This window comes from Sorangiineae bacterium MSr11954 (assembly GCA_037157815.1).
Lineage (GTDB): Bacteria > Myxococcota_A > Polyangia > Polyangiales > Polyangiaceae > Pendulispora > Pendulispora albinea.
In genome coordinates, this window is the sequence record CP089984.1 from 12,039,264 (window position 1) to 12,151,589 (window position 112,326).

General features: G+C 67.3%; 110 protein-coding genes and 2 pseudogenes (2 of these 112 running past the window's edge). 63 read left to right on the forward strand and 49 right to left on the reverse strand.

Annotated elements, in window-relative coordinates; translation table 11 throughout:
* Positions 1–136, forward strand: partial view of a serine/threonine protein kinase gene (locus tag LZC94_47620; protein ID WXB15479.1) — the end only. The gene continues 1,478 nt to the left of window position 1, outside the view; 136 of the gene's 1,614 nt are visible here — the last part of the coding sequence; the start codon falls outside the window, past its left edge; it ends in the stop codon at positions 134–136.
* Here the strand turns inward: LZC94_47620 and LZC94_47625 are convergent.
* From LZC94_47625 to LZC94_47635, 3 genes are read right to left on the reverse strand one after another with little or no spacing between them, the layout of a single operon-like run.
* Positions 130–1,443, reverse strand: a complete 1,314-nt coding sequence (locus LZC94_47625) for a hypothetical protein (GenBank protein WXB15480.1) — start codon at positions 1,441–1,443, stop codon at positions 130–132. The two genes, LZC94_47620 and LZC94_47625, sit on opposite strands and share 7 nt — an antisense overlap.
* Entirely contained in the window at positions 1,440–2,474 is a 1,035-nt protein-coding gene (locus LZC94_47630; GenBank protein ID WXB15481.1) for a hypothetical protein, read from the reverse strand. Before LZC94_47630 ends, LZC94_47625 begins: the two co-directional genes overlap by 4 nt.
* Positions 2,475–2,521: 47 nt before the next feature.
* Entirely contained in the window at positions 2,522–3,718 is a 1,197-nt protein-coding gene (locus LZC94_47635) for an amino acid deaminase/aldolase (GenBank protein ID WXB15482.1), read from the reverse strand.
* Between the two features lie 160 nt (positions 3,719–3,878).
* On the opposite strand from LZC94_47635, the gene LZC94_47640 reads away from it, so the two are divergent.
* The gene (locus LZC94_47640) at positions 3,879–5,219 is read left to right on the forward strand and encodes an FAD-binding protein (protein ID WXB15483.1); all 1,341 of its coding nucleotides are present in this window, start codon (positions 3,879–3,881) and stop codon (positions 5,217–5,219) included.
* Positions 5,220–5,318: 99 nt separating this feature from the next.
* Here the strand turns inward: LZC94_47640 and LZC94_47645 are convergent, their stop codons facing one another.
* Positions 5,319–5,999, reverse strand: a complete 681-nt coding sequence (locus LZC94_47645; protein ID WXB15484.1) for a hypothetical protein — start codon at positions 5,997–5,999, stop codon at positions 5,319–5,321.
* A gap of 96 nt (positions 6,000–6,095) precedes the next feature.
* On the opposite strand from LZC94_47645, the gene LZC94_47650 reads away from it, so the two are divergent.
* Positions 6,096–6,698 (forward strand): CoA pyrophosphatase, encoded by a 603-nt coding sequence (locus LZC94_47650; protein WXB15485.1) that lies wholly within the window; start codon positions 6,096–6,098, stop codon positions 6,696–6,698.
* Between the two features lie 44 nt (positions 6,699–6,742).
* On the opposite strand, the gene LZC94_47655 is transcribed toward LZC94_47650, so the two are convergent.
* The 3 genes from LZC94_47655 to LZC94_47665 form a co-directional block, all read right to left on the reverse strand.
* Positions 6,743–6,997, reverse strand: coding sequence for a peptidoglycan-binding protein (locus LZC94_47655; protein WXB15486.1), 255 nt, complete (start codon positions 6,995–6,997; stop codon positions 6,743–6,745).
* Between the two features lie 3 nt (positions 6,998–7,000).
* Positions 7,001–7,447 (reverse strand): hypothetical protein, encoded by a 447-nt coding sequence (locus LZC94_47660; protein ID WXB15487.1) that lies wholly within the window; start codon positions 7,445–7,447, stop codon positions 7,001–7,003.
* Between the two features lie 153 nt (positions 7,448–7,600).
* The gene (locus LZC94_47665; protein ID WXB15488.1) at positions 7,601–8,083 is read right to left on the reverse strand and encodes a hypothetical protein; all 483 of its coding nucleotides are present in this window, start codon (positions 8,081–8,083) and stop codon (positions 7,601–7,603) included.
* A gap of 660 nt (positions 8,084–8,743) precedes the next feature.
* Here LZC94_47665 and LZC94_47670 point away from each other — a divergent pair.
* Complete coding sequence (locus tag LZC94_47670; protein ID WXB15489.1) at positions 8,744–9,340, forward strand: hypothetical protein; 597 nt, start codon at positions 8,744–8,746, stop codon at positions 9,338–9,340.
* A gap of 84 nt (positions 9,341–9,424) precedes the next feature.
* Positions 9,425–10,414 (forward strand): EcsC family protein, encoded by a 990-nt coding sequence (locus tag LZC94_47675; GenBank protein WXB15490.1) that lies wholly within the window; start codon positions 9,425–9,427, stop codon positions 10,412–10,414.
* Here the strand turns inward: LZC94_47675 and LZC94_47680 are convergent.
* Positions 10,317–10,976 (reverse strand): hypothetical protein, encoded by a 660-nt coding sequence (locus LZC94_47680; protein WXB15491.1) that lies wholly within the window; start codon positions 10,974–10,976, stop codon positions 10,317–10,319. The genes LZC94_47675 and LZC94_47680 overlap by 98 nt on opposite strands.
* Positions 10,973–11,596, reverse strand: coding sequence for a hypothetical protein (locus LZC94_47685; GenBank protein ID WXB15492.1), 624 nt, complete (start codon positions 11,594–11,596; stop codon positions 10,973–10,975). The genes LZC94_47680 and LZC94_47685 overlap by 4 nt, the downstream gene beginning before the upstream one ends.
* A 402-nt stretch (positions 11,597–11,998) precedes the next feature.
* On the opposite strand from LZC94_47685, the gene groES reads away from it, so the two are divergent.
* From groES to LZC94_47730, 9 genes are all read left to right on the forward strand, one after another.
* Positions 11,999–12,292: a co-chaperone GroES gene (gene groES, locus LZC94_47690; GenBank protein ID WXB15493.1), complete on the forward strand. Its 294-nt coding sequence runs from the start codon at positions 11,999–12,001 to the stop codon at positions 12,290–12,292.
* Positions 12,293–12,382: 90 nt separating this feature from the next.
* Complete coding sequence (groL, locus tag LZC94_47695) at positions 12,383–14,014, forward strand: chaperonin GroEL (GenBank protein ID WXB15494.1); 1,632 nt, start codon at positions 12,383–12,385, stop codon at positions 14,012–14,014.
* A gap of 122 nt (positions 14,015–14,136) precedes the next feature.
* Positions 14,137–14,427: a hypothetical protein gene (locus LZC94_47700; GenBank protein WXB15495.1), complete on the forward strand. Its 291-nt coding sequence runs from the start codon at positions 14,137–14,139 to the stop codon at positions 14,425–14,427.
* Between the two features lie 2 nt (positions 14,428–14,429).
* Positions 14,430–14,804, forward strand: a complete 375-nt coding sequence (locus tag LZC94_47705; GenBank protein WXB15496.1) for a hypothetical protein — start codon at positions 14,430–14,432, stop codon at positions 14,802–14,804.
* A gap of 35 nt (positions 14,805–14,839) precedes the next feature.
* Entirely contained in the window at positions 14,840–15,559 is a 720-nt protein-coding gene (locus LZC94_47710) for a DNA mismatch repair protein MutH (protein ID WXB15497.1), read from the forward strand.
* A gap of 262 nt (positions 15,560–15,821) precedes the next feature.
* Positions 15,822–17,423, forward strand: a complete 1,602-nt coding sequence (locus LZC94_47715; protein ID WXB15498.1) for a protein kinase — start codon at positions 15,822–15,824, stop codon at positions 17,421–17,423.
* 75 nt (positions 17,424–17,498) lie between these two features.
* Positions 17,499–18,503 (forward strand): hypothetical protein, encoded by a 1,005-nt coding sequence (locus LZC94_47720; protein WXB15499.1) that lies wholly within the window; start codon positions 17,499–17,501, stop codon positions 18,501–18,503.
* An 8-nt stretch (positions 18,504–18,511) separates the two neighbouring features.
* A complete protein-coding gene (locus tag LZC94_47725; GenBank protein ID WXB15500.1) occupies positions 18,512–19,450 on the forward strand; it encodes a LamG domain-containing protein in 939 nt (312 codons plus the stop codon).
* 14 nt (positions 19,451–19,464) lie between these two features.
* Positions 19,465–20,415: a hypothetical protein gene (locus tag LZC94_47730; protein ID WXB15501.1), complete on the forward strand. Its 951-nt coding sequence runs from the start codon at positions 19,465–19,467 to the stop codon at positions 20,413–20,415.
* Positions 20,416–20,472: 57 nt separating this feature from the next.
* Here the strand turns inward: LZC94_47730 and LZC94_47735 are convergent, their stop codons facing one another.
* Entirely contained in the window at positions 20,473–21,108 is a 636-nt protein-coding gene (locus LZC94_47735; GenBank protein ID WXB15502.1) for a MarC family protein, read from the reverse strand.
* An 89-nt stretch (positions 21,109–21,197) separates the two neighbouring features.
* Here LZC94_47735 and LZC94_47740 point away from each other — a divergent pair, with 89 nt between their 5' ends.
* Both LZC94_47740 and LZC94_47745 read left to right on the forward strand, forming a co-directional pair.
* Positions 21,198–23,465, forward strand: coding sequence for an ATP-dependent RecD-like DNA helicase (locus tag LZC94_47740; protein WXB15503.1), 2,268 nt, complete (start codon positions 21,198–21,200; stop codon positions 23,463–23,465).
* Between the two features lie 35 nt (positions 23,466–23,500).
* Positions 23,501–24,040 (forward strand): hypothetical protein, encoded by a 540-nt coding sequence (locus tag LZC94_47745; GenBank protein ID WXB15504.1) that lies wholly within the window; start codon positions 23,501–23,503, stop codon positions 24,038–24,040.
* A gap of 186 nt (positions 24,041–24,226) precedes the next feature.
* Here the strand turns inward: LZC94_47745 and LZC94_47750 are convergent, their stop codons facing one another.
* Positions 24,227–24,853: a MarR family transcriptional regulator gene (locus tag LZC94_47750; protein WXB15505.1), complete on the reverse strand. Its 627-nt coding sequence runs from the start codon at positions 24,851–24,853 to the stop codon at positions 24,227–24,229.
* A 953-nt stretch (positions 24,854–25,806) separates the two neighbouring features.
* Between LZC94_47750 and LZC94_47755 the strand changes: the two genes are divergently transcribed.
* From LZC94_47755 to LZC94_47775, 5 genes are all read left to right on the forward strand, one after another.
* Complete coding sequence (locus LZC94_47755) at positions 25,807–26,577, forward strand: hypothetical protein (protein ID WXB15506.1); 771 nt, start codon at positions 25,807–25,809, stop codon at positions 26,575–26,577.
* A gap of 48 nt (positions 26,578–26,625) precedes the next feature.
* The gene (locus LZC94_47760) at positions 26,626–27,036 is read left to right on the forward strand and encodes a DUF2089 domain-containing protein (GenBank protein ID WXB15507.1); all 411 of its coding nucleotides are present in this window, start codon (positions 26,626–26,628) and stop codon (positions 27,034–27,036) included.
* A 63-nt stretch (positions 27,037–27,099) separates the two neighbouring features.
* Positions 27,100–27,888 (forward strand): polysaccharide deacetylase family protein, encoded by a 789-nt coding sequence (locus tag LZC94_47765; protein WXB15508.1) that lies wholly within the window; start codon positions 27,100–27,102, stop codon positions 27,886–27,888.
* 82 nt (positions 27,889–27,970) lie between these two features.
* Positions 27,971–28,234 carry a FeoA domain-containing protein gene (locus LZC94_47770; GenBank protein ID WXB15509.1) on the forward strand — a complete coding sequence of 88 codons (264 nt, stop codon included), beginning with the start codon at positions 27,971–27,973 and terminating at the stop codon, positions 28,232–28,234.
* Complete coding sequence (locus LZC94_47775; GenBank protein WXB15510.1) at positions 28,231–30,318, forward strand: ferrous iron transporter B; 2,088 nt, start codon at positions 28,231–28,233, stop codon at positions 30,316–30,318. The genes LZC94_47770 and LZC94_47775 overlap by 4 nt, the downstream gene beginning before the upstream one ends.
* 4 nt (positions 30,319–30,322) lie before the next feature.
* Here the strand turns inward: LZC94_47775 and LZC94_47780 are convergent, their stop codons facing one another.
* The 4 genes from LZC94_47780 to rplU form a co-directional block, all read right to left on the reverse strand.
* Positions 30,323–31,546 (reverse strand): hypothetical protein, encoded by a 1,224-nt coding sequence (locus tag LZC94_47780; protein ID WXB20383.1) that lies wholly within the window; start codon positions 31,544–31,546, stop codon positions 30,323–30,325.
* A 91-nt stretch (positions 31,547–31,637) separates the two neighbouring features.
* Complete coding sequence (locus LZC94_47785; protein ID WXB15511.1) at positions 31,638–32,483, reverse strand: HAD hydrolase family protein; 846 nt, start codon at positions 32,481–32,483, stop codon at positions 31,638–31,640.
* On the reverse strand, positions 32,480–32,761 hold the full coding sequence (rpmA, locus tag LZC94_47790; protein WXB15512.1) for a 50S ribosomal protein L27: 282 nt from the start codon (positions 32,759–32,761) through the stop codon (positions 32,480–32,482). Before rpmA ends, LZC94_47785 begins: the two co-directional genes overlap by 4 nt.
* Positions 32,762–32,771: 10 nt before the next feature.
* The gene (gene rplU / locus LZC94_47795) at positions 32,772–33,083 is read right to left on the reverse strand and encodes a 50S ribosomal protein L21 (protein WXB15513.1); all 312 of its coding nucleotides are present in this window, start codon (positions 33,081–33,083) and stop codon (positions 32,772–32,774) included.
* Between the two features lie 418 nt (positions 33,084–33,501).
* Between rplU and LZC94_47800 the strand changes: the two genes are divergently transcribed.
* The 4 genes from LZC94_47800 to dapB all read left to right on the forward strand — a co-directional run bounded on the left by LZC94_47800 (position 33,502) and on the right by dapB (position 37,560).
* Positions 33,502–34,137, forward strand: coding sequence for a carboxypeptidase-like regulatory domain-containing protein (locus LZC94_47800; GenBank protein ID WXB15514.1), 636 nt, complete (start codon positions 33,502–33,504; stop codon positions 34,135–34,137).
* Positions 34,138–34,220: 83 nt separating this feature from the next.
* On the forward strand, positions 34,221–35,843 hold the full coding sequence (locus LZC94_47805) for a DUF1957 domain-containing protein (protein ID WXB15515.1): 1,623 nt from the start codon (positions 34,221–34,223) through the stop codon (positions 35,841–35,843).
* A 28-nt stretch (positions 35,844–35,871) separates the two neighbouring features.
* The gene (gene dapA, locus LZC94_47810) at positions 35,872–36,774 is read left to right on the forward strand and encodes a 4-hydroxy-tetrahydrodipicolinate synthase (protein WXB15516.1); all 903 of its coding nucleotides are present in this window, start codon (positions 35,872–35,874) and stop codon (positions 36,772–36,774) included.
* An 18-nt stretch (positions 36,775–36,792) separates the two neighbouring features.
* Positions 36,793–37,560 carry a 4-hydroxy-tetrahydrodipicolinate reductase gene (gene dapB, locus LZC94_47815; GenBank protein WXB15517.1) on the forward strand — a complete coding sequence of 256 codons (768 nt, stop codon included), beginning with the start codon at positions 36,793–36,795 and terminating at the stop codon, positions 37,558–37,560.
* A 33-nt stretch (positions 37,561–37,593) separates the two neighbouring features.
* On the opposite strand, the gene LZC94_47820 is transcribed toward dapB, so the two are convergent.
* Positions 37,594–38,676, reverse strand: a complete 1,083-nt coding sequence (locus LZC94_47820) for a hypothetical protein (GenBank protein WXB15518.1) — start codon at positions 38,674–38,676, stop codon at positions 37,594–37,596.
* Positions 38,677–38,719: 43 nt separating this feature from the next.
* On the reverse strand, positions 38,720–39,979 hold the full coding sequence (locus tag LZC94_47825; protein ID WXB15519.1) for a hypothetical protein: 1,260 nt from the start codon (positions 39,977–39,979) through the stop codon (positions 38,720–38,722).
* A gap of 84 nt (positions 39,980–40,063) precedes the next feature.
* Between LZC94_47825 and rsmD the strand changes: the two genes are divergently transcribed.
* Complete coding sequence (rsmD, locus tag LZC94_47830; protein ID WXB15520.1) at positions 40,064–40,669, forward strand: 16S rRNA (guanine(966)-N(2))-methyltransferase RsmD; 606 nt, start codon at positions 40,064–40,066, stop codon at positions 40,667–40,669.
* A 160-nt stretch (positions 40,670–40,829) separates the two neighbouring features.
* Complete coding sequence (locus LZC94_47835; protein WXB15521.1) at positions 40,830–41,330, forward strand: AgmX/PglI C-terminal domain-containing protein; 501 nt, start codon at positions 40,830–40,832, stop codon at positions 41,328–41,330.
* A gap of 19 nt (positions 41,331–41,349) precedes the next feature.
* Here LZC94_47835 and LZC94_47840 read toward each other — a convergent pair whose 3' ends face one another.
* Positions 41,350–41,604: a hypothetical protein gene (locus tag LZC94_47840; GenBank protein WXB15522.1), complete on the reverse strand. Its 255-nt coding sequence runs from the start codon at positions 41,602–41,604 to the stop codon at positions 41,350–41,352.
* Here LZC94_47840 and LZC94_47845 point away from each other — a divergent pair.
* From LZC94_47845 to LZC94_47875, 7 genes are all read left to right on the forward strand, one after another.
* A complete protein-coding gene (locus LZC94_47845) occupies positions 41,597–42,640 on the forward strand; it encodes a hypothetical protein (protein WXB15523.1) in 1,044 nt (347 codons plus the stop codon). The genes LZC94_47840 and LZC94_47845 overlap by 8 nt on opposite strands.
* Before the next feature lie 14 nt (positions 42,641–42,654).
* A complete protein-coding gene (gene truA / locus LZC94_47850; protein WXB15524.1) occupies positions 42,655–43,461 on the forward strand; it encodes a tRNA pseudouridine(38-40) synthase TruA in 807 nt (268 codons plus the stop codon).
* Positions 43,449–44,486 carry a GNAT family N-acetyltransferase gene (locus LZC94_47855; protein ID WXB15525.1) on the forward strand — a complete coding sequence of 346 codons (1,038 nt, stop codon included), beginning with the start codon at positions 43,449–43,451 and terminating at the stop codon, positions 44,484–44,486. Before truA ends, LZC94_47855 begins: the two co-directional genes overlap by 13 nt.
* Before the next feature lie 339 nt (positions 44,487–44,825).
* On the forward strand, positions 44,826–46,160 hold the full coding sequence (locus tag LZC94_47860) for a trypsin-like peptidase domain-containing protein (protein ID WXB15526.1): 1,335 nt from the start codon (positions 44,826–44,828) through the stop codon (positions 46,158–46,160).
* Between the two features lie 70 nt (positions 46,161–46,230).
* Complete coding sequence (locus LZC94_47865; protein ID WXB15527.1) at positions 46,231–47,367, forward strand: hypothetical protein; 1,137 nt, start codon at positions 46,231–46,233, stop codon at positions 47,365–47,367.
* Entirely contained in the window at positions 47,364–48,347 is a 984-nt protein-coding gene (locus LZC94_47870) for an NAD-dependent epimerase/dehydratase family protein (GenBank protein WXB15528.1), read from the forward strand. Before LZC94_47865 ends, LZC94_47870 begins: the two co-directional genes overlap by 4 nt.
* A gap of 71 nt (positions 48,348–48,418) precedes the next feature.
* Positions 48,419–48,643 (forward strand): DUF433 domain-containing protein, encoded by a 225-nt coding sequence (locus LZC94_47875; protein WXB15529.1) that lies wholly within the window; start codon positions 48,419–48,421, stop codon positions 48,641–48,643.
* Between the two features lie 70 nt (positions 48,644–48,713).
* Here the strand turns inward: LZC94_47875 and LZC94_47880 are convergent, their stop codons facing one another.
* From LZC94_47880 to pqqB, 5 genes are read right to left on the reverse strand one after another with little or no spacing between them, the layout of a single operon-like run.
* Positions 48,714–49,904 carry an MFS transporter gene (locus LZC94_47880; protein ID WXB15530.1) on the reverse strand — a complete coding sequence of 397 codons (1,191 nt, stop codon included), beginning with the start codon at positions 49,902–49,904 and terminating at the stop codon, positions 48,714–48,716.
* A complete protein-coding gene (pqqE, locus tag LZC94_47885) occupies positions 49,897–51,003 on the reverse strand; it encodes a pyrroloquinoline quinone biosynthesis protein PqqE (protein WXB15531.1) in 1,107 nt (368 codons plus the stop codon). Before pqqE ends, LZC94_47880 begins: the two co-directional genes overlap by 8 nt.
* The gene (gene pqqD / locus LZC94_47890) at positions 51,000–51,278 is read right to left on the reverse strand and encodes a pyrroloquinoline quinone biosynthesis peptide chaperone PqqD (GenBank protein ID WXB15532.1); all 279 of its coding nucleotides are present in this window, start codon (positions 51,276–51,278) and stop codon (positions 51,000–51,002) included. The genes pqqE and pqqD overlap by 4 nt, the downstream gene beginning before the upstream one ends.
* Positions 51,275–52,033 carry a pyrroloquinoline-quinone synthase PqqC gene (gene pqqC, locus LZC94_47895; GenBank protein WXB15533.1) on the reverse strand — a complete coding sequence of 253 codons (759 nt, stop codon included), beginning with the start codon at positions 52,031–52,033 and terminating at the stop codon, positions 51,275–51,277. Before pqqC ends, pqqD begins: the two co-directional genes overlap by 4 nt.
* The gene (gene pqqB, locus LZC94_47900) at positions 52,030–52,953 is read right to left on the reverse strand and encodes a pyrroloquinoline quinone biosynthesis protein PqqB (protein ID WXB15534.1); all 924 of its coding nucleotides are present in this window, start codon (positions 52,951–52,953) and stop codon (positions 52,030–52,032) included. Before pqqB ends, pqqC begins: the two co-directional genes overlap by 4 nt.
* Before the next feature lie 110 nt (positions 52,954–53,063).
* Here pqqB and LZC94_47905 point away from each other — a divergent pair, with 110 nt between their 5' ends.
* From LZC94_47905 to LZC94_47920, 4 genes are all read left to right on the forward strand, one after another.
* Entirely contained in the window at positions 53,064–53,207 is a 144-nt protein-coding gene (locus LZC94_47905; protein WXB15535.1) for a hypothetical protein, read from the forward strand.
* Between the two features lie 232 nt (positions 53,208–53,439).
* The gene (locus LZC94_47910; protein ID WXB15536.1) at positions 53,440–54,465 is read left to right on the forward strand and encodes an NAD(P)-dependent alcohol dehydrogenase; all 1,026 of its coding nucleotides are present in this window, start codon (positions 53,440–53,442) and stop codon (positions 54,463–54,465) included.
* 280 nt (positions 54,466–54,745) lie between these two features.
* The gene (locus LZC94_47915) at positions 54,746–54,970 is read left to right on the forward strand and encodes a hypothetical protein (GenBank protein WXB15537.1); all 225 of its coding nucleotides are present in this window, start codon (positions 54,746–54,748) and stop codon (positions 54,968–54,970) included.
* A 191-nt stretch (positions 54,971–55,161) separates the two neighbouring features.
* Positions 55,162–56,565: a diguanylate cyclase gene (locus LZC94_47920; protein ID WXB15538.1), complete on the forward strand. Its 1,404-nt coding sequence runs from the start codon at positions 55,162–55,164 to the stop codon at positions 56,563–56,565.
* A gap of 62 nt (positions 56,566–56,627) precedes the next feature.
* Here the strand turns inward: LZC94_47920 and LZC94_47925 are convergent, their stop codons facing one another.
* Positions 56,628–57,833: an aminotransferase class I/II-fold pyridoxal phosphate-dependent enzyme gene (locus LZC94_47925; protein ID WXB15539.1), complete on the reverse strand. Its 1,206-nt coding sequence runs from the start codon at positions 57,831–57,833 to the stop codon at positions 56,628–56,630.
* A gap of 275 nt (positions 57,834–58,108) precedes the next feature.
* Between LZC94_47925 and LZC94_47930 the strand changes: the two genes are divergently transcribed.
* Both LZC94_47930 and LZC94_47935 read left to right on the forward strand, forming a co-directional pair.
* The gene (locus LZC94_47930; protein ID WXB15540.1) at positions 58,109–59,272 is read left to right on the forward strand and encodes a hypothetical protein; all 1,164 of its coding nucleotides are present in this window, start codon (positions 58,109–58,111) and stop codon (positions 59,270–59,272) included.
* Positions 59,269–60,063: an MXAN_2562 family outer membrane beta-barrel protein gene (locus tag LZC94_47935; GenBank protein WXB15541.1), complete on the forward strand. Its 795-nt coding sequence runs from the start codon at positions 59,269–59,271 to the stop codon at positions 60,061–60,063. Before LZC94_47930 ends, LZC94_47935 begins: the two co-directional genes overlap by 4 nt.
* Before the next feature lie 100 nt (positions 60,064–60,163).
* Here the strand turns inward: LZC94_47935 and grxC are convergent, their stop codons facing one another.
* Positions 60,164–60,433 (reverse strand): glutaredoxin 3, encoded by a 270-nt coding sequence (gene grxC, locus LZC94_47940; protein WXB15542.1) that lies wholly within the window; start codon positions 60,431–60,433, stop codon positions 60,164–60,166.
* Between the two features lie 235 nt (positions 60,434–60,668).
* Between grxC and LZC94_47945 the strand changes: the two genes are divergently transcribed.
* Genes LZC94_47945 through LZC94_47960 form a run of 4 tightly spaced genes read left to right on the forward strand, consistent with a single transcriptional unit; the run spans position 60,669 to position 66,860 of the window.
* On the forward strand, positions 60,669–63,278 hold the full coding sequence (locus LZC94_47945; GenBank protein ID WXB15543.1) for an AAA family ATPase: 2,610 nt from the start codon (positions 60,669–60,671) through the stop codon (positions 63,276–63,278).
* Complete coding sequence (locus LZC94_47950; GenBank protein WXB15544.1) at positions 63,275–64,753, forward strand: Mur ligase domain-containing protein; 1,479 nt, start codon at positions 63,275–63,277, stop codon at positions 64,751–64,753. The genes LZC94_47945 and LZC94_47950 overlap by 4 nt, the downstream gene beginning before the upstream one ends.
* A complete protein-coding gene (locus tag LZC94_47955) occupies positions 64,750–65,661 on the forward strand; it encodes an inositol monophosphatase (protein WXB15545.1) in 912 nt (303 codons plus the stop codon). Before LZC94_47950 ends, LZC94_47955 begins: the two co-directional genes overlap by 4 nt.
* Positions 65,662–65,663: 2 nt before the next feature.
* The gene (locus LZC94_47960; protein WXB20331.1) at positions 65,664–66,860 is read left to right on the forward strand and encodes a VWA domain-containing protein; all 1,197 of its coding nucleotides are present in this window, start codon (positions 65,664–65,666) and stop codon (positions 66,858–66,860) included.
* Positions 66,861–66,866: 6 nt separating this feature from the next.
* Here LZC94_47960 and LZC94_47965 read toward each other — a convergent pair whose 3' ends face one another.
* The 9 genes from LZC94_47965 to LZC94_48005 all read right to left on the reverse strand — a co-directional run bounded on the left by LZC94_47965 (position 66,867) and on the right by LZC94_48005 (position 78,287).
* Positions 66,867–67,814: a Gfo/Idh/MocA family oxidoreductase gene (locus tag LZC94_47965; GenBank protein WXB15546.1), complete on the reverse strand. Its 948-nt coding sequence runs from the start codon at positions 67,812–67,814 to the stop codon at positions 66,867–66,869.
* Between the two features lie 59 nt (positions 67,815–67,873).
* On the reverse strand, positions 67,874–68,194 hold the full coding sequence (locus tag LZC94_47970; GenBank protein WXB20332.1) for an AgmX/PglI C-terminal domain-containing protein: 321 nt from the start codon (positions 68,192–68,194) through the stop codon (positions 67,874–67,876).
* A 1,545-nt stretch (positions 68,195–69,739) separates the two neighbouring features.
* Positions 69,740–70,006, reverse strand: a complete 267-nt coding sequence (locus LZC94_47975) for an immunity 74 family protein (GenBank protein WXB15547.1) — start codon at positions 70,004–70,006, stop codon at positions 69,740–69,742.
* A gap of 25 nt (positions 70,007–70,031) precedes the next feature.
* Positions 70,032–70,805 carry a hypothetical protein gene (locus tag LZC94_47980; GenBank protein WXB15548.1) on the reverse strand — a complete coding sequence of 258 codons (774 nt, stop codon included), beginning with the start codon at positions 70,803–70,805 and terminating at the stop codon, positions 70,032–70,034.
* Positions 70,806–70,930: 125 nt separating this feature from the next.
* On the reverse strand, positions 70,931–71,389 hold the full coding sequence (locus LZC94_47985) for a hypothetical protein (protein WXB15549.1): 459 nt from the start codon (positions 71,387–71,389) through the stop codon (positions 70,931–70,933).
* A complete protein-coding gene (locus tag LZC94_47990) occupies positions 71,386–72,528 on the reverse strand; it encodes a tetratricopeptide repeat protein (GenBank protein ID WXB15550.1) in 1,143 nt (380 codons plus the stop codon). Before LZC94_47990 ends, LZC94_47985 begins: the two co-directional genes overlap by 4 nt.
* Complete coding sequence (locus LZC94_47995; GenBank protein WXB15551.1) at positions 72,525–75,749, reverse strand: tetratricopeptide repeat protein; 3,225 nt, start codon at positions 75,747–75,749, stop codon at positions 72,525–72,527. The genes LZC94_47990 and LZC94_47995 overlap by 4 nt, the downstream gene beginning before the upstream one ends.
* Positions 75,746–77,578 carry a hypothetical protein gene (locus LZC94_48000; protein ID WXB15552.1) on the reverse strand — a complete coding sequence of 611 codons (1,833 nt, stop codon included), beginning with the start codon at positions 77,576–77,578 and terminating at the stop codon, positions 75,746–75,748. The genes LZC94_47995 and LZC94_48000 overlap by 4 nt, the downstream gene beginning before the upstream one ends.
* A gap of 19 nt (positions 77,579–77,597) precedes the next feature.
* Positions 77,598–78,287, reverse strand: a complete 690-nt coding sequence (locus LZC94_48005) for an outer membrane beta-barrel domain-containing protein (protein ID WXB15553.1) — start codon at positions 78,285–78,287, stop codon at positions 77,598–77,600.
* 49 nt (positions 78,288–78,336) lie between these two features.
* Here LZC94_48005 and LZC94_48010 point away from each other — a divergent pair.
* Positions 78,337–79,059 (forward strand): annotated as a pseudogene (locus tag LZC94_48010) (hydroxymethylpyrimidine/phosphomethylpyrimidine kinase).
* A 65-nt stretch (positions 79,060–79,124) separates the two neighbouring features.
* Here LZC94_48010 and LZC94_48015 read toward each other — a convergent pair.
* On the reverse strand, positions 79,125–79,730 hold the full coding sequence (locus tag LZC94_48015) for a threonylcarbamoyl-AMP synthase (GenBank protein ID WXB15554.1): 606 nt from the start codon (positions 79,728–79,730) through the stop codon (positions 79,125–79,127).
* Positions 79,731–79,758: 28 nt separating this feature from the next.
* Between LZC94_48015 and LZC94_48020 the strand changes: the two genes are divergently transcribed.
* Positions 79,759–80,697 carry a prepilin peptidase gene (locus tag LZC94_48020; protein ID WXB15555.1) on the forward strand — a complete coding sequence of 313 codons (939 nt, stop codon included), beginning with the start codon at positions 79,759–79,761 and terminating at the stop codon, positions 80,695–80,697.
* Positions 80,698–80,796: 99 nt separating this feature from the next.
* Here LZC94_48020 and LZC94_48025 read toward each other — a convergent pair whose 3' ends face one another.
* From LZC94_48025 to LZC94_48060, 8 genes are all read right to left on the reverse strand, one after another.
* Positions 80,797–82,086, reverse strand: a complete 1,290-nt coding sequence (locus LZC94_48025) for a citrate synthase (protein ID WXB15556.1) — start codon at positions 82,084–82,086, stop codon at positions 80,797–80,799.
* Between the two features lie 205 nt (positions 82,087–82,291).
* Positions 82,292–83,149, reverse strand: coding sequence for a hypothetical protein (locus LZC94_48030; protein WXB15557.1), 858 nt, complete (start codon positions 83,147–83,149; stop codon positions 82,292–82,294).
* A 53-nt stretch (positions 83,150–83,202) separates the two neighbouring features.
* A complete protein-coding gene (locus tag LZC94_48035; protein WXB15558.1) occupies positions 83,203–84,312 on the reverse strand; it encodes a DUF1554 domain-containing protein in 1,110 nt (369 codons plus the stop codon).
* An 87-nt stretch (positions 84,313–84,399) separates the two neighbouring features.
* Positions 84,400–85,398: a hypothetical protein gene (locus tag LZC94_48040; protein ID WXB15559.1), complete on the reverse strand. Its 999-nt coding sequence runs from the start codon at positions 85,396–85,398 to the stop codon at positions 84,400–84,402.
* Positions 85,395–86,006: a sigma-70 family RNA polymerase sigma factor gene (locus tag LZC94_48045; protein ID WXB20333.1), complete on the reverse strand. Its 612-nt coding sequence runs from the start codon at positions 86,004–86,006 to the stop codon at positions 85,395–85,397. Before LZC94_48045 ends, LZC94_48040 begins: the two co-directional genes overlap by 4 nt.
* Before the next feature lie 9 nt (positions 86,007–86,015).
* Positions 86,016–87,140 carry a hypothetical protein gene (locus LZC94_48050; GenBank protein WXB15560.1) on the reverse strand — a complete coding sequence of 375 codons (1,125 nt, stop codon included), beginning with the start codon at positions 87,138–87,140 and terminating at the stop codon, positions 86,016–86,018.
* Positions 87,140–87,898 (reverse strand): 3'-5' exonuclease, encoded by a 759-nt coding sequence (locus LZC94_48055; GenBank protein WXB15561.1) that lies wholly within the window; start codon positions 87,896–87,898, stop codon positions 87,140–87,142. Before LZC94_48055 ends, LZC94_48050 begins: the two co-directional genes overlap by 1 nt.
* On the reverse strand, positions 87,895–88,899 hold the full coding sequence (locus tag LZC94_48060) for a DsbA family protein (GenBank protein ID WXB15562.1): 1,005 nt from the start codon (positions 88,897–88,899) through the stop codon (positions 87,895–87,897). Before LZC94_48060 ends, LZC94_48055 begins: the two co-directional genes overlap by 4 nt.
* 67 nt (positions 88,900–88,966) lie before the next feature.
* Between LZC94_48060 and LZC94_48065 the strand changes: the two genes are divergently transcribed.
* Together LZC94_48065 and LZC94_48070 are read left to right on the forward strand one after the other, a co-directional pair.
* The gene (locus LZC94_48065) at positions 88,967–90,550 is read left to right on the forward strand and encodes a helix-turn-helix domain-containing protein (protein WXB15563.1); all 1,584 of its coding nucleotides are present in this window, start codon (positions 88,967–88,969) and stop codon (positions 90,548–90,550) included.
* Positions 90,547–92,004: a glycosyltransferase family 39 protein gene (locus LZC94_48070; protein ID WXB15564.1), complete on the forward strand. Its 1,458-nt coding sequence runs from the start codon at positions 90,547–90,549 to the stop codon at positions 92,002–92,004. Before LZC94_48065 ends, LZC94_48070 begins: the two co-directional genes overlap by 4 nt.
* A 1-nt stretch (position 92,005) precedes the next feature.
* Here LZC94_48070 and LZC94_48075 read toward each other — a convergent pair whose 3' ends face one another.
* Positions 92,006–92,896: a PhzF family phenazine biosynthesis protein gene (locus LZC94_48075; GenBank protein ID WXB15565.1), complete on the reverse strand. Its 891-nt coding sequence runs from the start codon at positions 92,894–92,896 to the stop codon at positions 92,006–92,008.
* Between the two features lie 465 nt (positions 92,897–93,361).
* Here LZC94_48075 and LZC94_48080 point away from each other — a divergent pair.
* Positions 93,362–93,706, forward strand: a pseudogene (locus tag LZC94_48080) (hypothetical protein).
* A gap of 148 nt (positions 93,707–93,854) precedes the next feature.
* On the opposite strand, the gene LZC94_48085 reads toward LZC94_48080, so the two are convergent.
* A complete protein-coding gene (locus LZC94_48085; GenBank protein WXB15566.1) occupies positions 93,855–94,466 on the reverse strand; it encodes a hypothetical protein in 612 nt (203 codons plus the stop codon).
* A gap of 75 nt (positions 94,467–94,541) precedes the next feature.
* On the opposite strand from LZC94_48085, the gene LZC94_48090 reads away from it, so the two are divergent.
* The 12 genes from LZC94_48090 (at position 94,542) to LZC94_48145 (ending at position 105,834) form a co-directional block, all read left to right on the forward strand.
* The gene (locus LZC94_48090) at positions 94,542–95,153 is read left to right on the forward strand and encodes an RNA polymerase sigma factor (protein WXB15567.1); all 612 of its coding nucleotides are present in this window, start codon (positions 94,542–94,544) and stop codon (positions 95,151–95,153) included.
* Positions 95,150–96,598: a FecR family protein gene (locus LZC94_48095; protein WXB15568.1), complete on the forward strand. Its 1,449-nt coding sequence runs from the start codon at positions 95,150–95,152 to the stop codon at positions 96,596–96,598. The genes LZC94_48090 and LZC94_48095 overlap by 4 nt, the downstream gene beginning before the upstream one ends.
* Before the next feature lie 26 nt (positions 96,599–96,624).
* Positions 96,625–97,662: a hypothetical protein gene (locus tag LZC94_48100; protein ID WXB15569.1), complete on the forward strand. Its 1,038-nt coding sequence runs from the start codon at positions 96,625–96,627 to the stop codon at positions 97,660–97,662.
* A gap of 15 nt (positions 97,663–97,677) precedes the next feature.
* Positions 97,678–98,301, forward strand: a complete 624-nt coding sequence (ruvA, locus tag LZC94_48105; protein ID WXB15570.1) for a Holliday junction branch migration protein RuvA — start codon at positions 97,678–97,680, stop codon at positions 98,299–98,301.
* A gap of 140 nt (positions 98,302–98,441) precedes the next feature.
* On the forward strand, positions 98,442–99,143 hold the full coding sequence (locus tag LZC94_48110; protein ID WXB15571.1) for a hypothetical protein: 702 nt from the start codon (positions 98,442–98,444) through the stop codon (positions 99,141–99,143).
* Entirely contained in the window at positions 99,140–100,060 is a 921-nt protein-coding gene (locus LZC94_48115) for a 3-hydroxyacyl-CoA dehydrogenase family protein (protein WXB15572.1), read from the forward strand. The genes LZC94_48110 and LZC94_48115 overlap by 4 nt, the downstream gene beginning before the upstream one ends.
* Entirely contained in the window at positions 100,038–100,919 is an 882-nt protein-coding gene (locus LZC94_48120; GenBank protein ID WXB15573.1) for a 3'-5' exonuclease, read from the forward strand. Before LZC94_48115 ends, LZC94_48120 begins: the two co-directional genes overlap by 23 nt.
* Before the next feature lie 14 nt (positions 100,920–100,933).
* Positions 100,934–102,361, forward strand: coding sequence for a hypothetical protein (locus LZC94_48125; GenBank protein WXB15574.1), 1,428 nt, complete (start codon positions 100,934–100,936; stop codon positions 102,359–102,361).
* Positions 102,362–102,368: 7 nt separating this feature from the next.
* Complete coding sequence (gene coaD / locus LZC94_48130) at positions 102,369–102,884, forward strand: pantetheine-phosphate adenylyltransferase (GenBank protein WXB15575.1); 516 nt, start codon at positions 102,369–102,371, stop codon at positions 102,882–102,884.
* Positions 102,881–103,729, forward strand: coding sequence for a purine-nucleoside phosphorylase (locus tag LZC94_48135; protein ID WXB15576.1), 849 nt, complete (start codon positions 102,881–102,883; stop codon positions 103,727–103,729). Before coaD ends, LZC94_48135 begins: the two co-directional genes overlap by 4 nt.
* Positions 103,726–104,154, forward strand: a complete 429-nt coding sequence (cdd, locus tag LZC94_48140) for a cytidine deaminase (protein ID WXB15577.1) — start codon at positions 103,726–103,728, stop codon at positions 104,152–104,154. Before LZC94_48135 ends, cdd begins: the two co-directional genes overlap by 4 nt.
* Before the next feature lie 222 nt (positions 104,155–104,376).
* Positions 104,377–105,834: a DUF1565 domain-containing protein gene (locus LZC94_48145; protein ID WXB15578.1), complete on the forward strand. Its 1,458-nt coding sequence runs from the start codon at positions 104,377–104,379 to the stop codon at positions 105,832–105,834.
* 437 nt (positions 105,835–106,271) lie between these two features.
* Here LZC94_48145 and LZC94_48150 read toward each other — a convergent pair whose 3' ends face one another.
* Positions 106,272–106,757, reverse strand: coding sequence for a sigma-70 family RNA polymerase sigma factor (locus LZC94_48150; protein WXB20334.1), 486 nt, complete (start codon positions 106,755–106,757; stop codon positions 106,272–106,274).
* A 630-nt stretch (positions 106,758–107,387) separates the two neighbouring features.
* Between LZC94_48150 and LZC94_48155 the strand changes: the two genes are divergently transcribed.
* Positions 107,388–108,137 carry a hypothetical protein gene (locus LZC94_48155; GenBank protein ID WXB15579.1) on the forward strand — a complete coding sequence of 250 codons (750 nt, stop codon included), beginning with the start codon at positions 107,388–107,390 and terminating at the stop codon, positions 108,135–108,137.
* Between the two features lie 237 nt (positions 108,138–108,374).
* Here the strand turns inward: LZC94_48155 and LZC94_48160 are convergent, their stop codons facing one another.
* Positions 108,375–109,289 carry an alpha/beta hydrolase gene (locus LZC94_48160; GenBank protein WXB15580.1) on the reverse strand — a complete coding sequence of 305 codons (915 nt, stop codon included), beginning with the start codon at positions 109,287–109,289 and terminating at the stop codon, positions 108,375–108,377.
* A 122-nt stretch (positions 109,290–109,411) separates the two neighbouring features.
* Complete coding sequence (locus LZC94_48165; GenBank protein WXB15581.1) at positions 109,412–110,467, reverse strand: sugar phosphate isomerase/epimerase; 1,056 nt, start codon at positions 110,465–110,467, stop codon at positions 109,412–109,414.
* 148 nt (positions 110,468–110,615) lie between these two features.
* On the opposite strand from LZC94_48165, the gene LZC94_48170 reads away from it, so the two are divergent.
* Entirely contained in the window at positions 110,616–111,215 is a 600-nt protein-coding gene (locus tag LZC94_48170; GenBank protein ID WXB15582.1) for a CGNR zinc finger domain-containing protein, read from the forward strand.
* A gap of 178 nt (positions 111,216–111,393) precedes the next feature.
* Here LZC94_48170 and LZC94_48175 read toward each other — a convergent pair whose 3' ends face one another.
* Positions 111,394–112,326 carry the 3' portion of a hypothetical protein gene (locus LZC94_48175; GenBank protein ID WXB15583.1) on the reverse strand. The gene runs 264 nt beyond the window's last position, so the window shows 933 of its 1,197 coding nt (coding positions 265–1,197); the start codon falls outside the window, past its right edge — the gene reads right to left on this strand; its stop codon occupies positions 111,394–111,396.

Genomic DNA, 112,326 nt, shown 5'->3' on the forward strand with positions numbered 1-112,326 from the left:
CGCAAACTCCGGCGCGGCCTCGAGCGCCGGCGCGGCCTCGAGCGCCGGTGCAGCCTCGAACGCCGGCCCGAGCCCGAGCGCCAGCGCGAACCGCCCCGAGCCATCCATCGGCAGTCTGCTCGACACGCGTCAGTGACCGTCCGAGCCGAAGGAGACGCGGAGCGGCGTGGGGCCCGACTCCGGAGCGTTGCCTTGCCCGCGCGAGCCGCCGCCCCAGCACCAGAGCGTATGATCCTCGAGCAGCGCGCAGGTGAAGTTGCTCGCGGTGGCGAGGGCGGCGGCGGGGCCGGGTAGCCCGAGCACCTCGAGCGGGGTGGTCACGTCGTCGGATTGGCCCGAGCCGAGCTTGCCTTCTTCCGGCTCGCCCCAGCACCGGACCCCTCCGGTGACCAGGATCGCGCACGCGTGCGTCGGGCCCACGGCGATGGCCTTGGCCGACTCCGGGAGGACCACCGGCGCGGGGGTGAACTCTTCTTCGCCCGCGTCGGCGGTGCCGCGCCCGAGCAAGTGCCCTTTGCCGAAGCACGAGACCCGCCCGCTCTTGGCGCGCGCGCACGTGGCGTCGTCGCCCGCGCGCACCTCGACGATGTCGGCGAGCGAAGGGATCACCAGCGGCGTCGCCTGGGGATTGCGCCCGCCGTCGGCCGTCGGCCGTCCGAGCTGCCCGTTCCAATTGTTCCCCCAACACGCCACGTGCGCGTCGTCGAGCAGCGCGCAAACGTGGGAGCCGCCCACGGCCAGCTGCTTGGCGGCGCGCCGCCCGGGCATCGCGATCTCCTGCGCCGACGCCACGAAGTAAGGGTCGCTCTGCTCGACCCCCAGCACGTAATAGCCGTTCGTGCCCCAGCAGAAGACCCGCTCTCCGCTCAGCGCGCACGCAAAGCCGAGCCCCGCGCCCATCTGCTCGGCGGCACCGAGATCCGTCACCGGCTTGGCCTCGGGGTGCGGCCGTGCGGCTTCGGGCGCCCCCGCGGTGCCGCGCCCGAGCGCTCGCTTCGCGTCGTCCCCCCAGCAGACGCCCTTGGCGTCGGGGAGCACCGCGCAGCTGATGTTCTCGCCCAAGCCGACCTGCGCCACCTTTCCGACCGACGCCGCGACGGGGGCCATGATGGCGCGTCCGTCGAACGCGTACCCACCGTCGGCATACGGCGTAACGGCCGGCGCGCCGATCGCACCGCGCTCATTGTTGCCCCAGCAACGAAGCGTGCCATCGTTCAGGACCGCGCACGCGTGGTAGCGCCCCGCCGCGATGGCGGTTGCCCAAGGTCCGCCGTCGGGATCGCCGAGCGGCCCCCCGCCGTCCCCGCCGTCGTCGCCGCGGTAGACGGGGAGCTCGTCGATCCCCAGCACCGAAGCGCACGAAACGCCGCACGCGATGCTCGCGCCCATGGCCATCGCCAGGACGACGGCCGTCTGCCGATGCCGCCATCGCTCCGCGCTCAAAAGCTCCCCCGGGCCACGAGCCCCGCGCTCCGGGCGTGCGGATCGGCCGCCGGCACGATGGACCATGCCGCCGCGGTCGATCGCGCCGAGGGCGCCGTGAACCAAAGCGCCGCCGCCCCCACGAGCGCCGCCCCCGCCGCGACGAAGCCCACGGTGGCGATCGTCGCGTTCGTCTTTGCGTCGTGGCCCATGTCGATGCTCGCGCTCCGACAGCCTTGCGGGAGGCACTGCTCCCTGGCGTCATCCCATTTGGACTTCGCCGAAAGCCCGAAGTACGTGCCCACCCCGAGCCCCACCACGCCAACCCCGAGCGCCACCACGGCGAGGGTCTTCTGCCCGGACCACGATCCTCTGCGATGCGCATCGCCCGCATCCCCGTCCGCCGCCCCCGCCGCCCCTCTCTCGCCCGTCTCCGCGGCACCCACGCCGGTCGCCGCGGACCCCAGCGCCGCCGCAGGCGGAACATTCACGTGCATCGCCGCCCCCGTCGCCACATGCACGCGCGTGGACCACGCTGACTTGCCGCCCACCGTGACCTCGACGGTGTGCTCCCCCGGATCGACTGGCACCGCCGTTCCGAGCACCGCCTTGTCGACGGCAGCGCCATCGCGCCGAACGACGGCGCCCTCGGGCAGCGCCCCGCTTTGGATCGTGAGGCGCGCCAATTTTGGCGCCAGAAGACGCGCGCGCTCCCGGGCGTAGCTCTCGCGTTCCCGCTGGTGGTCGCGCGCGGCAAACTCCGCGGCCTCCACGTAACGGGCCCACGCGCTCGCCGTTTGCCCGTTCTGCTCGTAGCAATAGGCCAGGTTGAAGACGGTTCCGGGCTTGGGATCGATGCGGTGGCTGCTCTGGAATTTATCGCACGCTTCCGTATAACGACCTTCCTTCATGAGCGCCTTGCCGCTGTCGAAGAGCGCCTGCGCGGTCACCGCATCCGGCGCACCCCCGCCCGCACCACCCGACTGAGCCCATGCGATGGAACCTACCGTGCTCTCCAACAAAATGGCTGCCGCGACGACCGCGTTGCGCATGTTCCGAGGGTGCGCGATCGCGCGGTCCCATACAAGCCCCGACCGGATCAGCCGAAGCAGCGCCCCTCGCCCCGGTAGGTGGGAACCGTGCGCTCGATGGCCTCGCCGCGAAGGAGATGAAACGCGGTGAAGCGCTCCGCCAGCTCGCCGGCCTTGGCGTGCCGCATCCAGACCCGATCCCCCACGCGCAGCGAATCGGCCGCATCGCCCACCACCGGCGTTTGCACCTCGCCGGCGCCTTCGAGCTCGGTGAGCCGCAATCCCTCGGGCAAATAAGCCTGCGGCAGCCGATCGGGGGTGGCGGTGCCCGACGCGAGGTAGCCGCCGCTGAACAAGGTGGCGATGCGCGGCGCGGGCCTTCGAACGACGGGGAGCGCGAACAGCGCCGCCGGCTCCGGGTGAAAGGTGCGGTAGGCATCGAACAACGTCGGCGCGAGCAACCCCGAGCCCGCCGCCAGCTCCGTGATGCACGCCTCGGCCGCCGTCACCTCGAGGCTCCCCGTTCCGCCGCCGTTGACGAACTCGAGCCGCGTCAGCGCCGACACGGCGGCCACCGCGGCCGCGCGTCGCTCCCGAAGCTCGCGCGCCGAGTGACGCTGCATCCAGCGCACCGCGGAGCCCCGCGCGCGCCGTCCTGGCGGAGCGTCCCCGAGGCCGGCGATTTGACCTTCGTACGCCATGATGCCCACCAACGAAAAACCTTTGCGCCCCAGGATGGCCTTCGCCAAATCGGCCGCTTGCTCCGGTGTATGCACAGGCGAGCGCCGCGTGCCCACGTGCACCCCGCGCACCGGTCGCCAGGAAGCGTCGAGCTCCAGGCACACGCGGACGGTCGGGTGACCGCTGCCCAAGGCCGCGTCGACGAAATCGAGGTGCGCGATCGAGTCGACCATGATGGTCACCCCGCTGCGCGCGGCCTCGTCGGCGGCGAGCTTTCGCAAGGAGGCGCGGTCGGCGGTGGGGTAGGCCACCAGCAAGTCGCGTCCCGTTTTTTCATCGGCGAGCCAGAGCGCCTCCGCGAGCGAGTAGCACATGATGCCCGCGAACCCCGGCATGGCGAGGGCGCGCGCGATCAGCTCGCGGCAGCGGATGGATTTGCTCGCCAGGCGAATGGGCCGCCCGCTCGCGCGGCGCACGAGATCGGCCGCGTTTCGATCGAAGGCATCGAGGTCGACGAGCGCAAACGGCGGGTCGAGATCGCGGGTGGCACCATCCAACCGCGTTCGACGTACGTGGGCGGACATGACTCGCAACGCTACGACGGCCATCCTTGAACCGTGAACAGCTTTCGCTTACGGTCACGTCGCTTTCCGTCGTCATCTTTCTGACCGCGCTCCATCCTCGCTCACGCTTGCTTCGCAGGCGCTGTCCGGGAAGGAGGCGCGCCGTCGTGTGTAGGTGCGGATGACCGAGTCGATCGCCCAAGGCATACCGAGCCCGAACCTCCAATGGACCAACTGGGCGAGCACCGCCAGCGCCACCGCCCGCGAGATCGCGCGCCCGACCAGCGCCGACGCCATCGCGCAGACGGTGGTGCGCGCCGGTCAGCGCAACTTGAAGGTCCGCGCGCGCGGCAGCGGCCACTCGTTCACCGACATCGCCGCCACCTCCGAGGTGGCCATCGATCTCGGCGCATGGCATGGGATCGTGGATGCCGATCCCAGCTCGGGTCGGGTGACGGTGCGCTCGGGCACCACGCTTCGCCAACTCAACTCCGAGCTCGATGCGCTGGGCTTGGCCATGGCCAACCTCGGCGACATCGACGCGCAGACCATCTCCGGCGCGATCTCCACCGGCACCCATGGCACCGGGGTCAAGCTCGGCGGGCTCGCCACGCAGGTGGAGGCCTTGGAGCTCGCGCTGGCCGACGGCGAAATCGTGCGCTGTTCGCGCGAGGAGCGCCCGGAGCTCTTCAACGCGGCCCGCGTGGGGCTCGGCGCGCTGGGCGTGATCAGCACGGTCACCTTGCGCTGCGTTCCGTCCTTCGTCCTCGCGGCCGAGGAGCGCCCGGAGCCGCTGGGCGACGTGCTGGAGAAGCTCGACGAGCTGGTCCGGGACAACGACCACTTCGAGTTCTACTGGTTCCCGTATGGCGACCACGCCCTCACCAAGCGAAACAACCGTCTGCCCGCGGGCACCGCGCCCTCGCCGCTGAGCCCTCTGCGCCACTACTTCGAATACGACGTGATGGAGAACAAGGTGCTCGGTGCGCTCTGCCGTCTGGGCCGCGCCGTCCCCAGCCTGGTGCGACCGCTGAACCGCATCTTCTCCACGGCGCTCTCGGCCCGCAAATACAGCGACCATTCGCACCGCGTCTTCGTCACCAGCCGGCACGTGCGCTTCGTCGAATCGGAGTACGCCATTCCGCGCGAGGCCCTGGCCGACGTGCTGGGCGAGCTGCGCATCGAGGTGCCCAAGCTCGCGCTGTCCGTCCTGCTCCCCGTCGAGGTCCGGGTGGCGGCCGCCGACGACATCTGGCTCTCCACCGCCCAGGGCCGCGACAGCGCCTATGTGGCCATTCACCAATTCGTCGGCATGCCCTACCGCGAATACTTCGACCTATTCGAATCCATCGTCGCAAATGTTGGCGGGCGGCCCCACTGGGGAAAGATGCACACGCTCGGCGCCAGCACCCTTCGCAGCCGCTACCCCCGCTTCGACGACTTCCGCCGCGTCCGCGCCCACGTCGATCCGTCCGGCCGCTTCACCAACGCGTACATCGACCGCGTCCTCGGACCGATTTGACGCGCGCCGCGAGCTCGCGCCCCCGCGCCGCGAGCTCGCGCCCCCGCGCCGCGAGCTCGCACCCGCGCGGGCCGACCTCGCGCGCGATCTCCCGAGCCGTCAAAAGAACGGAGCCGGCGCCTTGTCCCCAAACGCCGCCTGCGACGCATTCGCATTCGGATCGATATCCCAATGCAGCTCCTCGTTTCCCTCGGCGCCGGCGAACCGCAACCCGAACCACTTGGCATCGGGCGCGATCGCCGGCCTCCCATCCCCGTAGTACCGCGGAAATTTGATGCGGAAGGCCTGCCGCCACACGGTGGTGTACGGGAAATAAGTGCGCTCGAGGGCGCCAGGCTTGGGGATCGCCTCGATGTTCATGGGCGCCGTTTCATTTCCTTGGTCGTCGATGAGGCGAACGATCCAGGCGCTATTGGGCTTGGTGAGATCGGTCCAGCGGCGGTTGCTGCCGTAGAGCGCGATGTAGAACGAGTGCGTGTCCCGCGTTTCGTTCAAGGTGGTCTCGAGCAGGCTCCGGCGCTGCTCGATGGTGAGGCGGAAGTCTTGCGCGTAGCGAATGACGTAAGCCCAGCGGAAGTCCCACGACTGGTAGGTGGCCGTGACTGTCAAAAGGTCATCGAGCTCGGAGACCACGATGAGGCTGGCATTGCGCGTCCAGCGCTTGAGGACCTGCGGATAGTCCGAGGCCACGTATTCGCGGGTGCCCGTTCCCATCGACACCTTGGGCGTGCCGCAGCCAACGAGGAGCCCCGCGGCCGCGACCCCCGCGACGGGCACCATCGCCGGAAGAACGCGAACCAACACACGGACGAATGAACGAATGAGTGTGCGCAGGCCCTGAGTCATGCCGCGCCATGCTACTACTTGTGTCCTCCCTTGCTAGATTCGTACGCGCTTTCCGTCATCAAAGAACGTCTCGCGCGGCATCCCGGCTCGCCGGAGCCCGCCCAGCCCTCCGCCAAACGCGCCGCGGTCGCCGCCATTTTGCGCGAGGGGGTCGATGGCGGGGACGCGGAGATCCTCTTCATCCGCCGCGCCGAGCACCCGCACGATCCCTGGTCCGGTCATATGGCATTCCCCGGGGGCCGGCACGAGGAGCAGGATCCGAGCATCGTCGACACCGCCATCCGGGAGACCCGCGAAGAAGTGGGCCTCGACCTTCGCGCGCACGGCGCCTTGCTCCTCCGGCTGCCCGAGGTGTCGGCCACCGCGCGCGGCACCGTCCTCGATCTCACGGTGGCCTCCTTCGTATTTGCCATCCCGCGGGCCGAGGCCAACCTCGTGTTCTCCGACGGCGAGGTGGCCGAGGCCATTTGGTCCCCCTTGGGACCGCTCGCACGCGGAGAGACGGCCGAGCCGTTCGAGTTTCGAAACGGCGAAACCCTCTACAAGCTGCCGTCTCTGCGCGTGGGAAACCGCGTGGTGTGGGGGCTGACGTACCGCATGCTGCACGCGTTCTTCGACGCGCTGCACGCGTAACCGCGGCGGTCGCGCCTTCGACCCCCGCACCCAACGGGCGACCCTTACGTGTTGTCTTGCTGGCTCGCCGCCGTTTCGAGGGCGCTCAGGAGCTCACGGCGGGAGTTGGGGCCGATGAGGCCGTCCGCGGTGATGCCCGCCGATTCCTGAAAGGCGCGGAGGGCGGCTTGGGTCTTCGGGCCGTCGAGGCCGTCGACGGTACCCGGATCGTAGCCGAGGAAACTGAGCGCGGTTTGAAGGCCCGCCGTGGTGGCGAGATCGATGCGACCGAATTTTTCGGACTCATGAACGTTGCTCATGGCTCACTCCTTCTTGTCCGTGATCTGCGCGATCTTTCCCGACCCATCCCAACACAATCGCGACGTGTGCTTCGTGGCCCCCGCCGTGCTCTCCACCGAGTAGCACTGCAATGTGCCGAGCTTCTCCGATTTGGTGACCTTGGGATCCTTGAGCGCGAGCGATCCGAGGGCATCGTTCTGAACGGTCTTTCCTCCGTACTGCTTGAGCGCCTTCTTCGTGCTTTCGGGCTTTCCGTCGAGCAGCGCGAGGAACCCCTTCATCTCGGTGCTCGTCTCGACCTCGGCCGGGGGCGGCGGGGTTGGTGCGGGCGGCGGCGGCTCTGGAGCGGTTTGCACGGGCGCGCTCGCGCTCGTTGCCGTGGTGGTCGTCGTTGGCTTCGCCTCTTCGTTCTTCGAGCACGCCGGCAGCGAAAGGCCGCACATCACCAGAAGCGCTATGCGAAATCGCATGGAAGATCCTCCCTCCCTGATGGTGAATGACGCTCCGGTCGTATCCTATCGACGAACGACGGACAACGATCGATGCCCAAGAGCCAGGCGTCGCGCGCATCTTCGTGCATCCATTCACGTAGCGCACGTAGCGCACGCAGCGCGCGCGACGCATCAGTAGTCGACGTGCAGAACGCCGAACGTGCCCAAAATGTAGGGGTTGGGAACGTTGTGCGGCTCGCGCTTCTCGCGGCAGAGCACCACGTAATTGTTCTCCCACGCGAACGCGATGAACTTCGAAATGCGCACCTCGAGGCCCCCGCTGAACTGCGTGGCGTACTCCTGATTGCGCGGCTGGAACGGCAGAAGGTCGGGGTCGTAGCGCCACTCGCCCAAGCCAATGTGCAGGAACGGACGAACGGGGCCATCGCCCGCCGAGATGCGGCCGATGAGCATCCGGCTCGAACGGGTCAGACGGATCTGGTCGGTCGGGATGGTGCCACCCCCGGCAATTGAAATGGCCCCCTTCCAGTCGCGCGCGACCAGCGACAGCCTCAAGCGGGGCTGGAAGTCGCTCTTGCGCGGCTCGCGCGCCGCAGGCCCCTTGTCCTCGCCGGCCGCCGTCCCCATGCTCCCGACGTGACTGAATTCGAGCATTCCCGCTCGAACGAACCCGTCACGCAACGCAGGATCCCGCGAAGGAAACATCGCCTCCAGCTCGACCAACGACGGTGTGCGCGCCGCATAGGGAAGGTCGGTCGGCCGATTGCCACGTGGTTGCGTGGTTTGCCGGAGGAACCGAACACCCTGGTCGACCAGGCGCCCCAAATCGAAGCCCCGCCCAAAGTCTCCCGGTTCGGCTCGAGCATCGCCCGCAGCCAAATTTGCGGCGAAAATCGCCGCCAGGGAGAGGATGCAGCGCATCCTCGATACAGTAGCAGGGGATCGTGTTGCGTCAGCGCGACGTCTGCGCAAAAAGCGCAGCACACACGGGGCGTTAGCTCGGGACATGTGTTGTTTGATTGCTCAGCAAAGCATATGCCCGCGGCGCCTCTGACCCGTCGAGCAATCGGCTCGAACGAGCCGTACGAATTGCGAACGACACATCACGACACGTCGAAGCCGTGGGCCGTGGCGATTTTCCCCGTGTCACAGCTGGCATTTGCTGGCCCGAAATGCGCCCGCCCGAAGATTCGTTCGGTCCCTTCCTATGCAAAGATGCGCGCGCTAGCGGACAGGTAGAACGGTGTCGGCTTACTCAGGGTGATGGGGATCGTTTGACCACCCATGGCGTGCGTCTTGCTGACTTTGGCCTTTATGACGTCGCCGAGTCATCCATCGATCCCGTCTGCTCCGGCCCCCAAGTCTCTGGCATCGCCCCCATCTCTGGGCGCGCTCGAGGGCGTGCTCGCGGGCTACGAATCAGGCGTCCGTGCGCCAACGGAGCCGGCCGATGTCATGCTGGTGGCCGAACACGGCACCCGTTGGGGGCAGTGGATGCGCGAGCTCGCCGGCGCAGGCGTGGCCGTGACCGTGGTCATCCAGCGATCGCACGAGCCGCCCGCGCTCTTCGCCCAACGGGTGCGCGATCGCGCCGAGGCCTTGGTCATGGGGAAGCGGCTTCCGCCGACGGTCTTCTTCGTGGCCTCGCGCCGCGCGGCCGAGAGCGTCGAGCAAGGGCGCGCCGCCATCGCGCGTAGCCTCGTTCGTTCGCTGGCACGCGCCAAGCGACCCAAGCCGAGCCTTCTACTTGCGTGCGACCGCAGCACTTCCCATGAAACGATCGTCGATATGAAACGCGTGGCCGCCGATATGGCGGTCCAACTCGGTCGCACCGTTCGCGTCGTTGGGGCGCGCGCAGCCTCGGCGCCGCTGGTCCCATCGCCGCCGGAGCTTCCGCTCCCCGCTGCTTAGCTTTCTCGAGTCGATTCGGTTCTTCCCCTCCCCACTGCCGAGCAAGGCCCTCGCCGCGCTCGCAACGCGAAGAGCGAAACGTCGATGCAACACGCGCCCAAGCCTGCGCTGACGCCGTACGAACAATCGGCCCTCGGCGACGCCGTCTCGGCGGCCATCTCGCCCTACCGAACACCGGTCTCCAGCCTCGTCCACGTGATGACGCGAAGCAACGCTCCGCTCGACGCGGAGCCGCAAAACCCACAAAACCCACAGAGCCTGGGAGACACCCCCGACGTGGTGACACACGGCCTCTGGCGCATACTTGCCGCGCTGGGGCATACGGCGACCAAGACGGTGGGCCGCGTACGTCGCCGCGATCTCCGGCGCCTGACCATGCGCCCCATGCGTTCGGTGGCCGACATCGCGCGCCTCGATTTGTGGGAGGTCGATGAAACGGTGCGCGGCCTCGAGCCAAAGTATGGCTTCGCGGGCGTGCTCTTGGGTCTCGCGGCCGGCGCGTTTGGCGTTCGCGGCCTCGCGCTCGGAAAGCCGCTGCTCGCGTGGCTCGCCATGCGGCAGATCAGCGAGTACGGCATCCGCTATGGCTTCGATCTGAACGATCCCGACGAGCGCGCCTTCGCCACGCAGATCTTCGTCTCCGCCCTCTGTCCGAATCGCCTGCCGCGCGAGGTGGAGGCCGCCGATCTGGCGCGCGTCACCGAGGCGGCCAAGCGCGTCTCACGCTTCGCCGGCTTGCTCGACGCTGCGCGCGGCTTGCTCCGGCGCGTCTTGCGGCCGAAGAAGAAGACGGCGCGCGCGGCCGTCGTCGTGCTCGGCGTCGCGGCGGCGAGCTACAACGCGTGGTTCTTGAGCGGCGTCGCGCGCATGGCGGCGCTCGCATATCGCGAGCGCTTCATCGCGCGCAAGCACCGCATGTCGCTCGCGGAGCTGGCGGAGATCGAGTCGACGATCGAGCCCGTGCCGCCCAGCGGCATCATGTCATCCGAGCGTAGCGAAGCTTGTCCTCCTGGCCCATTCGATAGAAGAGACGAAGCTCGTCCCGCATCTTCGCGATCCGACGGGGCGCGATGAACTCGCGCTCCAGCCGCCGCGCGAGCTTGGCGGCGGTGTCGTTGGCGACGCGGTAGCGCTCCCCCGGCTCGCTCCCCTCGACGTGACGAAAATGCACCTGCTCGTAGAGGCGTGCGCGCAGCGCCCCGCTCCTCGCCACGTTCGGATCGCCCGTCGACGCGAGGAGCACCACGTACTTGTCCACCTCCGCTTGCACCTCGAGCTCCAGCTGCGTGGCCTCGCGATCCAGGCGCGCGCGCTCGGCCACGTAGACGAAGTGGCTCACGCCCTCGATCAATTGGCAGAGCGCATCGAGCCCGAGCTCCGAGCCCGCATCCCCGCCGTCCTTGGCGGGCGCGCGCACGAAGGCCGGCAGGTGCAGCGCCATTTCGAGCACGCCGTCCTCGCCCTGGCGCAGGAGGAGCGATTCGCGCTCGCCCTCCATCGCGGGCTGCACGAAGGCATGCACGTCCGGCCCCTCGTCGATCTGATAGAGGCGCTCCAGCGCGCGCTGCACCGAGCGGGCGAGCGCGCGCTCCCGCACCAAGTCGACACCGTTGCCGGCCAGCTGCGATTGGCTCACTGCAGGACCCCTTTGGTCCCGCGCGTGGGCACCAAGCCTTGCGAGCTCAGAGCGTGCGCGAGCCGATCGCTCCCCGTCTTGAGCCATCGCTCGTAGAGCTTGAGCAGGCCCTTGGAGCCCGCGGCGCCGTTGGCGACGGCGTCGTCGGCCACCTCGGCGATCACGTCGACCAAGGTGGCGAACTTCTCCGCCAGCTCGGCGAAGATGTCCATCGACGGGCGCTCGTTCTTCGCGTCGCTCGCCGCGCCGGACCGATGCAGCATGGAGCTCGCGCTGCCGTAGGCCGTTTGCCCGATGCCGATCAAGTAGCTCTGCTCGACGCCGCGGGCCTCGAAGTGATCGCCGAAGAAGCCGCTGGTGTAGAGCACTCCGTCGCCCAGGGTGCGCAGGCGCTCGAAGCGCTCGGCCGGGGCCGCCGTGTGAAGCGCTTCGTCGAGGAGGAACGCCAGGGGGCGCTCCATCGTCTCCCCCGCGCGCCCGTCGGGCCTCGCGAAGTCGGCGAGCAAGCCGACGATGTACGTCGTCGTTCCTGCGGTCACGGCCACCCCCCGTGTCCGAATCGCGTCTTCGACGATCTCGTGGAAGAAGCCGGAAATGGAAACGGTTGCCACGATCGACATCGGTTTGGTCCCTCCAGGTCCAAGGGGTGAAAGCCCCGGCGGGACGATCCGTGGGAGCAAACACCCCGAAACTGCACTTTCTTCAGGTGTAACGTCCGCCAAGAAGTGGTGCAATTTCATGACCATGCGCGTCGTTGCGGCTGCCTCGGGACGCCAGCACTCGACATGGTAGGGTGCTAACCTATATGACCATATATTTACATACTTCAGCTACCTGAACGGCTATTCCAAAATTGACTTGAATCTCATGCATATAGCCGTGTTCGCCCGCATCGGGCTTTTCAGCCGAGCACCCCTTGACCAGCCTTGGAGGGCGATTATCTTGCGCGCCGGCCCGTTAGCACTCACCCCAGACGAGTGCCAGCAATCGACCGGCCCGTCACATCTACGGAGAGAAACAACATGGCAAGCATTCGTCCGCTGCAAGACCGCATTCTCATCAAGCGCGTGAAGGAAGAGGAGAAGACCAAGGGTGGGATCATCATCCCCGACACCGCAAAAGAGAAGCCCATCGAGGGCGAGGTCATCGCGGTGGGTAATGGGAAGGTCCAAGAGGACGGCAAAGTTCGTCCGCTCGACGTGAAGGTGGGCGACATCGTGCTGTTCGGCAAGTACAGCGGCACCGAGGTGAAGATCGACGGCGAAGAGCGCGTCATCATCCGCGAGGACGACGTTCTCGGCGTCATCACCAAGTAGGGGCCTCTTCGTCCCTGTCACGGTTACTGCTCACGCGAACGCGAAGATTCGAAACTCTAGACAAAACTAGACTGACTGAAGAGGCAAAACATGGCTGCGAAGGAAATCGTTTATACCGAGCACGCACGGAACCTGATTCTCGCGGGCGTCAACGCGCTGGCGGACGCTGTGAAGGTTACGCTCGGACCGAAGGGGCGCAACGTCGTCATCGAGAAGAGCTTCGGCTCGCCGACGGTGACCAAGGACGGCGTCACGGTCGCGAAGGAGATCGAGCTCGAGAACCGCTTCGAGAACATGGGCGCCCAGATGGTGCGTGAAGTCGCCTCCAAGACGAGCGACGTTGCCGGCGACGGCACCACCACCGCGACCGTGCTCGCGCAGGCGATCTACCGCGAAGGTAGCAAGCTGGTCGCCGCCGGTCACAACCCGATGGAAATCAAGCGCGGCATCGACAAGGCGGTCGAAGCGATCGTCGACGCGCTGAAGAAGCAGGCGAAGCAGACGAAGGATCCGAAAGAGATCGCCCAGGTCGGCGCCATCAGCGCCAACGGCGACAAGGAAATCGGCGACAAGCTCGCCGAGGCCATGGAGAAGGTCGGCAAGGAAGGCGTCATCACCGTCGAAGAGAGCCGCACGGCCGAGACGATCCTCGAGGTCGTGGAAGGCATGCAGTTCGACCGCGGCTACCTCTCGCCGTACTTCGTCACGGATCCGGAGCGCATGGAAGCGGTCCTCGACGATCCGTACATCCTCATCAGCGAGAAGAAGATCTCCAACATGAAGGATCTTCTCCCGGTGCTCGAGGCCATTGCCCGTCAGCAGAAGCCGCTCGTCATCATCGCGGAGGACATCGAGGGCGAGGCGCTCGCGACCCTCGTCGTCAACAAGCTCCGTGGCACGCTCCACTGCGCCGCCGCCAAGGCCCCCGGCTTCGGCGATCGCCGCAAGGAGATGCTCAAGGACATCGCGGTCCTCACCGGCGGTCAGGTGATCGCGGAGGACCTCGGCCTCAAGCTCGAGAACGTCACCATCAGTGACCTCGGCCGCGCCAAGCGCGTCACGCTCGACAAGGACAACACCACCATCGTCGACGGCGCGGGCAACAAGGACAAGATCAAGGGCCGCATCGCCGAGATCCGTGGCCAGATCGAGAACACCACCTCCGACTACGACCGCGAGAAGCTCCAGGAGCGCCTCGCGAAGCTCGTGGGCGGCGTCGCGGTGGTCAAGGTCGGCGCTGCCACCGAGACCGAGATGAAGGAGAAGAAGGCCCGCGTCGAAGACGCGCTCCACGCGACCCGCGCGGCCGTGGAAGAGGGCATCGTCGCCGGCGGCGGCGTTCCCCTGGTCCGCGCCCAGTCGATCCTCGACGGCCTCAAGGTGACGGACGAGCAGAAGTTCGGCGTCAACATCATCCGCCGCGCCATCGAGGAGCCCCTCCGTCAGATCGTGGCGAACGCGGGCCTCGAAGGCTCGATCGTCGTCAACAAGGTCAAGGAAGGCAAAGACGACTACGGCTACAACGCCGCCACCGACACCTACGGCAACCTCCTCTCCGAAGGCGTCATCGACCCCGTCAAGGTCGTCCGCACGGCCCTCCAGAACGCAGCCTCCGTCGCGAGCCTCATGCTCACGACCGAGTGCCTCGTCGCCGAGCGCCCGAAGGACAAGGAGCCCCCGGCAGCCGGCGGTCACGCTGGCCACGGCCACGGCGACTTCTGATAGAAGGCGCTAACGTCGTAAACGAGCCCCGGGCGATTCGTCGCTCGGGGCTTTTTTTGTGCCGCAGAAGGTGGGTTTGGGCTTCGCGTGCGGGGTGCACGTATTCTGCTACAGTGCTTGGCATGAAGAAGCGCCGGGCTGGGGCCACGGAGACGTTTGGGATTTCGCTCGATCCGGAGACGAAGCAGTTCCTGAGGGAGGAAGCGGATCGCAAGTACCAAGGCAACGTGTCGGCGCTGATCACGGAGCTCGCGAAAGAGGCCAAGCGCCAGGCGGCGTTCGAGCGGGCTTGGAAGTGGTACGGCGGCCCCGAGCCGACCCCCGAGGAGTCCGCGGCGATTCGGGCGGAGTGGGCGGAGGGGTGGACTCTAGCTAGCAAGGCCAAAAAATCGCGACGAAAGAAGGCCGCGTGACCTTGCCGGGGCTGACCTTCGATACGGGCGTGTTGATTGCGCTGGAGCGCCGAAACCAGCGTGCGTGGCGCGTCTATCGTGAGGCTCGGATTTGCAACGTTCCGATTACGGTTCCGACGGCCGTCATCGCGGAGTGGTGGCGTGGTCGAGCGGACGCTCGAGAGCATATCAAGAGCGGTTTACTCGTTGAAATACTCTCCGAGTCGCTGGCCAGTCTTGCCGGCGAGGCGCTCGCGAAGGTGAAGGGATCAACCGTGGTCGACGCGATCGTGATGGCTTCCGCGGCATCGCGCGGCGATATCGTATACACCAGCGACGTGGACGATCTCGAAAAGCTTCGTGCGTTCTTTCCCGACGTTCGCGTGCTCTCCGTCTGAGTGCATCTGCGACCGTCAATGAGAACGTCACTCCCATGAAATCGAACCGCGCGCCGCCGCCCCGCGACGAGCACGAGCTGCGGGTGCGCGCCCTTTGCCTGGCCGGTCGCACCTTGGGCGATCTGGCGCGCGAGCTGCGCTTTCAGCTCGGCGACGCCGCCGTTCACACCAAGGGCAAGGCCGGCGAGCTGGTGGAGCGCGCGCTGGGCGCCGGCCCCGTTCCCGGGCGTGCGAGCCTCGATGCGCGCGCCGATCCGGGGAGCTTGCTCGACTTTCCGCACCTGGGGATCGAGCTGAAGACCGTGCCGGTCGACGACCGCGGGAAGCCGCGCGAGTCCACCTTCGTGTGCGCGCTGCCGCTGGGCGACGCCGACGCGATGGAGTGGCAGAGCTCCTGGGTGCGCACCAAGCTGTCGCACGTCTTGTGGCTGCCGATCCTCACGCGCGAGCACGCCGCGTGGGACGAGCGCGTACTCCTCGAGCCGGTCTTCTGGCGCCCCTCGCGCGACCAAGAGGCGGTCTTCGCCGGTGACTTCGACGACGCGATGGGCATCATCGCCAGCGGCGGCATCGAACGACTGACCGCCCGCACCGGGCGCTGGCTGCAAGTGCGCCCAAAAGCGGCGCATGGACGCGCGCGCACCCTGGCCCACGGCCCCGAGGGAGAGCCCATCGCCACCGTGCCCCGCGGCTTCTATCTGCGCACGCGCTTTACCGACGCCATCTTGCGCGATCCCACGGCGCTGCCGACCTAGCCGCAGCGCTGCCTCATCCGTCTACGACACGACTCCTCGTCGGCGCGCGACGGTGCGATCGACCTACCGCCACCGCCCGGCGGCGGTGCGACCTGCCTCGTCGGCGCTCCCCGCCAGCCTCGATGGCTTCGTTTTTTTATTTTTCGCGCAACGACTTTGACCCGACGACCGAAGGGAAAGGTGAAGTTGAGCGATCGGACGGGCGGGTGCGCTTTTCCACCTGCTACTTGAGTCCACGAGGGACTCGCGTACCCTTCGCCGGGTGACGGGATTCTTGGAGCCGGGCGACCTTTTTCTCGAGAAATACCGCATCGAGCGCCTCATCGGGAAGGGTGGCATGGGCGCCGTGTACGCTGCGGTAGATGTCGATTTGGCGCGAAGGGTCGCCATTAAGCTTCTGCTTCCGCACATCGCGAGCATCCCGCAGGCGGTCACCCGATTCGTCAACGAAGGGCGGGCGGCGGCGCGGATCGAGGGGGAGCACGTTGCGCGCGTGTATGCGGCCGGGCGCACGCCCGACGGGCTCGCGTACATGGTCCTCGAGCTGCTCGAAGGGGCGGATCTGGCGGAGCTTTTGCGCCGTCACCCGCGCATGCCGGTCGTGCACGCGGTCGACTTCGTCTTGGAAGCGCTGGAGGCCGTCGCCGAGGCGCACCACCAGGGGATCGTGCACCGCGATTTGAAGCCGGGAAATCTCTTCCTCGCGCGCCGCAGCCACGGCACCGAGACGGTCAAGGTCCTCGACTTCGGCATCTCCAAGGTGAGCAACTCGCTCATCGAGCCCAGCGCCGATCATGCGCTGACGTCCACCCGATCGACCCTCGGCTCCCCGCTCTACATGTCGCCCGAGCAGCTCCGGAGCGCCAAGAACGTCGACCGCCGCTCGGATATCTGGTCGGTCGGCGTCATCCTCTACGAGATGCTCGCCGGCGTCCTCCCGTACCACGGTGAGGCGTTGGGCGAGCTCTTTGCGGCCATCCTCGAGCAAAACCCGATTCCCATCGTGCAGCACCGGCCCGATATCCCGCCGGCCCTCGCCGCCGTCGTTCACCGCTGCTTGGAGCGCGATCCCCAGCGGCGCATCGCGGACACGCTCGAGCTGGCGCTGGGGCTTGCGCCGTTTGGCTCCCGCGCGGCCGGATCGGTCGAGCGCATTCGCGCCTTCGCCGGTCTTCCGGCCATCACCTCCGGCATGCTGGGCGCCGGCACCTTTCCCACCCAGGCGCCCCAGGGACCTTTCGCCAACACGCCGGCGCCCCATCACTTCTCCAGCACGCCGGCGCCCAACCCGTTCGCGAACACCCCCGCGCCCAAGCCGTTCGTCAACACCCCGGCGCCCGCGAACACCCCCGCGCCCACGCCGGAGCGGAGCGCGCAAACCACGCAAGGGTGGGGCGACGTTCGAACCGGATCGTCGACAGGGCCGGCGCTGCCCGTGCAAAAGCGCACGTGGCTGCCGTTCTTGTTGATCATCCCCGTGGCCTTTGTGGTGGGCGGCAGCATCTTCGCCATCTTCTTCTTCACCGGAAACCGAAGGGACACGCCGACCGCCATCGCACCCTCCGACGTCGCGCCCACCAAGACGGCCCCCGCGCCCGCGGCAACGGTGCTCCCGGCGCCGGGCGCATCGCAAACGGCGGGCGAGCCATCCTCCGGCGCACCGGCGGCGGAACCCGCAAGCTCCGCGACCTCCGCGAATGTCGCGGAGAAAGACTCGGTCCCCGCGGCCGATGCAGGCGCCAAGCCTTCGCGCTCGACGCGCAAGCACGGTCCCGCGGCCGCGTCGTCGACGCCAGCACCCAGCGCATCGCAGGCCTCGCCGAGCAAGCCGGCGTTCGATCCGACCAAAGACACGCGAAACTGAACGACACACATCGAGGAGAGGGTGGTCATGAAGGGGACGGCAAGGATCCGCCGAAGGATTACAACTACGGCACTATTGTTCACTGGGGCTGCCCTGGCCGCGCCGGCCGCGCACGCGCAAGGCTCGGCGGCGGCCGCGGAGGCGCTCTACCGCGAGGGCCAGCGCTTGATGGAGGCCGGAAAGGTGCATGATGCATGCATCAAGTTCGCCGGCAGCCAGAAGCTGGATCCCACGACGGGCACCTTGATCAACCTGGCCAACTGCCACGAAAAAGAGGGAAAAACGGCCACCGCGTGGGCTGAATTTACCGAGGCCGCCGCGGCGGCCGGGCGCGCGGGGCAGAGGGAGCGCGAGGCGTTTGCCCGCGAGCACGCGAGCGCCCTCGAAAAGCTCCTGCGCAACGTGGTCATCGACATCCCGCAGGCGCCGGCCGGCACCGAGGTGAAGCTGGATGGTCAGTCCTTTGGCGTCGTCGCCCTGGGCACACCGATCCCCGTCGATCCCGGCGAGCACGAGCTGTACGTGACGGCGCCCAAGAAAAAGGCGTGGGCGCAAAAGGTCACCTTCCAACCCGGCCCCGGCACCACCCGCGTGCCCGTCCCCGCGCTCCAAGACGTGGCCTCGGAGCAGCCCACCGAAGCATCGGTCGCCGTCTTTCCAAAGGAGGAAATACAGGCCGACTCGGACGAGCGGAGCGCGCTCCAGCGGCGGCGCAATCTGGGCTACATCGTGGGCGGCGCCGGCATTTTGGCGCTCGGCACCGGGATCGTCTTCGGCGTCCGGGCCAAGCTCTTCGCCGACAAATCCGACCGCGAGCAAAACCGCGCGCTCGATTACATCGCCAACGGTGACGCGGCCAACGCGCAAGTTCAGCACGACGCCGCCGTCAAAGATCACGACGACGCCAAGTCGAACCAGACCATCGGCATCATCGCCGGCGCGGCCGGTCTCGTGGCCACGGGCATCGGCGTTTACCTGGTCGTCAGCTCCAAAGAATCGCACCGCGGGGCCTCGTCGGCGCGTGTGATGCCCCTCCTCTCACCCAACACCGCAGGCGCGAGCGCCGCGTTTACGTTTTGAGCGAAATCATGAAGCGTGCACTCTCTCTTGCCATCGTTCTCACGCTCTCCGCGGCCGGCGGCTTCTTCGCGGCCGCATGCATCGGCGACGAACCCGGTGCGCTCCCGAGCACCAACGCGGACTCGGGCGACCACGACGTCTTCAATCCCGGCCTCGACGCCGGCGACGCCGGTCGCTCACAGGGCTTGCCTGCGACCATTCCCGGGTTGGTCCTCTGGCTGGACGGCGACGATCCGGATCGCGTTCGGCGGGCCGACCCCGGCCGCAATGAAAATGTGACCGCGTGGCTCGACAAGTCGCCCTCGACGCCGCCTCGCCACTTCGAATCGGTGGGCGCGAGCTCCCCGCTCTTCGTGAAGAATATTTTCAACGGACGATCCGCGCTCTCCTTCACCAGGTTGAGCAAGCAATACCTCAAAGGGCCGTCCTTTCTTGGATTGTCCGGGGCGGAGGCGTTCCTCGTCGCGCAAACCAAGCAATACGTACCGCCGGATGCGGCGACGCTCGTCAGCTACGGGATGTGGCAGTTCGCCGACGTCGGCTCCTACCACCCGGCCCATGACAACGCTTGGCACGACTCATTTGCTTACAACAAAGTAGAGCCCGGAAAGCCGCCCGAGCAGGGCCTCTTTTGGCCGCCGCCCGCGAATGAAATGTTTACGCCGCATATCCTCAATGTCATTTCCAACGCGCAGGAGTGGACCGCGTCCGTGGACGGAATCCAGCGCGGGACCAAGGCGGGGAGCTTTGGCTTTCCGAATGGACCCACCGTGGTGGGCGGGACCCTCAACAGCCACCTCTCGGAGGCGGCGGCCCCCGATGATTTCTTCAATGGCTTGATCGCCGAAGTGATCGTCTACGGTCAAAAGCTCACCACCGCCGAACACGACGCAGTTGCCTCGTACCTCTCCACGAAGTGGGGGATCTCGCTCGACGGTGGCAAATGAGAACGCGGGGGCTCATGAAACGCAGTTCTGCCATGACGATCGCCGTTCTATGTGCGTCCTCCGCCGGGGTGATGCTCGCCGCAGCTTGCGTCGGCGACGAGCCGGGGGCGTTGCCCGGTATTCCCGATGGCGGCCAGGGCGGAGACCAGGATGCGTATCGTCCGCCGCCCGGCGATGGGGGGACCCCGGTCGACACACCCAAATCGGTCGCGGGGCTCGTCTTTTGGCTCGATGGTGCCGATTCGAACGCGGTCCAGCGGGTCAAGCCGGGCACCGACGAGACGGTCACGAAGTGGGCGGACAAATCGCCCAACGCGCGTGACTTTGCGCCGGTGCCGGCGGAGGGCTGCGCGGCCCCGACGTTCGACCTGGCGGCCCTGAACCAACGCACCAAGAGCGCCCTCCATTTCAATCGGGTGGACAAACAGTGCCTCAAAGGGAAAACGCTGCAGGGTCTGTCGGCCGCGGAGGCGTTCATCGTCTATCAGACCGTGCAGATCGCGAATACGGATGACGCGGGCGTCATCAGCTACGGGCTTTGGCAATTCGGTTCGTACAACCCGCAGCATCCGAGCTGGTATCGCGACAACGACTACGCCGAGTGGTGGGATACCTTCGGAAATACGGGCACCCCTTACAACGAGTCCAAGGTCGTCGAGAGAGGGCATTATTGGGAGCCGCGCATCTTCGGGGTCGTCTCGGCCCCCAACAAGTGGTTCGCTTACTTCAACGGGGTCGAGCGGCCCGCGACGGCGGCCAACGAGACTCAGAAGTATGGCTTTGGCGCCGCTTCGTTCTTGGGCATCAGCATCTACCCCAACATCGGCGGAAATTATTTCAACGGCTACATCGGCGAGGTCATCGCCTTCGATCGCCAGCTTCCGGAAGCCGACCATCTGAAGATCCAGTCCTACCTCTCGGCGAAATGGGGGATCCCCTTGGCGAAACCCGACGGCGGTACCTGACCGCGCGGCGCGCGCGGAACGTGCCGGCCGCCGCCCCGACCCAGCGCGTGCGCCGAGTCAACCGACCAGCTTCGGGAAGGCTTCGCGCACGCCGTCGATGATGAACTGCATCGCCAGGGCGGCGAGGATCAGGCCCATGATGCGGCCGATCAAGTTGATGCCGGTTCGGCCCAGCACGCGCTCCACCAAGGTGGCCGAGCGCAGGATCAAGAAGGTGAAGAAGGCGACCGCGCCGATGGCGATGAAGATGGCCACGTGCTGCGCGGGGCCCTCGGATTTTCCGACGAGCACCATGGTGGTCGCGATGGAGCCGGGGCCCGAGAGCAGCGGAATGCCGATGGGGATGACCCCCACGTCTTGTTTCGCCTCCGCCTCGTGGCGCTCTTCTTTGGTGCTGCGCATCGGAGAGTCTTTGGCGCGCATCATTTCGAGGCCGAGCCCGAAGAGGACGATGCCGCCGGCGATCTTGAACGCCGACATGGTGATGCCGAAGAACTTGAAAATGAGCGAGCCCGCCAGACCGAACGTGAGCAAAAGAACGAGGACGGTCAAGGACGCGCGCAGGGCCGTGCGCTTTTGAGATTCGGGCGGCTGACCGCCCGTCAGCGCGAGAAAAACGGGGAGCGCCGCGAACGGGTCGACGATGGAAAAGAGCGACCCGAAGCAGAGAAGGGCATAGGTCGCAAGGGCCACGCCGCTCAAATAATGCGTGTTCGCAAAAATTGCACCCAGGAAACCTGAACCTTCGCCAAAGGCGCGCCATTTGCCCGAAGATGAGGGACGTGGCCACCCGCAAACCCGTGACGATGCCGCTTCGCGCCGGCGGAAAGACGCTCGCGTCCGCCCGCGGTCCGAGCAGCGGCAACAGCGGCGGCGAGGAGGTCACGGTGGAGGGCGAGATCGAGCGCGTGACGTTCGAGAGCGCCGAGTCGGGGTTCCGGGTGCTCAAATTGGCCCGAGATGGGAGCCCGGGCGCCGATCTTTTGACGGTGGTCGGCACCATTCCACCGGTCGCGGCGGGCACGCGGGTGCGGGTGCGCGGCCGTTTCGAGCGCGATCGAAAGCACGGCGAGCAGCTGCGCGCGCTGGGGGTCACCGAGCTCCTGCCCACCACCTTGGTGGGGGTCGAACGTTACCTCGGCTCCGGCCTCATCAAGGGCATCGGCGAGGGGTACGCGAAGAAGATCGTGGCCCACTTCGGGATGGACACCTTGCGCGTGCTCGACGAAGAGCCCGAGCGGCTCGCGGAGGTCGACGGCCTCGGAAAGAAGCGCTCGGACAGCGTGACCAAAGCTTGGCGCGAGCAGCGGGCGGTGCGCGAGGTGATGGTCTTTCTGCAAGCGCACGGCGCCTCGGGGGCGCTGGCCGGCCGCATTTACAAGCGCTACGGCGCGAACGCCGTGCGCATCGTCTCCACCGAGCCGTACCGGCTGGCCATGGATGTGTGGGGCATCGGCTTCAAGACCGCGGACCGCATCGCCCGCGAGCTGGGGGTGGAGAACGACTCGCCGGCGCGCATGCAGGCCGGGTTGATGCAGACGCTCAACGACGCCCTGGAGTCGGGCCACACCTGTCTGTCGGTGGAGGACGCGGTCGCGCACGCGATGGCTCTCCTCGAGCTCGCCGAGCTCGACGCGGCCGACACGCCGGAGCGGGTGCGCGAAGCGCTTCGTGCGCTGGTGCGCGGTCGTTATGTGGTGGCCGAGCTCGCGGACGGCGAGCCGCTGGTGTTCCTCGCCAAGATGCACGCCGCCGAGGTGCGCGTGGCCGAGCGGCTCAAAGAGCTCGCGGGGGCGAGCGCGCGCCCGCTCGGGGGGGCGGCCCAGGCGGTGGCCGAGTTCGAGCGGCGCGCCGACGTGGAGCTGGCGCCGGAGCAGCGCGAGGCGGTGGCGCGGGCGGCGGACAACCCGGTGCTGGTGATCACCGGGGGACCCGGCGTGGGCAAGACCACCATCGTCCGCGCGATCCTCTCGGTGCTCGATCGCGAGAACATCGACTTTCGACTCTGCGCGCCCACGGGGCGCGCGGCCAAGCGCCTCTCGGAGTCGACCGGCCGCCCTGCGTCGACGGTGCATCGCTTGCTCGAGTTCGAGCCCAAACGATCGGAGTTCAAACGAAACAAGCAATCGCCGCTCGAGTGCGACGCGCTGGTGGTCGACGAGGCCTCGATGATCGATCTGACCATGGCCGACGCCATCACGCAGGCGCTCACCGATGGCACGCGCCTCGTCCTCGTGGGGGACGTCGATCAGCTCCCGAGCGTGGGCCCGGGCGCGTTCCTTCGCGACGTGATCGCGTCGGGCGCCATCCCGTGCGTGCGGCTCACCCAGATTTTCCGGCAGGCCGAGCAAAGCCTCATCGTTCAAAGCGCGCACCGCATCAACATGGGCGAGCCGCCCTTGGCCTCGAACCGCCCCGACGCCGACTTTTTCCTCATCGAGCGCGACTCGGCCGAGTCCGCGCAGAGCACCATCGTGAGTTTGCTCACCCAGCGCATCCCGCGCCGTTTCGGGCTCGACCCCCGCCACGACGTTCAAGTGCTCACCCCCATGCATCGCGGCCCCGCGGGCACCGTCGCCTTGAACGAGGCGCTGCAGGCGGCGCTCAACCCCACGGGGCCATCCATCACGCGCGCCTCCCGCTCGTACCGCTTGCACGACAAGGTCATGCAGCTGCGAAACGACTACGACCGCGAGGTCTACAACGGCGATGTGGGCGAGATCGTCGAGCTCAATGAGGAACAAGGCACCCTCACCGTGCGTTACGACGAGGAACGCAGGGCCGTTTACGAAGCCGGCGATCTCGACGAGCTCGCGCTCGCCTACGCCGTCAGCATCCACAAATCGCAAGGGAGCGAGTATCCGGCGGTCGTCCTCCCGTTGATGACCGCGCATTTCGTCATGCTGTCGCGCAATCTTCTTTATACGGCGGTCACCCGAGGCAAGCGCCTCGTCGTTCTCATCTACGATCCGCGGGCCCTTTCGCTCGCGCTAGCCGAAGATCGCCGCGGGGAACGCCGAACGCGCCTCCAGGCACGTCTTCGCGGTTGACGCCCCGGCCAACGCTGGTCACGCTGAGAATCGCCATGCTCAAACGCATCTTCGTCGGCCTCGTCCTCGGGCTCGTGATGGGCTCGCTCGTCGCGGCCCTCGTCGTCAAAGGGCTTGGCATGCTCGCGTTTCCCAAGATCCTGGCCTACCTCTTCGCGGGGGTGACGGGTGTGGTCACGGGCCTGGTGGCTGGAAAACCCATCTGGGCCCAAGGCGGCCAGATCGAGGCTGGGCTCAAAGCCGGCTTTGGCGCCCTGGTGGGTGTTGGGTTGATGTACGCCATGCGCCACTGGCTGCACCTGCAGGTGGACATCGCGCCGCTCGGCGCTGCGGGCATCGGCGGGGTGGGGGAGCTCCCCGCCGTATCCCTGCCGTTGATCGGCGCCTTCTTGGCGGCGTTCTATTCGGCCGACAACACGCCGGAAGATGCCGCGAGCGCAGACAAATCCGGCGCCAAGGGCGCGCGCCTCCCCGAGAAAAAGGCGCCGGCGGGCAAGCGCACCCGCGTGGCTTCGAGCGAAGACGATGAAGACGTCGACGCCGACGTGGCCATCGGCAAACGTTCGAAGCGGTAATCATCGAAAACCGCCGCCCGACGAGCTTTGCGCGTCGGCCCCACGGCAAAACCTTCGAACGCGATGACGTCGATCGCCTCCGTCGCGATCCTGTTGCCGCGTCGTGAAAAACGGTTCCCGTGGACGATGCTCTGCGAGGAGCGCACTGCGGGAATGGGATGGCGCTCGAGGTACGCGGCGCTGTCCCTAGTCGCCGAAGACTTCGCGCATCCGACGTTCGGCCGAGTCTGCCAAATCCTGCGAGACGAGTTGCAGGTAGGTGCCCGCTTTATCCATTCGGGCGCCCGCGGGCGTGGTGGGGCCGAGGATTTCCGCGCCCTCACGGTGGATCGCGGCCAGCAGCAGGGTGGCGCGGGCGCTGGCGAGAACGGCACGGTGCCCGCCGTACTTTTCGAGTGAATACCTTTGCTTGCGCCGAGCTCCGTGCTCGCGGACGAGGAGCTCCTGCCCCTCGGCCCAGCCGACGGCCGTGGACACGGCGGCCGGGCTGACCCGGAGCCGCTGTACCAGCTCGGCGGACGTGAGCTTGCCGGAGTCGGCGGTGAACAAACACGACAGGATCTTCGCCACCATGCGCGGGCACCCCATGCCGATCAACAGCTCGCCCAGCCGCCTTTCGAATGCGAACACCGCTTTGGGGTCGCGTCCGTACGCGACGAAGTTGGCTGGGGTCGCGGGCAGCGGGATCGGCTTGCGACGTCGGGCCCGTATCCGGGTCATCTGGTGCGCATGGTCCGCGCGGTAGCCGGCCCCGCCGTTGCGCGCCACCTCGCGGGTGATCGTCGACTTGGAACGGTTTAGCCGATTGGCCATCTCCGTGTAGGTCAGGCCCTCCGTGAGCCATACGGCAATGCAGCGTCGATCCTCCTGGGTGAGTCTGTCTCCTGGCACAGCGGGCCTCCGAGGTGTAGCCGAGCGTTTGGGACGATCGTTGACTCGTCCCCAAGGGGCAAACCCTAGGGCGATGCCTCGCAGGGACGAAATGGTGCACATGCCCATTGGGACGAGGGACTATGCATTCGTGCTTGGTCATTGCAACGCGTCGAGCCCATGTTGCATTCACTCCAAACTCATTGCAACGCTTTGAAATAACCGCCATTTATGGCAGTCCTTTCAAGACGAAGACGTTTGACTATTTTGCGAATGCAACGTAGTTTGATTGTTCTCTCAATGCTTTGGTTGTCTTGACTCACTTCGGCGTTCACAAGGTCGGCTTACTCCGGCGAAAACGCCACTCGATAAACGCGACAATTCGATAACGCGATAAGAATGACGAAGGCGCCGATGGCGATGTGGCTATTGGCCAACGTTCGAAGCGGTAGCTGAAAAGACAATCGTCGCGGGGGGCGCGCACGGCGCCCGATTTTGGCCGTCGAGGCGTTGTGATCATGGCGCGCCTTGGCAGGTCGCGATTTTGCGGCCTTGGTGAGTCGCGATTTGCCAACCTTCGCAGGTCCTGCCTTGAGGGCCGGCATAGGGGACCCCACACTCCGTTTGCTTACCCCAGGGAAGGGGACGGTCCCTGCGGCGCAAATGGTCCATCGCGATGAGGTAGAAACCTTGATAAAATCAAGGTCGTTCTTGATTTTATGAATACTTAGCTGCACTTTATGAAATGCGGGCCGACCCCCAATGGGATCGAGCCTTCTTTTGCCGTCCCGTGGCTTCGATCCGGCCAAGCGCCTGCGCAGGTGAAGGCGCGGCGCCGCGCTGCGGCTCGAAGCGGGGCGAAACCGCACTTGAACTGAGCTTTGGAGGTCTTAGCGATGATTGCACCCGAGGACAAAGAGGCTGCTCGTTCCACGCATTGTCCCCTCGTGCTCGAGGAGCACCCGTTGCTCCACATCGAGACGCAATTTGCGCAGCTCGACGTGGTCCCGAGCGCCCCAGGTGAAACACCGTTCATCGCGCTGGTCGGTGAACGAATCGAAGGGCTCGCGATCGCCATCGACCCTTCGGGCGGCATCACCCGGGTGCGCGTCCTTCATTCTTGGAAACCCGGCGATCCGGATCGCGACGGCGGGGGAAACGACGACGAGAACGGGTGGAACGCCGCGTTCTGGGAGAACGTTTTGAAGGCGACCTTCCACGCGCGGGTGATCGCGCACGTTCCGCCGTCGGTCCGCGCGAGGCTTCGCTCGGCGGCCGCGCGCGTGCACGTGGAGCGCCTCTCCGGGTGCGACCTTTCCATCGAGTCCCAGGCTGCCTCCATCTCGCTCGGCAACGTCTCGGGCAAGGTGCGCCTGGAGACGCGAGCGGGTCGCATCGATGGGCACGGGCTCGCCGGCTCCTTCGACGTGACCACCCACGCCGGTGTGATCCGACTCGGCGTTCGCGCGCTCGATCCGGGTACGCATCGCGTTCGCGGCTCGGACGCGGTGCGCGTCGAGCTCGCGCCGGGCATTCCGCTGCAGATCCATGCGCGCACGCCCATTGGCTCACCGCAGCTCGATTACCCGTCCGTGACCGGCGCCCCCATCGTTCTCGATGTGGAGGCGAAGCACGGGGAGATCCAGATCAGCCCCCCGTCACAGTGAACCAAGCAGGTGGGCTTGCATTAAGTGAATGTCGATGTTGATTTTGACATGGCTGAGAGCCATTTTCTCAAGGTGAGCCGACCTGCTCCTACCACCTGTCCCGTATGCTCCTCGCCGCTGCGGATCAGCCGGCTCGACTGCGAATCGTGCAAGACGGCCATCGAGGGCAACTTCGACGGCGGGCGTCTGGGCCGTCTGAGTCGGGAGCAGCGTGCGTTCGTGGAGGTGTTCCTCGAGTGCCGGGGGAAGATCAAAGATACGGAGCAGCGCTTGGGGATCTCGTACCCAACGGTGGTCTCGCGGCTCGATCACGTGGTGCAGGCGATGGGCGCGCCACACGACGTCGAGGCTCTCCCCGCGGCCGCCCGCATCGACGCGATCCTCGCGGCGCTCTCGCGCGGTGAGATCACGCCGGCCGAGGCCGCGGTGCAGTTGAAGGCCATGCGAGAGCGCACCTGACATTCTCGAACATGGCGGGGAGTTGGAGGGCGCCATCGCCCGGGTGAGGTAAGCTCTGGCCGGATGCCTCCGTTTCGGCTTCTTCTCTACGCCGCCAGCCTGTCCGCCGTGGTGCTCGCCGTGCGGGCCATGTTCATCGCGCCGCCGCCCATTTGGGTCGCGGTGGGCGCGGTGGTGCTTTACATGGCGTTGATTCTGCTCGGCGTCTTCGTTTTGAAATGGCGCGTCTTCGTGGACGCCGTCATCGAAGGGCCGCGCCATGCGCGCGGGGTCGCGCTCACCTTCGACGACGGCCCCGATCCCGTCTGGACGCCGCGCGCCCTGGACGCCCTCGACCGCGCCGGCGCGGTGGCGACCTTCTTCGTCATCGGCAAAAAAGCGGAGAAGCACCCCGAGCTCGTGCGCGAAATCGTCGCGCGCGGGCACACCATCGGGCTCCACTCGTACGCGCACGACCGCCTCTTTTCCCTGCGCGGCGAGCGCCGGGTGCGCGACGATCTCACGCGCGCGATCCACGTGCTCACCGCGATCACGGGGGAGGCCCCGGACCTGTTTCGCCCGCCCATTGGCCATACGAACCCCATCATCGCGCGCGTCGCCGAGGCGCTGGATTTGACCGTCATCGGATGGAGCATCAGCGGGCGCGACGGCGTGGGCCGCGCGCGCGCGCCCGACGTGGTGCGTCGGATCCGGCGCGGTTTGCGCGACGGCGCCATCGTGCTCCTTCACGACGCGGCCGAGCGCGGCGATCACGAGCCGGCCGGCGTGAAGGCGCTCCCGGACGTGCTGGCGGCGTTGGCCGACGCCCAGCTCCCCGTGGTCGCGCTGCAGGAGTTCGTTCCGAGCTCGTAGGGGAACACGCGCGCGGAGCCTTGCCGTGATAGGAGGTGGGGACTACCCTCTCCTTGTTGAAAACGGATTTCAACAATTCCCGATGAGCGCATCGTCTCCTCTTTTCCTCGGTGAAACCCAAGTGGGCCAGACCGTGCGCGTCCTCGCGCTCGAGCTCGAGCCCGACTTCGTGGAGTGGCTCCGGGCCGTGGGCATTCACGAGGGCGAGCGGGTCACCGTCTTGCGCCGCGCCCTGTTTGGCGGCCCCATTCATGTACGTACAGGGAGCGGCGGCGAGTTTGCGCTCAACCGCCAACTGGCGCGCTCCATTCGCGTCGCCCACCTCGAGCCGGAGGTCCGCGCGTGAGCGCTCCCCCGTCCCCCGAACCTTCGTTCGACGAGAAGACCATGGCCCGCGAGGAGCCTTCGTCGCGCGCGCCGAAGCTCTCTCGGCCCGAGCACGACGCGAGCTGCCACGGCCCCCAGGGCCGGGACGAGGTGCGCGAGGCCCGCGGCAAACCCCTGGTCGCGCTGGTGGGACGGCCCAACTCGGGCAAGTCGTCGCTCTACAACGCGGTGACCGGCGCGCGCGCGCACGTCGGAAATTTCCCTGGCATCACCGTCGACATCCTCGAGGCGGATCTCACGTTGCCCGGCGGCATCGACGTCTCGATGGCGGACCTGCCGGGCTTCTACACCTTGGAGTCGGTCATCGATCCCGCCACCGACGAGGGGATCGCGCGCCGGGTTCTGGATCGCGCGCTCGAGGAAGAGCGCCGCCTGCTGGTCGTTCAAGTCATCGACGCCACGCAGCTCGCGTTGGGCTTGCGCCTGACGCGCGAGCTCGCGGCGCGTCCCTTTCGCCTCTTGGTGGTCGTCTCGCAGTGCGACATCCTCGAAGGGCAAGGGCGCGCGCTCGACAAGGCTGCCCTTTCGGACTCCATTGGCGCACCGGTCCTCGCCGTCAGCGCGCGCGATCCGCAGACCTCGGCCAAGGTGCGCGAGGCGGCCGCCCGCGCGCTGGAGGCGAACGATCCCCTTCGCGAGAAGCCGGCCTGGGAGCCCGACGCCCTCGCCCGCAAGGTCGTCTCCGACGTGGCATCCGCCAGCGCCGCCGCCCGCCGGCGCCGCGAGCTCACGGCCCGCGCCGATCGGTGGCTCTTGCACCCGCTCTTGGGGCCCGTGCTCTTCCTCGGGCTGATGGCGCTGGTCTTCGCCGCGGTGTTTCTGGTGGCCGATCCCACGACCAACGCGCTCGACGCGGGCATTGGCGCGCTGGGCTCCCGCGTCTCGAAGCTGCTCGGCGGCGGGCTCCTCGGCTCGTTCGTGAGCGACGGTCTCCTCGGCGGCGCGGGGACGGTGCTGGCGTTCATGCCCCAGATCGTCATCTTGACGGTGGCGATGGAGCTGCTCGAGGCGAGCGGTTATCTGGCGCGCGGCGCGTTCTTGGTCGATCGGCTCTTGCGGCTGCTCGGCTTGAGCGGTCGCTCCTTCGTGCCGCTCCTCATGGGGCACGCGTGCGCCGTGCCGGCCATCTCGGCCACGCGCATCGTCCGCGATCCGCGCGAGCGGCTCACGACCATCCTCGTGCTCCCGCTCATGACGTGCTCGGCGCGCATTCCGACCTACGCGCTGGTCCTGACCACGTTCTTCCCGGCCGGCAACGCGCTCTTCAAAGCGTGCATTTTCGTGGGCCTCTACTTCGCCGGCATCCTCTCGGGGCTGGTGGCGTCGTTGGTGCTCCGGCGCACGGCGACCCGCGGCCGCACGTTGCCGCTGGTGCTGGAGATGCCCGCGTACCGCGCGCCGCAGCCGCGCGTGATCGCGCGCCAATCCATGAGCGCTGCGCTGCGTTTTCTTCGCGAGATTGGCACCAGCATTCTGGCCGCCTCCGCGATCTTGTGGGTCCTTTTGACGATCCCCGCGCCCGGCGCATCCTCGCGCATCGAGCCGCAAGACGCCGCGACATCGGCTGCGTCCTCCGCGTCGGCCTCGTCCTCCACCTCCACCGAGCCTGCGCGGACATTGGTGCTCGAGCGAAGCGTGGGCGCCATGGTGGGCCGGGCGCTCGAGCCGCTCACATCGCCGGTCGGCTTCGATTGGCGCATCAACGCGGGGCTCATTGGCTCGTTTGGCGCGCGGGAGCTCATGGTGAGCACCATGGGCATCATCTACGGGATCGAGGACGTGAGCGACGATCCCGCACCCTTGTCGACGCGCATGCGCACGACGAAGAAGCTCGACGGGAGCCCCGCGTACACCGTGCGCACCGGGCTGGCGCTCCTCGCGTTCTTCCTCTTTGCTTGCCAATGCATGAGCACAGTCGCGGCCATCCGCCGCGAGACGAAGAGCATCCGCTGGCCGGCGTTCGTTTTGGCTTACACGTATGCGATCGCCTACGCGGCCGCGCTGATCGTGTACCAGGTCAGCGGCTTTTTGGGCGTGGGGTAGCCGTCTAGGCGGCCGGCGGCGGGGGCGCCATGTAGAGCTCCCGAACGCCGGACGAATGGCCTTTGCTGTAGCTCATACAAAAGAGCACCAGGTGCCAAGGCAAGACGAGGATGGGCCAAATGATATGGGCCGTCACCAGGGCAATGCCGGTCTTCGCCAATAGCTCTTTGCGCATGCACGATGCGCAGGCGACTTTGGTGGTCCTTCGCCAATAGAGAAAGACGAACAGGAAGATGGCCAGCGAGACGTACTGGTACTTCTTGATGCTGGCAGAGCCCTGATTGCACTCCGGGCACGGTAAGAGATCGCTGCTCTCGTGGTGCCGATACGGGTGCCCTGCGTGGGGCTGCGCCTCGAGCGGCTGCGGGTAACCCGGTTGCGGTGCTTGCGGCTGCGCGTAGGGCGCGTAGCCCGGCTGCTGGCCATTTGGCGAATAGGCTTGCGGCTGCCCGTACCCCTGCTGGGCGTAGCCCGGATCCTGCGGATAGCCCTGCTGGGCGTAGCCCTGTTGGGCGAGGCCTTGATCCGGCGGATAGCCCTGCTGGGCGTAGCCCTGCTGGGCGAGGCCTTGGTCCTGCGGATACGGCTGCTGGGCGTAGCCCTGTTGCGCGTAGCCCTGCTGGGCGAGGCCTTGGTCCTGCGGATACGGCTGCTGGGCGTAGCCCTGTTGCGCGTAGCCCTGCTGGGCGTAGCCCTGTTGGGCGAGGCCTTGATCCTGCGGATACGGCTGCTGGGCGTAGCCCTGTTGGGCATAGCCCTGCTGGGCCGGATCCTGCGGATACGCCTGTTGCGCATAGCCCTGCTGGGCCGGATCCTGCGGATAGCCCTGCTGCGGATACGGCTGCTGGGCGTAGCCCTGTTGCGCATAGCCCTGCTGGGCCGGATCCTGCGGATAGCCCTGCTGCGGATACGGCTGCTGGGCGTAGCCCTGTTGGGCGAGGCCTTGATCCTGCGGATACGCCTGCTGGGCCGGATCCTGCGGATAGCCCTGTTGCGGATACGCCTGCTGCGCATAGCCCTGCTGCGCCGGCGGATATGCCTGCTGCTGCGCATAATCTTGCGGCTGCCCGTACTGCTGCGGATAGCCCTGCTGCTGCGCCTGCGGATATTGCCCGTACTGCGGCTGCGAGCCCTGCAAGTACGGCGGCGCGCCCGGGAGCTCGGGTTGGGCGTTCATGGCTACCGTGCCGGTGGGGGGCTGCTTCGGCCCGGGCGGATCGTTTGACATGCTTCAGCCTACTATACGTAAGGTTCAGGCGAATCCATAGGCCCGCCCGGCCGTACGATGTCCCCACACATGGGCCTCGCGCTCTCGAAAATCAAACGCGAACGCCGAATACTTCTTCGACGACGCGGGCCACGCCGCCGCCGTCCTCGCTCGTCTCGTGCAATATGTCCGTCGCGGCCGCTTTGACCTCGTCCGGAGCTTGGCCCATCGCAAACGATCGGCCCGCCTTTTCGAACATGGGCACGTCGTTCAGCCAATCGCCAATGCAAACCGTGTCCGAGAGCGGGATGCCGTGATGCTCGGCGATCCACTCGAGCGCAGAGCCCTTGTTGCCGCCCACGGCGCGGACGATGAGACCCCACGAGCCGAGGATGCGCCGGATGGGAAACATCGCCACCTGCGCGATGTCGCGCAGCTCCTCTTGGATGCTCGAGGCGGCGGTGGAAATCTGTTCGGCGCTGCCGATCGCGACCACCGCGGTCAAGCCCTCGCGCTCGGCCCAGACGGCGTGCTCGACGATGCGCGTGGACTTCTGCACGTCGCTCGACCAGGTCGCCACATAGCCGAGGAACGGATCGCCCGTTTCGTCGTAGACGATGGCGTCGCGCGCAAACACGAAGGTCGCCGGCGAGGTGCGCGCGAAGATGGCTCGAAGCATCTGCGCGTGATCGCCTTGAATGGCGTGATGCATCAGTGTCGTGTGCGTCGCCGCGCTCACGAGGTGGCTGCCATCGACGCAGCCAATCGGCCCGGAGAGACCCAAGCTGAGCACGCTGGCGCGTGTTCCCGAGTAGAGCCGCCCGGTGACGATGCTCACATGGGTTCCTTGCTCGACGAGCGCGCGCAATGCCTCGGCATCACGCGGATGCGGGTTGCCGTGCGCGTCGAGCAAGGTGCCGTCGAGGTCGACGGCGAGCAGCTTGGGGGAGGAGCTCACTCCTCGTTGACAGCAGCCGCGGCGGCGACCGGATAGACCGACACCTTGCGCTGCGTGTTGGTGCGGAACTCGTACTTCACCACGCCGTCCACGAGGGAGAAGAGCGTGTAGTCCTTGCCAACGCCGACGTTCTTGCCGGCTGCGATGCTCGTGCCGACCTGACGAACGAGGATGCTGCCCGCGGTGACCTTCTCGCCACCGTAGACCTTCGTGCCGCGGCGCTGCGAGTTGGAGTCGCGCCCGTTGCGCGTGCTGCCTGCGCCTTTTTTGTGTGCCATGGCGGTCTCCTCAGGTTCCTGTGATTCCGGTGATTTCCAATGCGGTGAACGGCTGGCGATGACCCGACTTGCGCCGGTAGTTCTTGCGACGGCGGAACTTGAAGATGATGATCTTCTTGGCCCGATCCTGCGCCGTAATCTTCGCCTCGACCGCAGCCCCCGCGATGAGCGGCTGGCCAACTTTGACCGACTCGCCACCGATGAGCAGCACTTCCCCGAACGTCACCTTGTCGCCAACGGCGCCCGGGAGTTTTTCGACGCGGAGCTTGTCGCCGGGTGCGACCTTGTATTGCTTACCGCCTGTCTTGATCACCGCATACATGCTGTAGCCCTCTTGGAAAGCCGACGATCCTGATTCCGCTCGGATAAAAACGCGAAGCTTGAAGTGCGTTGAAGCGAGCGAAACGGAGCGCGGCGGGGAGTTCGAAACCCCCGTCGAGAAGACGGGGCCCGATCTGAGAACGTGAGAGTCCCAGTAAGGGGACGCGGGAGTATACGGATAGCCGGCGCTTTGTAAAGCGCTCCCGCGCGAGGCCGAACCGAAAGGAAAAGGCCGCGCGAACGCCGAATCGAAGACCGGGCGCAGCCCTTGCTCTAGCGCAACCCACGAGCGGCCGTGGATGTTGGCGTATGCGGCCCCGCTCGGTTCGAAGCAGTTGGCTCGGCTCGGCCCTTACTTCCGCGGGAGCATGATGAAAGTTCAGCGTTTTTCACAACTTGTCGTTCTAGGAGCGGCCCTCTTGACCGCGATGGGAGCCGCCGGTTGGGGGTGCAGCGCGCCCGATCCAGGGGAGATCGGTGTTGGCCCGGGGGGAAAACGATCCGGAAACTTCGACGGAGGCGCGGGCAATCCAAACAACGGCGGCAATGGGAACGGAAACGGGAACGGCAATGGGGGAGGCGGTGGCGATGGTGGAGGTGGCGGGGGAGGCGGAGGCGGCGGAGACAATGCCTTCGCCGGCGCGCCCGCCTATCAAGCCGGGCAAACGGGGCAGCCCACGAACAACGCGGGCCACCCGAACGGCGGCAACCCGGTAGGCCTTGCTTGCCTCGACTGCCATGGGCCGCAAAACACGAAGAAGTTCAGCTTCGGCGGCACCGTCTACAAGACGAGCGGCGGCGCGCCCGTGGGGGCGGGTGTCGAAGTTCGGTTGCGAACGCCCAACGGGGACAGCCTCTCCGTCTACACCGACGCGACAGGGAATTTTTACGCGGAAACGGCCACATTTCCCGCGCTCCCTGCCGGTACGCAGGTCGGCGTGCGCGACGGTACGAACACCAAGCCGATGGTTGGAAAGCTCGTGGGGGCCGATGGCTCGTGCGCGAAGGCGAGCTGCCACCAGTCGCCTGGACAAGGGAAAATCTATCTTCAGTAAAAGTTGAGAAGAGAACATGACCGGGCGCGGCCGGGTCCGATGGCGAAGGTCGGGGGCATCGTGCTACTCGTCATCCAACCGCCATGCCGAACGGATACCTCGCGCTCATCCTGCACGCGCATCTGCCATTCGTCCGACATCCGGAGCATGCGCGGCACCTCGAAGAACGTTGGTTTTACGAAGCGCTGATCGAGTGCTACCTGCCGCTGCTCGACGCCTTCGACCGCATGGCCGACGATGGGGTGCCGTTCGCGCTCACCATGAGCGTCACGCCTCCATTGGCCGCGATGATGCGCGATCCGCTCCTCTGCGAGCGCTTCGAAGGCCATCTCTCGCGCCTGGAGGCGCTGACCGAACGCGAAATGAAACGGCTGTGGGGCGATGAGCGTTTCGCTCACGTGGCCACCTTTTACCGCGAAGAGCTCCGGCGCGTCCGCGGTGTTTGGGAGCGCCACCGGGGCGACGTCATCGGCGGCCTCGTTCGCCATTGGGACGCGGGGCGCATCGAGCTCATAACGTGCGCCGCCACCCATTGCTATTTGCCGGGCATGCTCCCCGCGCCGGAGGGCATCCGTCCGCAGATCGAGCTGGGGGTGCGCGGCTTCGAGCAGCTCGTGGGGCGCAAGCCGGTCGGGATGTGGCTGGCCGAGTGCGCCTACCACCCGAGCTTCGACGCGGAGATCGCCAAGGCCGGCATCCGATTCACCTTGGTCGACACCCACGGCGTCACCTTCGCGCGCCCGCGTCCGCCCTTCGGCGTGCACGCGCCCATCGTATCGCCCTCGGGCGTGGCGTTCTTCGCGCGCGACGCCGAGTCGAGCCGCCAAGTCTGGTCGCGCGAGGAAGGCTACCCGGGCGATCCGTATTATCGGGATTTTTATCGCGATATCGGCTTCGATCTCCCCGAGAGCGAATTGATGGGCGAGATTGGCGGCGATGGCGCGCGCCTGATGACCGGTATCAAGTACCACCGCATCACCGGCAAATCGGCGCACAAAGAGCCTTACGATCCTCGGATCGCGCGGCAGATTGCGTGGGAGCACGCGGGCAACTTCGTCTACAACCGCGGCCTGCAAATCCAGCATCTGTCGGCCCGCGTCCCGGCGCCCATCGTGGTCGCGCCCTACGACGCAGAGCTCTACGGCCACTGGTGGTACGAGGGGCCGCGCTTCCTCGAGTCGGTCTTTCGCCAGCTGCCGAACACGCGCGGCGAGGTGGAGGCCATCACCCTGCGCACCTACTTGGAGCGCCACCCCGTCTCGGTGGAGGCCACGCCGGCCGCGTCCTCGTGGGGCGCGGGAGGCTATGGGGAGGTCTGGGTCGGGCCCGAGGCCGCGTGGTCCTGGCGCCACGTGCACCACGCCACCCGCTATGTGAGCTGGCTGGTGCAGAACCACCGCGGCGCCACGGGGCCGCGGGGGCGGGCGCTCGATCAGACCATCCAAGAGCTCTTGCTGCTTCAGTCGAGCGACTGGAATTTCATCATCAAGACCGGAACCTCGCTCAAGTACGCGGAGTCGCGCATCCGCGTGCATGTGCATCGCCTAAGGCGCTTGGGGCACCTCGTGCAAACCGGCGTCATCGAAGGAGACGACCTGGCATGGCTGGAGGACGTCTCCTCGCGCGACAATTTCTTTCATCAACTCGAGAGCGCCACCCTAAGATCGCCATTCGACCAATCCGGCCAACTCGAGCAGGCCGAGTGACGGCGGGGGCAGAAGGATAGAAACGACGATGTCCACAATCGACCTTTCGGGCACGTACACCGCCCTCGTCACTCCTTTCCGTGACGACGGCGATCAGTCGATCGACTGGGAGGCATTCGACGCGCTCATCGAGTCGCAGATCGAAGGAGGCATCCGAGGCCTCGTCCCCTGCGGCACCACCGGTGAGAGCCCCACCCTTTCGCACCACGAGCACGAACAGGTCGTGGCCCGCACGGTCGAGCGCGCCCGCGGCCGCGCCCAGGTCATCGCCGGCATCGGCTCCAACTCGACCCGCGAGGCCATCGACCTCGCCCGCGCCGCCGAGCGCGCCGGCGTGGACGTGGTGATGGGCGTGGTGCCCTACTACAACAAGCCCACGCAAGAGGGCCTTCGCCAGCACTTCCTGGCCATCGCCAAATCCGTCTCGATCCCGCTGATGATCTACAACATCCCCGGCCGCACGGGGATCGATCTCTCGGCCGACACCCTCGTCCGGATCGTGGAGCAAGCCCCCAACGTCCTGGCGACCAAAGAAGCCACGGGCCACGTGCTTCGCACCCAGGAGCTCTCGCGCCGTTTGGGGGCGCGTCTGGCGATCCTGAGCGGCGACGACGCGCTCACCCTGCCCATGGTCGCCGTCGGCGCGCGCGGTGTCATCAGCGTGACCTCGAACCTCCTCCCGCGCGAGGTCGCCCGCGCGACCCAGCTGGCCCTCACCGGCTCCCTCTCCGAAGCCCGCGCCGCCCACTTGGCGCTGATGCCCGTGCACGAGGCGATGTTCCTCGAGGCGAACCCCGGCCCCGTGAAGGCCGCCCTCGCCGCGCGCGGCAAGATGAAGAACGTCGTACGCAGCCCCCTCGCCGCCGTGAGCGAAGCGACGCGCGCCGCGGTGGTCGGCGCCGTCGATACGTATCTTCGTGGGCAGTCGTAGATCGTATTTGGTGAGGCGATGATGAGCGAAGATACGCGGGATGGCGCGGCCTCACGCACGCGCGTGGCCATCGTGGGATCGGCCGGAAAAATGGGCCAGGCGTTGATCCGCCTCGTCAAAGAGGACGCGGAGCTCGAGCTGGTCGCCGTCCTCGATCAAGGCGATCCGATGAGCGCCCTCGGCGCTTATCCTGGCGCCGTGGCGATCGATTTCTCGACGCCCGCGGGGACGCTCGCCCTGGCCGAAACGGCGCCCGGCGCCGGCGTGGCCATCGTGAGTGGAACCACGGGGCTGGACGATGCAGCCGTGCGCGCGCTCGAGGCGGCGAGCCGGATCGTGCCCGTGTTCACCGCCTCGAACATGAGCGTCGGCGTGCACGTGCTGGGCGTCTTGATCGAGCGCGCCATCGCGATGCTCGGCCCCGACTTCGATCTCGAGCTCATCGAGGCGCACCACCGTCGCAAGGTCGACGCCCCGAGCGGCACGGCGTTGACCCTCGCCGCGATCGCGCAGTCGGCGCGCGGCGGCGATCCGCGGCTGGTTCACGGCCGCCATCCGGACGTGCGCGCGGCGCGGGGCCGCGACGAGGTGGGCATTCACGCGGTGCGGGGCGGCGACGTCATCGGCGATCATACGTTGCTGCTGCTCGGCGACGGGGAGCGGCTCGAGCTGACGCATCGGGCGACGAACCGCGATCTGTTCGCGCGCGGGGCGCTCCGCGCGGCGCGGTGGGTCGCGGGGCGCGGAGCGGGGCGGTATGGGATGCGGGATTTGGTCGGGGAATAGGAGAGGGCCGGCCCTTGGGGTCGGCCCCCGCTCCTAAAACGCGAGCTTGAAATCCACCCCGCCGCCCTTGGGCCCCACCCGCGGCGCGACATCCCAAGCCCGCGCCCGCGGCGCAGCAGCCGTCGTGCGCGGCGACTCCCGGTGCCGATCCGTCAACAACAACACGACGCCCGTTCCCACGAGAACGACGCCCGCGCCCGCGCCGATGAATGTCAACAACCGCGCGGACTTCGCATCTTCGTAACGAGTGCACGCGTCGGTGCGGTCCGGGCTGCAGAAGTCGCGGGGTGCGCCCGGCTTGTCCGCATCGTCTTTGTTGTCGGATTGAAGCGAAAGAAACCGCGCGCCCTCGATGGCGCCAAAAACGCCCGCGCCAACGCCCAGGCCAATTGCCGTCCAGCCCAAAACGGTGCGCGCCGAGACGCCGTGGGATTCGGTGACGGCCTTCGGCTCTTCCACCTTCTCCTTGATGACCGGGGGCGGGGGTTTGACGGGCGGCGGGGCCGGCGGCTTCTCACCGAGGAGCTTCTCCAAGAATCGATCCGCCACGGCCTGCAGCTTCGGATTTTTGGGATCGCCCACGTTGTCCGGATAGCTCTCCGTGGCCACGATTTCGCGTTGTCCGCGGATCCACAGGTGCAGCTCGGCGGTGATTTCGTGGGCTCCGCTCTTGTTGATCCAGCCGTACATGACGCGATCGGCTTTGAACTCGTCGCCCATGCGCTGGGTGCACTCCGCGTCGGGGCGCTGCGGGCACTTGAGCGCGGCGGTCACCATCGACAACGACGTGGTCACGCTGCCCAGCTGCCAGCTCGACGTTGCCCGAACGCGTGCGCGAAGGGCTTGCGTGAGCGGCTCGACTTGATCGTCGGCGTTGTCCGAGTCGAGACCGAGCACGTGCACCGTGCGCTGGGCCGCGGGCGCGAGGGTCGTCGTTGTCGGGGTCGGCGACGCCGTGGTTGGCGCGGGCGACGGTGGGGGAGCCGTCCGGGGGACGGGGGCGGGTTGCGTGGCCGCGGGCCCCAATGGGGTCGGCGCCGATTGCGCCGAGGCGCCGCCGGTGAGGGAGAGGCCGAACAACAGAGCGAGGGGGGCGAGGGAGCGGGTGGCTTTCAAGGCGCCTTACTTTGCGTGCGTTTGGGGGAGGGTCAAAGCAGCATCAGAAAACGACGTGGACATCGAAGCCGGAAGCATGAGGCCCAACATAAGGCATCACGCGTACGCTCGACCCGGTGGTCGTGCGTCCCTTCCAGCTCCGCTCATCGCGAATTTCCTTTTTCGCGGAAGTGTCCGTGAGAAGCAAGTAAGTCCCCACCCCCAAGCTCGCGAGGGCCACGCCCCCGCTGATAAGACCAAGTAATGATGCGGTTTTTGCCGCGTCGTAGTTGTCGCAGATCGTCCTGGCTGCGTCGGCGCCCGACGTGTTCCAGGACGCCGGCTCCCCGCGGCCCGCTTGGCAGATGGCTTCGCGGCTGGGCATGCCGTTCTCGCCTTGATGGCTCTTTCGGAAGTCGTCGGTGTCGGACTTCAGCTTGAAGAAGTGAATGCCTTCGTAGATGCCGAAGCCTCCCGCCACCGCCCCCAGTCCGATGAGCCCCCATCCTACGATGGAGCGCGTGCGGCTTCCGCCCGCTTCGCCGCGGAGGTCGGCCTCGGAGGAGGAGCCGAGGGGCAGGTTCAAGACGCCATCGGCGCCGGGGGTCACCGTGATTTCCCTTCGGGTGAGCACCGTTTCGTTGTCCGACGAGCGCACCTCGATGATGTGACGGCCGGCGGGGAGCTCGAGCAGCGCACGGCCTTTGGTCAAGCGGCCTTTGGGGGCGTCGTCGATCCAGATTTCGTCGCGGCCCTCGCCTGCGTGCACCGTGATCATGGCGGTCTGCGGCGCGTTGCCGGTGAGGCGATCGATGATGCGCGCGGCCATGCGGCGCAGGTAATCGTCGTTTTGATCTTTCAGGTTGTCGCTGAAGACCTCTTTCACGGAGGCGTCGGGCTTGCCTCGCACATAGAGGTGCACCTCGGCGGACAGCTGGCCGCGGCCGGCCTTTGCGATGTGCCCGTAGATGAAGCGATCGGTCTTGAGCTGGTCGCCGATCTTCTGCAGGCACGGCCCGTCGGGGCGCGGCGGACAGCGCAGGGCGGCGAGGAACATGCTGAGCGAGGGGGAGCCGTCGGCGATGGGCCACGATAGCTTTTCCCGGGCGCGCGATCGCAGGGCTACGCTCAATGCCTCGGCCTGCTCGTCCGCGTCTTCGGTCTCGAGCGAGAGAACATGGAGGGTCGGGCCCGACGCAGCGCCCGCCGTGCCGGTTGGACGCGTGGTTTGCGCGCGGGCCTCCCTCGGGGTCGTCGCGACGCAGAAAAACGAAACAATGCCTACGATGATGGTCGCGAGAAGCCGCACTTCGACTAGACGCATGGAGCGGAGGTTATACCGTGTTTCTGGTTTCGTTTCTGTTTTCGCGAGAGGCGAAATAAGGGCATGCGCATCACCGGAGGGAGCTTGCGTTCGAGACCGTTGCGCGCGCCCAAGGGGGACCGCACCCGCCCCACCTCGGACCGTGTCCGAGAGGCACTCTTTTCGATCCTCGTCGCCCGCATCGGACGAACGGACGATGGTGAGCTGCCGTTTTCCGGCGATCGCGTGCTCGATCTTTATGCGGGGACGGGGTCGCTCGGGCTCGAAGCGCTCTCTCGCGGCGCGGCCCACGCCACATTCGTGGAAGAGGGACGTGACGCGCTCGTCGCGCTTCGGGGAAATATTGTGGAGCTTGGTGTTGCCAAGACGACCACCGTCCTGGCCATGTCCGTCGAGCGCGCCACCCGCACCCGCACCTTGGGGCGGATATCCAAAGAGGAGCAGCTGACCTTGGTCTTCGCCGATCCGCCTTACAAGCTGGTGAAAGGTGGGGAGTTGGCGCGTGCCTTGGGGCCCATCGTGGAGTCGGACGCATTGGCGCCGGACGCGACCGTGGTCATCGAGCACGCGAGCGGGGATGCTGCGCCCGATGTGAGCGGTCTCAGCTTGGAGGAATCACGACGTTACGGTGACACGACGGTGAGCCTGTACCTCTACCGGAGCAGAAACCGACATGTTGTATCCCCTTGACGCGTAGAGCATGTATATTCGCCCCGCGGCGTCCTGCCGTGTGAGCCTACGGTCGATGAGCGCAAGCACTCCTCCGCCGCCTCCCACCAATGGGAACGGCAAGTATATAGCTTTAGGACTTCTGTTCTTATTCGGGATTGTTGGACTCTTCGTTTGGAAGATGGTCCTCGACAAGCCCGTCGAGCAACCGGCGAAGGTCACGCCTTCGGCAGCTGGCTCTGCGCCCCCCGCGCCCAGCTTCAACCACGCCCAGCTCGATGAGGTACCCCCTCCGCCGCCCCCCGAGCCCGATGCCGGGCCGGTGAAAAGCACGCGGGTCGCGTCCAGCTCGGGCACCGCAGGTTGCGAGCCCAAGGTTTGCGCCGGTGCGGTCACGTCGGAGCTCGAGACTGCCCTCGCCTTCCGCGCCAAGCAAGCGCATCGCTGCTACGACCAGGCGCTGACGCAGGACAATACGCTCCAGGGCAAGGTGCAGATCAGCGTGCGCATCGCCCCCAGCGGCAATGTGTGCAATGTGGGTGTTGCCTCCAACGATATGGGCACCCCCGTCGTGGCGCAGTGCGTGGCCGGCTACTTCAAGCAAGCAGCGCATTTTCCCTCGCCCAAGGGTGGCTGCCTCGACACGGTCGTCCCCATCTCCTTCGTGCCCGGCGGTCGTTGACCCGCCGCCCGCTCAGCTCCTAAGAGACGGCCATGAACGACGAGGAGCAAAAGAAGCGCCGGACCGCCGCGCCTCCCTCCCGTCGCTTCGGCTTCGCCAGCCCGGCCAGCTCGCCCAGTTCTTCGAGCTCGGCCAGTTCTTCCAGCTCGCCGAGCTCGTCTGGAACCCCCAGTTCGTCGGGCGCTCCCAGCTCATCCGGCGCGCCGAGCTCCGCGCTGCGCTCGGCCCTCTCGCTTCCGTCGTCGCCCCCTCGAAGCTCGGGCGTGATGCGCACAGCCCGTGCGCCGCAGCTGTCCACCGCCTTTCGCCTCTCGGGCATCGACTTCGATCTCATGGGCGCCACCCGGCGCATCATCGAGGGATCGCTGGGCGTCGTTCCGGGTGAGCGCGTGCTCATCATGGTGGACCGCGCGCGGCGCGATGTCGGTATTTCTTTGGCCGATGCGGCGCGGAATACGGGGGCGCAGGCCGTCATCTTCTCGCTCGAGGAGTACGGCGAGCGGCCCATGCGGCATCTTCCTCCCTCGCTCGAGGAGGCGCTCTCCGAGGCGCAAGCGAGCATCCTGCTCGCCGGCTTCGACGACGGCGAAATGGCCATGCGCTACGAGCTGCTCACCCTCGTCCGCCAGCTCAATCTGCGGCACGCGCACATGCTCGGCATCACCCGCCGCTCGATGATCGGCGGCTTCACCGTCGACCCTTCGCGCATCCTCGACGCCACGCGCGGGCTCCGCATGCGCCTGCGCCCCGACTCGGTGCTCCGCGTGCGAAGCGCGGCGGGGACGGATCTCGAGGTGCGTTGCTCGCCGGCGCATCGGTGGGCCGAGCACGTCGGGGTCATTCGTCCGGGCAGGTGGGAGCATCTTCCTTCCGGGGGCCTCGTCACCAGCCCGACATCCATCCAAGGCGTGTATGTGGCCGATGCCAGCGTGGGCACCGAGCTGGGCGCGTCGTTGGGATCGCTCGAGCGGAGCGCGGTGCGCTTCGAGATCGAGCAAGGTGTGTGTCGCGCGGTGCGCGGCGGCGATCGCTCGCTCGATCGGCACCTCATGGACTTCATGCGGCGCGAACCGAGCCTCGATCGCGTGGGGCTCGTGATTTTCGGCGCCAACATCGGCATTCATGCGGCCACGGGGGAGGTGTCCTCGGATCAGAACCTGCCGGGCATCCACCTTGGCTTCGGCGCGACCTACCCGGAGCAAACGGGGGCCGTGTGGAATGCGCGCACGCAGATCACGGTCACGTCGAGCACGTCGGATGTCGACCTCGACGGCGTGCCGGTCGTCCGCTCGGGGCGCCTTCTTCTATAAGCCGATGTCTTCCCATGTCCGAGATTGAACCCCGAGGGGTGCTGCTGCAGGTCGCCTACGACGGGACGAATTTTCGAGGGTGGGCAACGCAAAAAGGGGAGCGCACCGTCGAAGAGACGCTGAAGGGCGCGATTTCGGCCGTCGATGCCCGCGCCAGCGCGCCCCGTGGAACCAGCCGCACCGACGCCGGCGTGCACGCCGAAGCCCAAATGGTCGCGTTCGATGCGAAGCTGCCGCTGCCCCCGCGCGGGTGGGTGCTCGCCATCAACCAGCACCTGCCCGACGATGTGTGCGTGCGTGCGGCGAGGCTCGTCCCAACGGGGTACGCGCCGCGGTTCTCGGCCAAATTGAAGCGGTATCGGTATCGGCTTCTGCTCGATCGCATCCGGGATCCGCTGGTCATGCATCGCGCATGGCGCATCGGGTTCGAGCTCGACATCGAAAAAATGCGGCGCGAAGCCGCCGTCATCGTCGGCACCCACGATTTTGCCGCGTTTCGCTCCGCTTCCGACGAGCGCAAGGAGACGGTGCGCACGGTATCCCGCGCGATCCTCGAGCCGACCGATGACATTCACGCGCGCGGTCGTATCCTCAGTATCGTGGTCGAGGGGAACGCGTTCATGCACAATATGGTGCGGATTCTGGTCGGCACCTTGGTGGACATCGCGCGCGGCCGACTGCCCGAGGGCTCCATGGCGCGCGCGCTCGAAGGCCGCGAACGCCGCCTCGCCGGCGCCACGGCACCCGGGCATGGCTTGACCCTCGAGGCCACCGAGCTTCTTCTCCCCGAGGAGGGCGTATCGGAGCCATGGCCGCAGTAACCGTCCGCGAGCGCATCGTCGTACGCGCGCCTTCGCCGGGGGAGGGGACGCAGATTGCATCCTTGTGGCGCGAGCTCTGGGAGGCGCACGAGCGCTGGGGCGGATACCCCGGCACCCGCGACGACCGCGTCTACGCGCGGCTCGCGTCGCGCCTCGATGAAGACGCGCGCGTGCGCGGCGGGCAGCCGGTGCTCGGGCGGCACATTCACTTGATCGCCGCCATCCACGGGCAAGTGTGCGGGCAGGTCGAAGGGTGGTTCGAGCGCCATGGGGCCGAGCCTCGAACCCCGTTCACGTGCGAGGTGCGCTCGCTCATCGTGCACCCCCGGGCGCGCGTCCTGGGCGTGGGGCGCGCGCTGCTCACCAACTTGGCACGAACGGCGAGCGATCTCGCGCGCGGAGCCCCCACGGTGCTGGCCGCCGAGGTGCTGGAGCCGAACCCCGCGCACAGCTTCTACCAGCGGCTCGGCTATCACCCCGTGGCGTGGAGCACGCGCATGGTCGTTTCGCACGAGCCGCGCGTTCGCTCGGGCGAGTTCGTCGCGCGCCCCGCGGAGCCCCAAGACGCCCTGGCGCTGGCCGTGCTCGAGTCGATGCTCGCCGCCCGCCGTCGCGCGGCCCACGACGAGCGCTTCGACCGCCCGCGCGCCATCGACGCGACCTTGGTGGGCGCCATCGCCGCGCACCTCGGCCGCCGCCATCGCGACGTGAGCGAGCCGCACGAGCTGGTCACCGTCGACGCGCGCGGCGACGTGCGCGCCGCGGCCAGCTTGGTGATCTCGCCGCTCGACCCTCCCTTTGCGCGGACGCGGCGCACCATCCTGGGTCGCTTCGCCATCGATCCCGCGCGCGAGCCGCTCCCGGTCCTGGCCCCGCTCATCGCGCTCGCGTGCCGTTACGCCATCGCGGCGGAGGCGCCCACCATGGAGCTCACGGATCTGACGTTCCCCGGCACGGCCCTCTACGATGCCACCGTCACCCTGGGCGCCGATCCTTGGTCGCGCATCGTCACGCGCATGGCGTGAGCGCCGTTCGTGCGATGAGCGTAGAAACGTGAACCGCGCGAAAAGCGCGAGCGCGGCGACGAACGCGAGCGTTTCCGCGGCCGAACGAGGCCCCGGCCGTCCAGGGATTTGGGAAATCGAGCCAAGCGTGGCACTATTTTTCGCCACGTTCACCCCATCCCATCCGCGCCGTGCGCGGATCCGCAGCTTGGAGTTTCGAAGATGCGACCTCTACCCGTCGTTAGTGCCGTCCTTGGTGCCGTTTTTTCGTGCCTCGCGTTCGCTGCGCCCTCGTCTGCGCAAACGGCAACCCCCGGAACCGCCGCGCGCCCGGTCGCTGCCACGCAACCCGCCGGCGCCGTGAGGCCCGCAGCCACGGTCGCAGCGCAAACGCCGAGCCCCGCGCAGCTCCAAGCGTCGCAGGCGGAGGCGCGGCGATTGTCCGACGCCTTCGTCAATGTGGCGGAGCGGGTGAGCCCGAGCGTGGTGCAAATCGACGTGACCTCGCGCGATGAGAACGCCGACCAAGTTTTGCGCTGGCTCGGCCGCGGCGGGGGCGACTCGCCGGTGGCGCGCGGCATGGGCTCGGGCGTGGTGTTCACGCCCGACGGCGCGATCCTCACGAACAACCACGTGGTGGACGAGGCGCTCACCATCAACGTGCACCTCCGCGACGGGCGCTTTCTGCCCGCGCGCCTGGTGGGCCGCGATCCCGAGACGGACCTGGCGGTGGTCAAGGTCGACGCGCAAGGGCTGGTCGCCGCCAAGTTCGCCGATAGCGACACGATGCGGGTGGGCGAGTGGGTGGTGGCCATCGGCTCGCCGTTCGGCCTCGGCTACACGGTGACCACCGGGGTGCTGAGCGCCAAGGGGCGCGGCGGCATCGGGATGAATTTGATCGAGGACTACTTGCAGACCGACGCCAGCATCAACCCCGGAAACTCCGGTGGCCCGCTCTGCGATCTGGAGGGGCGCGTGGTGGGCATCAACACCATGATCGTGGGCCGCGGCAGCGGCATCGGCTTCGCGGTCCCCTCGAACATGGCGCGCCGCGCGGCCGAGCAGATCCTCAAGAGCGGCCGGGTCGAGCGCGCGTGGATCGGCGTGGGCGCGCAAGACCTCACGCCCGAGCTGGCGGCCATGATCAAGGTGGATCCGCGCGCCGGCGCGCTCATCAACGGCGTGCAGGACAATTCGCCCGCGAAACGCGCGCAGATCAAGCCGGGCGACGTGATCGCGGCCGTGGCCGCGCGTCCCGTCCACGATTCGCACGATCTGACGCGCGAGATCCTCGCCCACGACGTGGGGCAGACGTTGGAGCTCGAGGTCCTCCGCGAGGGAAAGCGTTATGGAACCAAGGTGACATTGGCGGCGCGTCCGGGCCGGCCGGTTCCGCCCGTTCCGGTGCAGCAGCAGGGCGTTCCGCAGCCCGGTCTGGGGCTCACGGTGCGCGATCTCACGGCGCAGCAGGCGGCCCAAGCCGGGTTGCCGGCCAAGCCGCTGCCGCTCATCACCGGCATTTCGCCCGGATCGGCGGCCGATCGCGCCGGGCTCAAAACGGGTGACGTGATCATCGAGGTGGATGGGACGTCCGAGCCCACGTCCACCCAAGTGCAGCAAGCGGCGGCCGACGGGCAGCTGCTGCTCCGCGTCCAGCGCCGCGAGTCTGCGTTTTATGCGGCGCTGCGCAAGTAGCGCGGCACGTCGAGCCGGAATAAAGCAGAGAGATTGACGGTGGCGCTGCCGCGCGGTACCGGTTTGCCGCATGATCGAAGTCCGGCAAATCGAGGCAGGCGGTAATCTTCGGGATTTTCTCAATGTGGTCGATTCCATCTACGCGAGCGATCCCCACTACGTCCGCCCGCTGAACATGGACATCAAGGATCGCCTCGATCCCAAGAAGAACCCCTTCTTCGAGCACGGCGACGCGGTGGCCTTCACCGCGCATCGCCACGGCGAGTGCGTCGGCCGCATCAGCGCCAGCATCGATCGCGAGCACCTCGATCGCCACAAGGACGACGCGGGCTTCTTCGGCTTCTTCGACACCATCGACGATCCCGAGGTGGCCGCCGCGCTGATCGCGCGCGCCGAATCGTGGCTCAGGGCGCGCGGGATGAAGCGCGCACGCGGGCCCTTTTCGCTGGGCATCAACGAGGAGACGGGCTGCCTGGTGAACGGGTTCGATTCCCCGCCGGTCTTCCTGTGCCCGCACCACCGGCCGTACCAAGGTGGGCTGATTGAGAAGTCCGGCTACGCCAAGGTGAAAGACCTCTTCGGCTGGAAGTACATGGTGGGCGAGCTGGGGCCGCGCGTGAAGAAGGCGCACCAGGAGATCGCGAGCCTGCCGGAGGTCACCTGCCGGCCCACGTCGCTCAAGCACGTGGAGCGCGACGTGAGCCTCATCGTCGACGTCTTCAACGACGCGTGGTCGGACAACTGGGGCTTCGTTCCCTCCACGCGCTCGGAGGTGCGGAAGATGGCGGCCGATTTCAAGTTGATCCTCGAGCCGCAGATCACGCGCATCGCCTTCATCGACGGGGAGGCGGCGGCCGTGGCGGTGGCGCTCCCCAACATCAACGAGATGATCGGCGATCTGCGCGGCCGGCTCGCGCCGTTCGGGCTGCCGAAGCTCCTGTACCGGCTCAAGGTGCAAGGCCCGCGCAGCGCGCGGCTCATCATCCTGGGCATCCGCCGAAAGTACCGGCATGTGCGCAAATACGCGGCGCTCTCGGCCTATCTCTACGGCGAGCTCGCCATGTCGGGAAAGCGCATCGGCATCGAGTGGGGGGAGCTCGGGTGGACGCTCGAGGACAATGGCGCCGTCAACGCCGGGATCAAGTTGATGGGCGGAAAGCACTACAAGACGTACCGTATTTACGAAAAGAGCCTGAGCACACCATGAACGTACTCATTACGGGGGCCAGCGGTTTTCTCGGCAGCCATGTGGCGGAGCAGCTCTCGCTCGGGGGCCACTCCGTGCGCGCGCTGGTCCGGCGCACGTCGAACCGAAAGTTCCTCGAGTCGCTCTCCAACGTGGAGCTCGTGTACGGCGCCGTGGAGGAGGCCGACAAGGTGGAGGCCGCCGCCGACGGCGTCGATGCGATCGTGCACGCGGCGGGCATCGTCAAGGCGCGCAATCGGGAGGAGTTTCACGCCATCAACGTGGGCGGCACCCAGAACGTGATCGCGGCCGCGAAGAAGCAAGCGGGGAAGATCCGCCGCGTCGTCTACGTCTCGAGCTTGGAGGCGTGCGGCCCCTCGGTGAACGGCGATCCCATCGACGCCGACCAGCAAAACCCGATCACCGCGTATGGCCGCTCCAAGCTGGAGGCCGAACGAGCGATTCAAGCCGTCAAAGACGAGCTCCCCGTCGTCACCCTGCGCCCCACGGGCATCTACGGCCCGCGCGACGTCGAAATCTTCGAGGTCTTCAAGGCCGTGCAGCGCCGGGTGCTGCCCATCACGGGCGACGGCAGCGCCAAGGTCACCTTCACGTACGCGACCGACTGCGCCAAGGCCATCATCCGCGCCATCGAGGCGGACATCCCCAGCGGCCGGAGCTACTTCATCACCGACGGCAAGATCTACGTGCAGCGCGAGGCGATGGAAGAGGTCGAACGCGCCATCGGCAAGCGCGCCATCATCCGCAAAGGCCTCCCCCTCGGCGTCATCAGCGCCGTGGCCCTCGGCGTCGAAACCTACGGGAAGTTCGCCAACAAAGCCGTGATGCTCACGCGCGAAAAGGCGAACATGCTGGCGCAGCCTTACTGGGTCTGCAGCACCGACAACGCCATGGCCGACTTGGGCTGGAAGCCCGAGGTCGACTGGGCCGAGGGCACCCGGCGCACCGTCAAGTGGTACCGCGAAAACGGCTGGCTATGATGGCTGGGGGCCGCGCGCTCGACGTCGCGGCCCCATGCGGTAAAATCCGTCGAGGTGCCGAGGAGTGACGTATGAGCCACCTTGACCGCATCACGTCCGATCCCACTCGAATGAACGGACAGCCCTGCGTACGCGACCTTCGTTTGGCCGTCGAACGCGTCCTCGAAGCACTCGCCATCTATCCGGACCGCGCGGAGCTTCTGCGTGAATATCCCGAGCTCGACGACGAGGACATCCGTCAGGTGCTCGCGTACGCCGCCGCATCGGTCGACGACAAGGTCCTCGCGCTGGCGTAACCGGTGGTCGCGGTCGACGAGCGCAACGTTCGCGTTCGGCTGTTGCCGCGGGTTCGGTGAATTTCTTTCGCTAAATGCGCGGTGCCGACGCGATGGCCGAGCCGACCAGGGCCAAGGTGGCGCAGGCGAGCATGACGGAGCGGAACTCGCCGGTGCGCTGAAGGAGCGCGGCGGCGAGGGCGACGCCGCATGTCATGCCGATGTTGCGGGCCATGGCGGCGGCGGCGGCGGCGGTGCTCTGGCGCTCTTTGGGCGCGGCGCCCATGATGGAGGCGTTGTTGGGCGCGATGAAGATGCCCGCGCCAAGGCCGATGAGCGCGAGGGCGCTCATGATGGCCAGCGCGCCGTGGTTGGCGGCGGGCGGAAGGAGAAGGCAGCCGCCGGCGACGGCGCACATGCCCATGGCGCACGGGCTGCGCGGGCCAAAGCGGTCGGCCAGCCATCCGCCGATGGGGGCGACGACGGCCATCATCGCCGGCTGCGGGGTCATGAGGAGGCCCGCCTCGTGCGGGGAGATGCCGCGCGCATGCTGCAGCTGGAACGGGAGCGCGAACGAGATCATGAACGTCGTGGCGTAGAGGACGAGCGCGCCGGCGATGCCCATCACGAACGACGTGTCGCGAAAGAGCTCGAATGGAAACGCCGAGAACGCGCTCGCGCGCTTCTTGGCACCCTCCGACTCGTTCTCGAGCCAGAGAAAGCCGAGCAAGGTGCCGAGGGCGGCGACCCCCGCCAGCACCACGAAAATGGCCCGCCACCCGACGGCCACCACCAAGACGCCCCCCAACGTGGGGCCGAGCACCAAGCCGACATACGTGAGCGAGAGCTGAAGGCCGAGGGCCCGCGCCCGGTGCGTGGGCGGAAAGGCGCGGATGACGATGGCGGCGCCGTTGGCCATGAGCATCGATGCGCCCGCGCCTTGAAAGCCGCGCGCGATGGTCAACGCGGTGAGCCCGCCCGCCCGCGCGCAGAAGAGCGCCGCGATGCCGAAGGCCGCGAAGCCGGTGACGAACACGCGCTTGGACCCCATCACGTCGCCCAGGTGCCCGAAGATGGGGAGCAGCACCGTGATGGCGATCAGGTACACCGTGAAGATACGGCTGATTTGCCCCGGCCCCAGGCCGAGATCGCGCGCGATGACGGGCGCGGAGATGTTGACGAGGTTGGTGCTGAGCGCCGCCATGAACGAGCCCAGGCCGCACGCGGCGACGACGCGAAATCGCGCGCTGGTGATTCGCGAGAGCGCCGCGACGTCATCCACGATACAGGTATCGCCTTGGCTTGGCGGTCGCGCGGGCGGCGAGCACCAAGTCGTGATGGGGGGAGAGCGCGCACACCGGATCGGTGGCGTCGGGGTCGCCGGTGAGCGCAAAGGCTTGGCAGCGGCAGCCGCCGAAGTCGATGGTCTTGCGCTCGCAGCTCTTGCACGGCTCGGGCATCCACGCATCGCCGCGGTAGGCGCGGAGCGCGGGGGAGTCGGTCCAGATGTCACCGAGGGGGCGCTGGCGCACGCTCTCGAAGGAGAGCGTCTTGATCTCCATGGCCGCATGGCACGGCAGGACGAAGCCGTCGGGCGTCATGTGAACGAATCGTCGTGCCCAGCCATCCATGCATGCCTTGGGGGTGCTGGAGAAGTAATCGGGTTTCACGAACAGTACATCCATTTTGCCGCGCAGCCTCGCTTTCGCACGCGCAGCCACGGCAGAGGCGCTCTCGAGTTGCTCGGGGGATGGCAGGAGCGCGTCACGGTTGCTCATCGCCCATGCGTGGTATTGCGTATTGGCGAGCTCGACCCGGTCCGCACCGAGATTTTCCGCCAGATCGATGATGGCCTCCACCTCTTCGAGGTTTGCGCGATGAAGGACCACATTGATGGTGAGCGGCAAGCCCAGCTCTTTGACCCAGCGCGCCACGCGAAGTTTTTGTTCGTGGCCCTCGTAGCCGGCGATGGCGTCCGCCAGCTCGGCTTTGGTGCCCTGGAAGCTCACCTGCACATGATCGATGCCGGCAGCCTTGAGCCCCACGAGCCGCTCGCGCGCCAGCGGGACACCGCTCGTCACCAGGTTCGAGTACAAGCCGAGCTCGCGCGCACGCTGCACGATGGGCTCCAGATCCTTGCGCGCCAGCGGCTCGCCGCCGCTGAAGTGGACCTGCACCACGCCCAGGGCCTCCGCGTCCTCCAGCGCGCGAAGCCACTCGGCCGTCGTCAGCTCCTGGCGGTGCGCGCGAAGATCCGTGGGGTTCGAGCAATAAGGGCACTTGAGCGCGCACCGGTACGTGAGCTCGGCGATGAGCGTATACGGGCGCGGCGCGCCGTGGGTTCCAGCGTTGCCGTCGTGGCCCTCGAAGGCTTGGCTCATGTCGACTCCAACAAGCCGCGCGCGGCCAGGTCTTCGAGAAAGGCGATGACGTCGCGCTCGATCTGCTCCTCGGTCGCGCCTTGGGTGGTGGCGGCGAGTTGGTGCGCGATCTCCGAGACCGAGCGCGTTCCATCGCATCGTTCGGCGATGGCGGCCGCGGATTGGCTCAAGAGGAGCCCGCGCTCCGGATAAAGGAGCATGTGCTGGCCCTCGTGCCGGTCGAAACGAAGGCGCGCCTTCTTCGCCAGCTTGGGAACCGTGGTGGCCGCGATCATCGCGCACCTGGCTCGTGGGCCACGCCGATCGCGTTGGTCGCGTTGGTCGCGCCGGTCGCCGCCGGCACCCCCGTGGCATTGCTGACGGCGTCGAGCAGCGCCCAGAGAATGTGGCACTTGGTGATGAGCGCATCGAGGCAGCGCTCTTGCTGCTCGCGGGTGGCGGCGTGCGCCAGCACGTAGTCGATGGCCTGCCGCGAGTCGACCTTGGCGCGGGTGACCCGGTTGCGAAAGTAGGCGAGGGTCTCGCCGTCGACCCACGGGTAGTGCGTCTCCCAGGCGGCGATGCGCCGGGTCATGATGTCGGGCGAGAAGAACTCCGTGAGCGACGAGGCCACCGCCTCCACCAGCGGCCGCTCGCGCACCAGCTGCACATAGCCATCGCACGCGAAGCGCACCCCCGGGAGCACGCGCGCGAGGCTCTTGACCGCCGCCACGTCGAGCCCCACGCCGCCCGCGAGCCGCTGCCACTGCGCGAGCCCGCCCTCGCCCTCGGCGGCGCCGTCGTGATCGACGATGCGCTGCATCCACATGCGCCGGAAGGCGGGGTCGTCCGACTTGGAGAGGATGATGGCGTCTTTGATGGGGATGCGCGTTTGATAATAGTAACGATTCAGCACCCACGCTTGGATCTGCGCGCGCGTGAGCGAGCCTTCGTGCATTCGAATGTGGAAGGGGTGATGGTCGTGGTAGCGCTTTTCGCCTTCTTCGCGCAGCCGCGCCACGAAATCGTCCTTCGAGAGGGCGGTGCTCATAAGGTGATCTCCATACCGTCGAATGCAATTTCGAATCCCGCGCGCTCCACCGTGCGGCGCTCCTCGGAGGCGAGCGAGAGAATGGGATTGGTATTGTTGATGTGCGTGTAGATCTTGCGGCAACCGGGGATCGAGGCAAGGCGCGCGAGGCTGCCCGTCTCGCCTTCGATGGGAATGTGCGCCATGTCCTTGGCCAGGGAGCGCGAGAGCTCGAGCTTGCGCAGCTCGTCCTCGCAATAAAAGGTGCCGTCGAACAAGAGCACGGCGTGCCCTTCGAGATCGGTACGGCGCTCGAGATCGGCGCAGGCCGTCAGGTACACGGCGGTCTTTTTAGGCGAGGTGCCATCGTGAAGCACGAGCCCGACATTGTCCTCGTCGCTGGCGGTGCCCGATGCCATGAGGTGCACCGGCAGCTTCCCCGGCGCAGCAAAGGCGCGAATGTGTACCCCCGTGGTTTCACCCGAAGCGTCTCGAATCTCCACCTCGCGCCCGATCTCCAAGGTGCGCAATACGAGCTGTCCTTCGAAGCGCTGCAAGGTGCGCAAAAAGGCATTCTCCTCCAACCCTCGACGCACTGCGCTGGTCGCGTAGAGCGCGAGCGGATACGACTCCCGCAGCGAAAAAAGCCCGAGAACGTGATCCATGTCGCCATTGGTCAGCACGATGGCGCGAATCGGCGAATGTCTGGGCGCTTTCGGCCATAACGGGCGCGTTCTCTTGATTTGCTCGAGCAAATCCGGGGATGCATTGACGAGTACGTACGAGGCATCGCGCGGATCCCGCGCGGTCACCGCTAGCGAATCTTGGGTGCGGGGCTCGAAATTTGCGCGCCCTTCCCTCACCGCGATGCAGTTCGGACAACCACAATTCCATTGGGGGAAGCCGCCACCGGCGGCCGATCCGAGCACTGTGAGGTTCATGAACGTATACTCTCCTCCGCGTGCTTGCCTTTGTTAAGAATCTTTACTAACCCCGAAGGCCTGGTACGTGCACGCGCAGTCGAGAGTGCCCCAACCAAGGAGCGAGGACCATGCAGACTTCGACGGCCACGACGTGGGAGAAACCGAAGGCAATCGAGATCAAGATGGATGCGGAGATCTCGTCCTATCAAGAAGAAGATCCGTGGCGGGACGCGCCCCCCATTTGCGACCCGAGCATCGCCAATCCTGAATAGTTGTAGGCAGTCCAGCTGAAGAAAGAAAATCACAGGAAGACGGACCATTCCCTATCTTCATCGTCCCGTCTTCCTGTGATTTTTTGCGCGGAATGCGACGGACGGCGGTGCGCGACGGATGCGCCCGAATGCACGGAAGGCGACCGATGCGACATGGTCGTGCATTTCTGCTTGTTGAACATGCAAACTTCGGCACTGTTGCACGGCGGCCGGCGGGTGCATCGTTGGGCGCATGAAAGCTTTCGAACTCTCGCACTTCGGCCTCGATGGTCTGCGTCTCGTGGAGCGTCCCGATCCGACGCCCGGCCCGGGCCAAATCCTGTTGCGCATGCGGGCGGCGTCGTTGAACTACCGCGACCTGAGCGTGGTGCGCGGTGAGTATCTGTCGCTGAAGCCGCCGTTCATTCCCATCTCGGATGGCATGGGCGAGGTCGTTGCGCTCGGCCCGGGTGTGCGCCGCTTCAAGGTAGGCGATCGCGTGCTGCCCGCGTACATCACCAACTGGATCAACGGTGAACCGCCCGCCGACAACATGTCCCGCTTGGGCGGACCGCTCGACGGCGTGCTGGCCGAGTACATGGCGGTCTCCGAGGAGTCCGCGGTCCACGCGCCCTCGCATTTGAGCGACGTCGAGGCGGTGACGCTTCCCATCGCCGCGCTCACGGCGTGGCAGACCCTGTTCGTCTATGGCTCGCTGCAGCTCGGGCAGACGGTGGTCGTGCAAGGGAGCGGCGGCGTGTCGCTCTTTGCGCTCATGCTCGCGCGCGCGGCCGGCGCCGAGGTCATCGCCACCTCGGGCAACCCTGCGAAGCTCGCGCGGCTCAAGGAGCTTGGCGCGCACCACGTGATCAACTACCGTGAAACACCCGATTGGGATAAGCGCGTCCTCGAGCTCACCGAGCGACAAGGCGTGCGCGGCGCGGACCATGTGCTCGACATCGCCGGCGGCGAGACCTTGAAGCGCTCCATCGCGGCCGCGCGCGTCGGGGGGACCGTGTATGTCGTCGGGTTCGTCGAAGGCCTGTCGACGACGTTGGATCTGCTCCCCACGGTGACCCGTAGGATCCGCTTGCAAGCGGTTTCCGGCGGTCATCGAACCAGCCTGGAGGCGTTGGTGCGCGCGATGGAGTTGCACCGCATCACGCCGGTGGTCGATAAAGTTTTTCCCGTGACCGAGGTGCGTGAGGCGCTCGATTACTTGGGAAAGGGCACGCACTTTGGAAAAGTCGCGTTGTCGTTCGAAGGTTTCGGCAGGTAACGAGGTATAACGCGCGTCCTCATCATCTCGGCAGGGCCGCCGAGTTCGTCGATGCTCGACTCGGCGGTCGGTCCGGCAAGCGCGTTTTCGCGCGACGCAGACGACGACCGCCAGGTCGGAAACAACGGTCACGACGACGTCACGTCGCGATCACGGAGCGGCCATAGCGGCCCGCGAGGATGCGTGTATCGTGCACATCGTGCGGCCGCCCCGTGCGCTCGCGAGGTTCGAAATGCATGCACGCGGCATTGACGATCATGCGCCCCGCGTGGGATTCCTCTTGGACCTCGTGAACGCGCTGCGGAACATCCCCATCATGCTTCGTCCAAAGGAAGACGGTTCCTACGAAGCAGAATGCCTCATGGTGCCGGGCTGCATGTGCACGGCGCGCACGCGGCAGCAAGCGCTCGAGACCATGCAGGGGCTCGTGAGCCAAGCGCTCCGCGAGGAGAAGGTTCGTGCCACGCGGTACGAAATCGTTTACCTCGCGGTGAGCGCGACCTGAGGTTTTGCGGGCTTTCTTTGCAACCAAACGGCAACGGTACGCTGCGCACTCCGCCGCACCGCTGTGACGTTTTGCCTCACGCATCGTTCATGTCGGTGCGCCTTTGCGCGAAGGCTCCACCGCTGCCGTCCGAGGAGGCGGCCCATCGATCGTGAGCCCGAATTTTGCCTAGGGCTTTCTTCGAGCTTTCCATGGGTGAAGAACGAATCGGGTCGCGCGAGGCACCGCCGAAGGGGTCTGCATTGGTGGTCGACGGAGACAAAGAGACGCGGGCGAATCTTCGGCGGGCACTGCCAGCGGGGATGTTTCGCGTGGTCGAAGCAACGGACGCGTGGGAAGCGCTTGCCAAGCTGGATGCGGCGCCCGACGCGGTCGAGCTCTTGGTGCTCGATGCATCGCAAGCGCGTCCCTCGACCCTGGAGATGACCCGCCGTCTGCGTCGCGGCGAGGCCACCGCGCACCTGCCCATTTTCGCCTTCACGTGGCGGCCGCTCAGCGAGGTCGAGGTGCAGCGCATGGTGGAGCACGGCGTGACCGACATCGTGCAAATGCCCGCGTCGCCCTCGGGGCTCGCCGCCAAGCTGCGGACGGCGACCGAGCAGGTGCGGTTCGTGCGCAAGCTGCAGAAGGAGCTCGTGTTCGCCCAGAAGAACGCGACCGTCGACGAGCTCACGGAGCTCGGCAACCGGCGCGGGTTCGAGGCGCGCGTGCTCGAAGAGAGCGCTTACGCCAAGCGCCACAAGGAGCCCTTCTCGGTGCTGCTCCTCGATTTGGATCGCTTCAAGTCCATCAACGATCGCTTCGGGCACGACGAGGGCGATCGCGTGCTCGCGCATTTCGCCGCGGCCCTTCGCACGGTCACGCGCGGCGAGGACGTAGCCTTTCGCTACGGCGGGGACGAGTTCGTCCTGCTCCTGCGCGCCTGCGACGGCACCCGCGCCCGCGATGTGGCCGGGCGTCTGCGCGCGCACCTGCACCAGCACCCGTTTCGCTTCTCGGACGGCACCTTGGCGCCGATTCCCTTCAGCGGTGGTGTGGCCGCGGTGCTCCCCAACGAGACGTTCGCGGGGCAAGATCTCTTCGGCCGCGCCGACGTGGCGCTCTACCGCGCCAAGAACGGGGGCCGCGATCGCGTCTTCGTGTGGGGCATCGACGAGACGCGCGAGGCGCCGGTATCGGGCCGGCGGGTGGCCTCGCGCAACCTGGTGACCACGCCCTTCACGCCCACCACCTTGGTGCGCACCTTGCGGCAGGGCCGGGCGCTCATCTCGAGCGAGGCGCGCTGGATCCCGCGGGGCTACGCGCAAGATCGGGAGGGCCGATGGTGCCCGGTGGGGAGCGAGAGCGCCGCGCGATTCAGCGTGCTGGGGGCGCTGGTGCGCGTGGGCGGGGGCTCGCGCGACGTGCTGGCCCTGGCGCGCCGTTCGTTTCAGCACATCGCGCCCGAGCTCTACGAGAAGCTGACCAACGAGGAGCTCCCGTTCACCCACGCGGACGCGATGGAGCTGTTGGACCGCACCATCACGCGCCTCGACGCCACGGTGGTGACCATGCGGCCGCACACCGCGGACTCGTCGAATCGAAACGCATCGTAGCGCGTCGCCGCGCGGCGAGCGTCGCCGCGCGGCGAGCGTCGCCGCGCGCGGCGCGTTCGTCGTTAGACGGCGAGGGCCTCGACCAGGGCGGCGACGTCCTGTTGCGGAACGGCGCAGAGGCCCACGCGGAGGGCGCCCGTGATGGGGACGACGAAGACCCCGCGGTCGCGCATCTTGGCGGCTTTTTCGCTGGCCTGGTCGGTGAAGACGGAGACGAAGAAGCCGCCGTCGTAGCGCGGGTAGTTCAGGTTCTTGCCGTGGGCGAGCTCGTTGAAGACGTTCACGCGCTTCAAGAGCAGCTGGCGTTTGACCTCGCGCTCCGCGTCGGCGGCGGCCTTGAGGGCGGGATCGGAGAGGAGGCGGGTGATGGCGTGCTGGCCGCCCGCGTTGCAGTTGGACCAGGTGCCGCGCGACGAATAGGCGAGCGCGTTCTGGGTGGCGGCGCGATCTTTGTCGTCGCCCACACACGCGACCAGCGCGCCCACGCGCAGTCCATAGTGCGTAAATGTCTTGGAGGCGCTCCACGCGAACAGGAGCCCCGCCTTGCCGAGCAGCGGGGTGAGCTCGCTCAGATGATCCCAGGGCGCACCCGCGCTGTAGGCGGCGTAGGCCACGTCGACCAAGAGGGTGATGGGGGCGCGCTCGGCGTGCGGGACGAGCCGCTCGACCACCTGCTTCCACTCCTCGCGGCGCATCGAGTAGCCGGTGGGGTTGTGGCATGGGTCGTTGATGAAGAGCAGCACGCGGCCTTGCTCGTCGATCTGCTTGGCCACCGCGCGGTCGAGGGCATCGACATCGAGCTTGCCGTCGGCCGAGAACATATTGAAGGTCGCGACCTTTCGCTCGGCCTCGTCGGCCAACGTTTTGTAGGGCGCCCAGAAGTAGCTGGTGGTGAGCAGCGCCTGGCCCGGCTCGAGGTAGTTGGCGATCGCATGCCGCAGGGCGCCCGATCCGCCGGGGGTGGCCACGGCGGTGCTCGCGGCCCGAAGCCGCGGCTCGCCGGACAACAGGTCATTCTGCACCGCCTCGAGAAACGCCGGCGTGCCCGCGATGGGAGCGTACGCGGCCCAGGCAGCGGCCTCCGTCTCGTGCACCACGCGCGCCGCCGTGGGCAGGACGGACAAGCTGCCGTCGTCGTCGAGGAGCACGCCGATGGTCGCGTTGATGATCTTCTCCCCCTTGGACGCGCGGGCTACAGCGTCGCGGTGCAGGGAAAAAATGGGGTCATCGGAGGGTCGGCTGCGGTGCGAAGGGATCAGGTGGATCACGAGGGATCTCCGCGGGTGGGTGAATGGGACGAGGTTCGCAGGTCTTTATGCCAGATTGTCAGCCGGCCGTGGGGTGAAGGGCGGAATAGGTGCCACCTTGGCTGACGGGCGGTCACTTTCCGAGCATCTCCTCGGAAAAATAAGCGTGGCATGTACTATGCTCGTTCACCGCTCGCGGCCGCATGCCCGCAAGGTGATCCTCGTCAATGCGCATTTTCTCTTCCTTCCCTCGGTTTTCGACTTTCTGGCGTGCCGTTTTGGCGTTGTGTGCAGCCATGCTCGTGCTCGTCTCTTACGAGACGCCCGCCGACGCGGCGCTGACGATCACGCTCGGCACACCGATCAAGCGCGTGAAGCCCGATGGCTCCAACGCCGATGCGCACCCGCAAGGCGTCCTCGAGACGACCTTGACCAAAGAGGACTGCGACAAGGACGTGCGGATCCGCTTTCCGCTCAACCTTCAAGGCATCGACGACAGCCACAACCTGGAGATCTGGTCGGGCGCTTCGTGCGAGACGACCACGTCCCGCACCTCGGCCACCGCCACGTGCGGACAGGTTGCGGCGACGATCGGCGGAGGGTCGCTGAAGACGGCCATCACCGTCGATATCCGCGTTCAAGATCTGGCGCAGCAGCTGAACGCGAACCCCAAGAACGTGCAGTACACGCCGGCCAACTCGAGCGCGTGCGATTCGCAAGCGACGACCGGCGCGCAATCGATCACCATCTATTTTCTCTGGCTCGCGAACTCGGCGTCCGCCCCCGATGGGAGCCAGACGACCCAAGTCCAGTTGTCCACCAAGGGCCCGAAAGGCCCGGACTCGGTGACCGCGGGCGAGGGCGATCGCGTCTTGGTCATTCGTTGGAATGCTCCCAGCGGCGTGGCCACCTCCATCTCGGGTTACGACGTCTTTTGCGACCCGGTCGATAGCCTCTCCCCCAACGATCCCGCGCCGTCGGACGGTGGAACGACGGACGCAGGGTCGACGCTCGTGTGCCCCGACGGAGGGTTCACCGACGCCGGGCCAGATGCCTCGGGGACCCCCATCGATGCCGGCCCATGCGTCCTCGTGCCCAACGATGGGGGAGGAGGCGGAGGAGGCGGCGGCGCCTGCCCGTACACGCCCAAGACGAAGCGCACCACCGTGCAGAGCACGGCCTCGACCAGCGCGACCGTGAAAGATCTCGTCAACGGGGTTCAGTACGCGTGCGCCGTGGCGGCCATCGACAAGGCGAAGAACTCGGGCGAGCTCTCGTCCGCGGCGTGCGGCACCCCCGGTCCGGTCGGCGACTTTTTCTACCGATACCGCGAGGCGGGCGGTCTCGCCGGAGGCTGCGCGCTCGAAGGCGCGCCGGTGACGGACGGTGTGGTGATTGGCGCAGCATCGATGTTTGGACTCGCCCTCGTGCGACGGCGTCGGAAAGGAAAGCGTTCATGAGACTCGCGCCCGCGTGCGCCGTCTTGGCGTTCACCGCGATGGGTCTGGTCTCCACGACAGCCTCCGCCGGCGACGACGATGCCATCCTGCGGCCTCGTCACCGAAACTACGAATCGCCGCAGAACTTCGCGCTGGAGTTTCGCTTCGCGCCCTACAAGCCGCAGATCGACGACGAGTTCAAAGGGACGGGGAAGACCCCGTGGAGGGACGCCTTCGGAGACTCGTCGCGCCTCCTGTTCGCCGTCGAATTCGACTGGCAGGCCATCCGCATCCCATACCTCGGGACCCTGGGACCCGGTGTGTCCATCGGCTACACCACCATGAGCGGCCCCGCGAAGAAGCTCTCGGACACGGGCCAGATCACCGACACGGACTCCGGCACCGACACCACGCTCTCCGTCTTCCCGATGTATGCCGTGGGCGTGCTGCGCGCCGACGTCTTCATGCGCGAGCTCGGCATCCCGCTCGTCCCCTACGGAAAAGCGGGGGTCGGCTATGTCCCTTGGCGCACGTACACCGAAGGCGGCACCTCGTACCGCGATTCACCCGACGGGTCGACGACGGCCTACGGCAAAGGTCAAACCTGGGGCGCTCACTTTGCCGCGGGCCTCGCATTCCAAATGGACGTGCTCGACCGCCGCACGGCGAAGAACCTCGACAATCAAATCGGGATCAACCACACGTACCTGTACGCGGAGTGGATGTTCGCCTCGTACAAGGGGATCGGTCAAAACAACGTCCTCCTCGTGGGCACCAGCACCTGGGTGGCTGGGCTCTCGTTCGAGATGTGAGCTCCGTGTGAGGGGATAGCGGATACGGGAGGGCGTAAGGCACGGGGACGTCTGGCGCGACGCGTCCCCGTGCAGCTGCGCGCTCCCGGCTCGATACGAGCTACGCCGATTGCGGGACGGCGAGGCGGCGGGCGAGCTCGCCAGAGCGGTCGAGCTCGTGGAGCTCGCTGGCGCCTCCGATGGGGGTGCCGTGGATGAAGATTTGTGGGACGGTGCGTTGGCCGGTGGCTTTGACGAGCCAGGCGCGCTTTTCGTCGTCGGTGCTGACGTCGATTTCGTCGAAGGCGATGTTCCGCTTGGTGAGGAGCATCTTGGCGCGGACGCAATAGCCGCAGTGGTCGGTGGTGTAGATCTGAACGGGGGCGGTCATGGGGTCTCCGGGATCGGACGGTAGGCTCTCCTACCCGTCGAAAAGGTAGGGAAGTCGCGCTGCGATTCCCAGGGTTGGTCCTCGGCCCCGCGATGGCAAGGGATCGGGGTCGCGCTGCGCGGACCTCGGGCGGGACCAAAACGCGGGCGAGAGCGACCTCGGACGCGAGCAGGCGGCTTGCAGACCGTGCAGACGAGGAAGCGAAGAGCCTCGGGGGATGTTACCTTCCCGCCCGATGGCTGCCGATCACACCATTCATCTCGACCGCTATGCGCCCGACGCCAAGGCGCTCGTTGCCGGGGCGCAGTCGCTCGCCGACGAGCGCAAGCATGCGCAAGTGGAGCCCATTCATCTGCTCGCGCGCGCCATCGATCGCGACCGCGGGGTCGCCGAGGTCTTCCGGAAGTCAGGCGCCGACCCCTCGGACGTGGCCGTCGAGGCGGAGTCGGCGCTTTCCCGGCTTGGAAAGACGACCAGCGGGCTCTCGTACCTCTCGCCTGCCATGCTGGAGCTCCTCCGGCGCGCCGAGAAGGAGGCGACCGGAAATACCGTGCAGGTCGAGCACCTGCTCAACGCGCTCTCCCAGGAAATCCGCGGGGCCGCGGCCGTCGTCCTTCAAGCGTTCCAGCTGGGGCCCGGCTCCTTTCGCCCCCACATGGCCGCCCTTCGCAGTGTTCCGCGCGATGTGCCGGGGACGGCAGCCGCGTCCTCCGGAAATGGCGCCGAGGGTGCCGGGCGGTTTACGCAAGACTTGGTCGAGCGCGCGCGGCAAGGTGGCTTCGATCCCGTCATCGGACGCGACGTCGAGGTGCGCCGGCTCCTGCAGATCCTGGAGCGGCGCCACAAGAACCATCCGCTGCTGGTGGGCGATCCGGGCGTTGGAAAGACGGCCATCGTGGGGGCGCTGTGCATGCGCATCGCGGCCAAAGAGGTGCCGCACAACCTGTCCGCCCTCTCCATTTTGGAGCTCGAGACGGGGGCCCTGGTGGCCGGCGCGCGGCTTCGCGGCGAGATTGAAGAGCGCCTGAAGCAGGTGATCGGCGCCATGAAGGGCACCGCCGGCAGCGAACGGGTGCTCTACATCAGCGGCATCGACTCGCTCCTCGGCCAAGGCGCGGCCGGCAGCGGGGTGGGCGATCTGCTCAAGCCCATGCTCGCCCGCGGCGAGGTGCGCCTGCTCGCGTCGACCACGCCCGATGGTTTGCGCAAGATGCAGGAGCGCGATCCCGGCTTGCTCCGGCGGTTCTCGATCTTGACCATCGATGCGCCGCCGCCGGATCAGGCCATCGAGATGCTGCGCGGGCTGGCCACCAAGTTCGAGGCGCACCACAAAGTGCAAATCGGCGATCCCGCGGTGGTCGCCTCGGTGCACTTGGCCAAGCGCTACTTGCAGGATCGGGCCCTCCCCGACACGGCCATCGATCTGCTCGACGAGGCGGCCGCGCGAAAGCGGGTCGAGCTCGATGGGGTGCCGGCGGAGGTCGACAACGCCATCCGGCGCTTGGCATCCGTGAAGGCGCAGCACCAGTCGCTCCTCGACGACGACGACGCCATGAGCATCAAGACGCGCGAGCGCCTCGACAAAGAGCGCGCGCAGCTCGAGCCCTTGGTGGTCGAGATGCGGGCGCGGCTCGACTCGCGGCGCGGGGCGCTGGCGGCGGTGAACGCGCTGCGGGCCGAGCGCGAGAAGCTGGAGCAGCAGCTGACCGAGGCGCGCGGACGGCAAGATTTTGCGCGGCTCGGGGAGCTCGAGCACGTAACCATCCCCGACGTGAAACGGCGGCTCGAGGCGGCCGAGTTGGCGATGAAGCGCGACGATGGGGGCCGCACGTCCAACGTGGTGACGGAGGAGGACGTGGCGGTGGTGCTGGGCGATTGGACCGGCATCCCGGTGGCGAAGATGCTGGAGGCCGAGAACGAAAAGCTCCTCAAGATGGAGGAGCGACTCGGCCAGCGCGTGATCGGTCAGGACGAGGCGGTGCGGTCGGTGGCGCGCGCCGTGCGCCGCGGACGGGTGGGGCTCCGCGATCCGGGCAAGCCCATTGGGTCGTTCTTGTACCTGGGCCCCAGCGGGGTGGGCAAGACGGAGCTGGCCAAGGCGCTGGCGGAGTTTCTCTTCGACGACGAGCAGTCGATGACCCGGCTCGATATGAGCGAGTTCATGGAGAAGCACATGGCGCAGCGCCTGGTGGGCGCGCCGCCGGGCTATGTCGACAGCGAGCAAGGCGGCTTCTTGACCGAGGCCGTGCGCCGGCGCCCGTACAGCGTGCTGCTCTTCGACGAGGTGGAGAAGGCGCACGCCGACGTGTTCAACCTGCTGCTTCAAGTGCTCGACGACGGCCGGCTCACCGACGGGCGCGGGCGCACGGCGGACTTCTCGAACACGGTCGTCATCATGACGAGCAACATCGGCTCCAAGCGGATCCTCGAGACGGAGCCCCGCTTGTTCGAGACGGAGGAGGGCCGCGACGCCCTTCGCGACGTGCTCCGCGACGAGCTTCGCAACTTCTTGCGGCCCGAGTTCCTCAACCGCATCGATGACATCGTGGTGTTCCGCCCGCTGAGCAAGGCGGATCTTCGCGGCATCGTCGACATTCAGCTGCGGCGCTTGGAGAAGCTGATGGCCGATCGCGAGATCAAGCTGGATCTGACCGAGGCCGCCAAGATGAACTTGGTCGAGCAAGGGTACGAGCCCGCGTTCGGCGCGCGACCGTTGCGGCGCGCCATCTTGAAGCGGCTGCAGGATCCGCTGGCCGAGCAGATTTTGGCGGGCGGGTATGCCTCGGGCAGCGTGGTGCGCGTGGATGTCAAGGACGACGAGTTCGTCTTCGAAAAGGGTCGATGAGCAACGTCGTTCATCTCGTAGGCATTTCGGGCACGGGGATGGGGGCGCTCGCGATGCTCTTTCGCGAGCTGGGGTGGGAGGTGCGCGGGTCGGATCTGGCCTTCGATCCGCCCATCGGGCCGGCGCTCGAGGCGGCGGGGGTCACGTGCCTGCGCGGCTATGCGGCCGAGCACGTGGCGGGGGAGCTCGACCTGGTCGTCGTCGGCAACGCCATCCGGCGCGACAATGTGGAGGCCACGGCCGTGCGCGAGCGCGGGCTTCGGGCGCTCTCCATGTCGGCGGCGCTGCGCGAGTATTTTCTCACGGGGCGGCGTCCGCTGGTGGTGACGGGCACCCACGGCAAGACGACCACCAGCGCCATGAGCGCCTGGATCTGCGCCAGCGCCGATCTCGAGCCGGGGTACTTCATCGGCGGGCTGCCCAAGAATTTCCCCTCGGGGGCGGCGGTGGGCTCGCTGCGGCGCAAGATCGTCGGCGGCTCGGCGCCGCCTGCGCCCTTCGTCATCGAGGGCGACGAGTACGACGCGGTGTACTGGCACAAGGAGCCGAAGTTCTTCGACTACGTCGGCGTGGGCGAAGACGACGTCGTCATCGTGACGGGCATCGAGCACGATCACATCGACATCTATCCGGACGAAGCGAGCTATGTCGCGCAGTTCGCCAAGCTGGCCGCCAAGGTCCCCGAGGCGGGCCTCATCGTGTGCGACGCTAGCCAGCACCTGGCCGTGCGCACCTTGCAAGAGCACGCGCGGGCCCGCCTCGTGTTCTATGCCCTCGAGGGCGACGACACGGGCGAGCTCACCCCCACGTGGCTGGCGGCGCCCGCGCCCATCGATGCGGGCGGGATGCAGCCCTTCGATCTCTTCGTGGGCGGCATGTCGTGCGGGCGCTTCGCCATGAAGAGCCCCGGCGCGCACAACGTACGCGACGCGGTGGCCGCCCTTTGCGCGTGCGCCGAGGGCTTTCGCGTGCCCGTCTTGCGCGCCCGCACGGGGCTCGCCACCTTCGAAGGCGTGCGCCGCCGGCAGGATCTGCTCGGCGCCCCTCGCGGCATTTCCGTGTACGACGACTTTGCGCACCATCCCACCGCGGTGGAGGAGACGCTCGCCGCGCTCCGGGCCAAGCAAAAGGCCGCGCATGCCGAGCAGACGGGCGGCCGCCTCTGGGCCGTGTTCGAGCCGCGCAGCGCCACCGCCTGCCGCGCGCTGCACCAGCAAGCTTACGCCCGCGCGTTTGGCTCGGCCGACCTCGTCCTTCTGGCGCCGCTCGGGCGCGCGAACGTCCCTGCCGGCGAGCGGCTCGATCTCGAGCTCCTCGCCCGCGACATCGGGGACAAGGCCGAGGCCATGCCGAGCGTCGATGCCATCCTCGAGCGCCTGGCCGCCGAGGCCAGGCCCGGCGACGCGATCGCGCTCTTGTCCAACGGTGCTTTTGGGGGGCTTCATTCCCGTCTGCTCGCGAGGCTCACCCCATGACATCCGCATTCGACGTACAAACCGAAGATGGCCAGCGCGCATGCCTCGCCGTCGCCCTCGACGTTGCGCGCGAGGCCGCCCAACTCGTCTTCTCCGGTTGGCGAAAGACGCTCCGGGTCGAGCACAAAGGGCCCATTGATCTGGTGACCGATTTCGACAAGGCCAGCGAGGTGCTCGTGCGCAAACGGCTTCACGAGCGCACGCCCTTTGCCGTCGTGGGCGAGGAAGGCGGGGCCGACCCTCTCGTGCCCGGCGAGGTCGCGGCGTCCGGTGCAGGTGCGGCGCACGGTGCAGGTGCGGCACGAGGTGCAGGTGCGGCGCGAGGCGCGGCGAACGAGCCGCTTTGGTACGTGGATCCCATCGATGGGACCACCAACTTCGTGCACGGTCACCCGTTCTTCTGCGTCTCCATCGGGCTCGTCGTGAAGGGCATGCCGCTGCTGGGCGCGGTGGTCGCGCCCGCGCTTCGGTGCGAGTGGACGGGCATCGCCGGACGGTTTGCCACCCGCAACGGGGAGCCGTGCGAGGTGAGCCGCGTGGCCTCGTTCGGGGAGTCGCTGCTCGCCACCGGGTTTCCGTACGACCGCCGGGTCAGCGCCGACAACAACTTCGATGCGTTCGTCGCCATCAAGAAGAAGTGCCAAGCGGTGCGCCGCTGCGGATCGGCGGCCATGGATTTGTGCCTGGTGGCCGAGGGAACGTACGACGGCTACTGGGAGCGAAAGCTCAATCCGTGGGACATCTCCGGCGGGGCGGCCATCGTGTTGGGCGCCGGAGGACGCGTGACCAACTACCGCGGCAGCACCGAGAACCTTCTTGGCGGCGAGCTCATCGCAACCAATGGCAAGATTCACGACGATTTGATCGAAGAGCTTGCAAGGGTCCACGGCGCAGGCAGAACTACGTGAGCATGTTCGTCCCGTTTCTCTTCGAGCTGCGCGCGCGCAAAGTCAAAATCGGCGCGCAAGAGGCCATGTCCTTGGCGCGGGCGCTCGCGCTCGGTCTGCACGATAGCTCGCTCGACGGCTTCTACCATGTGGCGCGCGCCGTCTGCGTGCACCGCGAAGGGGATCTCGACGCCTTCGATCAGGCGTTCCTCTCGCACTTCCGCGGCATCGAGACGGCGAGCGTGCAACTGCTCGACGAGCTGGAAGAGTGGCTGAAAGACGCGCGCGATCGGCGCGAGCTGACCCCGGAGGAGCTGGCGCTCATCCAGTCGCTCGACATGGAGGAGCTGCGAAGGCTCTTCGAGGAGCGGCAGCGCGAGCAGAAGGAGCGCCACGACGGGGGCAATCGCTGGATCGGAACGGGCGGAACGAGCCCCTTCGGCGCCAACGGCGCGCACCCGAGCGGGCTTCGCGTGGGCAAAATGGGCGGTGGCCGCAGCGCGATGGGCATCGCGGACGCGCGCCGTTACAAGCCCTATCGCTCCGATCTGGTGCTGGACGTGCGTCAGATCGAGGTGGCGCTGCGCAAGCTTCGTGCGTTCGCGCGCGAGGGGGACGCGCTCGAGCTCGACCTCGACGAGACCATCTCCGAGACGGCCAAGAACGCGGGCGAGCTGGAGATCGTGCTCCGCCCGCCGAAGCGCTCCAATGTGCGCGTGCTGCTCTTGATGGACGTGGGCGGCTCGATGGATCCGCACGCGCACCTGGTCTCCCAGCTCTTCTCCGCGGCCAAGCGGGCCTCCAACATCCGCGAGCTGAAGACGTACTACTTTCACAACTGCATCTACGGAAACCTGTACGAGACCGAGCGCTTCGTCGATCCGGTGCGCGTGCGCGACGTGCTCGACGCCTGCCACGCCGAGTACAAACTGGTGATGGTGGGCGACGCGGCCATGCACCCGGGCGAGCTGCTCGGCGGCGGCGATTGGGCGTACTACTCGAAGCACCCCGGCGAGAGCTCGATGCAGGGCATTCGCTGGATGCAGCTCATCGCCGATCACTTCCGCAAGAGCGTGTGGCTCAACCCCGATCCGCCGCAGTACTGGAAGGGCGGCACCGCGGAGGCGCTCGCGCAGGTGTTTCCCATGTTCCAGCTCACGTTGGACGGGCTCGGGCAAGCCATCGCGCACCTGTCGCGCGGCGGCGCGCGCCGGCGCTGACCGCGTCTACTCGGCCGGATCGCCTGCGTAGCCGGCGTATTCCGCGACCTCGGCCGGCTGCGGCAGGGGCTGCGGCTTGCGAAGCAACGCCAACGACTTTTCCGCCAGTCGAACGGCGCGTGCGCCGTCGAGGCCCTCGGCGATCTCCGACGGCTTTCCATCGAGCGCATCGAAGACGGCGCGCGCTTGCGCGAGCAGCGGCTCCTCGGTCTCGAGCGGCACCTCGCGCTCGCGCGTCGTGGCCGTATCGCGCACGGTCAGGCGAAAGTGCAGAAGATCGCCGCGGTACGTCGCCCGGTCCGTGGTGACGAGCACCCAGCGTTCGCGTTCGCCCTCGCGCCCCACCCGGATGTGCGCGGGGCCGCGGCCGGTCGCGAGCAGCACGTCGGCCGCGTCTTCACGGCCGAAGGCGGCGTGCACCATGGCGCGGGAGCCGGTGACGTACGCGGCGAGATCGAGATCGTGGACGGCGAGGTTGAGCAGCAGGTCGCGCGCGCGCGCACGGCGGGACTCACCGCTCGGGGCGCTGGGCCTGGCGGCGGCCATGCGGCAGAACGTGGTTCGGAGGATGCTTTCGGGGCGCACTTCGCGGTGCAGGGCGCGCACCACGGGATTGAACCGCTCCGAGTGCCCGACGAAGAGCCGGCGCCCGCTTCGCTCCGCCGCATCGACCATGGCCGACGCTTCGTCCGCGGTGGCGCCGATGGGCTTCTCCACGAAGACATCGCGCCCCGCGCGCAGCGCGCGCAGCACCGTGCTCACATGGGCGGCGATGGGGGTGGCCACGAACACCACGTCGGCGTGGGCGATGGCCTCGGCCTCGGCGCTGTGCAAGGGCAGCGCGCTGTCGATGTCACGAACATCGTAGAACCCCGTGACGGTGGCTCGCTCCGGCAACGCGAGGAGCGCTCGCGCATGACGCTGCCCCATGGCGCCATATCCGATGAGGGCCACGCGACGGACGGTAGGTTTTCCTGCTCGAATCAATGCCGGATGGATCTAGTACACATCGACTACCCCCCGACGCCGAATTTGAAGGGGTAGTTCACGTTGGTCGACGTATCGCTGGTGGGGAACTTCCACGAACGGACCTGCCGCACCACGCATCCTTCGACCCGCGCATTGTCCAGGGTGCTCGATGCAACCGAAGCGCTCGTTACGCTTCCACTGCCCTCGATCTGCCATGAGACGGTCAGCCCGCCGCGCAGGTTGGGATTGCGCTGCGCCTCGCTCTCGTAGCATGCGCGCAGCGCGCCCTCGTGCGCGACCACCACGCGCCGCACTTGCTCGGGGGAGAGCCCGCCCTTCGCGGCCACCGCGCCGCCGGTGCTCACCTGCGCTTCGCGCGACCCGCCTCCGCCGTTTCCTTTGCCATTGCCGCTGCCGTTGCCGCGCCCTTGACCTCCTAGGCCGGGTCCGCCGGTCCCAGCGCCGCCGAGACCGCCGCCTCCGGTACCCAAGCCTCCGCCGGTTCCTAGGCCCGCGCCGGTGTTGAGGGTGCCCGCGCCAAACGGGACCCCGGCCGTGCGACCGCCGCCGCCCGCGTTGGTTCCCTTGAGGCCTGTCCCCGTTCCACCGCCGAGCAGGATGTTGGCGGAGTTGAGCCCCGAGAGCGCGTCGGCCACGCGGCCGAGCTTGTCGAGCTCGCGCTTGATCTCCTGGCCCGCATCGGATTCGAGCACCTCGCTCAAACCTCCGACGTGGTTCGAGGGGCGCACGGGACCATCGACCTCCGTGCGATCGGAGGGACCTTTCTTCCCGAGCTTTCCTTCGGGCCCCGGCATCTTCTTCCCGCCGCCTTGGTTTTTCTTGTCGTGCGCGCCCGGGTCTTTGACCCCCGTTCCTCCGGCCTGGGCGCTCGCCGCCGCCGCCGGGGGCGGAGGTTCTTCGAGGGAAGCGCGATGAACGCGGAAGCGCTCGGCGAATTCTTCGGGGCTCGCCAGCTCGATGGGCTTTGCAATCGGAGGCGGGGTGGTGAGCGCGCGCAGCAGGCCGATGCCGCCGAGGTGCAGCACCACGCTGGAGAAGATCGCCAAAAGGACGAGGAGCTCGATGCCCGACCAACCCTTCAGGTTTTTGTTGGGTGCGTCCGTGTACTGAAAAAAGAGCGAGAATAGCCCATATTGCAGTACACCGTAGTCGCCCGGCACAATGGGGATGGGCACCCCGCTTCGCGCGATCGAGAGCGCATCTTCATCGCGCCCCCGCAGCCGGAAAAATCCGCTGCGCACACCGCGCGCGTCGATCTCCCAGCCCCCGGGCGCGCCGCGCACCGGAACGGGGCTAATCTCGAGGCCATCGGGGATGGGCAGCGGCGGTCCGGCTTTTCCGTTGGACGTCGAGCCTTTGGCGCGCGCGCCGTCTTCGAACTCGAACGACTCGCCTCGCGACAGCGTTTTGACCGCGAGAACCGTCGTTCCCCAGGCGAGGGATACACGCAGATGCTGTGGTGCGATTCGGGCGGCGACCATGCTTCCGGTTGCTCGGCTGCTGGATCAAGCAAACGAGTCGTAGTCTTCAACAGTAGCAAAGGCTCGCCGCGAATGCGCCATCTCGTCGCGATCGATTGGCGGAATACGCCATCGTCCGCGATACTGTGTTTACCTCGGTCCCCCCAACGGTGTGGACTCGGGACCCCGCAACAGGGGCGTCAACGCCGTGTGCCGCAACCGGCGTCTCGGCCGTGAATTGCAACAGGCGTCGCCGCGGGACCCGCAGCAGGCGTCAACGCCGTGCACCCGCGACAGGCGTCTAGGCCGTGCATCGCAACAGGCGTCGCCGCGAGACCCCCGCGACAGGCGTCTAGGCCGTGCATCGCAACAGGCGTCGACGCGAGACTCCGCGACAGATGCCGACGCCGTGCACCGCGATGCGACGTTTTACGTCGGTTCACCTTCGACGGTGTAGTGCGTCCCTTTGGCATCGAAGTGGCGAAGGACCCCCGTCAAAATGTCCTTCTTTTGCGCCAAGTCCAGCGCGTCGCTTTGGTGCGGCGGGTCCCACGCGCGAATCGAGTTCGCGTAAATGAGGTAACCCGGGGAGCCGGGCGCAGGCAGATGACCTTCGCCTTGGATGGTCAGAGAGCGATCCCCGACCTGAACGCGGATATGGCCTCGCGTGACCTCGACGACTCGGATCGTGCTCATTTCGGGCGCTCCATCGTGATGACGATTACGGTCGGGTGTAGATGACCGTCTCCTTCTTCGTCTTCGGATCGATGGCGATGATCTGAGTCACGTTGGGGTTATTTTTCAAGGTCGGCATCTCCACCGTATCCCAAATGTTACCGGGCCGGCGGTTCTCGCCAAGCACCACGCGAACCGTGCCCGATGCTCCCTCGGCAAACTCGCGCGACTTATCCGTCCAGAACTTCTGCGCGGCGGGGCTCCAGTCGTCGTCGGCGGGGGTGGGGATCCCGCGTTGCTTGAGCACGTCGCCCAAGGTGACCGCGCCGTAGCCCCCGGCAATGTCGCTCGAGACTTGCGCGCCGCCGACACCATCCGTGTTCCCCGACCAGAAGACGGCCGTGTTGGGATCGGTGACGACAGGGTTGTTGGTCGTGGGGTTCGTCCCCGGCGGATTGCCCGGATCGCGGGGAACGTCATTGGGTCCGGGGGGGTCCGTGCGTCCACCCGGATCCGTCGTCCCCGTGCCATTTCCCGGCTGTCCATTGCCCGTGCCCGGCGTGCCAACGCCGTTACCGGGCGGCGGTGCATTGCCGCCCATGAGCACCGCTGTGGCGTTCGTCGCCGACTTGCCAGTGACACCGCCAAGCGCGCGGAATCCCATGGCAACCAAGAGCAAAATGGCGACGAGCAGAAGTGCGTATTCGACCGTCGAGACCCCGCGGCGATCGTGAAGGAGCGCGCGCCATCCTGCGAGCGCGCTGGCGCGGTAAGTACGTGAGAAAGTCGGTGTGGTGTTCGTAAGGGATTCGCGCTTCATGAACTCGCGTTAAGTTTCAGCAACATCCAGGCCCGCACGAAGCGGGAATGCTTCGATCTCCGTGCGATGCCGCGCGCCGCGAGCGCTTCGATTCGCCTTGGTTTACACGTCGATTCGCGCCGCTTCTACTCGCCCGTAAAATTCGGATCGCGCCGCGTCTCGGACAGCTCGCGCAGAAAGCTGCGGTGCCCGAGATCCTCGGCGGCGAACTCGGCCCGTACGCGCCGCAGGAAGTAGACGATCTGCGGGCTGCGGAGGCGCCCTTCGATCTCCAGCTCGCCAAAGCGAAGCACCTTCGTGCCCGAGTCGAGCGTCTTCACGTCGACCACGCCCGCGTCGCCGAGCGTTTCACGTCCGACGACGGCGGCAGGGGCGCTTCGTGGTGCCGATGCATCCACCGTGTCGGCGCTGGTCGCGGTCTCGCGAACCGGCTTGGTGATCCGCGGCTTTCCACCTTTGCCCGCGCCGCCTTTGTGGCGCGTTTGGGCGGAGCCCACGGCCGACGTGAGCGCGAGCACGCCCAATGTGACCGCCATGGTCAGCACGAACCCGAGCACCCACTTCGCTCGCTTCACCCGCTTCATTTGGCGGTCTCCTTCAGCAACCCCAAGTAGCGCTCGGCCTCGGCGCGGGCAGGGTGATCGCCAGGTGCATCGGAGAGAAAGCGCACGATGAGCGGCCGCGCGTCGGCCGGGCGCTTCAAAAATTCGATGTCCAGCACCGCCAGGTTGAACAGCGCGGCCACGTTGTGCGGCTCGCGCGCCAAGAGCCCCTCCAGCACCGAGCGCGCCTCGTCCCACTTGCCCGAGCGCTCGCGGCTCCCCTGACCGCGAAGCGCGGCGGCGAGGCCGATCTTTGCGTCGCCGTCCTCGGGGGACACGGCCAAAATGGCGCGGTACTGCTCCTCCGCCTTGGCGTATGCGCCCGCGCGCAACAGCACGCTGCCCATGTTGAGCCGCGCCGTCGTATCTTGCGGATCGTACTGCGCCGCCTTGGCGAACGCCGCGAACGCGCGCGCGTCGTCGCCGGCCGCGAGCAGCACCAGGCCCGTGGCCCGCTCCGCCACCGCGCTCTTGGCGTTCGCGGTGCGCGCTTGTTGCGTGAGGAGCTGCGCCATGTCGCGCTCGCCCTTGGCGAGGTGGCAGAGCGCGAGCTCCGCCAGGGCCGCCGCATCGCCGGGCCGCTTCACCAGGAGATCGCGCGCCTGCGACATGGCCTTGTCGAGCTGTCCGGAGTCACGCAGCGCCGCCACGTACCGCGCTTGGATATCGGGCGACTGCGGGTGCCGACGCAAATAGTCCCCGAGGATCTCCGCGCCCTCTTTGTTCTCGCCGCGCCGGCGCTCGACCTCGGCCAAGGCCATCACCACCTCGATGGCGTCGGGCGCGAGCTTGGCCGATCGGCGCAAGGCGTCCTCGGCCCCCGCCAGATCGCCGCCGCCGGCCATCACCACGCCCAAATCGTAGTGCGCCTCCCAGAGGTTCGGATCGAGCGCGATCGCCTCGCGAAAGAGCTGGATCGCGCGCTCGCGCCCGCTCGGCTCCTTGGCCGCCAGGGTCCCCTGCACCATTTTGGTGACCGCCGACGACTGGGGCGGCGGCACCACCTTCTTGGCGCTCGTGGCGACGGCCACCTTCTGCGGCGCGGACCCTCCGCACGCCGCGAGCAGCGCGCACGCGCACGTGAGCATGGCCGCCGCGGTCCGGGTCGCGCTGCGCATCATTTCTCACCTCGCCGGGGCGCTTCGAACAGCGGCGGAAATGGCGCCGCGGACACGGTGCGCACGTCGAAGCCGGTCTCGCGCAGCGGGGGATAGAGCTCGCCGTTGAGCCGTCCGAGCGCCTCGCGCATCTTGGCGGTCCATCGGTTGTAGATGCCCAAGTCGAGGGCCTTCTTCCACCCCGTCTCGTAGCTGTCGATGCTGCGCTCCTCCATGGGCACCACGAAGGATTCGATCTGCTGGCTGTACACTTCTTTGTCGGCGGCCGAGAGGCTCGGGGGCACCGGCGCCTCGCGCAGCGATTTGGCGAACGACTCGTACGCGTGCCCGATTTGATAAAGCGCGGCCGTCGTCCACTCGGCCACGCCGAGCGACACGGTGTCCAAAAAGACGGTGGAGGCTTGCTTCAAGAGCTCCGCCTTCTCCTTCAAGCGCGAGGAGAGCTGCTTCGTATCGCCTTGAATCTGAATCTTGTCGAATCGATTCAAGATGCGCTCCCCTTCGAGGTAGCGCGCCCGCGCCGCCGCATACCGGCCATCGGGCCCGAGCTCGCCTTTGTGGCGTTTGCCGAGGGCGACGGCGCTCTTCAACGATTCGCCGGCGCCTTTTTCGTCGCGCATTTGAATCTGCGCCAGCGCGAGGAGCACGTAACCCTGGACCCGGTGATCCAAGTTCTTCGTCTTGGACAAATAGCGATGGTAAAGCTCCGTCGCCTCCCGGTGGCGCCCCGCGTTTTGATGCGCCTGACCCATGAGAAATACGACCTCGTCCGAGTCGGACGTAGTTCCATATTGCGCCAAATACCGATTGCCATTGGCGACCGTTTTGTCGTTCTCCCCCAGCGCCGACCGGAGCACGACCGCGTTGTGCGCGGCGTCTTTGGTGTGCTCGAACCGCTGGTAATTCGGATACTCGCGCGTATTCGAGGACGCGATGGTCTCATCGAACTCCGCCGCCTCGGCGTAGAGCCCCATCGATTGAAAGGTGGTGGCCGCCGTCCACGCCCCCAGCGGCGACTCGGGCTTGTCCTTGTACTCGCGCCCCGTCACCAGCACCGCCGCCTCTTTCAAGGTGCCGAAGTCGCCCGCCTTCTGCGCCGCCAGCTCCGCGTTCACGCAGGCCTGCGCCGCCCGCGGATCGCGCGGAAATTCCCGGGCCGCGCGGAGGTATGCCTTGGCGGCCCCCGCGTGATCGCCGGCCGCCACCTTCTGCTCGCCCTGCTTGAAGACCGCCTGCACGATGAGCGCGTCGAGCTTGCGCTGCGTCTGCGCGTCTTGGAACGCGGGCGCCGTTTTGAGCCTTCGCGCCCACGTCTCGATGTTCTCGTAATCTTTGGAGCGATTGAACGAATCGAGAATGAGCTCGCCGGCGCCATGCGCATATTGGCTGCGGGGGAACTTTTCGAGGAGCGCGCCCCAAATCTTCACGGCCGAATCGTAGACGCCATTGTCGTAATAGAGCCTTCCTTGTCGGAAGAAGAGCTCCGGCAGCGCGGGATCGTTCGGATAGAGCTGCGCGTACAGATCGAGGGCCTCGGCGAATTTTTTGTCCGCCTCGCTCTCCTGGGCCGCGCCGCCCGTCTTTTTGCGGCGATCGAGCTCCGCGAAGCGCACCCGCTCCAGGGCGGCCAGCGCGTTGTAGATGGCGTCGTGGCGCATCGTCTTGAGCGGCTCGCGCTGCGCCTCCGCGTCGGGGATGCGCCGGGCCGCGAGCATGTAATGCGTGGCCGCGTCGGTGTCTTTGTCGAGGTGGTAAAAGTAAATATCGCCGAGGTAAAAATGAATTTGATACGCGGTGGGCGAGGACCCAAAACGGGATAAATAAACTTCGTAGAGGCCCGCGGCGCCCTCGAACTCGGCCCGGCTCGTTTTGTCGCGCTGCGCTTTGCCGTGGAGGTTCACGGCGTGCTCGCGGAGCTGCGCTTCGATGGCGGCGGTGGTGGAGCCGACCACTTGGGGATCGGTCTGGCTCTTCGCCCACGAGCTGCCCGCCGTGTACCCGGTGAGCGCGCGGGCGTAGGTGGCGCGGAGCCTCGGGTAGTCCTCGATGATGCTGTAGCACGCGGCGATGCGGAGCACCCAGAGGCCTGCGTCGCGGCTGGTCGGCTCGAGCTTGAGCAGGAGCTCGTACGCTTCGATGCTGCGCTCGTAGTGCGCTTGGTCGAAGAAGGTCTCGGCCAGCGCGCGCACGACCTTCCCGGCGAAGCGCTCGCCGCCGATCTTGGTGAGGAAGCCGTGGACGTCGGAGGCCGTGTTGCGCTCGTCCTCCGTGAACACCTCGACCAAGTACTTGAGCGCCTCGCCCTGGAGCTCGTCGAGCTGTTTGCGCTGGGCGGTGGTGGCGGCTTTGCCGCGGGTGTCGGTCACCTCGAAGACGCTGACGAACCTTCGGGCGGCCTCGTCGCTGTTTCCGATGCGCCAGTGGCACCAGGCGCTCTTGAAGAGGGCGAGGCCATAGAGATCGCTGTTCTTGAAGCGAAGGACTTGCTCGTATTCGGCCAGCGCGCCCGGATAATCGTATTTGCCGTAGAAGAGGGACTCCGCCTTCGCCATGTGCGCGTCGGGCGTAAAACGCGAGCGGGGGTACTCCTTCAAGATGCGCTCGAACCGGGTGAGCGCCTCGTCGGATTTGCCCTGCTCGGTGGCCAAGAAGCCATCGACGTAGAGCGCCAGATCGTAGTCCGTGAACGCGGGGTAATCGCGCAAAACGCGGCCGAAGAGCTCGCGCGCGGGCTGGTAATTGGGCTCCGGGGTGGGGCCGCGTTGGTCCGGCGGGCGCGTCTCCCAGGTTTTGAAGCGGGCGATGAACGCGTCGCGCTCCGCCTCCCATTTCAGCTCGCCCAAGCGGAGCAGGGCCTCCGGCATCTCCGCCGAATCGCGCGGCGACTCTTGCACGAAGGTGGTGAGCAGCCCGAGCGCCTCCTGCCGAAGCGTCTTGATCTGCGCGAGGTTCCGGTCGATGCGGGCCTCGAGCGATGCGCGCAATTGCTCGCGCATGGCGTCCGGTACGCGCGTCCCTTTGATGACGGGGATCGCGGAGCGCCGGCCCTGCTCCCTCCCCCCCCGCGGGAGGTTTGGGGTGGAGGAGCCGGAGGAGCTGGGTTGAACGGAGCGCTCGGCGGCAGCTTTTACGGTCTCCCGGCCCGGCGCCGCGCGCAGCGGGGCGGGCAAGGCGAGGAGGGCGAAGACGGCCGCGACCGTCCCTACGCGAGCGATCTTTCTCACCGCGGACCCTCGCCGCCGACGAACTCGTCGGGCCAGTCGTCGCCTTCGAAGGGCCAGTATTCTTCGTTGTCTTGCAGGTAGCGGGCGGCGTCGAGGGAGTCGAGGGCGCCGCGGGGGAGGATGCCGCTCTGGATGGCTTCGATCTCGACCTCGAGGGCGCGCTTGCGGCCGAGGACGGACTCGATGCGGGCCAGGCGCGCGCGCCGGAGCAAGCGCGAGAGGCGCCGATCGAGACGGCCGAGGGCGTCTTTGGCCAGCTCCGTTTCGGCTTGTGCGATCTCGCGGCGCACGGTGTCGATGCGCGATTGCAGCGGCGCGCTGGCGGTGAGGCCACGCGTCTCGCGATCGAGCACGGCGCGTTTGCGCGTGAGCATGCCGTACGTCGGGTTGATGCGAAGGAGCGCGGCGATGGTGGCGGCGGGGCCCGCGTCCGTGCCGGAGCGCGCGGCCGTGACGATGGACTGCATGGCGCGTTCGTCGGTCATGGTGCGGCGGGCCGTGTCACGCACCGGCTCGTAGCGGCGGATGAACGTGATGAGCTTTTGGTCGGCCTCCGGAAACTTGCATTGTGCAAGATCCACGTACGCATCGAGGATCCACGCCTCGTCCTCGTAGGCGTGGTGCACGCGCAGCGCTCGGAGCTCGTCGAGCAGCTCCCGCGCGCCCTGGTAGTCCTTCTTCTCGTAGCGGCCGGTGGCCGCCTCGTAGAGCGCCTCGGCGAGGCGATCGCTGTCGCGCGGCACCAAGTAGTAATAGTAACGCGAGTCGTCGAATCGAAACTGTTCGTGGGCCACGCGCCCCAGCGCGAGGCGCGCCAGATCGCGCACCGCGAAATAGTGCTCGTCCGCGAACACGCGGGTCGTGTGCGATTGGCGCATGGGGTCGGCCACTTTGCAAAAGAGGTTTTCGCCCTCCTTGTACCGGCCCTTTTCGACCGCGATGAGCCCTTGGAGGTACGTGGCCTGCGCCCAGAACCGCGAGCGCTGCGTGACCTGCCCGTAGGCCGCGAACGCACCCTCGGGGTCCCCCGCCGCCTCTCTGGCGCGACCCGTCAGGTACGCGATCTCACCGCGCGTCTCCTCGGGCGCCTGCGCCGGGACGGCGCGCAGATCGTCCGAAACCTTGGCGAACAGCTGCCCCTCGATGGCCATTTCGACCAAACGCCGCACCGCGCGGCGCGCATACGTGCCGCGGTTGTTCCACGCGCCGCGCGTGGTGAGGACGCGCCGCAAGTTGGTGCGCGCCGCCTCGTAAATTCCGGCGGTCGCATAGGCGTCGCCCAAGAGATAGACGGCCGCGCGTCCGGCGTCGTCCTCGGCGAAGGCCTCGAAGCGCGGGTGCTCGATCATGGCCGACAAGCGCACGATGGCTTCGTTGACCTTGCCCGAGTAGAGCAGCTCCTCCGCCTCCGCCACGCGGGTCTTCACGTCGTCCAGCCGCCATTGCGCGGGCGGCTGATTGGCAGCCGACGGCGCTCGGGCGCGGTCTTTGGCGATCTCGAAGAGCACTTGGTCGTGATCGACGGCCTCCGCATTGGGATCGCGCTCGCCGGGTGCGCCCCCATCGCCGGCCACGCCTCCGTCGGCCGCGCCCGCCCCAATGGCCGAAAACGGAGGCGGCATTTCGCTGGCCGGCGGGTTCAAAGGCGACAGCTTGGACGCGAGCTGCGTCGCCGGATGGTCGACCCGCTCGGCCGCCGCACCGGAAGAACCCGGGGCGCCCGGGGACGCCGGGCTCGCAGGCGCCGCCAGCACCAACGGCGCGGCCAGTACGAACGCGGCCGCCGTGCTCGCGGCAAGGAGCCCTAGGCACACGGCGCGCTTCTTCATCGTCCCCGATGGTGCCCTTTCAGCCGCCGAAGGGGAAGAAGATGCTGGGCCCGATGGTCACGATGATGTCGTTGACCAGGTGCTCTTCGCCCACGAGCACCTCCTTCAAAATATGGTCGCGAATGTCGAGGCGGACGCCAAACCACTTACCAAAGTACCACTTGGTCCCGAGCCCAAAGCTGCCGGTGATGCCGCGCGATGTCGTATCGTCAGTGAGGCCTGCCCCGATCGCGGCGTTGAAATCGAATCGGGTGATTCCGCCCCCCATCCAGCGGAGCTTCCCATAGGCAAATGACCACACCAGGTGCCCGAAATAGAGACGGCCGGGTTTGTCGGTGCGGTCCTCGACCTGCACCTGCGGATAGCGACGCTCGTAGCTGTCGGTCACCGAGGTGCGGAAGCGGGTGAAGGCCACGCTGGCCTCCAGCGCCAAGTCCTCGGAGAAGTGGAAGGTGTACGCGCCGCCCACGACCCAATTCGACGAATACAGGTCGGCTGCGTAATATCCTCCCATGCCGGAAAGTTCGTGCCGGAACGCCTTGGTGAAGAGTCGCTCCTGCACGCCGCGGTAATGCCGCCCGCCGACCAGCTCCTCTTTCAGAGCATCGTCCACGCATTGCGCGTGCGCGGTGCCTGCGAAGCCCGGCGTGAGAATCGTCGAAGCGGTGAGGGCGACGCTCGCTGCACCCGCCGTGAGCCACGCTCGCATGGAGCTTCTCAGGTAGCAGGACGAACGCGAAGGTGTCAATGTCGCGCCCATGCCTGCACGCGTGAATTCTCGACCCTGCGCCCTCGCCATCGGTGGACTCGATCCCGGAGGCGGCGCGGGGATTGCCGCCGATCTAAGGGCCTTCACCGCCGCGGGGGTGTTCGGCTGCGCCGCCTTGGCGGTGATCACGGTGCAATCGACCGGCGGCCTTCGAAGCGTGCGCTCCCTCGAGGCGCGGGAGGTGCTCGCCCAAGCGCGCGAAGTGATTCGCCATCAGAGGGTTCGAGCCTTCAAGCTGGGGGCGCTGGGCAGCATCGCCAATGTGCGCGCCGTCGGGCGGTTGCTCGCGTCGCATTTGGACATCCCCGCCGTCGTCGATCCCGTGATGTTCGCCACCCGCGGGCGCGCGCGCCTGCTCGATCGCACGGCGGTCGACGCTTTTTTGCGCGGGGTGCTCCCCCACGCCACCCTCCTCACGCCCAACGCCCCCGAGGCGGAGGTGCTCACCGGCTCGCGCATTCGAACCGTGGACGACGCGGTACGTGCGGCCGGGCAGCTGCGTGCGATGGGGGCTCGCGCCGTCTTGGTGAAGGGAGGACACCTCGAGGGCCGTGATGCCATCGACGTGCTCTCTGTGGGGGCCACGGTGCATCGGTTCCGTGCTCGCCGCATCGATGGTTTGGTGCTTCACGGCGGGGGGTGCGTGCTCGCATCGCTCATCGCCGGGCGGCTCGCGGGGGCCTCGTCGCACGGCGAGCGGGCGCTCGTGGAGGCGGTCGGTTGGGCGAAGCAGGCGCACCGCGCGGCGCTCGCGCGCGGGTGGAACGTGGACCGCCCTCAGACGAAATCTTCGGTGGAGCCCGCGCCCTCCCGCAAAACCTCGGGCGGCACCTTGGTCAAATCGATGACGGTGCTCGGGATCATCCCACCGGCCCCGGAGTCGATCACCAAGGCGAGGCCGTGAAATGTATCGCGGATCTCCCGCGGGTCGATGTACGGATCCTCCCCGGCGCGCTGCGCCGTGGTCGAGATGACCGGCCTCCCGAGCTCGCGGGTGATGGCGCGGATCACCTCGTGGTTCGGCACGCGGATGCCGACCGTCTTGCGCTTCGATTGAATGAGCTTCGGCACCTCGCGCGTGGCCTCCAGCACGAAACAGTAGGGTCCGGGCAGGTAGTGGCGAAGAATACGGTACGCTTGATTTTCGACGATGGCGTAACGCGCGATCTCGCTCAAATCGGGACAGACGAAGGCGAGCTTGTGCGACGAGTCAATCTGCTTGATGGCATAGAGCCGCTCGACGGCGCGCTTGTTCATCACGTCGCACCCGAGGCCATACACCGTGTCGGTGGGGTACCCGATCACCTCGCCGGCCTCGAGCGCCTCGACGGCGCGCCGAATCTTGCGGGGTTCCGGATGATCCGGGCTGATCTCGAGGAGCATCGCGGCGCATGATAGACATGTTGCCCGGATGACGTTGAACGAAATCCCCCTCGGGTTCTCCCGGACGTGCGTGATTGTCTTCGGGCTCCTTTGGGGGAGCTTTCTCAACGTGGTCATCTACCGCGTGCCACGCGAGCTCTCCATCGTGCGCCCGCGATCCCGCTGCCCCGCGTGCGAGGCCCCCATCGCGGCCTACGACAACGTGCCCGTGCTCTCGTACCTGATCTTGCGGGGTCGCGCGCGATGCTGCGGCGCGAAGGTGAGCCCGCGCTACCCGCTGGTGGAGGTGCTCGCCGCAGCGCTCTCGCTCGCCATCTTCGAGCTCTTGGTGCGCCCGCTTCACGCGGACTCGTCGCTCGGCACGGCCGCGATCGTTTACTTGGTCGATTTGACCTTGGGCCTGGGATTGCTCGCGGCCGCCTTTATCGATGCGGAATACATGTATTTGCCGGACCCCATCACCCTGGGTGGGGCCTTGCTCGGCATCGTCACCGCGCCCTACCGCGGGAGCTCGTACCTGGAGTCCGGCATCTCGGCGGCGGTCGCGTTCGTGGGCATATGGCTGCCGTTCCATGTGATCTACAAGGCGGTGCGCGGGCGCGCGGGCATCGGGCTGGGCGATGCGAAGCTCTTGGCGCTCGCGGCCGCGTGGTTCGGCATCTTTCCGGCCACGCTCTTCGTTCTCTTTGCGGGGTCGATCCAGGGCGCCCTCTGGGCGGGGGTCGTCTATTTGGTGCGCGGGCGCATCGACGAGCCGCAGGCGGTCAAGGAGGACCGCGAGGAGCTCCAACGCGCCGCCGCCGAAGGCGATGAAGAGGCGCGCGCGCTCCTCAAAGAAGATCCGCTGGGTGAGGCGCCCGAGGGGATCGGTCAGGCCCCCATTGCGTTTGGGCCGTTCCTCATTTTGGGGATCCTGGAGTACCTGTTCTTGGGCGATCTGCTGATGGAGTGGATCCTGGGGACCTGATCGCGCACGAAACGAATCGCCACGAAACGAATCGCGCACAAAACGAAAACGGCGGGCTCGGAGGCCCGCCGTTGCGCGCTGGCGCTTTACGTTCGCAGGTTACTTGCGCTGGTCGATGGGGACGTACGGGGTGAGGGTGGGGCCCGTGTAGATCTGGCGCGGGCGGCCGATCTTCGTCTGCGGATCGTCCATCATTTCCTTCCAGTGGGCGATCCAACCGGGGAGGCGCCCGAGGGCGAAGAGGACGGTGAACATGTTGGTCGGGAAGCCGAGCGCGCGGTAGATGATTCCCGAGTAGAAGTCGACATTGGGGTACAGCTTGCGCTCGACGAAGTAGCTGTCTTTGAGCGCCGCTTCCTCGAGGCCCTTGGCGATGTCGAGGAGGGCATCGTTGCCCTTCTTGGCCAGCACTTGGTCGGCGCACGCCTTGATGAGCTTCGCGCGCGGGTCGAAGTTCTTGTAGACGCGGTGGCCAAAGCCCATGAGGCGGAAGGTGGACGATTTATCCTTCGCCATCGCGATGTACTTGCTCACGTCTCCACCGTCGCGCTGGATGGAGTCGAGCATCTCGATGACCTCCTGGTTCGCGCCGCCGTGAAGCGGGCCCCAGAGCGCGCAGATGCCTGCCGAAATCGAGGCGAACAGGTTGGCCTTCGAGCTGCCGACGAGCCGCACGGTCGATGTCGAACAGTTTTGTTCGTGGTCCGCGTGCAGAATGAGAAGGACGTTCAGAACCTTCTCGATGTCGGGATCGATCTCGTAGGGCTCGGCCGGAACGCTGAACATCATGTTCAGGAAGTTCGCGCAGTAACGCAGCGAATTCTTCGGGTAGACGAACGGCTGGCCAATCGACTTTTTGTACGCGAACGCCGCGATGGTGCGGACCTTGGCGAGCAGGCGCGCGATGGTGATGTCGATGAGGTCCTTGTTGTCCACATCGAGCGCGTCGGGGTAGTAGCTCGAGAGCGAGCAGACCATCGACGAGAGGACCGCCATCGGGTGCGCGGTCGACGGGAAGCCGTCGAAGAAGCGCTTCATATCCTCGTGGATGAGGGAGTGGCGCGTGAGCAAAGTGGAAAAACGAGTCAGCTCTGCCCTGTCGGGGAGGTGCCCGTAGATGAGCAAATAGCTGGTCTCCACGAAGGTGGAGTGCTCAGCGAGCTCTTCGATCGGGATGCCGCGGTAGCGTAAAATTCCCTTTTCCCCGTCGAGGTACGTGATGGCGCTCTTGGTCGAGGCCGTATTCATGTACGCGGGGTCGATGGTGACCAGGCCGGTTTTGGCCCTCAAATTGGCGATGTCAATCGCTTTTTCATTCTCGCTCCCCACCACGATGGGGGCTTCGAACTTCACTGTGTCGCTGACCTTCAGTTCGACCTTCTCGGACACGGCGGCCTCCGGCAGGGTTTAGTCGCGTCGCGCCATGTTCGTACAACTAGGGCACGCGCAGGATGACCTATCGCGTCAGGAGCATAGTGAAAAGCACAAACGAGCGCCAGGCAGGAGTCGAGGTCCAGCGCAAAAGTTCCGACCGTCTCTACGCGCGCAGTTTGCGCGCAGTTCCTACGCTTTCGGAGCGCAATTCCTACGGCCTTCAGAACTGGATGCCGACGGTGGGCGCGAACGTGAAGACGCCCGTCCATTTGCTCGAGGGGCCATACTGTTCGAAGGATCGCGCGGCGCCGGCGCCCACCGGGATCTGAATCACCAGCTGCTTGTATTCGATGAAACCGCCAAGAGCTCCGCCCACGTGGATGCCGGTGGTGTTGCCGAACCAGAGCTGCGGCTGCACGAGAAACAGCGGGCCGCCACGGACCCCGTCGGCCTTGCCGAAGCGCGCGCGGTATCCGAGATCGAGGCCCACCTCGGGGGTGGTCGTTTTCTCGTAGAAGACCACGCCTGCGCGCGCGCCGAGCACCGCGGCGTGCTGCCCTCCGAGTTGCACCTGGAAGGCGCTGAGAAAACCCGACGCGCTCGATGAGTTCGAGCTTTGGAAGAGCGGCCCGATGTGGAGCCCGGCGCGCGCGAACGACTCTTCGTCGCGCGGCTGCTGCGCCGCGGGCGCGGGTGACGATGCGGAGGGATCGGCGGCGGGTGTGCCATCGTTCGCGCGGGCGGGGGACGCGGTGGAGGTCGCCGGCGAAGCGAGGGTGCACTCACCGTTTGCGAGGCACTTCTCGCCGGCGCCGCAGGGCGGATTGCATCGGCTGACGCACTGGCCATGCGGCGAGCAGACGTAGCCCGAGCGGCACGCGGGGAAGCAGCCGTTCGTGTCGACGCGCACCATGGGATCGGCGTGCGCGACGCGCGCGATCGCGGGGATGCTCGAGAAGGGCAGGACGAAGAAAACGGCGAAGAAGACGGAAACGAAGACGAGGAAGACGCGCGCGAAGGGGGCGTGCGCGCGCGTTGGCCGCGGGGCGCGGAGGGCCATGAAGGTCATGCGATTCATGCAGTTCATGAGAGCGGAGTTGTCGTCCGGGGCGAATTTCCGTCAGGAGCCGCTCATTGTTCGAAGCAATAAAGGTGGGCCTCTTTGTCGCACGATTTGACCCCCGCCGCCGTCCATTTGCCCTCTGCGAGCTGGCCAACGATGCCGGCGTAGCCGCTCTCGTTCGGGTCGCTCGAGGCGAACCGGCGGCAATGGTTCTCCGTGGGCGCTCCGCTCGGGTAGGTGCCGGTCCACACGTGCGTATCGGCGGGCACCTCGCGATTCGATTCATCGCGATCGATGGCGTGCTCCAGCCCCGTGAGGAGCTGTGCCCTCGACGAAACGACGACGGTGGTCCGGTCGACGAGCGTCCAAGAATCGGCGCGCGTGGCGAGGCGGTCGTACGCGCGTAGCCGGGGGGTTGCTTGGTAGTCGGAGATCCAGGCGCGCCAGTGGCCACCGAGGTTCGCCGCGTTGGCCGAGTTGGTGCAAAGCTTGTCGGCTTCCTCGAGCATCTTGCCGGTCTGGCTCGCGAAATTACCGCGGAACGCCGCGGAGGTGACGAACGCGCGCTTGCGCGGGGAGGCTCTCTGCTCGAAGCAAAGGAGACGTTTCCGGTACGCACAAGCGTCCGCGCCGGTCGAGGCCACGCTCCAGGACGAGCAGTCCTGTCCGGACCCGCGCCCGCTCTCGAGCGTTCCGGACCAATGGTCGGGGACGAAGTACGCCTCGGGCATGCCGTATTCGTCCGTGAGCGGTTCCAGCGGCCGGGTACCGATGGTCGCGCGATCGCGAAATGCGATTCGTTGGGCCGTGCGCTGCGCCGTGACCGTCCACCACGGGCTGTCGTTGTCGATGCGATCGATGGCGTCGATATTTCGATCCGAGAGCCACGCCGCCCACGTTCCACCGAGCCGCGCGCCGTCGGCGGCGAGCTGGCACAGAGCATCGCCTCCTTCCATGCCGCCGGGGCGCTTCGCCTCGAATTGGAAATTGGAGGAGTACGACGTGCGCGTAAAGAAGACGCGCATCGGCGCCGGAGGGTTTCCGTCGGTGCCGGGCGGGCCTCCATCCCCATCGCCTCCACCGGGCGGACGGTCGCCCAGATCCTGTGCGGTGGTGCACGATAAGGGCAAGGCCGTGATGGTCGAGGCCAAGAGGCAAGCTATCCAAGTTCGGTTCATGTTGCGTCCTCGTGCAGGTCGTACGGTGAGGATGTCCATTGGCTCCCCTCCCGGTGATCGAGCATTGTCACGGGCAACGCGAATCCGTCACGGAGGAGCGGCGAGCGCGCTATCGATGGTCGGCAGCAAGATGCTCTGCGGGTACTTCTTGCGAAAAGCTTCCGCGCGGCGGCGAGCCTCGTCCCGGCGGCCTGCGAGGGCGAGCGCCTGCACGAGCACGGCGTCCCGTTCTTCGACGAGGTAGCCGCGCGGCCACTTTTGCGTATGACGCTCCGCCGCGGTGAGGGCATCCTCGGGACGTCCCCGCGCGATGGCGGCGCGCGCGGCGTCGAGCAGCTCGCGTTCGCGGGTGAGATCGCCGCGTACCTCGGCGGGTGGCGCGGCGGGCTGCGTTTCGGCGCGCGGCGCGTTCGTCGGCGGGCGCAGGGAGGCTATGGGCTCGGTGGGAGGTGGTTCGGTCGATGCGGGCGGTTCGGCCGGCGCGGCGGGGTCGCTCGACGCGGCGGAGGCGGCCGGGGTGGGGGGCGCGGAAGGTGTAAGATGCACCTTTTCGCCCGTGGCCGTGGCGGTGGGATGCGTTGCGATCTCGTTCTTCACGACCACGCCGCCGACCGCCCCTCCGGCGACGAAGGCCGATACGGTCGCGGCGACCAAGGTGCGAAGGCCAACGCCGGCCATGTGTGCGCCTGCCGTTGCTGCGACGGCGCCGACCCCTGCGCCGCTGGCCCCCGCACCGCCGAGTGCCCCGCCGCCGAGTGCCCCGCCGCCGAGTGCCGCCCCGCCGCCGAGTGCCGCACCTGGGCCGCCGTCCGCGGCCGTTGGAGATGCGCTGCCCGGCGCAGGTCCGCCGCTAGGCGCAGGTCCGCCGCTAGGCGCAGGTCCGCCGCCCGGCGCGTCTCCGCCACCGGACGGGTCTCCGCCGCCCGGCGCAGGTCCGCCCCCGGGCGGCAGGCCGCCGAGGGCCACGGCCAATTCGACGTGGGAGAGGATGCGCGCCTTGAGGGCAGGATCGTCCTGGTAGGCCCGCTTCTCGCGCTCGAAGAGCGCCGCCAGATCCGGAGCGAGGGACTCGATTTCGTCGCTCATGGCGCGCTCCTCGTGCCGTTTCGGTTGTCGAGCCGGGCGATGGCCTCCCGGAAATCTTCCCGGGCCAAGCGCAAGCGCGAGTAAACGGTGTTCAACGGGATTCCCAGCTGCTCGGCGACCTCCGGGGCGGCGAAGCCTTCGAGATCGCACATCACGATCACCGTCCGCCGATCGAAGTCGAGCGCCTCGAGCCCGCGCAGCACCAGATCGCGTGCCTCGCCATCTTCGCTTCGTGACGCGGGCCGGCGTTCGAGCACATCGTCGGAGACGTGTCCGCGGACGCGCGCCAGCCGGCGGTAGTTGGCGGCGAAGCGGAGGGAGAACGAGAAGAGCCATGTGCGCAGGGGACGGGAAGGGTCGTATTCGCCATGGCGTTGGTGAACCGTTACGAACAACTCTTGGGCGACGTCTTGAAGATCGGCCTCGCGCACGCCCAGGCGGCGGAGCGATCGGCATACGAAGCCGAACTCCGACTCGAAGATGGCTCGAAACGTCGCGGAGAGGACCGCGGGTGCCGGTCCGTGCGTGGAAGGTGGCGCTGCCTCCTGCATTGTCGCGGGGAGCGCGCTTCCATCACGGGACGGTTCGCTGGCGCCGTCGCGGATCATCGTCACGGCTCATCGTAGGGTAACGACGAGCGCGAGGTCCACCCCAGCGGTTCCTGGCGGTGCCGTCCATACCCCGGTGCCGTCGATCTTGAGCGTGGTGCGCACCAGCGGCAGCGCGCCCTCGATCGCGGCGCGAATGGCCACGATCTTCGTGATCGAGAGCGCATACCCACCGCGCAGCCCCACGGCGCCGAAGGTCGATGTGCCAAGGCTCGGCCGCACCACGTCCGGCGCCCGACCTTGAAAGGCACCGATGCGTCCGACGGCGCACCCGAGCCATCCACCGAAGTGCACGCACGGGAGCAGCGCGCCCGAGTACACGGTGGCCTCCACCCGATCGCCCGAGTCGACGGTGGCCGTGCTCGGCGTCCACTCCACCCGGCCCTCGGCCGAGAGCGAAAAGGCGCCGTAGCGAAACCCGATATCCATGGCGCCGCCAAAGGTCGGCGCCGGCGCCAGCGCAAAGGAGGCGACCGGTCCCACCGACGCCACGAAAGCCACGCGCTCGCCCGGCGCAGCGTGCGCTTCACGCGGCGGCGGCGCTGCGCGCGCGGACGAAGATTCGCGCGGCGGCGCGGACTCGCGCGGCGCGGGGTTCTCTTGCGGCGGCTGCGATCCCGGAGCTTGCTCGATGAAGACGACGGTCGGCCCGGCCGGCGGCGTCTCGGCCTTCGGATTGGGCAAGGGCGGCAGCGACGTCTCGCCCGACGCCCCGCGCACCGGATCGAGCGCCATCGCCACCGTCGTTGCAAGGGCCGCGGCCAGCGGCTCACACGCTTCGCCCGCCAGCTCGCGCGCGCCCGCCGCCTGCGGCGCCCCGCCAGGCTCGCGGCCCGATCCCTGCGCCGGGCCCGCCCGCCGCACTTCGGCGCGCGCACGGATCCGTCCGCGCTCCTTTTGCAGCTTCACGGTGACGGCGTGGCGCCCGTCGGGGCGAAAGGGATCGTAGCCGAGTCGCGCGGCCACCAAGTTGCGGAACGATGATTCGTCCGGGCACACGGGGGCGTCTGGCGCTTGGTAGACCAGGCGCGCCGTTTCATGCTCGGCGGCATCCGGGCCATCGGCGGCGAAGGCCGAGGGCCCGGCGAAAACGGCGGCGACCGCGATGCAACCGCCCAGGGTCGCCGCGCGCATCAGTTCTTCCAGAAGCGGCGCTCGTCCGACTGGAGCAAGGCGAGGCGCCTTTGCTCTTGCATGATGGCGCCGTAGGTGCGCGGCACGCGCGTATCGTTGGCGAGGCTGTAGAAGACGCGGAGGGCGGCCTCGGCGTCGTCGTTGGCGCGGTGCGCGTTCTCGAGCGCGATCCCCAGGCGCTGCGCGACCTCACCGAGCGCCTTGGACTTCTCTTCCTTGTGAATCTCGCGCGCCCACACCAGCGGGTCGATCCAGTCCACGTCGCGGCGCAGCGCGGGGGCTTGCTTCGACTCGGGGCCTCCCGCGCTCGCCTGCGGTCCGCTGCGCGCGAACTCGTTCGCCAGAAAGGCGCGGTCGAACGCCGCGTTGTAGGCGGCCGGGATGCAGCCCGCGAGCGCGGCCGCGATCTCGTGCGCGATCTCGTGGAAGCGCGGCGAGTCCTTCACGTCGTCGTCGCTGATATGGTGGACCTGGCGCGCCTCTTCCGGGATGGGGACGCCCGGGTTGATCAGCCAATTGTAGCGGGCGATCACCTCGCCATGGCGCCCGACCACCACGCCGACCTCCACCACCCGATCCACCGAAGCATCGCGGCCCGTGGTCTCGACGTCGATCACGGCGATGGGAATTTCGGACCACGATCCATCGCCCGCAAACTCCTCCGCCAAGCCGCGTACGACGGCGCGAAGGAGGTGCGCGATGCCTGCGTAATGTCGTCCGGTGGGAAAACAACCACAGCCGTCGACGACGACTCTCATTTCTTGGCGTCCACGGCGCGTCCGGAATGGGCGCCCGCAGGCGTAGCGGTCGAAGCGTCCGGCGCCGACGCCGCGGCGGCGGGCGCCTTGGGATCGATGCCGTTCATCGCGAGCTCCGTCGCGATCCAGTCTTTCAGCCCCGATTCGGCGGTGCGCGGATCGAACTCGCGCCCGTTGATGTAGATGGTGGGCGTCCCGCGGACCTGCAGCGCGTCGGCCAGCTTCTTGTCGGCGGCCAGGCGCTCGGTGGCCGCGGCGGAGGCGGCATCGGCCTTGAACTTGGCCACGTCGAGGCCCAGCTCCTTGGCGTAGCTCTCCAGATCGCTCTGCTCGAGGTGCTCGCGGTTGGCGAACATCTTCTTGTCCATCTCCCAGAACTTGCCCTGCTTCCAGGCGGCGAACCCGGCGCGCGCGGCAATTTCACCGTGGGGGTGCCCCGGCAGCGGCATGAACTTGTAAACGAAGCGCACCCGGCTCTGGTTATCCTCCACCGTCTTGTCGAGGATGGGCGCGAACATGGCGCAGAATGGGCACTCGAAGTCGGCGAATTCGACGATGGTCACCGGCGCCGACTCGGGGCCGCGCGTGGGCGAGCCCTCGATGGGCACGTTCTTGATGTTGGCCGCGTCGAAGCGGTTCTTGTACGACTTTTCGATCTGGTCGCGCGCTTGCCCGTCGCGCACGCCCTTCACCAGGAACTTGGCGGCCGGAACGCACTTGGCGCACGCGCGCTTCTCTTTGACACACTGAGCAATCGGCACCGGCGTGTCCGCGCACGGCGAGAGGAACTCGTTCACGTACGTGGACCACTCCCCCTTTTCGCGGGGGGTGAGCACGCTGGTGTCCACGCCCGGCAGGTTGACATCGGCCGGGGTTTGCGGGTCCTTGGCGGTTTCGCCGGCGCCGCCACTTGCAGAGGATCCGTGGCACGCGGCTGTCCGCATCACCGAGCCCAGCGCCGCGACGAGGAGGAGACCTGCCTTGAAATGTGCGAAAGTCATGAGGCCGGGCGAAGCTTAGTCGCTGTCGCAGCAAAATCGTAGGGGCTATATAGTCCCGCGCTTCCCGATGAACTTGGACGACGACAAATCCGACTCCCCGGATCAAAAGCCCGGTCAACGGGCGCCCTTGCGCATCATTGCCGTGGGTGGTGGCCGCGGTGGGGTCGGCAAAAGCCTGCTCGCCCAGAATTTGGCCATTTACCTGGCCCAGCTCGGCAAGGCGGTCGTCCTGGTCGATGCCGACATGACAGGCGCCAACCTGCACACGCACTTTGGCTTGTCGGCCGCCCAGCGGGAACCCTCGCTCGATCTCAACGACACCCACAGCTTCGAGCGCGCCCTGGTGCCGACCAGCGTGCCGGGGCTGAGCATGCTGCCGGCCATCCACGACACCATGGAGGTGCCCTCGATCCAGCGCGCCGGCCGAAAAGCCCGCTGGATCGCGAAGGTGCGGTCGCTGCAAGCGGAGTTCGTGGTGATCGACGTTGGCCCGGGTCACGGTCATTTTGCGCTGGACGTGATGCTCGCGGCCGATGTGGGCATCGTAATGACCGTCCCGGAGCCCCCGGCCATCGAGGCGACCTATCGGTTCGTTCGTGCAGCCTTCGTACGCCGTCTGCGGCGCGCCCTCTTCCGCGATCGCTTTCGCCTGCCGGTGCTGCAGCGCGCGCTCAACGATCTGGGCGGGCTCCCGGGGCCGCTCGATCTGGTGCGCGCGGTCATCCGCACGGACCGGGCGCTGGCCTCCATGGCGTGGATTGAAGCACACCGGATGCACTTGCAACTGGTTGTCAATCAGACGCGCGTGCGCACCGATCTGGAGCTGGGCACCTGGATGAGCGGCCTCTCGGCGCGCCACTACGGGGTGCCGCTGGACGAGCTGGGGTACATCGAGCACGACGACACGGTGTGGCTCACGGTGCGCCGCAACAAGCCGCTGCTCATCGACAGCCCCACGTGCAAGGCCGCCCGAAACCTGGAGCGCATCGCCCGCCGCGTGGTCGCGCTCTTGGCCGCGCGCGTGGAAAAAGGCATCGCGCCATCGAGCTTCCCGCTGGAGATGCCCACGCTCTACGCCGCGCTGGGGATCACCCGCACCTCCAGCGACGAGGAGGTCCGCCGCGCGTACAAGCGGCAGAAAGAAATCTACGCGGTGGGCGGCCTCGCCACCTCGTCGCTCATGAACGAAGAGCAGCTCAAAGCCGAGCGCGCGCGCCTCGACGAAGCCTACGACACCCTGCTCGATCCCGTCCGCCGCCGCGCCTACGATCTCTCGACCTTCCCCGACACCGACGAGCCCGAGGCGCTCGCGGCCCGCGCCACCCGGCCTGCGCTCGCGGCCGAGCAGATCATGCTCCAGAACGAGCTGGCGCGCGAGATCGGCCCCGAGACGGAGTTCACGGGGGCGCTCCTCCGCAAAGTGCGCGAGTCACAGGGCATCGAGGTTCCCGAGATCAGCGCGCGCACGAAGATCGCAAAGGCGCACCTCATCGCCATCGAAGAGGAGAACTACGGCGCGCTGCCGGCCATCGTCTATGTGCGTGGTTTCGTGGCCGAGCTGGCGAAGTATTTGAAGCTCGACCCCGCGCAGGTGCAGAAGACCTATCTGCGCCGGGTGCGCGAGGCGGTCGCGGGCAAGGGTACGGGGTGAGCTCGAGCCCGAGCAGGGAGGAGCGCCGCCCGACTCTTCTCGCAACGGCGCTGGTCCTCTTTGCCGTGGCGTTCGTTCCTCGCATTTTGGTTGCGCATTTTCTGGCGGGCGAGCCTGTGTGGGACGGCCACTATTACGACTTTGGTGCCCGCCGGATCGCGCAGGGCCTGGGCTACTCCGACGACGTTCGCGTCGCGGGCGCGCTCGTTTGGCACCCGTGGTGCCACTATCCGGTCGGCTACAGCGGCTTTCTCGGCTTCTTCTACTTCGTGTTGGGCGACGCGCCGTGGGTCTCGCAGCTGGTCAACGCCATCGTTTCGTCGCTCTTGCCGGTGTTCACTTGGATGCTCGCGCGCCGCGGTTTGAGCGAAGGGCGCGCCCGGCTGGCCGGTGCGCTCTGCGCCGTGCACCCGGGGCTCGTTCTGTACTCCGCCCTGGTCATGACCGAGCCCCTGGCCGCGCTCGCGACCTTGATGGCCTTTTGGCTGACGGTGCGCGATCCGCGGCCGGTGCGCGGGATCCTGGCGGGCGCCCTCATGCTGGGGCTCGGGGCGCTGGTGCGTCCGCAGGCGCTGCTGGTCGCGCCCTTTCTGGCGCTTCGTGTGGTCGATCGCGACGCGCCGCCGCGGCTCTTTGCGTGGCTTCGGCGGGTGCTTCCGTGGGCGGTGGCGGCGTGCGCGGTGGCGCTCTTGCCCGTTTTACCGTGGACGGCGCGCAACTGCCGCGTGATGGACGGCTGCGCGCTGGTGAGCACCAACGCGGGCTGGAACCTCGCCATCGGCGCGTTCCCGCGCGCGACAGGTCGCTTCGAGACGTTGCGCTCGAGCGATGGGTGCCGCGAGGTGACGGGCCAAGTGCAGCAGGATCGCTGCTGGTTCGCGTATGGCGTGGAGCAGATTCGGAGCCATCCGCTGCACTGGCTCGCGCTCGTGCCGGCGAAGCTGGGCTACACGTTCGACCAGGAGTCGTTTCCCGTCGAGTACCTGCACGAGGCGCGTCCGCAGGATTGGCCCGAGCCCCGGCGCGCCGACCTACGCGGCGTCCTCACGGCGGTGCATCGCTTTTTGCTCGTCGCGTCGCTCCTCGGCTGCATCGCCTTCACGCCGACCTTCGGCCGTCGTGGAGCCCGAAGACTCGCCGGCATCCGCGGTGGAAAGCGCGCCGTCTTCGCGCAGGGCCTCCTCGCCACCGCCGTCGTCGTTTTTGCCTACGCCGCCATCGCGCTTCCGACGCCGAGCTTCTGGCCGCTCGCGGTGGCCATCGCGATCCTCCCGTGGCTACCGATTCCGGGCCGGCCCGCGTGGCCCAGCGCGCTCCTCCTGCCCGTGGCGCTCCTTGCGACCACGGCGCTCGCGCACGCCGTTTTCTTCGGCGAGGATCGCTACCACATGGTGGCGACCCCCGTGCTGTGCATCCTGGTCGCCGCGGGCTTGCGAAGGCCGGCCGCGGTCTGAATCACGCGCGGATGGTGCCGTCGATGGTGGTGACGGCGTGTCCGCCGATGGAGACCTGCCCCTCGTCGTCGATGTGCACGGCGACCCGTCCATGGCGGCCCACCTCGCGTCCTTGGCTCGCGACGTAACGATCGCCCGGGCGCAGGCGGCCCGCGTGCAGAAGGTACGCGCCGATGCCCGCGTTGGCGCTGCCCGTGACGGGATCTTCGTCGATGCCATAGCCGGGGCAGTAGGCGCGCACGACCAAGCTATGGTCGGGGGCGTCCTCGAAGCCGAAGAAGGCGAGGCCGATGGCCGACGTGGGCAAGGTGAGCGCCCGGATGGCTTGGAGATTCGGAACGTACGCGCGCACCGCGGCGCCGTCGGCGAGCTGCGCGAGCCACCACAGGGGGCCCGTGTCGTAAAGCTTGGGCGCCAAAGGGCCGCGCGCGAGGCCGGCCAGCGCGTCGTTGACGAGCGCCTCCACGCCGGGTGGATCCGGGAGCGGCTTGCCCTCCGGCGCGCGAATGGAGACGGTGCCCGCGGAGGTGTCGACGGTGATGGGCAAGAGCCCGGCTTCGCACTCCTGCACGAGCCGGCCCCGCCCCGATGCATCGAGGATCGGCTTGGCGATGCCCGCCTCCAGCACTGCGTGCGCCGTTCCCACGCTGGGGTGCCCCGCAAAGGGGAGCTCACAGGTCGGTGTAAAAATGCGCACGCGGTAGCTTGCGGCGCCAGCATGACGTTCGCTCGGCGGGAGCACGAAGGTCGTCTCGGAGAGGTTCGTCCACCTTGCGATGTGCTGCATGGCCGCGGTGTCCAAGTGACGGGCGTCGAGGATCACCGCGAGCGGGTTGCCGCGGAATGCGGTGTCGGTAAAGACGTCGACTTGCTTGAAGGGGACCGTGAGCATCTGTGTTCACGGTGCAACAAGTTACCCTGGCAGGAAAGGGACATTGAGCCAGGTTCCGGTGAGCCAAAATGCACCCCACAAGGCCCTGTCCGAGCAAAGCGACCGCGCTACCCGGCCCACGGGACGTGCGCGCGTCGCAGGGAGAGGTCCATGATGCGAATGACGCGAATGTCTGCAGTTGCAGCCATGTTGATGATCGTGGGGTGCGCGGGATCCGAGGGCGATGATCCGGGAAAGACCAAGGATTCGCTCTCGGGGTCGAATCAAACTCAAGATTCGTCGAACCAAAGACCGGAGGTGACGGACCCGAACACGAATCTGCCGAACCAAGGGGACGAGGCAACGGACCCGAACAAGCCCGATAAGCCGGTGCCGCCGAGGAGTTGGTGCTGGTGCGTGTCCGTTACGCCGGATCCCAAGGGCGGAGCGCTGTCGGGCAGGCCATGCGATCCGTGGACGGGGCCACCCGGAAAGCCGACGGAACCTGGAAAGCCGATCCCGGGCGGTCCTGATAAGCCGATTCCGGGCGAGCCTGGAAAGCCGTTCGCGAACGAAACGACCAACGTCGATCCGTACTCTGGCAATAGCGATGTGTCGACCGATCCCGGAAAGCCCGGTGAACCCGGCAAGCCGATCCCGGGCGAACCTGGAAAGCCCGGCGAGCCTGGAAAGCCGATCCCTGGCAACAAGTGCATCCCAATTGCCATCCCCATTCCGCCCCAGGGAGGCGCTTCGCCCGTGCCACCCACGAAGCCGACGGAGCCCGGAAAGCCGGTGCCACCGACGAAGCCGGTGCCGGAACCTCCGACGAAGCCGGTGCCGGAACCCCCGACGAAGCCGGTGCCGGAACCTCCGACGAAGCCGGTCTAACCGAGCGACGTGCGCGCCGTGCCCTCGGACGATCCGTCTCGGGGGCACGCGCCTCTTTTTGCGTCTTTTTGCGAGCGTTGCGCGCCGATTACGGAGACGGTAAGGCGCACTGCGCCCCGCAGGTTCCCGTGCACGACCATGTCCCCGTCTTCGATTCGCACGAGCACTTGGGGAGCGCTTTGCAATCGGACGAGCAGGCCTGACTGTAGGGACACCCGGTCCGCGAGCACTCCAGCTCACGGGTATCCGTGCACCCCGGGTAGGCGCAGATGTTTCCGTGGCAGCACGCGGGGCTGCCGTCGCAGTTTGGCTCGCACGCGCGCCCCGCGTAGCAACGCATCCCCTGGGCACAATCGAGATCCGAGCGGCAGTCGTCGAGGGGAGCGCAGTAGCAGGTCATGCACACATTGGCCTTCGTCTGCTCCAGCTTCCAGCCGAAGGGACACTTCTGCTTGCACGCTACGATGGCGCGCGGATCCGAGCAGCTCGTGCAGATGCCCTCGGTGGATGCGCCGCCGTCGAGGTTTACGCACAGCTGGTTGGGGAGGCACGCCTCGTGGGAGCTGCAGATGCCGAGCTGCGGCTCGTTGGCTGACACTAGAATTTGCCGTTCCGGGCTGCACGCGGACCCGATGGCGAAGGCCGCAAAAAGGTAAGCTGCGGCGTGTACCGTGGAGGGCATCGGGATGTAGAGCCGCATGGCGTTCGAAATAGCTCACCCTCGACGGATTCGATGTGAGCCATTTCGGGGGCATGGTGGCCCTTTCGGACGAGGATGCCCTCCGCCACACTCCATGAATCGAGCTTCGATGCGCGCCGCGAGGTGCCCGTGGTCGTCACGCCGAGCGACGTCGAGTTGGTCCAGCGTGTTCGCAAAGGGGACAGCTGGGCCAAAGAGGCGCTCTATCGAAAATACTTCGGGCCCATTTGGTCGACGGTCTTGCGCTTGCTCGGCAATCGCACCGACGCGGAGGACGTCGTTCAGGATACATTTGCCATCGCGTTGAGCGAGTTCGAGAGCTTGCGGCAGCCGGAGGCCGTCGGCGGGTGGCTGATGCAAATCGCCGTCCGGCAAACGCACCGCCGCTTTCGCCGGCGCAAATTGAGGCGGCTCTTGGGGCTCGACCGCAGCATCGACGACGCGCCGCTGGAATTGCTGGTGCAGCGCGGGACCTCCCCCGAGGTGCGCGCGGACTTGGCGCGGGTCGATCGGGTTCTTGCGCGCCTTCCCGCGGCCCATCGCATCGCGTGGATGCTCCGTTACGTGGAGGGAGGCTCGCTCGAGGAGGTTGCCGCAGCGTGCAGCTGCTCGCTGGCAACGATCAAACGGCGCATCTCGGCCGCCGATGACCAAGTTCGAAAGTACGTCCGGATCGAGGAGGCATGAAGGTGGCGGATCTCAAGACTCCACTTCGCGAACATCTCGAGGACGGCTTCGACGAGGCCGACCTGCATCGAACGTGGCGTGGCGTGCAACGTCAACTTGCGCGCCGGGAGGTCGGCGCGAACCGGCATGCGCTCTGGGCCATCGCGTTCGGGAGCGTCATGGCGGCGCTCGCGTTCGTTCTTTGGCTGGCCCACGGGCCGTGGTTCTCCGCCGGTCCTCTTCGGCTGGCGCGAGGTCCGCTTCCGAGCGAGCTGGGTGGCCCCGGCGCAGCTGCGCCCATGGAGTTCTCCGATGGTTCGCGGGTGACGCTCGCGCCCAACAGCCACCTGGAGGTGCTGCAGAACAGCGGGGATGCGTTCGTCACCGCGCTCCGTCGCGGGCGGAGCAACTTCGAGGTGCACCCGGGGGGGCCGCGGCGATGGGTGATCGAGTGCGGGTTGGCCACCGTGGAGGTCGTGGGTACCGCCTTTTCCATCCAACGCGACGCGGGGCGGGTGGGGGTGTCCGTCGAGCGGGGGGTCGTCGTCGTTCGGGGGGAGCAGGTTCCGGGGCACGAAAAGCGCCTGGTGGCGGGCGATCAGCTCGAGATCGTGGGCGCCGAGGCTGCGCTCGCAGGGCCTGAATCGAGTGCCGCGGAGTCGTTTCGGTCGTTTCCGCAGCCGCTGCACTTCTCGCAGGACGATCGATCGACGCCTTCGGCCGATGGCGTCGCGGACGTGCCGGGTGCGCCCCTTCTGAAATCGCCGTACGCGGCGCCCGTCGCCATGGCGCCCGCCCCTGTCGCAACGGCGCCTGCCGCATCGGCGCCCGCAGCATCCGAGTCGCTTGCCGCAACCGCGCCTGTTGCAACGGAACCCGCCGCATCCGAGTCGTTTGTCGCAACCGCGCCGCCGGAGGCATACGCGCCGTTCGCGGTGGCGCCTGGATCGTCGGCGCCTGCCACGGTGTTGCCGCCGTTGTCGTCTTCGCAACCGGCCGGTCCGCTGGCACCCGCGGCGCCACCGCCCGCGGCCGGTCCGCTAGCATCCGCGGCGCCGGCGTCCGCGGCCGGTCCGCTGGCATCCGCGGCGCCGATGCCGGATCCTGTCGACATCATGCTGCGCGAAGCGGATCGCGCCCAGCGCACGGGCGATCGCCGCCGCGCGGCCGATGTGTTGCATCGCGTGATTCAAGATGCGCACGGCGATCCGCGCGCATCGTTTGCAGCCTTCACCTTGGCGCGGCTCACCATGGAGGACGATCCGCGCGCCTCGGCCGCCTTGCTCTCGGCCATGATCGAGGCCGGCGCACCGCGCGGCTTGGAGGAAGATGCGCGCGCGCGCCTGGTGGAGGCCTATGCCCGCGCAGGCGAGCGCGCGCGGGCGCAGTCGGCGGCGGCCGATTACGAGCGTCGTTTCCCGCGGGGATCGCGTCTCACCGAGGTTCGGCGCTGGGCGCATCCTTGACCGACCCGGCGCGAAGGCCACGAACGTTGCGAACGAAAGCCGCATGCGCCGCGGCCATGCTCGCCCTCGCATCGTGGGCCGCCCCTGCCTCCGCGCAAAAGCCCGACATCCACGTGCGCTTGCACGAGTGCGGCGGCGCCCCTTTGGACTACGACACCTTTCTCGACGTCCTTCGCGTCGAGCTGGCGCCCCTCGCCGTCGTTCCCGGCCCCGCGGCCCCCGCCAACTCGAACGGCATCGTGACCCTCGACATTGCCATGCCCTGCGGAAGCGACCGAGAGCTCGTCACCTTCCGCATCGCCGCCGGCGATCGCCCTCCCGCCGCCCGCCTCATGGACATCGGCGATCTTCCGACGGCAGCCCGTCCACGCGGAATGGCCGTCGTCGCCGCCGAGCTCGTACGCTCCGCCGCCCTCTCGGCGCCCGCCGCCCCTCCCTCCGATCCCGCATCCTCCGCGCCACCCCCACGCCCCGCCGAACCCCCACCCCGCGACCCCCCATCCCCCGAACCGCCTCCCACCGACCCTCCCGCCGAGGCACCGCCAGCCGCCTCGAACGAACGCCCCCTCTGGAACCTGCGCGCCGCCGCGCAGACCCGCATCTTCCTCGCGGCGCCCGCCACGGCACTGTTCGGAGGCTCCCTCGATCTCCACATCGACCGAGCCCGCATCGGCTTTGGCCTCCTGCGTGGCGGCACCGAAGATCGCCTGGGCACGACCCGCATCACCCTCCTCGACGTCTCCATCGGAGTTGCCGTCGTTCGCGTGGAGCACGCCCCGTTCGAGCTCTCCGTCACGCCGAGGATCGGTGGCGGCCTTTTGCTCGTCGATGCATCGCCCGGCTCCAAGCAGGCGATGGCCCGCTCCGCCACCGACTCGTACTTGGACGCGGCCGTCGCCTTCGACGTTCGCCTCCGGCTCCACCCGCGCGTGCGCGCATGGGCGACCCTCGACATCGATTTGGGCTACGCCCGCGGCGTGGTGGTCAAGGCCGATGCGCGGGTCACGGCGCGGCCCGAGGGCCCGTTTCTTGGTTTTCGATTGGGGCTCGCCTTCGCCCCGTGATAATCGGCTTCTACGATGATCGGAAGGCTCACCGGCAAGGTGATCGCACACGAGGAGGACGGCGCGATCGTCGTCGATGTCGCGGGCGTGGGCTACGAGCTCACCGTCCCACTCGGCACCGTCGGCCGCGCGCAGACCGACGAGGGCGGCCGCACCACCCTCTATGTGCACACCCACGCGCGCGAGGATTTGCTCGTGCTCTTCGGCTTTGCCACCCTCGCCGATCGCGTGGCCTTCCGCACCCTCATCGGCGTCTCCAGCGTGGGCCCCAAAACGGCCATCGCCTTGCTCAGCGTGCTCCCCGCGACCGAGCTGGGGCGCGCCATCGCCAACAAAGACCTGACCAAGCTGACCAGCGTGCCCGGGATCGGCAAAAAAACCGCCGAGCGCCTGCTCCTGGAGCTGCAGGACAAAATCGGCATCGCCGGCGCCGTGGCGGGCGCCACGGCGGTCGCGGCCGCGGCCTCCGGACCCGCGAGCAAGGCGGCGACTGCGGCCGAGCTGACCGTGTCGGCCCTCACCCGCATGGGGTATCGCCCGGCCGAGGCCGAACGTGCGGTGAACATCCTCGGCAAGAAGGTCGATAGCGTACCGCTCGCCGAAGCCGTCCGGGAGGCGCTGGCCCTCCTCGCCAAATAGCCCGCCGAGCACACAGCCGGATACGCAGCCAAGTCCGCAAGAAGACAGCCGAAAAAGACAAGAAGAAGAGAAGCGGTGGCTCGAGCGCCCGGCGGAAGCGAACGAGTTTCATCCATTGAAACGACGCACTATAAGGAGCCATGGCGAAAAAACGCTTTCGGCAGGCGGCCCGGCATGAGCGCCGCTTCTTTCCTCAAAGCTCGGCGAACCCGATTCTCGTCCGGCTCATCGGTGCCGTGGGGGCCATGTCGCTGGGCGCCGGAGCGTTTGGACAGTTCGCCAGCGATGCCCCCGAGCCCTCCAAGGTCACCCCCTGGCTGCTGGCCGGCGGCGCCGCCCTCTTTGGCTTCGCCATCTGGTGGGGAACGAGCGGCGATCCCGTTTTGCGGGTGGGGGCCGGCGGCGCCGGCATCGATCGCGGCACCATCCGGCGCATCCCCTGGCACGCCACCAGCAAGGTTTCATGGGACGGCGCGAACAAGGCCGTCGTCGTCCAAGGCCGCGACGAGGCCGATCAGGAGCTGATCATCCGCGCCCGCGTCGCCTCGCAGCCCCAGGCCGCCGCGTGGATCGTCAAAGAGGCGCGCGAGCGCGTGCCCCACACGGTCGAGGTGCCCGAAGACGCCGACATCCCGGCCGCCGTCGACGATCCCACCGACGTTCTGCCCATGGACCCGCTCCAGGTCGTCGGCCGCCGCTGTGCCGAGAGCAACAAGTCCATCGCGTACGAGCCCGATGCGCGCGTGTGCACCCGCTGCGAGCGCGTCTACCACAAAGATTTCGTGCCCAAGACCTGCGAGTGCGGCGCCGCGCTCGGCCACCTCCGGGAGAAATCCGCATGACCGCCCACCCCGAATCCCACGGTACGTCGCCGACCCTCCCCGCCGGGGGCCCGCCCGGCATCATCGCCGTGCTCGGATCCGGAACGATGGGGCAGGGGATCGCCCAGGTCGCCGTCCAGAGCGGCTACCGCGTCCGCCTCTACGACGCCGCGATCCACCGCGCGGGGGAGGCCCGCACGAGCATCCTCGCGCAGCTCGACAAGCTGGTGGGCAAGGGCAAGCTCGCCCCCATCGCCCGCGATCGCGCCCTGGAGGGCCTCATCCCCGCGAGCGACGTTCGGGAGGCGTGCGCCGGCTGCAATGTCGTCATCGAGGCCGCGCCCGAGGACATGGCGCTCAAGGTCGCGCTCTTTCGCGAGGCGCTCGACGCCGCGCCCAACGCCCTCTTCGGCTCGAACACCTCGTCGCTCTCGCTCACGGAGCTCGGCGCCAAGGCGGGCGCGCCCGATCGCATCATCGGCTTGCACTTCTTCAACCCGCCCCCGCTCATGGAGCTGCTCGAGGTCGTGCGCGGCATCGGCACCTCCGACGAGACCCTCTCCCACGCGCTCGATCTGGCGCGCCACCTGGGCAAGACCCCCATCGTCGTGCGCGACTCCCCCGGCTTCGCCACCAGCCGCCTCGGCGTGCTGCTCGGCGCCGAGGCCATTCGCATGCTGGAGACGGGGGTCGCCAGCGCGGTCGACATCGATCGGGGCATGGAGCTCGGCTACCGGCACCCCATGGGACCGCTCAAGCTGACCGACTTGGTCGGCCTCGACGTGCGGCTCGCCATCCTCGAGCACCTGCACAAGGAGCTCGGCGAACAATTCCGCCCGCCGGCGCTCTTGCGGACCATGGTGCGCGCCGGGAAGCTCGGCAAGAAAACCGGCGAAGGATTTTACGTCTGGCTCGATGGTGTCGCGCACGCGAAATAACCATCCGCTCTTCGATCCGCCGCCCGGTCCCCCGTGGGATGAACCCCCGCGCGACGTTCCTTGGGCGTTCCTCGATCTGGAGATGACCGGCCTCGATCCATCCAAGGATCGCGTGCTCGAGATCTGCATCGAGAGGGTCCGCGGTGTGGATCCCGACGCGGAGCCCGAGGCGGTGCTGGAGACCTTGATCCTGCCCGGCGAGCGCGCCTTGGGGAACGTGCACATCCACGGTATCGATCGCGAAGCCCTGGCCGGCGCGCCGCTGTTCGATGCGGTCGCGGACCGGGTCCTCGCGATCCTCGATGGCGCCGTGCTCGTGGCCCACGCGGCCGAGTGGGACGTGGCCTTCCTCGAGATGGAGCTGGAACGCGCCGGCCGCCCCATCCCGCCCGCGCTCATGCACCCCGTGGACACCTTGATCCTCGCGCGCCGCGCGTTTGCCTTTCAGAGCTACTCGCTCAAGAACCTGGCGATCTCCATGTCCATCGAGCACGGGCAGGCGCATCGGGCGGGCCCGGATGTGCGGGCAATGCGCCGGGTTTTCGAGCGTTGTGTCGCCGAGCTCGCTCCGGTCAGCGCCCGGGATTTGTGGGAGGTGCGCGTGGCGGCCCGGCGCGCGCGCAGCGCCATCGTGGCCGCTTGCGAAGAGGCCGTACTCCATGAAAATACGGTGCTTTTGACCTATCGTCCCAGCCGCCGCAAACCGGAGCCTCTTTTGATGGTGCTCACCGAAATACGTGCCGATCTCGACCCGCCGCGGGTGATCGGCTATCAGCTCCCGGGGCGCGGACGGCGCGAGCTTCGGGCCGATCGCATCCTTCGAATCGATCCCGCGCCGGCGGACCCAGTGGCTCAATGATGGAGATTTTTACAATGCGATTGCGAAGTGTCCTCACCTTGCTGGCGGTATCCCTCGCGGTGTCGTCGTTGGGAGCAGCCGGTTGCGGAGGAGGCATTCAAGAGCCCACGCGCGCCCCGCTGGCCGACAAATGGCTCTCCCGCGCAAAGGCGAGCTACCGCAACGGAGACTTCGACGACGCCCGCCAGGCCGTGACCTCCGCGCTCCAGACGGCCCCCAACGACACCGAAGTGCGGCTGCTCGGCGCCCGCCTGGCGCTCCTGCGGCTCGACTACGCCGAGGCGATCAAGCTCACGCAAGGGCTGCAAGGCACCGAGGCGGCCGGTCTGCGCGGACGTGCGCACTGGTACGCAGGGGATCTGGAGGCCGCCGCCGACGATCTGGAGGGCGTGCTGCGCGATCCTTCGGTGAAGGATCCGTGGGCGCGCGACATCTCGATTCTGGCGCGGCACGGCGCCGGGCGGCACCCGTACGCGATCGATGGCAGCGTGGTGGGGCAGGTGGACATGCCGCGCGCAGGCTCGGCCCTGGTGGTCCCGTGCGAGCTCGAAGGCGAGCAAATCCTGGCGATGATCGCCACCGCCAACGGGGAGGTGGTCGTCGACTCCAACTCGCGCCGCGAGCCGGCTTGGGTGAACCTGTCCTTCAACGGGGTCGAGGTGCGCGACGTGCCGGCGCGCACGCAGGATCTGAGCGGCCTCTCGCGGGTGCTCGGCGCGCCCGTCAAGGCGCTGATCGGGGCGAGCCTCCTTCGCCATGCGCACGCCACGTTCGACCGCCGCGGCTCGCAGTTCGTGGTCCGCAAGCAGGAGCCGGCGGCGCCGCCCGACTCGGCCCGCGTTCCTTTCTGGTACACGCCCAACGGCGGCCTCTTGATGCACGCCACCGTCTCCGCCAAAGAAGACGGCAAGGCGCTCCTCCTGGTCGACTCGTCCCAGTCCTACCTCGTCGCCCTGAACAACCCCGCCTGGCAAAAGGCGGGGGTCGACCCGAAGACGGTTCGCCCGGAGCCCGAGCTCCAAAACATGAAAACCGGATCGCTCCCGGTCTTCCGCCTCGGTACATTCGATCTACCGATGCTGCCGGCCGTCCAGGGCATACCGAACGACACCACCAAGGGCGTCACCGACGTGGAGCTCGGCGGCGTGTTGGGCGCGGGCCTGGTCGCGCTCTTCCGCGTCACCTTCAGCGACGAAGGCCGCTTCGCGTGGCTCGAGCCGGATCCGGCCATGAACCCCAACGCGCAGCATTCGGCCCCTCCGCCGAGCGCCAACCCGGGCCAGCCCGCGGCCCCGGATGCCACGCCGGCCGCCAAGCCGGGTGACAAGCCTCTCAAGCTCACTCCCCCCAAAGCCGCGCCCCCGAAGGCCGCGCCTGCACCGGCAGGCGCAAAGCCCGACGCGGCCAAGGGGCAACCCGACAAGTCCGATACGAAGAAGTGAGGGCGAAATGAGCCGACTGTCCCATCCCGCTGTGGCGCGACTCGCGGTTTACGCGGGGAGCTTCGATCCCGTTACCTTCGGGCACCTCGATCTGATCGAACGCGCCTCCGCGCTCTTCAGTGACGTCATCGTGGGACTGGGCGTTCACCCCACGCGCCACCCGCTCTTTTCCCTCGAGGAGCGCATGGATCTCGTGCGCTCCGTCTCGAGCCACCTGTCCAACGTGCGGGTCGAATCGTTCGACGGTCTGCTCATCGACTACTGCCAGCAAGTGGGCGCCAGGGTCGTCGTGCGCGGCCTGCGCGCGGTCACCGACTTCGAGTACGAGCTCCAAATCGCCCACGCCAACGCCGATCTCTGCCCCTCGGTCGACACCGTCTTTTTGCCCTCGCGCACCGAGCACGGCTTCGTGTCGGCCTCCCTCATCCGCGAAATCGCCAGCCACGGCGGCAACGTGAGCCGCTACGCCCCCTCCGTGGTGGTCGAGGCCTTGCGCGCCAAATTCACGGGGCCCCGAACATGAGCACCCCCGCGGCCACCATCGCCGCCCGCCTCGATGCCACCAAGGCGGCCATCCTCGCGCGCATCCCCTCGGCCAAGCCCAAGGTCGGGCTGGTGCTCGGCAGCGGCCTCGGTCCCTTCGCCGACACCCTGCAGGATCTGGTGAAGATCCCCTACGGCGAGCTCCCGCACCTGCCTGCCTCCAAGGTCTTTGGACACGCCGGGAACCTCTGCTTCGGCAAGTCCTCCAACGTGGAGGTCGTGTGCATGCAAGGCCGCGCGCACGCCTACGAAGGCCACCCGCTGGAGTCCGTGGTCCACGGCGTCCGCACCATGGCCCGCCTCGGCGCTTCGACGATCCTCCTCACGAACGCCGTCGGCGGCCTCGTCCCCACCTGGTCCGTGGGCGATCTCATGGTGATCTCCGATCACTTGAACCTCACCGGTCAAAATGTACTGATCGGTACAAATGAAGACGCCCTCGGCACCCGCTTTCCCGAGATGAGCGAGGCGTACGACCTCGGCCTGCGCGCAGCCCTTCACCGCGTCGCGGCGAAGCACGGAATCACCCTTCGCGAGGGCGTCTACGCGGGCCTCTCCGGCCCCTGTTTCGAGACCCCGGCGGAGGTGCGGATGCTGCAGCTCCTCGGCGCGCACGCCGTGGGCATGAGCACCGTGCAAGAGGTGATCGCGCTCCGCCACATGCGCGTTCGCGTGGGCGCGTTGAGCTGCGTCACCAACGTGGCCGGCGGAACCGAGGGCAACCCCCCGACGCACCAAGAGGTGGAAGAGACGGCCCGCGCCAAGCGCGACGAGCTCCAGACCTTGCTCTCGGGCTGGATCGCCGCGGCGGGCGAGCTCCCATGAGCACCTCGGCCTCGTCGGTCGTGACCCCTGCGCTCCTCGATCGCCTGGTGGCCGAGGCCAAAGCGGTGCGCGCGCGCGCCTACGCGCCCTATTCGAAGTACCGCGTCGGCGCCGCCATCGCCACGGCGAGCGGCAACGTCTTCCGCGGCTGCAACGTGGAGAACGCATCGTACGGCGCGACCATCTGCGCCGAGCGCTCCGCCATCGTGCAAATGGTGGCCTCGGGCGACGACAAGCCGGTGGCCTGCGCCATCGCCACCTTTGGGGCGAGCCCCGGCTCCCCCTGCGGCATCTGCCGCCAAGTGTTGGTCGAATTCGCGCGCGAGATGCCCGTCGTCCTCGTGAGCGAAAACGACGCCGGTGAAGAAACGCGCCGCGACACCTCGCTCGGGGCGCTCTTGCCGGACGCGTTCGTCTCCTTTTGATCCGCCGGCGGCCGATGCGGGCGCTGCGGAGAGCAGCGTTCGCCCGCGCCCGCGCGCGTCTGTGACGTTTCAACCACGTATCCCGTTTTGCACGTATGGCATCTTCGATGCGCCGTGCAAAAGCGAAAACCCGATCCTCGCGGGTGGCTCGAGAGTTGCGATGAGCCGGTCCACATGCTTGGACCATCACTTGAAATAACGCTTTCTCGATTTCGACCATGGATGACGGCGCTCGTTCTCGGCGTCGTTCTTCCTTTGAGCACGGCGTGCAGCTCCAGCTCCGATCCCTCGCCTGCGCGGGAGGATCCGGGGCGCGATAAGCCGCCTCCGGGCGGGCAAAAAGATCCCGTCCCGTCCCCCGAGCCAAACAAAGATCCCAGCTGCGATCCGGCCTCGAAAATCACGTGCAATGTGCATGCATCTCCGGAAGGCCAGGACGAAAACCCCGGCACCTCGGCTCGACCCGTGAGGACCTTGAAGAAGGCGCTCACCATCGCCAAATCCGGGCAGACCGTCTCCTTGGCGGCCGGCCGCTACAGCGAAGCGAGCGGTGAGAGCTGGCCCCAAAAGGTTCCCGATGGCGTCATCCTCGAGGGGAGCGGCGACGCCGTCCTTTCCTCCGGCAGTTTGGAGAAGGCGGGTCTCCTGTACGCGGGCGCTGGGCAAATCCGCAACCTCGCATTCGAGTCCTTCCGTTATGCGGTCGTGGCAAAGGGCAAGCTCGTCATCAAAAACGCCAAGGTGACCGGGGGAGGCGGTTTTGTGTTCGGGGCCGATTCCCAAGGTGAGCTCGAAGACATCACCATGGAGGAGCTGTCATTTGCCGGGGTGACCGGCATCGAGCAGGCTCGAATCCGTATGAACAAAGGCTCTTTCCGCGGAAAGACCTCGCCAAGCCTGGACGCCGAAGGCTGCAAAAACGTCATTGGGGTGCTCCTCGGAGGTCGCTCCAATGCAACGCTCGACAACGTCTCCTTTACCAACTTGGGCAACGGGAGCTTCGCAGCCTTCGATGACTCCACCGCCTCGATCGGCCGAGGCACATTCACCCGTCCCGCCCTCGGCGACGCGTGCACGGCCTCGTCGCAGATCGTCTCCAGCGACCGCGCTTCGGTGAACGTGGAGGACACCACGGTCAGCGACGAAGCCGGCGCCGGGCTCTTCGTGGCCCGCGCGAGCAGCAAGCTGACCTTTCGCCGCTCCAGCGTAAAAAACTCGACCTTTGGCGCCATGTCCTACGGGCGCCTCGAGGTGGAGAAAGGCACCTTCGAATCCATTGGCAAAGTCGGTATTTACCTCGCCTCCGACAGTGAAGCCACCATCGCCGAAACGACGATATCGGCCAAAAGGTTCGGTATTCAGGCCGACTCCGACACGAAGCTCGTCGTGCGCAAGAGCCACATGACCTCCGAAGACGAGGACGCCGTCCTGCTTCGAGACGTGGCGGCCGATCTCGGAAGGCCGGACGACCCCGGCGGCAATCGGCTGCTCGGAAAAGAGACGGGCCTCTACGTCCTCGACCCCGCGGGCCGGCGAACGCTCGTCCAAGCCGCCGGCAACATCTGGCGCGCCAGCATCCAAGGCGCCGACGCCGACGGCCGCTATCCAACGCAGCTCGTGGATGGCGCGCAACGAGGCGAAAACTTCGTGCTGTCGGGGGGCGCCAGCATTCAGTTCTAATCCGCTCGAATCGCCCCCTCGCGCGAGCCGCCGGCATCCTCGCTCGGCGGCTCGATCGCGAGCAAGGTCACTCTCCGGATCACGGGAACCTCGATACGAGCGCCAGCCAATCGCCTCGAGGCGTGCCGGTACCGGGGGTCGGGAGCGCTTGCGAAGCAAAGCCACTTTTTGGCGATCCCCTTGCCAATGGTTCCAAACGCGAACATCCCCTTTGGGGTCACGGCGCATCCCTCCACATCGAGCGAGCGGCCGCCGACTTTGGACGTGATCCGATCGAAGCCATCGGAAAGCACATCGATGTACCAGCCTGGCCATCATCGCCCGAGTCGGGCCATTGAACGACATCCGCGTAATTGTCCGGCGAGCACCCGCCACATGGAGCGACTGGCCCCTGTGCGCGTTTCGTAACCTTGTCCGTGTTCATGGTGCCAGCAGGATCAGAAGCGGCTGGAGAGGGGTCGCGTGGGCTGCTGGTTTTCGCTCCGCTCGAAGAGCGCTCGGAATTTCTCCTTCGCGCGATGAAGGCGCACACGGAGGTATTCGCGATCCACGTGCAAGTCGGCGCAGATCTCTTCGCGGCTCGCTTCATCGAAGAATATCGCGCGGAGGAGGCGTCGATCCGATTCCGGCAGCTCGCCGAGGACACGACGGACCGTGCGCCGCTGCTCCTCCGAGATGAGCCCATCCACGACATCGCCTACCGACATGGCGAGTCCTTCGGCCGGAAACTCCTCGTATCGACGCGAACGACAGCCCTCCCGGAACACATTGGTACAGACCGCGTTTACGAGTGCCCCGAGCCTCTCCGGGTGGCGTACGCCGCCTCGTGATCGGAGGATCTGCAAGACTCGCGAAAATGTCTCCTGACGAATGTCGTCGATAATGTGCGTCGATTTGACACGCGCTCGCAGTTTGGCGAGCATGAGCTCTCCGAAGTAAATCGTAAAATGTGCCTCTACTTCTGGATCGCCCAGGCAGAGGAGTTGGAGATAGGCTTCGTCGAACTGTCGAAAGTTCATGCCCGCGCTCTTTGGAGCCGACTATAGCCATTAATTATCTTTGTGGCGCACAGGATACCGTGCTCGCGACACAGTAGGTTTGTGGTGCGGACGACACCGCCGCACCGAGCGATTTCACCAAACCAAAAATGGAGCGGGCGCCTTCGAAAGAGGGGTCTCGCTTGTGCTTGTCGTGTCCGAGATGCTGCAAATTTTTTTTGTTTGTTTGGGTAACGATCTGCGGCAAGGACTCACTATCGCGTGAACCTCCAACCCGCGCCGGCGCTCGTGTCGGCGGGGGGCCGGGTGCGCCGCGACTGCGAGCGCTCCCCCGGGGGCTCACCGGGCTTGGAGAAAGGAGAGAACCCTTGAATCGCGACGATTCGAGCGATGCGGAAATGCTGCAATGAGTACGCTATCGGATCAAGGCGACATCCGCGTGCAAAGGATGGCGACATAGAGCCCGTTCGACGTTTCGCACCAATCGGCCGATCGCCCGATCGCCCTGCTTTTCGCGAAGCTCGAAGCTCGCGGACTTTGCTGGACGAACCCGCGATGTCGACGACCGTGTCTGAAAAATACACATCGAAGTGGGATGGGTACAGGGTTGCGTGTGTTCATGGCTGGAAAACGTGGGGTGAAAATATGAAAATAATTGCTGTCGCAGTGACGGCGGTGGTTGCCGTCTCGGGGTGTGCTGGCAATGAGTCTCAACCGGACGACGTCACAAACGACGCGATTACGGAGGTAGCGGGGGCGACTTCGGCGACGCCGGCCGGCGCTCCTTCGGTCGAGCCTATGGCTCCCGCCGTCGAGGATGTCGATGGGCCGCGTGCGTTGTCCGACGTGGTCGCGGAAAGAACCGGTCGCAGCACGCAAGAGACCTGCACCTCGAACGTGGCGATTGCGTCGTGGGCGAACAATCGCTTCGTTTCGGCGGAGATCCAGTATGGAGGTGGCTCGTATGGGATGCTGCGTGCGCGTGCAGCGGCCGTGGACGCATGGGAGCTCTATACCGTCTGTTATTATGGATCGTACTGGACGCTTCGGTCACAAGCCAATGGGCTCTTTGTTTCGGCCGAAATCCAGTACGGAGGTAGCTCGTATGGGATGCTGCGAGCGCGTGCATCCGTCGCGGATGCGTGGGAGCAATTCGCAATCAACTCATGTGGTACGGGATGCGCATCCATTCAGTCGCTGGCGAACGGGCTCTTTGTTTCGGCCGAGGTCCAGTACGGAGGTGCATCGAATGGGATGCTGCGAGCGCGCGCATCCGTCGTGGATGCCTGGGAGATGTTCCGATAAACCCGATGCGGAAATGCTCGTTCGTCGACACCTCGTTGGGAGGGGCTCGCTGATCCGGTCGACGTCGTTGCTCTCGTAAGAGGACACCGCCTCGACAGCAGCCGAACCTTCTCGTCGTCCATCACCCGCGGTTTCGCACGAGCGCCCTCCCACGCGGGCTGCCGGCGGAGAATCGTTGGCAGCCCGCGGTCTTTCGTTCGACGGCGTACCCCCATGTCGAACATGTCGATGCGTTGCTCAGCTCGCGCCGCGCAAAAACGGCAGCACGTGCGCGAGCAATGCGTCGGGATCCTCCTCCGGCACGAAGTGTCCGCAACCCGGCAGGATCGCGCCCCGCAAATCGTTGGCCACGGGCTCCATGATCGTCAGCGGCATATCGGCCGTGGCATGCTCGGCGCCGAGGGCGAGCACGGGCATACGCAATTTCGTTTTGGCGCGCCGTTCGTTTTGGGCGCTGGTTTCGGGGATGGCCCGGTAGTGGGCGAAGCCTCCGCGCAGGGCGCCGGGGGATGAATACGACTCGATGTAGGTCTCGACGGCGACCCGGTCGCGTTTGTAGGCCCATTGATCGAACATCCATGAGAGGTAGGCGCGCTCGCGGCCTTGGATGAGCAGCTCGGGCAGGTCGGCCAGTTGATTGAACATGAAGTGCCACATGAAGACGTTCTGCGACTGCGGCAAGAATATCTCCGGGGAGCGCGCGAGACCCGGGATGAACGCCTCCAAGATGGCGAGGCGCTCGACGACCTCGGGGTGATCGCTGGCGAGCGCGTAGCCGATCCACATGCCCACGTCGTGGCCGATCACCGGATAATGCTCGTGGCCGAGCTTGCGCATCAAGTGATGAAGATCGGCAGCGACCCGGCCCGTGTCGTAGCCGGTCGTCGGGCGGCTCGATTGGCCGAGCCCGCGAAGGTCGACGGCGATGGCGCGATATCCTACCTTGGCGAGCGCGCGCATGACGTGGCGCCAGACGTACCAGGTCTGCGGCCAGCCCGGCAGCAACAAGACGGGGGAGCCCTCGCCGCAGTGGACGTGATGCAAGGTGATGCCATCGACCTTCGTATACGTATGCTTGAAATCATGATTGGAAACGTTGTCGTTCGAGTGGACGATATTTCCAATGTCTCGGGGCGGAATCGACGTGGTCATGGTTTCTCTCGCGATGTGAAGTGCTAGATTGTCGAAAGGACGAGTCGTCGAATGGAACGAGTCGTCGAAGAGGACGAATCGTCGGCTCGTCGAAGAACGCGAAACGCCCAGACGGCTCGAAATCAGCCGAGGCCGAGCGTCCGCCGATTGGCCGCGTGGTCGGCGGCGCCGCCTGCGAAATCGTCGAAGGCCTTCTCGGTGACGCGGATGATGTGATCGATGACGAATCGGGCGCCTTCGCGGGCGCCGTCCTCGGGGTGCTTGAGGCAGCACTCCCACTCGACCACCGCCCAGCCGGGGTAATCGTAGTGTGCAAACTTGGAAAAGATGGCTTTGAAGTCGACTTGTCCATCGCCGAGCGAGCGGAATCGGCCTGCGCGATCGGCCCAGGGCTGGTAGCCGCCGTAGATGCCCTGACGGCCCGTCGGGTTGAACTCCGCGTCCTTGACGTGAAACATGCGGATTCGCGGGTGGTAAATGTCGATGAAGTCGAGATAGTTCAATTGCTGCAAAACGAAGTGGCTCGGATCGTAGAGAATGTTGGCCCGCGCGTGGCCGCCGACTCGGTCGAGGAACCTCTCGAAGGTCACGCCGTCGTGCAGATCTTCGCCGGGGTGCAGCTCGTAGCAGAGGTTGACGCCGGCCTCGTCGAAGGCATCGAGGATGGGCCGCCACCTTCGACCCAGCTCTTCGAAGGCCGCTTCGATGAGCCCCGCGGGCCGCTGCGGCCAGGGGAAGAAATACGGCCACGCAAAGGCGCCCGAGAAGGTGGCCACCTCGGTGAGACCGAGCCGGCGCGAGGCTCTTGCCGCCAATTTCAGCTGCGTGATGGCCCAGGCCGTGCGCGCAGAGGGATTGCCGCGCACCTCGGGCGCGGCGAAGTTGTCGAACGCCGCATCGTAGGCGGGGTGCACCGCCACGAGCTGACCGTGAAGGTGCGTCGAGAGCTCGCTGATCACGATACCGCGTTCGGCCAAAATGCCTTTTAGCTCATCGCAATAGGTTTGGCTCTCCGCCGCCTTTGCGAGATCGATCAACCTGCGATCCCACGCCGGCACTTGCAGCGCCTTGAAACCATGTCCGGCTGCCCAGGTGGCGATCGACGCCAGGTTGTCGAATGGCGGCACGTCATCGGCGAACTGAGCGAGATGAAGGCCGGGGCCTTGGATGGTTCTCACGTCTCGTTTCCTTTCTCGGGGCCGCGTGCGGGTGGACGTCTCCCGACGGAGTCGCGCGCACCCCGGATGATAGTCCACCTGTTCGACAGGTGGACACGCGAAGTTCTAGAGCTTGTGCGCTGGATGTCAACCGCTTAAACTGGTGGACATGGCCAAGGAGATGCCCCCAGCTGCACAACGGCGCACCAAGGCGGATTTCCGCTTCATGGGGGCGCGCCTGTGCTTCGCGTTTGCGGCCACCCTTGGCGATCGGGGCAAGGCGGAGGCGTTCGAGCGCATGGTTCGCCCGGCCGATCTCGCGCGTTGGTGCGTCGAGAGCGGCTGCATCGACACGCCGCCCACATGCACCGACGACGATTTGGTCCGCGCCAAAGAGCTGCGCGAGGCGATCCAGCGCGTGGGCGAGGCCCTGGCCAACCGCACGCCGACGGATCCGCGCGACGTCGCCATCATCAACCGCGCCGCCGCCAAACCACCGCTCGCACCTGCGCTCGCGCCCGACGCCACCGCCGTGCGCTGGTTGGGCGATGAGCTGGACGCCGTGCTCTCCCTGGTCGCCCGCGATCTGATCACGCTCTGCGCCTCGCCGCTTCGCGAGCGGGTGCACCTCTGCGAAAACCCCGCGTGCGTCGCGCCCTTCGTCGATGCGTCGCGCGCGGGCGAGCGCCGCTGGTGCTCGATGAACACCTGCGGTGCGCTCTCGAAGAAGCGCGGGTACCGCGCCCGACTGCGCGCCAGCGCGGACTAGCGGCGCCGCATGGCTCGTGTGCGCCGCGCCACCCGACGCGGCGTTCGCCAGCGCTGCGTCACCCGACGCGGCGTTCGCCGGCGCGGCGTCACCCGACGCGGCGTTCGCCGGCGCTGCGTCACCCGACGCGGCGTTCGCCGGCGCCGCGCCACCCGACGCGGCGTTCGCCGGCGCCGCGTCACCAACGCACGTAGGTGACCATGGCCGGCTCCGTGCGCGAGCGCGTCGTTCCGTCGCCGAGCTGGCCGGAGTCGTTCTTGCCCCAGCACCACACGGTGCCATCGGTCTTCAGCGCGCAGCCGAAGCCGTCGCCCAAGGCCAACCCCGAGACCGACGAGAGCCCCACGATGGGCTCCGCGATGCAGCTTCGCTCGCCGGTGGGGGAGCGCTCCTGCGCGCAGATGACCGAGCCGTCGTTTCGAACGGCGCACGCTTGATCGGCGCCCGACGCCACCAGGCTCACGCCATCCATGCCCGGAATTCCGCCGGGTTTCACCGCCACCCGCTTTCCTTCGAACCACTCGCCCGGCACGCAGCGCATGCCCCCGCCCCAGCACCGGGTCATCCCCTCGGCGGTGCGCGCGCAGCTGTGCTCGTGCCCGAGGGCCAGCTGGATCACGTTCTCCAGGTGCGGAACGGCCACCGGCAAACCGCGCCCTTTGAAGTAGGGAACCCCCAGCTGCCGCACCCGGTTCGCGCCCCAGCAGCGCACATTGCCCTGGGGCGGCGGCGCCAGGCGCGCGCACGCGTGGTACGCGCCCACCGCGATTTCCTCGGTCTCCGTCATTCCGAACACCGGGGTCGGCACCTTCACCGCGCCCCCCTCGTGCACCTCGCCCCAGCACATGACGAAGCGGTTCGTCTTTCGCGCGCACGTCAGGTGGCCGCCTGCGCTCACCGAGAGCGCCTCGTGCAGATCGGAGACGGGGGCGGGCTCCGCACGGCCGTCGGTCGTCCCGTCGCCTAGCTCGCCGTGGCCGTTCTGACCCCAGCAAAAGAGCTGCTGATCGCGCGCCCGCCGCATGCACGTGTGCTCATCGCCTGCCACCAGCAGATCGGCGTCGCCCACCTCGCGGATAGGGGTCGGGTGCACGCGCACGATGCGCGAACC

What these genes read in the sequence shown, in the direction of transcription:
- LZC94_47630 (WXB15481.1), bottom strand. Translation starts at nt 2,474, where the DNA reads ATGCGCAACGCGGTCGTCGCGGCAGCCATTTTGTTGGAGAGCACGGTA.
- LZC94_47635 (WXB15482.1), bottom strand. Translation starts at nt 3,718, where the DNA reads ATGTCCGCCCACGTACGTCGAACGCGGTTGGATGGTGCCACCCGCGAT.
- LZC94_47640 (WXB15483.1), top strand. Translation starts at nt 3,879, where the DNA reads ATGACCGAGTCGATCGCCCAAGGCATACCGAGCCCGAACCTCCAATGG.
- LZC94_47645 (WXB15484.1), bottom strand. Translation starts at nt 5,999, where the DNA reads ATGGTGCCCGTCGCGGGGGTCGCGGCCGCGGGGCTCCTCGTTGGCTGC.
- LZC94_47655 (WXB15486.1), bottom strand. Translation starts at nt 6,997, where the DNA reads ATGAGCAACGTTCATGAGTCCGAAAAATTCGGTCGCATCGATCTCGCC.
- LZC94_47660 (WXB15487.1), bottom strand. Translation starts at nt 7,447, where the DNA reads ATGCGATTTCGCATAGCGCTTCTGGTGATGTGCGGCCTTTCGCTGCCG.
- LZC94_47665 (WXB15488.1), bottom strand. Translation starts at nt 8,083, where the DNA reads ATGCTCGAATTCAGTCACGTCGGGAGCATGGGGACGGCGGCCGGCGAG.
- LZC94_47670 (WXB15489.1), top strand. Translation starts at nt 8,744, where the DNA reads ATGACGTCGCCGAGTCATCCATCGATCCCGTCTGCTCCGGCCCCCAAG.
- LZC94_47675 (WXB15490.1), top strand. Translation starts at nt 9,425, where the DNA reads ATGCAACACGCGCCCAAGCCTGCGCTGACGCCGTACGAACAATCGGCC.
- LZC94_47685 (WXB15492.1), bottom strand. Translation starts at nt 11,596, where the DNA reads ATGTCGATCGTGGCAACCGTTTCCATTTCCGGCTTCTTCCACGAGATC.
- groES (WXB15493.1), top strand. Translation starts at nt 11,999, where the DNA reads ATGGCAAGCATTCGTCCGCTGCAAGACCGCATTCTCATCAAGCGCGTG.
- groL (WXB15494.1), top strand. Translation starts at nt 12,383, where the DNA reads ATGGCTGCGAAGGAAATCGTTTATACCGAGCACGCACGGAACCTGATT.
- LZC94_47700 (WXB15495.1), top strand. Translation starts at nt 14,137, where the DNA reads ATGAAGAAGCGCCGGGCTGGGGCCACGGAGACGTTTGGGATTTCGCTC.
- LZC94_47710 (WXB15497.1), top strand. Translation starts at nt 14,840, where the DNA reads ATGAAATCGAACCGCGCGCCGCCGCCCCGCGACGAGCACGAGCTGCGG.
- LZC94_47725 (WXB15500.1), top strand. Translation starts at nt 18,512, where the DNA reads ATGAAGCGTGCACTCTCTCTTGCCATCGTTCTCACGCTCTCCGCGGCC.
- LZC94_47730 (WXB15501.1), top strand. Translation starts at nt 19,465, where the DNA reads ATGAAACGCAGTTCTGCCATGACGATCGCCGTTCTATGTGCGTCCTCC.
- LZC94_47745 (WXB15504.1), top strand. Translation starts at nt 23,501, where the DNA reads ATGCTCAAACGCATCTTCGTCGGCCTCGTCCTCGGGCTCGTGATGGGC.
- LZC94_47750 (WXB15505.1), bottom strand. Translation starts at nt 24,853, where the DNA reads ATGGCCAATCGGCTAAACCGTTCCAAGTCGACGATCACCCGCGAGGTG.
- LZC94_47755 (WXB15506.1), top strand. Translation starts at nt 25,807, where the DNA reads ATGATTGCACCCGAGGACAAAGAGGCTGCTCGTTCCACGCATTGTCCC.
- LZC94_47760 (WXB15507.1), top strand. Translation starts at nt 26,626, where the DNA reads ATGGCTGAGAGCCATTTTCTCAAGGTGAGCCGACCTGCTCCTACCACC.
- LZC94_47765 (WXB15508.1), top strand. Translation starts at nt 27,100, where the DNA reads ATGCCTCCGTTTCGGCTTCTTCTCTACGCCGCCAGCCTGTCCGCCGTG.
- LZC94_47770 (WXB15509.1), top strand. Translation starts at nt 27,971, where the DNA reads ATGAGCGCATCGTCTCCTCTTTTCCTCGGTGAAACCCAAGTGGGCCAG.
- LZC94_47780 (WXB20383.1), bottom strand. Translation starts at nt 31,546, where the DNA reads ATGTCAAACGATCCGCCCGGGCCGAAGCAGCCCCCCACCGGCACGGTA.
- rpmA (WXB15512.1), bottom strand. Translation starts at nt 32,761, where the DNA reads ATGGCACACAAAAAAGGCGCAGGCAGCACGCGCAACGGGCGCGACTCC.
- rplU (WXB15513.1), bottom strand. Translation starts at nt 33,083, where the DNA reads ATGTATGCGGTGATCAAGACAGGCGGTAAGCAATACAAGGTCGCACCC.
- LZC94_47805 (WXB15515.1), top strand. Translation starts at nt 34,221, where the DNA reads ATGCCGAACGGATACCTCGCGCTCATCCTGCACGCGCATCTGCCATTC.
- dapA (WXB15516.1), top strand. Translation starts at nt 35,872, where the DNA reads ATGTCCACAATCGACCTTTCGGGCACGTACACCGCCCTCGTCACTCCT.
- dapB (WXB15517.1), top strand. Translation starts at nt 36,793, where the DNA reads ATGATGAGCGAAGATACGCGGGATGGCGCGGCCTCACGCACGCGCGTG.
- LZC94_47825 (WXB15519.1), bottom strand. Translation starts at nt 39,979, where the DNA reads ATGCGTCTAGTCGAAGTGCGGCTTCTCGCGACCATCATCGTAGGCATT.
- LZC94_47835 (WXB15521.1), top strand. Translation starts at nt 40,830, where the DNA reads ATGGTCCTCGACAAGCCCGTCGAGCAACCGGCGAAGGTCACGCCTTCG.
- LZC94_47845 (WXB15523.1), top strand. Translation starts at nt 41,597, where the DNA reads ATGCGCACAGCCCGTGCGCCGCAGCTGTCCACCGCCTTTCGCCTCTCG.
- truA (WXB15524.1), top strand. Translation starts at nt 42,655, where the DNA reads ATGTCCGAGATTGAACCCCGAGGGGTGCTGCTGCAGGTCGCCTACGAC.
- LZC94_47855 (WXB15525.1), top strand. Translation starts at nt 43,449, where the DNA reads ATGGCCGCAGTAACCGTCCGCGAGCGCATCGTCGTACGCGCGCCTTCG.
- LZC94_47865 (WXB15527.1), top strand. Translation starts at nt 46,231, where the DNA reads ATGATCGAAGTCCGGCAAATCGAGGCAGGCGGTAATCTTCGGGATTTT.
- LZC94_47870 (WXB15528.1), top strand. Translation starts at nt 47,364, where the DNA reads ATGAACGTACTCATTACGGGGGCCAGCGGTTTTCTCGGCAGCCATGTG.
- LZC94_47875 (WXB15529.1), top strand. Translation starts at nt 48,419, where the DNA reads ATGAGCCACCTTGACCGCATCACGTCCGATCCCACTCGAATGAACGGA.
- pqqE (WXB15531.1), bottom strand. Translation starts at nt 51,003, where the DNA reads ATGAGCCAAGCCTTCGAGGGCCACGACGGCAACGCTGGAACCCACGGC.
- pqqD (WXB15532.1), bottom strand. Translation starts at nt 51,278, where the DNA reads ATGATCGCGGCCACCACGGTTCCCAAGCTGGCGAAGAAGGCGCGCCTT.
- pqqC (WXB15533.1), bottom strand. Translation starts at nt 52,033, where the DNA reads ATGAGCACCGCCCTCTCGAAGGACGATTTCGTGGCGCGGCTGCGCGAA.
- pqqB (WXB15534.1), bottom strand. Translation starts at nt 52,953, where the DNA reads ATGAACCTCACAGTGCTCGGATCGGCCGCCGGTGGCGGCTTCCCCCAA.
- LZC94_47905 (WXB15535.1), top strand. Translation starts at nt 53,064, where the DNA reads ATGCAGACTTCGACGGCCACGACGTGGGAGAAACCGAAGGCAATCGAG.
- LZC94_47910 (WXB15536.1), top strand. Translation starts at nt 53,440, where the DNA reads ATGAAAGCTTTCGAACTCTCGCACTTCGGCCTCGATGGTCTGCGTCTC.
- LZC94_47920 (WXB15538.1), top strand. Translation starts at nt 55,162, where the DNA reads ATGGGTGAAGAACGAATCGGGTCGCGCGAGGCACCGCCGAAGGGGTCT.
- LZC94_47930 (WXB15540.1), top strand. Translation starts at nt 58,109, where the DNA reads ATGCTCGTGCTCGTCTCTTACGAGACGCCCGCCGACGCGGCGCTGACG.
- LZC94_47935 (WXB15541.1), top strand. Translation starts at nt 59,269, where the DNA reads ATGAGACTCGCGCCCGCGTGCGCCGTCTTGGCGTTCACCGCGATGGGT.
- grxC (WXB15542.1), bottom strand. Translation starts at nt 60,433, where the DNA reads ATGACCGCCCCCGTTCAGATCTACACCACCGACCACTGCGGCTATTGC.
- LZC94_47945 (WXB15543.1), top strand. Translation starts at nt 60,669, where the DNA reads ATGGCTGCCGATCACACCATTCATCTCGACCGCTATGCGCCCGACGCC.
- LZC94_47950 (WXB15544.1), top strand. Translation starts at nt 63,275, where the DNA reads ATGAGCAACGTCGTTCATCTCGTAGGCATTTCGGGCACGGGGATGGGG.
- LZC94_47955 (WXB15545.1), top strand. Translation starts at nt 64,750, where the DNA reads ATGACATCCGCATTCGACGTACAAACCGAAGATGGCCAGCGCGCATGC.
- LZC94_47960 (WXB20331.1), top strand. Translation starts at nt 65,664, where the DNA reads ATGTTCGTCCCGTTTCTCTTCGAGCTGCGCGCGCGCAAAGTCAAAATC.
- LZC94_47975 (WXB15547.1), bottom strand. Translation starts at nt 70,006, where the DNA reads ATGAGCACGATCCGAGTCGTCGAGGTCACGCGAGGCCATATCCGCGTT.
- LZC94_47980 (WXB15548.1), bottom strand. Translation starts at nt 70,805, where the DNA reads ATGAAGCGCGAATCCCTTACGAACACCACACCGACTTTCTCACGTACT.
- LZC94_47985 (WXB15549.1), bottom strand. Translation starts at nt 71,389, where the DNA reads ATGAAGCGGGTGAAGCGAGCGAAGTGGGTGCTCGGGTTCGTGCTGACC.
- LZC94_47990 (WXB15550.1), bottom strand. Translation starts at nt 72,528, where the DNA reads ATGATGCGCAGCGCGACCCGGACCGCGGCGGCCATGCTCACGTGCGCG.
- LZC94_48000 (WXB15552.1), bottom strand. Translation starts at nt 77,578, where the DNA reads ATGAAGAAGCGCGCCGTGTGCCTAGGGCTCCTTGCCGCGAGCACGGCG.
- LZC94_48005 (WXB15553.1), bottom strand. Translation starts at nt 78,287, where the DNA reads ATGCGAGCGTGGCTCACGGCGGGTGCAGCGAGCGTCGCCCTCACCGCT.
- LZC94_48015 (WXB15554.1), bottom strand. Translation starts at nt 79,730, where the DNA reads ATGCTCCTCGAGATCAGCCCGGATCATCCGGAACCCCGCAAGATTCGG.
- LZC94_48020 (WXB15555.1), top strand. Translation starts at nt 79,759, where the DNA reads ATGACGTTGAACGAAATCCCCCTCGGGTTCTCCCGGACGTGCGTGATT.
- LZC94_48030 (WXB15557.1), bottom strand. Translation starts at nt 83,149, where the DNA reads ATGAATCGCATGACCTTCATGGCCCTCCGCGCCCCGCGGCCAACGCGC.
- LZC94_48035 (WXB15558.1), bottom strand. Translation starts at nt 84,312, where the DNA reads ATGAACCGAACTTGGATAGCTTGCCTCTTGGCCTCGACCATCACGGCC.
- LZC94_48040 (WXB15559.1), bottom strand. Translation starts at nt 85,398, where the DNA reads ATGAGCGACGAAATCGAGTCCCTCGCTCCGGATCTGGCGGCGCTCTTC.
- LZC94_48045 (WXB20333.1), bottom strand. Translation starts at nt 86,006, where the DNA reads ATGATCCGCGACGGCGCCAGCGAACCGTCCCGTGATGGAAGCGCGCTC.
- LZC94_48050 (WXB15560.1), bottom strand. Translation starts at nt 87,140, where the DNA reads ATGCGCGCGGCGACCCTGGGCGGTTGCATCGCGGTCGCCGCCGTTTTC.
- LZC94_48055 (WXB15561.1), bottom strand. Translation starts at nt 87,898, where the DNA reads ATGAGAGTCGTCGTCGACGGCTGTGGTTGTTTTCCCACCGGACGACAT.
- LZC94_48060 (WXB15562.1), bottom strand. Translation starts at nt 88,899, where the DNA reads ATGACTTTCGCACATTTCAAGGCAGGTCTCCTCCTCGTCGCGGCGCTG.
- LZC94_48065 (WXB15563.1), top strand. Translation starts at nt 88,967, where the DNA reads ATGAACTTGGACGACGACAAATCCGACTCCCCGGATCAAAAGCCCGGT.
- LZC94_48075 (WXB15565.1), bottom strand. Translation starts at nt 92,896, where the DNA reads ATGCTCACGGTCCCCTTCAAGCAAGTCGACGTCTTTACCGACACCGCA.
- LZC94_48085 (WXB15566.1), bottom strand. Translation starts at nt 94,466, where the DNA reads ATGCGGCTCTACATCCCGATGCCCTCCACGGTACACGCCGCAGCTTAC.
- LZC94_48090 (WXB15567.1), top strand. Translation starts at nt 94,542, where the DNA reads ATGCCCTCCGCCACACTCCATGAATCGAGCTTCGATGCGCGCCGCGAG.
- LZC94_48095 (WXB15568.1), top strand. Translation starts at nt 95,150, where the DNA reads ATGAAGGTGGCGGATCTCAAGACTCCACTTCGCGAACATCTCGAGGAC.
- ruvA (WXB15570.1), top strand. Translation starts at nt 97,678, where the DNA reads ATGATCGGAAGGCTCACCGGCAAGGTGATCGCACACGAGGAGGACGGC.
- LZC94_48110 (WXB15571.1), top strand. Translation starts at nt 98,442, where the DNA reads ATGGCGAAAAAACGCTTTCGGCAGGCGGCCCGGCATGAGCGCCGCTTC.
- LZC94_48115 (WXB15572.1), top strand. Translation starts at nt 99,140, where the DNA reads ATGACCGCCCACCCCGAATCCCACGGTACGTCGCCGACCCTCCCCGCC.
- LZC94_48120 (WXB15573.1), top strand. Translation starts at nt 100,038, where the DNA reads ATGGTGTCGCGCACGCGAAATAACCATCCGCTCTTCGATCCGCCGCCC.
- LZC94_48125 (WXB15574.1), top strand. Translation starts at nt 100,934, where the DNA reads ATGCGATTGCGAAGTGTCCTCACCTTGCTGGCGGTATCCCTCGCGGTG.
- coaD (WXB15575.1), top strand. Translation starts at nt 102,369, where the DNA reads ATGAGCCGACTGTCCCATCCCGCTGTGGCGCGACTCGCGGTTTACGCG.
- LZC94_48135 (WXB15576.1), top strand. Translation starts at nt 102,881, where the DNA reads ATGAGCACCCCCGCGGCCACCATCGCCGCCCGCCTCGATGCCACCAAG.
- cdd (WXB15577.1), top strand. Translation starts at nt 103,726, where the DNA reads ATGAGCACCTCGGCCTCGTCGGTCGTGACCCCTGCGCTCCTCGATCGC.
- LZC94_48145 (WXB15578.1), top strand. Translation starts at nt 104,377, where the DNA reads ATGACGGCGCTCGTTCTCGGCGTCGTTCTTCCTTTGAGCACGGCGTGC.
- LZC94_48150 (WXB20334.1), bottom strand. Translation starts at nt 106,757, where the DNA reads ATGCTCGCCAAACTGCGAGCGCGTGTCAAATCGACGCACATTATCGAC.
- LZC94_48155 (WXB15579.1), top strand. Translation starts at nt 107,388, where the DNA reads ATGTCGACGACCGTGTCTGAAAAATACACATCGAAGTGGGATGGGTAC.
- LZC94_48160 (WXB15580.1), bottom strand. Translation starts at nt 109,289, where the DNA reads ATGACCACGTCGATTCCGCCCCGAGACATTGGAAATATCGTCCACTCG.
- LZC94_48170 (WXB15582.1), top strand. Translation starts at nt 110,616, where the DNA reads ATGGCCAAGGAGATGCCCCCAGCTGCACAACGGCGCACCAAGGCGGAT.